Origin of the sequence: Pedobacter caeni (assembly GCF_900129215.1) — a bacterium.
In the GTDB taxonomy this organism is placed as follows: domain Bacteria; phylum Bacteroidota; class Bacteroidia; order Sphingobacteriales; family Sphingobacteriaceae; genus Pedobacter; species Pedobacter caeni.
Map to the genome: position 1 here is coordinate 749,352 of NZ_FQUQ01000001.1, position 115,343 is coordinate 864,694.

The window sequence follows — 115,343 nt, forward strand, 5'->3', positions numbered from 1 at the left end:
GCTGCTCATCAATGAACTGTTTTTGTTCATTTGAGACATCTACATACAATTCCCGGATCAAATCACGGGAAAAGGCTCTGGTTCCCGGGGCGGTATGTTTATGTAGTAGCCGGCGCAAAGCCCCATTGACTTGTTCCTCGCCGATAGCCTCACGAATCGCATACAAGCTTAGTCCACCTTTTTGGTAATGAACAAAGGGCTGATCCCAGCTTTCTGCTACAGGTAATTCCTCTTTATACCTATTACGCAGCGTGAAATACAATTGGTTGTCTGCTTTTAAATAAGGTGCTAAATAGCCCTTTCCATAATGTTGTTCCAGCACCATGGTTTCTGTATATTTTGCCAGCGATTCTGTTAAAAATGCAGATCCAGGAGCAGGGGCAGGAGACAATTGATGCGCCCACCACTGATGTGCGGTTTCATGGACAGTCGTGGCGTAAGCATAGTTGACCTTGTCCGGATCTCGGTAATCGCTGAGGAACATAATCTTTTCTGAACCAAACAAAACTCCGGGATAGGCTGTTGCTGCTCCTCGATATTGAGGGATTTCAACAAAACTAAGCTGTTTTAAAGGATAAGGACTAAAGTGCTGATTGCCATAATCGAGGGCATCTTTCATTCCCTGAAGAATTACAGCAGTATTATACTCATGTCCTTCCTGATAGAATATGTTCAGGGTGATGCCTTTATATTGGGCTTTGATTTCGTTATATCTTCCGGAGCTCAGGGCCAGCATAAAGTTAACCGGCTTTGCCGTTTTGTAATGGAAATATCTCCGGTTGCCTGTGGTCCAGCTGCGCTGCAGTGTTCCTACACTCACCACATACTGATCAGCAGGAGTGGAAATGATACTTTCATAATCAATTAAGTGATACTGTTGATCCGGGATTCCTTTGGAAGGTATTTCCGGTAGTCCTGCTGTTTTCCTTGCAATCAGATCGTCAGTTTCATTCCCGGTCTGATACCCCAGGGATGGGAGGTATTTCTCCAGCTCGATATAACTTCCGTTTTCTACCAGGGAGTTTTCATTGTTAAAAGGCATAAATCCGGAACGAATAACCTCCATGGAAAACTCCATGCTCAGGTTTGCACCTGGCAATAACGGTTGTTTTAGCTGAACCCAATACTGGTCAAATTCTTCATCGTGATCTTGTTTTATAGCATTACTGATCGTGATATGCGCCTTGTTTACCTGAGGGTCTATACTTACCCATATTTTTGAAATCGGCTCTGCAGATTCATTTCTCAGAAGATAACTACCACTAACACTGTATTTTTTAAGGCCTGGATAAAGGTTTACCTTAGTTTTAACAGATTTAATGACGGGCTGGGAAAGCTGAGCAAGTGCTTTGTATTTCTTTTCATAACGCAGCTGCCAGTCTTGCTGCGTCAAACTGCTTTTATATTTCCCAACGAGATTTGTCTGGTAACAGATATATGAACCGGAGCCGAGAAACAATAGCAGACTAAAGGTAAATGCCAGCTTGCCGGCTTTTGTCTGGTTTTTAGCGATAGATTTTACACGTTCAAAAAAGTGGTCTTGCCTGTTGTTCTGCCACATGGACACCGCAAGAAGAGAAAGGAGCGAGGCAAAGGAAGTCCAGTAAAGCATATACCAGTTAAATGCAGATGCATAGTAACCGAAACCATTCAGATAGGAATATTCCATGCGGGGCACGGTTGCATAACGCAACAGGTAATGTTCTATTCCTATACTACGGCTAAAAGCAATTAATCCGGCGATAAACAGGTTGACCATCATGCCCAGGTATTTATTGGGAATTAGGGTCTGGATGAATACTGCCAGCAATGCAAACAGGAACAAAGGAAGACCACTATAATAAAATAAAGAAAGATAAGCGGGGAGGTCAATGCTGAAATGCCCGTTAAAAAGTTGCGTAGCGATGCCGATGCCGATATTCAGGATGATAATGGAGACGACCATCAGGCCAAGGGTTGTGGCCTTGGAAGCCCAGAAAATGAAATTAGGAGCAGGGCTGCTATAGATGAGCGATTGCATGTTGACACTTCGTTCCCGGAAGAGAAGTTCGGCTGTATAAAAGACAATCAGTAGCATTGCCGGGCGTACATACATCAGTTGCTCTATGATGTTTGCGGTGACCGGATAGTAATGCATACCATAAAACCCGCTAAAAAGATGGTCTTTAACTTCTATCGCCATCAGAAAAGCCCAGATCAGCAACATCAGGAAAAAAGGAAGATGTTTGAATACTGAACCGGACTCCAGTTTAAGCTGTTGCCGGAATGTTGCCCAATAATAAGCGCTGCTATTAAACTGTACATTATATCTTCTGTACCAGACCTTATTAAACTCAGTTTTTGTTTCTTTTTTATTCCGGGTTTCCGGACCTGCTGATGTCCGGAAATTAAAATAGCGGTAACTGATGCCCAGGAGTAACAGCGCAAAACCTGACCATGCCAAGCGGTTTAAAAGAAAGGCGCCTTTAAGTTCGAACAGCTGCCCGTTACGTTGTGCAACAGACCAGAGACGCGTTTCTCCAAAAAAGGGAGCGAGGCCAAAGGGGTCGGCTAAAAGCGTTAAAAGATCAGGTTGACCGAGTTTCAGCGCCGAATTGGCAATTAGAGATGAATTCCCTAGAATAGAGGCCAGTAGGTAAAGTACATAAAGCAATACTCCCGATACATAAATGATTTTCACATTTCTGGTCAGTATGGCCATTGTGAAAAGAATGCTACTGACCAGGAATACTGTTGGAAGGGCGAAGATAAAAAGTGGCTGCAGGAAATAACCGGCTTTGAAAGGACCAAGCTGAGCAGCATCCTGGAAAAGCGCAGCAATGTATAGCCCCAGAACTGAAAGTGCCAGGACCAAAAATACGGAAAGGATTAAGCCGGAAAGTCTGATCGTAAAATACGGCAGGCGTTTGATACCTGTGGTAAACAACAGGGAATCCATTTTATAAGTGTGATCTCTCAAGACCACATTAGCACAGAATAAAGTGCTTACAAAAATGGAGAAGAGAGAAAGTAAGCCTACCAGTGTACTGATCACGTAAGGTGCATTTTTATGTAGCTCATCACTCCCGAAATTGGTCTTTGCAGACAATAGTCCAAATACAAAAAACAACAGGGCTGCAATCTTAAAGGTAACCTGGCTAAAGTGATACTTCAACTCAAACCAAAGCATAGGCCTTAACATTGCGCTCCGAATAAAGTAGAAAAGTAAAGCTCTTCCATCCCTGGGTTGAACGCTTCGAATCCGGTATCTGGACAGCTTTCTGCCCATACATGCAATTGCGTATTCCCCATTAAGCTTTTGCTGGAAATGATATTTAAGGAGGACTGGTAAACTTTCGCGACTTCTCTGGACACGGTTTTGCGCCACACCTGTCCCTTTAAGGTTTCGGTTAAAACTGCTGGTTTTCCCTGAAGGATCACTTTCCCCTGAGCCATGATCGCCATTTCCGGACAGAGGTCTTTTACGTCTTCTACAATATGAGTGGATAGTATCACCACCACCTGTTCTCCGATTTCACTGAGGAGGTCATGAAAGCGATTCCTTTCTTGTGGATCCAGGCCCGCTGTAGGCTCGTCTACGATGATGAGCTGGGGGTTGCCCAACAAAGCCTGGGCAATACCAAAACGTTGCCTCATGCCACCGGAAAAGGTGCTTACAGCCTGGTTTCGATATTCATACAGGTTGGTTTGCTGTAATAGCGCCATTACCTGCTGCCTGCGCTCCCTTTTGTTGAGTAATCCTTTTAACAAAGCCAGGTGGTCCAATAAATCAATTGCTGAAACTCTGGGATATACACCAAAATCCTGTGGAAGGTAGCCCAGCTGGCTGCGCAGCTCCTGAGGATTAAGGTGAATATCGCTGCCCGAAAAGAAAACCTGCCCGCTATCAGGACGTTGCAGTGTTGCCAGAGTACGCATTAAAGAAGATTTTCCGGCCCCATTTGGGCCAAGAAGGCCAAACAGGCCATTTGATATGTTAAGGCTGACATTGTCTAATGCCTTCCGGGAGCTATTACTATAACTCTTACTCACCTGATTGATCTGTAGTCTGTATGCCATATGTTTTGAATGAATTGAATGCAAATTAGTACTGATCAGAATGTGGTTCAATTATAAATGCGGAAAGAGCGAAGAGTCGTGATGAACGGTTGATATTAGCTGATATTCGTCTTTTTTTACCTTTATCATTAAAATCATAGCTTTCGTCATTATTATTTGTAGTTCTAACCTATTCAACCTTTCTTTATAACAATTCATCATTTATGAGTAATCATTTATTGGGTAATTTTTGGGGTAAAGTACAGGCTGGCTTGCCGGAGGTATCCCGGGAAGTATTGCACAGGCTGCAGGAATTTGCTTTTTTCGTGGGATTGATCTTTTGGGTGGCCATTCTTTACAACCTGGAAGAGGAGGATTCAAGCTGGCTCAATTATGTCAGAGGGATCCTGGTTTTTGGTCTGGCACAATTTCCTGCATTGGTTTTCTCCTGGTATAAAACAGTGCTTAAAGAACGGCTGAGCAATAAACAATATTGGTGGTCCCGGTTGATCTGTTTTGGGGTCTGTTTGCCGGCTGCTACGCTGATCACGATTCTAATTAAGCCCTGGGGATTTTTTGAAGGTGCCATTTTTATATCTTCAATTGCCTGTCTTTCTCTTGAAGTATTACTTGAAGTTAACCGGTATTATCAGCTTTCTGTAAAGCATGTCAGGTGGTTAAAGAAACTAGATCTTGACGGCGCTATTCTCATTAGCCTGGTGCTGGTGTCTGTTATTCTTGGCGCAATGGGTGTTTCTTCACTAGAGAAACCGGAATACCTGGAAAAAGGTTACCTGCTCATTTATTTTGAACTGAACTTTCGGATGATCCTGCAGCATTTTGGAACCTTTCTGAGCTTTAGTTTTCAGTTTCTGTTCATGTATTTATGCGGTTATCTATTTTTCTTTATCAATAGTCGTGTCCTCGTTTCCAGAGTTTTAAAGCAACAGGGAAGGGTAATGTATGTACTGAGTGTGCTGACCACTGTTTCCATTTTATATCCTTTAATCGGACAGCTCCTGATCAGCCTGCCTATTAATAAAACGATTGGCGGAATCATTGCAGACAATCCTTTTAAAATGGAGAACGCCTTCTCTGCACTGGGAATTATACTGATAAGTCTGCCCATCGTACTGGCCCTGCAATGGGCAAGGCAAAATACCCGGATCGTTGCCCTGGAAAAGGAAAAGACACAAACGGAGCTGGATTTGTTGAGGCAACAACTTAACCCTCATTTCTTCTTTAATACACTCAATAACCTGTATGCCCTGAGTTTGCAGCAATCAAAAGAAGCTCCGGAGAGCATTCTTCAGTTGTCTGAACTGATGCGCTATGTGATTTACAGGGGCAAAGAAGAATCGGTAGGCATTACAGAAGAGGTAAAATACATTCAGGATTACATTCAGTTGCAGCAGCTCAGGCTAAGGAAAAAATTAGACTTGAATTTCAGCCTGGATATAACCGATGAAAACCAGCAAATTGCCCCTTTACTGCTCATTATTTTTGTAGAGAACGCCTTTAAGCATGGGATAGAACCAGCAGAAGAGGCTGCAAAATTAAACATGTCTTTAACCTGTAAAGGTGACATCCTTTACTTTAGTTGCGAAAACTCTTTCGAGTCCCGGCCTGAAAAAGTATCCGGAATTGGGCTGCAGAACCTGAGCAGGAGGCTGGCTTTGCTTTATCCTGATCGTCATATGCTGAAAACAGGGATTAATAACACTATTTTTAAGGCGGAACTAGAGCTGAATCTCCGATGAGTATGAGATGTTTAATACTTGATGATGAACCACTGGCGCATGAAGTGATCCTGAGGTACCTTTCGGAAGTTTCTTTTCTGGAGCTGGCTGGTCAGTGTTACCGTGCTACGGAAGGACTTGAGTTTTTAAGCAGGAATGCAGTAGACCTGATCTTTCTTGATATCAGGATGCCAAAATTAAATGGTCTTGATTTCTTAAGGACCCTGCAACAACGGCCATTGATCATCATTACCTCTGCTTATGAGGAACACGCTTTGGAGAGCTTTGAACTGGATGTATGTGATTACCTGCTAAAGCCATTCCGGTTTGAACGGTTTTTAAAAGCAGCAAACCGTGCACTGGCAGAACACGGGCTGAGAAACAATGCCATGGTATCGGTTCCTGCAGGGCATCCTGTTAGCCCCAGTCCATCATTAAACAGTGAATCCGAACAGATTTACATCAAATCTGATAAGAAATTTATACTACTCCGGCTGGATGAACTGTACTACCTGGAGAGCCTGGGGAATTATGTAAAGGTTTGGGAGGAACAGCAGTTTTTACTCACAGCCAGAACCCTGAGCAGTTTTGAAAGTCAGTTGCCATCAGAAACCTTTGTAAGGATTCATAAATCCTATATTTTGAATAAGAAGTTTGTACATTACATCGAAGGAAATACGATCTATCTCAAAAACGGAACACAGCTTCCACTGGGTAAAAATTATAAACACGTGTTAAAGCAGTTGTTACATAGTTAAAGATTCAGGTGAAAAATTAGTATGGACTATTTGTTTTTTACCTGAAGAATATTTCTCTATTTTGTTGCCGGACGGTGCTTCTTCAAATACCGGAAAATAAATCATGAATTTTAAATTACCTGTTTGTATCGGGATGATATTCGTTCTGCTTGTTGCCGGAAAGCCTTTACTGCTTGCCCAACGTTTATCAAAAGAGGAAGTAAACCGTATTGCACAATCTCTGAATGATCAACAGTTGCTGACTTCGAAGGGAAAGGCTGAGTTGATCAGATTCTCAGAAATGGCCCCCTTACAGGTATATACAGGCTTCAGAGAAAGTTTTTTAAACAAGGTTCGTTGTTCTGTTTATTTCCTCAAATCCTATGAAGATATCCTGCCAGGCAGAGGGACTTACCCGGTCAGCCATTTTAATTCTCTGTTATCGAAGGAGAAGGATTTTGAAAAAACATGTGCCATTAAGGAAGAACGTCATCTGGCAGCTAATTTCCCCAACCGTTCCGATCTTTTTAATTTTATCTATGTCGCTGCATGTTTTTCCAGGGATGAGGGGGCCCATAAGGATTCTACCGGGATACTTGCAAGGCGTTTTAAAGATTATTTTGGGCCTGCTTTTGAACCCTTTTACCTTGACAGTACCATAGAGTTTCGTGTGTCGTCCTTTGAAGATACCAAAGCGCTGGCAGACCAGCGCGTTAACCAGGTTAAGCCATATTTAAGATGGGTGCCTATGTTTAAGAAAGCAGGCTTACTGCTGGCTGATGATATCAGGATGGAAACTAAGTTCAGTAATGGAGAAAAGATCATCTCCTCTATAAATCATGACGAAATCATGGACGATATCAGGAAACTGATCATTTATCATGACAAGTTTCCTTATTACAAACAAGAGCAAGTCGCTCTGATGGACAGTCTGGTTTCCAGCGGTTTTATCGACAAATCTGTGCGTATTCAACTGGCGGAAAATTATAAAAAAGATTCCCTTTTCCATATTAATGATCTGGCATTACAGACTAAAAACTACCTCTCTCTGGATTACGAAACAGTGCTCAAACCTGTTGATTACACCACCAGGGAACAGTATGGCTTGATTCCAATGGACAAAATAAAGCGGCTCTATGAGTCGGTATTGCAAAAGGCTGCTGTGCTTTTGAATTTCAACTATTCAGATCTGGAAATTCACGAGATAAAGAATGAAGTTACACCACAATACTATCCCTCAAACCGACAGTTTTACCTGTATGTAAAGATCAATAACGTCTTATACAAAGAGATGATCAAGGAGCGCGATCTGGAAAGCTGGATTATTCCTCAGAACTTTCAATTCCTTAACCATTACCTGGAAAATCAGCAGGATGAACGTCGTTTATATTTTACTACTCATAGTTTGTTTACCACGTATGAATCCCAGGAACCGGAAACAATAGTGATGACCCTGTTAAAGGAACAGGAAGCAGAGTTCGTTAGAAATGTATACATGGCAAGTAAATTAACGATTTGCTATAACGGCAGCCCGGGAGACTATAGTTATAACACATGGGAGCCTTACGACCTCAAAGTACGTTTTACGTATGCACAGGTTACAGAAGCGATAGATCTTTTATGGAGAGAACAGGTACTGAAAAACACAAGTCAAAACGAAAGGACCAGATTAATCGCAACAGCAAGAGAGAAAAATCCCGTATCTGTTTCCAGTATGCTGATAGAACTTCCCAATGCTTTTAATTCAGACGTTAGCAGGACGGTTGAGGGATTTTTGTATGAGGTAAATCTAAAAATTCAGGAGCTTCAGGGAGATCAAAAGGATTACCTGAAGGATTACGCACATTCTTATCAAAAGGATGCAGCTTCCGATCAGGAAATTTTAGTATTTTCTTTTAGCTGTAATCAGCAGAAAAACGAGATTAAGGTAGAGAATGACGCTCAGGTATGGAAGGATAATCTTTTGATTAACAGCATCAACAAGGCTTTACTTGAAGCTAAAATTCCTTATGCAGTATATCCACTATCTGATGCCAGCAGTGAATATCGCCAGGGTTTGCATGGCAAGAACTATATAATGTTGTATCCAGCGCAGGCTGCTGCAATCGTCGGGAAATATGGCGATATTTTTAGAGATGAAACCACTGAACGGGAATAACTGTGAATCAGGAAAATGACCTAAAGTGTTTCCAGTTCTCTTTGCAGATTTAATTTTGCAGTTGTTTCGAACTTGCTGTAGAAATACTCGGTTTTGAAAATGCGGTTCATATTTAAAAAGTGCCGCAATACCTTTTTCCTTCCAGGTTTGTAAATCAGATCAGGGTATATGGAATATTCTTTTCTCACCCCTTTATAGTAGTTGGAATAACTGTCCCATTCCTGTCCCAGTACAGAAAGGTCGGCATCAGTGAAATAATTGGTGTCTTGATCGGGGGCTGGCAGGTGTTTTTTTGTAGCGAGAATTTGCAGCTTACATTGATGAATAAATGATGCTGGCACACCAATAGCAGATAACCTGGCTTCCGCAAGTTCCGCACTCTTTTCTTCGTTATCGTCTTTCAGGGGATTGTAAACAATGTCGTGATAGCAGAGGGTAAACAAGACCACATTCCAGTTTTTAATGTGGTCTTGTACCGGAATCAGTTGTTGTAAAAGATTTTCAAGATGTGTTAGGGTATGGTAATGCCTTTTTGCATGGGAATGGCAAACTTCGATCTCGTTCCAAAGCTCGTTGATCAGCGCAGTTTGATCTGTGTATGGTTCCAATAGCTTTATAAAGGTTTCCTTTAGCATCGTGTTTTATTTAAAGAGAATTTATAGTTTCTCCCTGAAGGAAAGATTCAGGTGATATAATTCTTCTGCAGGTACTGGTTCCCGCGAGTTCTTTTCAATGTCTTTACCTTGTACAGTCCATAAAAAGGGGAAAAAACTAAAAGCCTTGTCGCCGGGCATATCCGAAACTTCCGTTCTCCAGTCTTTCCATCTGAAGCCTTTATAGAAGGAATCCAGGTCGTTATCGAAACAAAAGGTTAGAAATTCAGAATAAGAAAGGTCCAGAGGTTCGTAGGACAGGGTATCCGGAGCAAAGTAATAGATCATTCCGGGATCATCTCCCAATCCTCCACCATTTAATACAAAAGAACCACCAAGGGCATCATCGGCTACAATTAAAAATGGCACTGCATCTCCAAATTCTTCAAACGCTTTTCCTTTATTCCAGTCGGGCAGGGAGCGGTTCAGTTTAGGGCTGCCTGATCCCAGAATCCTGATCCAGCCATCATCTATGAGCATCCCACCGGTCATGTAGATCACTGCACCCATTGGAGAGCGTGTGGTTACCTGGGTATGAAATAGGGCATCTTTAGCTTTTTCGGGATCAACAGCTAAGATTTCCACTTTATTGTTTGCGGTTTCTATCCATTCCTGAACCATTGGCCAGGCCGGATCTTCTTCGTTAATGAGTTCTTCTAATTTACGCATCGGGATTTTAAGGTCTAAGGCGCTCAAGTTATTAATTTTCCCTTTATCTGAAGGATTTTGTTCCTGTTTTTTAAATCAGGAGGTTAAATTTCAAACTAAATTAACCTCGTAAATATTAAATTAACAGCACAATCAGATCAACAAGGAATCTGATCAGTGTTTAATTAATAAGTTGGCAATTAGGGCAGTCCATCCGGTTTGGTGGGAGGCACCCAGTCCCTTGCCGTTATCTCCATGAAAATATTCATTGAACAGCAGGTAGTCTTTAAATTGCGGATCAGTTTGCAGTTTTTCCTGATCTCCAAAACAGGCACGTTTGCCCTCCTCATCACGTTTAAATATCGCAATCAACCGTTCTGAAAGGGCATAGGCAATTTCTTTTAGAGAGAGAAAGCTTCCTGATCCTTTCGGGTATTCAACCTTAAAATCATCACTATAGTAATCATGGAAGCGGAGCAGGCTTTGAATAATAAGGAAGTTTACAGGCATCCAGACCGGGCCACGCCAATTGCTGTTTCCTCCGAACATGCCGCTATCGCTTTCTCCGGGAACATATTTTACGACGAATTCCTCATTTTCTGTAGGAAACAAATAGGGCGCCTGTTCGTAACTTTTAGAAAGGCTTCGGATTCCATAATCACTTAAAAACTCAGCTTCATCCAGCATTCTGTTGAGGATGAGTTTCATGCGGTGACCGCGAAGGAGGCTGAGCAGGTGTTTGTCATCGGTTCCTTTTTCTGTCCACCGGGATACCAGAGAGGCGAGGTCCTGACGATGTTCCAGGAACCATTGCATCCTTGCTGCAAATTTTGGAAGCTTCTTTAAGGTTTCGTCGGTGATTACCTCTACTGCAAACAAGGGGATCAGGCCTACCATACTACGGAGTTTCAACTTAATGGAATGGGTATCATCGGTTGTGAGTTCATCATAAAAAAAGCCGTCTTCTTCGTCCCATAATCCGGTATCTCCCACACCCATAATGTTCATGACCGCACCTGCAATGTATAGAAAGTGTTCAAAAAATTTGGAGGCCATGTCTTCGTAAACTTTATTGTGAAGGGCCAGTTCCAGTGAAATCTGCATCATGTTGAGGGCATACATGGCCATCCAGCTGGTGCCATCTGCCTGTTCGATGCGCATTCCGGAAGGGAGCACGGTATTGCGGTCAAAGACCCCGATGTTATCCAGCCCAAGGAAACCTCCTGAGAAAATATTACTTCCTTTATCGTCCTTACGATTGACCCACCAGGTAAAGTTGATCAGTAGTTTCTGAAAAACAGACTCCAGAAAAAACAAGTCTCCATTACCATTACTGTGTTTCTTATCCATTTTATAGACTTCCAGTGTAGCCCAGGCATGGACAGGTGGGTTGGTATCGTCAAAGTTCCATTCGTATGCCGGCAATTGCCCGTTTGGGTGCATGTACCACTCTTTGGTGAGCACAGAGAGTTGCTGCTTGGCAAAGCCAGGATCTACCAGGGCTAGGCTGACACAATGGAAACCAAGGTCCCAGGAAGCATACCATGGAAATTCCCATTTATCAGGCATAGAAATGATGTCGGCATTATTGATGTGTTTCCAGTTCAGGTTTCTGGAAGTACGATGGCCGGCAGGAGGAGGGAGTTCTGCCGGATCCCCTTTGAGCCAGCGACTAACACTGTAATTATAATATTGTTTATTCCATAACAATCCTGCGAGGGCCTGACGTTGAATCAGCTGCTCATCAGCTGAATTTGTTTTCTCCTGCAAATCCTGATAAAACTCATCAGTTTCCTGTATGCGCTGATCAAAGATCTTTTGGAAATCACTGAAAGGTTTTTTATTTGCTCCTTTACAAAGCCTGAACTGCAGCGTTACAGCGGATTCAGCGGCAATATCAAAATGGCAGAATGCGGCGACTTTTGTCCCTGTATTTTCCGGATTTACCGCTTTTTGAAGGTTTTCAACCACATAGTTATTGATGGCATCTTTATAATAGCGTTTGCCATTGTCGTAATTGTAAAGCCGCATGGTATTGCTTTCATTTTCAGTGAACAGCCATTTTGAAGGTTGTTCCGAATAAAGAAAATAGTCGCCTAAAGTGTGATGACTAATGGCCAGCGCTGTTGGACTATTTTCTGAGATGGACAGGTCTTTTTCATGATGACCCCATGACCATCTGTTCCGGAACCAAAGGCTGGGAAGTATGGTCAGAGGGGCAGCGTTTTGACTGCGGTTATGCGCGGTGATTTTAATCAGGATGTCTTCCTGAGCAGATTTGGCGTATTCTATAAAAATGTCAAAGTATTCATTGTTGTTAAAAATCCCTGTATCTATCAGTTCAAATTCAGGTTCTTCTTTGCCACGCCGGGCATTTTCATGAAGAAGTGATTCGTAAGGAAATTCCTGCTGAGGGTACTTGTACAGCATCTTCATATAGGAATGAGTAGGTGAGGAGTCCAGGTAATAGAAGAGTTCCTTTACATCTTCGCCGTGATTGCCTTCGGTATTGCTGAGTCCGTAAAAGACTTCTTTCAGGATTTTATCTTTACCATTCCAGAAAGAAGGGGCAAAACACAAGAGTTGTTTATCATCGGAGATGCCTCCGATACCTTCTTCTCCCCATCGCCAGGCTTTGCTTCTTGCCATATCATGGGTACTGTATTGCCAGGCATCACCATTGTCACTGTAATCTTCCCGAACGGTTCCCCATTGACGGTTAGATACATATGGTCCCCATTTTTTCCAACCTTCTATTGTAATGCGTTTTGCTTCCTGACTCATCTGAATGATTAAAATTGATGAGTTAAAGTTACTACTTTTATATTTTCTCAAAACGCTGGTCGATGTCAATTTAAGGCATCTCAGAGGATAAATGAGTTCCTTCAGCGTAAAAGAAAAAAGATGAGGAGTGGTTGCCAAACATAAGTACAAATTAAAGTACATTTGGCCAACCAGAACGAACAGACCATTTATGAATATCGGTAAAGAACTTTTGTTTTTCTTTAGTGCTTTAGGAGCCTTTAACGGGCTTATTCTAAGTTTATACTTCCTCCTTTTTACAAAAAAGAAGTACCTGAGTAATTATTTTCTGGGGGCTTTGCTGCTTGCTTTAAGCATCCGGATTGGTAAGTCGGTTTTCGTATATTTTGATGGAAATCTACCCAGAATATACCTGCAGATTGGCTTGTCAGCCTGTTTTTTTATTGGTCCTTTTCTCTATTGGTTTTTGAAATCTGCAGTAAAAGAGATGGAAGTGATGCCAAAGTCCTGGAAATGGACCATTGGAATGCTGTTCCTGCTGGTTCTGGTTACAGGTATTTCTTTTCCTTATGAGCATCATTACTCACTTTGGAACAGATATTTTGCTGTTGTCATTTATGGACAATGGGGGCTGTTTGTCCTTGCCTCCGGCTTTACAATGCGGCATATATTGAAAAAGCTTTTTTCAAAAGGGCATCAGCTAAACGCAGCAGAAGTATGGCTCTTGATGATCTTTACCGGAAATCTGGTCATCTTTATTACCTATTTCCTGAGTTTAATCAGGGCTCCTTTTTCCTCTTATATTAGCGGTTCCATCGGGTTTTCCCTGATCTTGTACCTGATCATTTCGGTACTATTGTACAGAAAGAAGACAGACGATTTGTTTTTGCTCAATCCAAATAAATCATCCGGTAAAAAAATGAATGAAGAAGAAGCCGCTATATTGATTGGGAAGCTGGACAAGATGATGACAGATCAGGTGGCCTACAGAAACCCCGATCTGAAATTAGGGGACTTATCGAAGGGAATCAATGTGAGCAGCCATCAGTTGTCTCAGCTTTTGAATGATCACCTGGGGAAGAACTTTACCACGTTTGTTAACGAGTTCAGGATCAATGAAGCCTGTAACATCATTTCTTCAGATCACCGGCTTACGCTGGAGTCCATTGGTTATGAGGTTGGCTTTAATTCTAAATCCACCTTTTTCGCTGCCTTCAAAAAATTGAAAGGAACTACACCGCTGAGCTATCAGCAGGACAACTTAAAAGATGAGGGTAAGAAATAAAGGTTTTTACTAAAAGCGCCCAGAAGGGGTTTTAATCAGTATTAATTTATAAATCCGTACTCCTGATTTATTTTTCTGTGACCTCCCGTTAAAATTTGCAATGGACTTTTGTGAATGAAATTTATAAAAGCCCGTATCTTACAGTTGGTATCTATCGTTTTGCTCCTGTTTTTTGGCCAGGACCTAAAAGCCCAACAAATCAGTTCCATTTCAGGTAAAGTTGTTGATCAACATCAGGAAATCCTCATGGGAAATGTATTCGTCCTCTCTGTTGTTGATTCCCATGTGATAAAGGGGATGAGTTTCACGAATGGAAGTTTTGAACTCCTTGCCATTGATCAAAAAGAGGTATTCCTGAAGTTGACCTCTTTATTATTTGCAGACACGATGATTAAAGTGAAATATGACGGAAAAAGTCATGTTAACCTGGGCACGATTGTGATCCGGGAGAATAAGGTTCAGTTAAATGAAGTTCTGATCAGTAGTCAGGTACCTTCGATGAGGTACAATTCCAGTGGAAATATGGAACTCAATGTAGCCAATACCGTCCTGGCCAGCAGTACTTCTGCAACAGAATTGCTGAGTCGCGCTCCAAACGTGATCCTTACAGATGGAGTGATTTCTGTTTATGGAAAAGGGGAAGCCATCGTGTATTTAAACGGCAAGCAAATTACTGCCGAACAGCTGGCTGCGATTCCTGTCTCACAAATAGATAAGATTGAAATTATTGCCAATCCCTCTTCGAAATACGATGCGGAAGGAAAAGCGGTAATTAACATCCGGATGAAAGTGAATGGAACTGAAGGTTTCCTTGGGTCTGCCAGTCAGGCTGTCAGCGCCTCTGGTTTTGCCGGTAGAACTGCAAATACCTTACTGGATCTGAACTACATGAAGGGAAAGCTGGCTATGATTGGCAATTATGGACTGCTGACCGGAAATACCCGTGAAGTACTAAATACCACAAGGACGAGATCATTACCCGAAGATTATTTAAAATCAGAATTACGGACAGACTGGAAGCGTAAACTCAACAATTATTCGAATTATGGTCTTGGGTTACAATATCATATAAACCCAAAAAGTGATGTTTCTTTAGGTTATACCGGGATATTGGAAAGGCAAGGTGGGACGCAGAATAGTGACAATAAAATTATAACCAATGAGCAGCTTAACTTTTACAGTAGCAACATTAACAAGAAAGAAGAAAGGAATAACCACTCCTTTACACTGAATTATAACAGAGCACTGGATAGTCTCGGATCAGCCCTATTTGTGGGGAGTCAGTTTTCTGACTACCAGTCGACCGTGGATGATTTGATAACTGAACAGCAGGTGGTAAAAGAAATGGATGGCTCCAGATTTTTAAAAAACGGCGTGTTGCACAATACCTCTATTTCCAGTACCCAAGTAGATTATACCAGGGTGTTCAATGCCAAGATGAAACTGGAAGCAGGAGCGAAATTCAGCTATGTGCATACCGCTTCTGAGACAGATTTTCTGATTTCCGAAAACGGAGCGGACTTTAAACCGGACTTAAATCTATCCAGTAATTTCAAATATCAGGAAAAAATACCTGCTGCCTATCTCAATTATACCGGGGCAATAAATGATCAGACCAGTTTTGGAATGGGATTAAGGGGAGAATGGACGAATTATCAATTAAACACCAGTGTTGGTGCCGGGCAGGTTGTTGAAGATCATTATTTTAATATTTTTCCAAACCTGTTACTCAGCAAAAAAATATCTGAGCAGTTTAAGCTGATCGCGAGTTATGTTTCGAAAATAACCCGACCAAGGTATCAGGCACTTAACCCTTATGTCATTTATCAGGATCCTTTTACTACTATAGAAGGAAATCCCAATCTGATTCCTGAAAAAACACATGCCTTTGAATTGGGGCTTTATTATAAAAAAATAGATCTGAAAATGGGTTACAACTATATTGTTGATCCATTGAGTGCCGCAGCATTGAGAGGAACAACTGCAAATAGTTATGTTCTAAAAGGAATCAATTTAGCTAAAAATCATACTTATTTTGCTTCCCTTTCTGCATCGCTGAATGTGAAATGGTGGACTTCCATTAATACCATAAACTTCAGTTATACGAAACTGATCGATAATCAATTTGGTTTTGAGCTGCTCAAACCGAAACCTCAAATCTATCTCTATACCAGCAATACTTTTAATGTAGATGAGCTATTCCGGATTCAATTGCTCGCCTGGTATCTGGGAGACCGGTCTTCTGGTTTATACTATGATGCCCCCAGATCAACGATCACGATAGGGGTTGAAAAGGATTTTTTCAGTAATGCACTGAAATTAAAGTTTACGGCCAATGACCTCTTTCATAAAAGCAATGCCTCTGGTACTTATGGAGTGGGACAGACAGATATCTATTACCATAGAACCTATAATTTAAACTATTTCAGGTTTACTGCTGCCTACAGTTTTGGTCAGTTGAAAAAATCGAATTATAAGAATAAGACTCCCGGACAAACGGAGAACAGCAGGGCCAATTAGAAATAAAATTATTAATATTAAATAAAATTTTAAAAACCAACCCATAATTTGTAACATTAAGAGAAAATTTTATTGATCATCAATGAATATAGCGGATACTGTTACAGTTAAAGTGGAAGATCATCAGTGGGGAACCGCCAAAAAGTGGTGCTTCAGGTTCTTTTTTATTCTTCTGTCGTTGTTTATTATTTTTAATAACAACGGTGCTTTTCCTTTTTTCTTTTCAATAATGAAATATCCGACCGGATTGATGCATGAATTGATTCCCTGGATAGCGGCAGAAATTTTAGGTTATACGTATGATTACACCATTTTCAGTAATGGAAGCGGAGATACCAGCTACGATTACCTGTTACTTGCTTTCATGACTTTCTGTGCGGGCATTGGAATGTTGATATGGTCTTTACTAGATCGAAATAGAACCAGTTACAACCAGTTGTATTATTGGCTGTTGGTTGTAGTGAGGTTCTATATTGCTTTTACATTGATCAATTATGGGATGATCAAAGTGATTAAAATGCAGTTTCCCTATCCATCATTATACCGGCTGACACAAGCCTATGGTGACTCTTCCCCAATGGGGCTGGCCTGGACCTTTCTTGGCTTTTCTAAAGGGTACAATATGTTTATGGGGATCATTGAAGTCTCGGCAGTGTTATTATTGTTTAGGAGGACAATGATCATCGGGGCCTTTTTATCTCTTGCAGCCTGCGTACATGTGATGAGCATGAATTATTTTTATGATGTTCCGGTAAAGATTTTTTCTACTGCATTGGTGGTCATGTCTGTATTTATATTGGCGCCGTACCTGAAAACGATCCTGGGTTTCCTGCTGACTGGTAAATCATTTATACTTCAGGTAATTGCCCGTCCGGATTATAAGAAGAAATGGATGTTTTATATGGCCTATGGCCTTAAATATCTATGGATATTGGTATTTGTGGCCACGACTTTGGCATCCTGCCTGAACAGGGCAAAAGTTTACGGTGAGGGAGCCCCCAAACCTCCGTTGTATGGAATTTATCAAACAGAGAAATTTGTCAGGAATAACGTCGAGTGCCTTCCATTAATTACGGATTCTCTTCAATGGCGGCAGCTTACAGTTCAGCGTGAGGGAGCTGCACGGATAAAAATGATGAACGATTCTCTGAAAAATGCAGATTTCAAAGTAGATGCGTCAAAGAAACAGATAGAAATCTTTTATCAGGGAAGTCTTTCAAAGGATAAGCTATTCAGTTATCAGATGATAGACAAGGACCGGCTATTGCTGAGTGGCCATCTAAATGGGGATTCTGTAAAGATCACCCTAAAGAAAATGGACCTTAAGAAGTTTTTGTTGATCAATAGAAAGTTTAACTGGGTAAATGAGTATCCTTTTAATCGTTAACCAATTAAAATAAGGATTATGAATTTAGAAGTCATAGAAGAATATAAACTACAATTCAGAGCAGATACGAGGTTGGATGCTGAGGAAAATGCCGCAGATTTTGCGGGTTGGTTGTTTTTAAAGCGACAGACTGCAATGCTGGAAATCATAACAGATTTAAACGATCGGCACCCAAATGACCCTGTTACAGTTAAGCTGCTCAAAAGTGTGATGAACCGGCTTTTACTTTGTTAGGTCATTGCGATTAAGCCGAATTGCGATAAGTGATGTGTAAAATGTTTGCTGTGCCAGATGATCCATTCTTTATAATTCATGGGGCCAAATGCGCCATGGATGGCAGTAGTTTCCGGATTCCTGAAATACAGGTCAAAATCATCCAGTTCGGTCATTAGTTGTTTGATGGCGCTGGGTAAGTCCGGATAGATGAGCTGATCAGGAAGTGTTCCAAATATTACATTTTTTGGTATTTTCAGATCGGTATAGATATTCTTTTGTTTTGCCAGCTTTGCTTCCTCCTCAGAAAACTCCAGGAAGGGGATCTTTTTACCATTGGTGTACTGAACCTGGTCTATGAGGTGTTCTACCATTTGTTGTGGTTCCATTTTACCCCAAAGTGAAAGGGTATCAGGGCGAAGGCCCAGAAAGAGGTCTAACAAATGTGCACGACTAGAGGTATCGATGATTTGACTCATATTTAGTGTTTTGTTGCTTTTAGTATGTGGTAAACCAAACTTGCCTCCAGACCGGGTACATCGGATAAATTCTCCAGGAACTCCATTCCGCTCTTTTCCAGAACTTTTATAGACGATTGGTTTGTCGGTCTGACAATCGCAAATATCTCGCTGATGTCTGGCAAATTGAAAGCAAAATCAATCGTTCTTTTAGCAAATTCTGTAGCATATCCTTTTCCCCAGGAATGTTTGTCGAACCGATAGCCAAGGTTTAACTTTTCGACATCGTTATAGCGCTTATAGCTGAGTCCACCGAAACCAATGATGGTATCCGGATTTTCCAGAGTTGCAATTGCCCATACCCCAAAGCCATATTTTTCCCGGTGATCCATGAATTTCTCCAGGTTTCTTAGTGCCGTTGCAATGTCGGGAAGGGGGCCAAAAGGATTATGAACATTGGTATCCGGATCACCATAAATCTCGAAATACCGGTTTAGGTGTGACATTACAGGATCAATAAGTATCAACCGTTCAGAATACAGCATTGTTTTTAACACTAAAATAAGGAAGGCTGTTTACATATCCAAGCATTTTTATAAATACCATACCGCAAAAGGAAGTAGATTTAACCTAAAACTTAACCTGCTTAATACTTGTTAAACATTCGTAACGTTTATAAGAAACTGAAATGAAGAAGATAAAAATATCCGGTGCCCGTCAAAACAATCTTAAAAACATCTCTCTGGAAGTTCCTAAAAACAAGATCACAGTTTTTACCGGGATTTCAGGATCAGGGAAATCATCATTGGTTTTCGAAACGATCGGTGCAGAAGCACAACGTCAGATTAATGAAACCCAAAACAGTTTTGTCAGAAACCGCCTTGCACATCTGGGTGTTGCGGATGTAGACAAGATTGAACACCTGAATGTTCCGGTGATCATCAATCAAAAGCGGTTAGGTGGAAATGCACGTTCTACAGTGGGAACGGCAACGGATGTTTATGCAGCTTTGCGTTTATTGTTTTCGAGAATGGGAAAACCTTTTGTAGGCTACTCCAATGTCTTTTCATTTAATCATCCCCAGGGAATGTGCCCTGTTTGTGAGGGATTGGGTTATACCAGCCGTATCAATACAGATCAGCTATTCGATAAAAACAAGTCTCTAAACGAAGGGGCCATTCGGTTCCCGACTTTCCAGACGGGAGGTTATCGCTGGCTGAGGTACACGATGGCGGGGTATTTTGATAACGATAAAAAACTAAAAGATTTTTCGGATGAAGAATGGAATTTGTTACTCCATTCTGAAGAGCATAAACCTAAACATCCGGATAAAGAATGGGGTAAAACCATGCAGTATATTGGTGTAATCCCAAGGATTGAAAGAGACTTTCTGAAAAAGGATTCCAAAGAGTATAACCTGAGAAAAAAGGACCTTCAAAAAATCATTGAATCTGGTTCTTGCCCAGACTGCAGGGGAAAAAGACTGAATAAAAAGGTGCTGTCCTGTAAAATTGAGGGTAAAGATATTGCAGATTGTGCAGCGCTGCCGATCGATGAGTTGTTGTTATTTATCCAATCACTTTCTTCCGGATCATTTGAAACTGTACTTAATGAACTGATGAGGAAACTTGAAAACGTTGTGAATATCGGACTTCAGTACCTGACATTAGACCGGGCTACCAATACGCTATCCGGAGGTGAATCACAACGAATAAAAATGGTAAAACACCTGGGAAACAGCCTGGAGGACCTTTTGTATATATTTGATGAACCGAGTATAGGCCTGCATCCCAAAGATCTGGATCACATTTCCAGTATTATTCAGCAGATCAAAAGCAAAGGGAATACGGTATTGATAGTAGAACATGATCCTGATTTGATCAAAATCGCGGATCATATTGTGGATATGGGACCTTTGTCTGGAAGTAAAGGCGGAGAAATCGTGTATGAAGGGAGCTTTGAGGAATTGAAGAAATCAGAGGGCAAAACCGGACAATATTTTTCACGCAAGCGGACTTACAAAACCAGTCCCCGTATGGCTACCGACAGGATTATGATTAGGGAGGCAAACTTGTTTAACCTAAAAAATATTACCGTTGGCATTCCTAAAAATATCTTGTCGGTAGTTACCGGAGTAGCAGGGTCGGGGAAAAGCACTTTAATCAGTAAGGTATTGCCAAAGCAGTATCCTGAAGCCAGAATTATCGATCAAAGTCCAATTGCGATCAGCTCAAGAGCAAATCTGTTGACTTACCTTGGTGTATCTGATGATGTCCGAAACCTGTTTGCCAAATCGAACGGGGTAAGCAACAAATTATTTAGTCGTAATAGTGAAGGAGCCTGTCCGAATTGTAAAGGGTTGGGCATAGAGAAAATTGACCTCGCTTTTATGGAAGATGTGGAAGAACCATGCGAAGTATGCCATGGAAGCGGATTTAATCCTGAAGTGCTACAGTTCAAATACAAGGATAAAAATATTGCAGAGGTGATGAGTCTGACCGTAGAAGATGCCCTTGATTTTTTCGAAAACCAGGGCTTTTCAGGGCATTTCAATTTGTTAACAGAACTCGGGTTAAGCTATATGACAGTGGGGCAGCGACTAAACACTTTTTCAGGAGGTGAAAGACAGCGGCTAAAACTAACAAAAGAACTGAATGGTAAAAACAACCTGTTGGTATTGGATGAGCCAAGTACGGGTTTACATCCTTCGGATACAGAAAATTTAATGACCATACTGAATAAACTCATCGACCATGGGAATACAGTAGTAGTGATTGAGCATAACCTGGATATCATTTCTCAGGCAGATTGGGTAATTGATATCGGACCTGGTGCAGGGAAATATGGAGGAGAGCTGATTTTTGAAGGAACTGTTGAGCAATTGCTTGCGGATGAAACAAATAAAAGATCTGCCACTGCAGCGTATCTAAGAAAACATCTGGAGAATCATTAAACAGGCCTGATAAAGTGTATGTAAGGCAAGGCCCGGCTCTCTTCGGAAAGACCGGGCATTATTTTTTGCAGAATAAAAGGCTGGCATGTTTCCACATGATTTTATCTTAACCTATTTCGCAAACTTCTTTGAGCCGGCAACGCAAAGAATTACCCCAACAGTGATGACCAGCATCCCGATACTGATGTGTTCATGAAGCAGAGTAGCCGATAATGCGAGTCCGAAAAAAGGTTGCAGGAGTTGTAGTTGTCCTACTGCAGCAGTACCTCCCTGTGCCAGGCCCCGATACCAGAATATAAAACCAATGAGCATGCTAAAGATGGCAACATAAGCCAGCCCGGCCCATGCCCCGGTACTGATATTGGCGAATGATGATGGCAGGAAGAAGAGCATCAAAGGAGCGGTAAGCGGCAACGAAAGTACCAGTGCCCAGCAGATGACCTGCCATCCTCCGAGTATTTTAGAGAGTTTGGCTCCCTCGGCATAACCAAGACCGCATAAGATAACAGCCATTAACATCAGAATATCTCCGGCAGGGGAAGCAGTGAGTCCCTGGGCAAGAGCAAAACCAATTACCAGCAAACTTCCTAAAACCGAGAAGAACCAGAAGGAACGGGGAGGGCGTTGCTCCCCGCGAATTACGCTGAATATTGCCGTGGTTAGCGGCAACATGCCAAGGAATACAATGGAATGTGCGGAGGTTACATGCTGTAAGGCCAGGGCACTCAATAATGGGAACCCAATGACTACCCCAATGGAGATCACGATTAAAGAGGAAATCTGTGTCCTTGTTGGCCGCTTCTCTTTAAAAATGACCAGAATGCAGAGCGCAAGCAAACCTGCGATGCTGGCGCGGGCAAATGTTAAAAATACGGGATCGAGATCCAGAACAGCCAGTTTTGTAGCGGGCATAGAACCACTGAATATCAGTACACCGATGAACCCGTTTTTCCAGCCGCTGCTGATGTTTCCTGTTGATTTGTCAGTTATTGTAAGGCTTCTGAGCATTTGATATGAAGGTTAGTTATTTTATCTCCAAAATTAAAGGAGCATCAGAGATAAGCACAGTATCAGTTTTGAGTATTTCGATGGACACAGTTATATTTGCAACATGAATAAAGAGTTTCTGTATCATGAAATCGCAGCTGGAATTGCGAACCAGATCACATCCGGGGTTTTGAAAAATGGGGAACGTTTGCCTTCGGTAAGGAAGCTGTGTAAAGACCATAGGGTGAGTATGAATACCGCGAAGCGGGTATTTCTGGAACTGGAGGCACAGTCGTTAATTGATTCGAAGCCCCAGTCGGGTTATTTTGTGAGCCAGCGTCCTTCTTTCAGGCTTCCGCTTCCGGAAGTAAGCCGGCCATTGTTGATCGCCTATGACAATGAGCCGGATGAGCTGATCAGTAAAGTGTATACCGATATGGGAAATGAAGAACTTACCCTTTTTTCCATTAGTGCTCCCTCTGGGGATCTGCTGCCATTGGCGAAACTAAAAAAGGAGATCATACAGGCTACAACTGCACTTAAAGAAGGTGGAACAGGGTATGAGCACCTGCAGGGCAATGTTAAACTAAGAAGGATGATCGCTGTACGTTCGTTGGGTTGGGGAGGCGATTTGCATGAAGATGAACTGGTTACCACCAATGGTGCCATGAACGCGGTTTCCCTCTGCCTGATGACTGTGGGTAAGCCTGGGGATACCATTGCGATGGAAAGTCCTTGTTATCCCGGTACCTTGCAACTGGCCATCAGTCTGGGCTTTAAAGTATTGGAATTGCCCACACATCCAACAACAGGGCTGGAAATCGCAGCGTTAAAAGAGGCCATTCCAAAAATCAACATCTGTTTGTTGGTTCCTAACTTTAATACGCCTCTGGGAAGCTGCATGCCCGATGAACATAAAAAAGAAATCGTTGAACTTTTAGCCAGTCATCATATCCCTTTGATCGAAGATGACATCTATGGCGACCTGTATTTTGGTGCGCAGCGACCCAAATGTTGTAAATCATTTGATAAAGAAGGAAATGTATTGTGGTGCAGTTCTGTTTCCAAGACGCTGGCACCGGGGTACCGTGTTGGATGGGTAGCTCCGGGAAAATATAAAGAGCAACTGCTCAAGATCAAACTGATCCATTCCATATCCTCAGTTTCGATCATCCAGGAATCCGTTGCCAATTTCCTGAAGACAGGGAGGTATGAAAATCATTTGCGACAGCTCAGGCGAACCTTGCAGGACAATTATCAAAACTATGTTCAGACCATTGGAGAATATTTTCCTGAGGGAACTAAAACAAGCAGACCCCAGGGGGGGCTGGCGCTTTGGGTGGAATTTAACAAGAGGATTGATACCAGGAAATTATATGATCTGGCGATTAAACAACGGATCAGCATTGCACCGGGACGAATGTTTACACTCCAGGATCAATTTCAAAATTGCATGAGGTTATGTATCGGCTTACCCTGGTCGGTCGAAATCAAGCAGAAATTAAAACAACTGGGCAATCTTGCTAAAAGTATAGCATCTGCATCCGTTTAAATTAATGAACAATAAGAGCTAACGAACAACAAGACCTTGTTCCGGAACATATTTATCATATTCCATATGCTGCGCTACTATCATTGCCGCTTCTTTACCTTTTAGCTTAGCGACCAGATGTAAAGCACCGTCTATTCCTGCAGAAATCCCGGCAGTAGTAATGATTCTTCCGGCATCCACATACCTGGTGTTTTTTAATACTTTGGCTGATGGAACGGCGCGCTGCAGATTTTCAATACTGCGATGGAAGGTCGTGACCTGAAGCTGATCCAGCAGACCTGCTTTACCAAGAATAAAAGCACCGGTACAAACTGAAAAATAACTACTGGTCGTTTTATCACGGGATTTAATCCAGGAAATCACTTCAGGATCATCCGCTGCGACTTCATCATTCCCTCCAAAAACGGCAAAAATATCAGCCTGTGGAGCATCAGCAATGCTATAATCCGGAATGATTTTTAAGATGCCCTGAGAAAGGAGGGGTGCTTTTGTTTTGGAAACCGTGAATACCTTAAAGCCTGCATAAGAGAATACTTCCATTGGTCCGGCAAAGTCAAGTACTTCTACACCATCGTACAGGTAAAAACAAATGCTTGTCTTTTTTTCATTCAAGCTATCCTTTTTGTTCTTGTCGACCAGGATCATGTTACAGTGAGGACAAACTCCGGCCTTACTAAAAGAAATGGTATCGCAGGATGACCCGCAGGGTGGACAGACATAGACTGTTGCGGGTACCGCAGCAGGTTGTTTTTGTGCGAAGACGAAACAAGGAAACAGGAGTAGGAGCACTAGCTTTTTCATAATCAATAATCAGACTGTAAACCTATCAGGAAAAAAGATATAAATCAGGCCAAAACACACCTGAATCAGGACAATCTTCAGGCTTTATCTTTCATCATCTGCCGAAGTTGACTTGTGCTTTTATATCCACATTCCCTGGCGATCCAGTCCATCTTATGGTTGTCGTTGAGTAGGTACATTGCTTTTTCCATACGTAATTTCTGTACATATTCCCCTATAGTGAGACTGGTAGAAGATTTAAACAGACGGGTGAGCGATCTGGGACTGATATGAACCAATGCGGCCAGTTCCGGAATGCTGATCTTTTGCCGGAGGTGATGGGCAATGTAATCCTGAACCTGATGAACCTGTTGGTTAATGTGCTGTCTGTTTTGTATGTAAATACTATCCTGCTGATCTTTACCTTCGCGACGAATATACACCACCATATCTTTAGCCACCGTACAGGCAAAAGCAACACCATGTTGTTCCTCTACCAGGAAAAGGGCAAGGTCAATGCCTGTGGATATACCTGCACTGGTGTAAATATTCCCGCTTTTAACATATAACCTGTTCTCGATTACCTTAATTCCCGGGAACTGCTCCTGTAAGCGGGTAGTCCAGGCCCAATGGGTAGTACAATTCTGACCTTCCAGTAGCCCGGCTGCCGCCAGGGCAAAAGCGGCAGTACAAACAGAACATATGGTTGCCCCGGTAGCAGCCGCATGTTGCAGCCATGGAATCCACAATGCATCATCTGCCCGGTTCCACCTGGAGAGTTTCATACCAGCTACGATAACCATATCGCTGGCATTAACGTTGATCTCTCCAAGTGTTCTTACGTTGGTAAAGCCAAGGCCGCTTGAGGAAACCGGCTGTGCATAAGGAGAAACATAACAAAGTTCGTAGGGTTTACCCAGACAACCGGACTCGTAAAATACGGTTACAGCACCGGCAAGGTCCAACAGGTGAACACCATCAAAGAGAAAAAAGATAATGCGCTGAGATGTCATTCTGCTAATTTAATTTATTCCTCTCTTAACTGTCTTCATTCCGTGTAAAATATAGTTTGTCATTGAAATTTTATAGCTTGCAGAAAACGATTGCTATGAAATCCCTCTTTCTGACTTTGTTTCTGGCCTTTACATGGTCGATAACTGACGTTAAAGCCCAGGATCCTGTAAAAATTAAGCAACAGGCTACGATAATGGCCAATGCTTTTTTTAAAGGAGATCTTAATACCCTGATGGATTATACTTATCCAAAAGTATTGGCCAGAAGTGGTGGAAAGGCTAAAATGATGGCATCAATCAAAAAAATTCCTCAACATTCCTCAATCAATGTACCTGGGGGATATGTAACCAGTACTTCTCCGTTAATGGGGATCAGTGGGGACGGAGGTAAAACATGGACCTTCATTTCCGCAGGAAATATGGGCAAGGCGGAGCTTAAGCAGCTTTTTCCAAAATTCAACCATGATCTCGTTCTGGAAAAAGCAAGCACTCCTGTATTTCATAAAGAATAAATATCTTCTTTAGGGTTTGGCTGACCTTTGCCTGTAGTGATCAGGTTACGCAAACTTTTTTTGACATAGCCATTCCAGCTATCAAAACAAATATCGTAACATTCGTAAGCAGGAACCAACCCCCAATGGGTAAACTGAACCTGTGTCTTACCTTCTTTTTCAGAAAGGTTAAACTCTAGTTTTGTACCAGTCCATTCGGTTTTGTCTTCCGTGAAATTGAAATAGTTGTCCAAAACCAGCCAAACAATTTTTTGATTGGGTATCAGTTCAATCAATTTCATGGTACACTTATGAATGTCTCTGAACTGGTACGTAAATTCATCGTTGAGCTGAGTGGTATTGCCTTCAATATTTTCGGACCACCAACCACGTACATTGGTGATCGCATTGAATACCGCATCCGGGGTTTCATCCACAGAAAACGTAGTGTTAAAATCTGATGTAGTCATTTTCTTAGTTTTTTTCAGGTAATTCCTTATTTAATAAAGTTTCTAGTTTTTTCAATTTAGAAGCCCAAAAGTTGTCGAAGTAAGAAAGCCAGGCCTGCAGTTCTTCAAAACCATCCTTTTTCAGACTGCAATAGCGTTCCCTGCCACTGTCCTCAATGGAGATAAAACCTGCGTTATGCAGTATTTTCACATGCTTGGAAACGGCGGGGCGGCTCATGTCGAAATGCTCTACCAGGCTGTTGATGGTTAAACGATCTTCTGAGAGGAGCATCAGCATCTTTCTTCTGCTAGGGTCGCCTATGACCTGGAAAGCATCAAGCCTTGATTGTTCCATGTTCTGGTGCATCTAAAAGGGTTTTTATCTTGTCGAGTTTTTCCAGCCAGCCGGCAGTCAGGCCATTGAAGAAATTCAGGTTTTCTTTTTTTGCGAAGCCGCGGTGTTCCAGAATGACTTCCGTGCCTTTATCTGTGGCCTGTAATTTCCAGACAACGACAGAATCAAGCGTAATTTCACCTTCGCCGGGACCGCTTTTCCAGGAATAAGAAAGCTCAGTAAAGGGGACAATCGCTAATACTTTGCAATAGAAAATGCCGTCAAAATCCAGACTGGGTATCGGGTTTGTCCTGAACTGAAAGTCATGCCCGATGATGGGTTTAAAATCATTTTTCATAAGCCATTGCTCCATGAGCTCTGGGTTTGTCAGGTATTCCCAGACCCGCTCCTGCGGATGAGGGAAGAAGAATTGATGTTTAATTAGTTTTGCCATAATAAGTAACTTGTAGGTTACTCAAATATATAAGTAACTTCTGGGTTACGCAAATGTTTTTTCATAAAAAATGAAATTTATGTCTGCAGGGCCTCGATAATACTTTTGTCAGTTTTTCTGTTTCCTCCCATTTCTTAAAGTAGTTCAATTTTATGTTCTGTTCTGAATTTTCACTTTTGCGATGTAACTAATAATTAACAATGATCAAATCTATTCAATTTCAAAACCTACATCATTTCCTGAACAATCGCTGGTTTTTGAATTTGTCCAATACCAATTTTTAGGAGCAGTACCGGATAGAGATTCAGTCCGGAGGAGCTATCGGGAGATGGCATGGGAATGTAATGTTCTCTTTTAAACAAGTATAAATAAGTCTTAAATATCATATTATGAAAATAACCTCTTTAGCTGTTGTGACCATTTTTATAGCTGGCTGTAGTTCTTCAAAACCCCAGGATGCAGACCCTTCCGCAGCAGTAGCTTTACCGGTCGGAATTGTGGCATCCCAGTCGCAGACTACCTTTCAGGATTATCCTGCCGCCATCCGTGGAACGACCAATGTAGAGATCCGCCCACAGGTAAACGGAATGCTTGATAAAATTTTTGTAGATGAGGGCTCTTTTGTAAATGCCGGACAGCCGATCTACAAAATCAACGATTTGCCCTTTCGGGCTGCATTGAACAATGCAAAGGCCAACAGGCATGCCATGGAAAGTACGTTGATCAATGCACGGTTAGAACTCGATAAATTAACCCCATTGGTTAAAAACAATGTGGTATCTGATTACCAGTTAAAATCGGCAAATGCCGCATATGAGGTAGCCCGGGCAAATGTAGAACAAGCCAAAGCCAATGTTTCGACTGCGCAGATCAATCTGGATTACACACTGATCAAAGCCCCGGTAAGTGGCTATATCAGTCGGCTACGTAAGAAAAAAGGAAGTTTGGTTGGGCCGAACGACCAGGAACCTCTTACTGAGTTATCAGATGTGCGTGAGGTACATGTCTATTTTGCATTGGCGGAAAGGGATTTTGTGAATTTCAAAGCACAATATCCTGGTGAGACCCTCCCCGAAAAGCTAAAGAAACTACCAGAGGTGTCATTGCTGTTAACCGATGATAGTGAATATCCGAAAAAGGGTAAGATCGATATGATTGACGGGCAATTTGATCACAACACAGGGTCTATCACCCTGCGTGCAGTATTTCCAAATACATCGGGATTGCTTCGTTCCGGAAATACTGGAAAAATAAGGTTAAGCCTGATGCATAAAGATGTGATCATGGTGCCTCAGGAAGCAACTGTAGAGATGCAGGACAAAGTTTTTGTCTATGCCCTCACAAAGGACAATAAGGTAAAGATGAAAGCCATTAATATCATAGGAAAGAAAGGGGCAGATTACCTGATAAAAGAGGGCGTCGAACGTGGTGAACGATTCGTTTTAAGTGGATTCGGTAACCTGCAGGAAGGTGCAGAAGTTAATCCTCAGCCAACAAAATAATCATTCAGCAAATCATTCAAAATCATGTTTAGAAAATTTATAGAAAGACCGGTTCTGGCTACGGTAATCTCCATTTTATTGGTGGCACTTGGATTAATCGGACTCTTCAAACTACCATTACAACAATTCCCTGATATTGCTCCACCTGCCGTTCAGGTCACCACGGTTTATCCTGGTGCAAACGCTGAAACTGTGCTAAGATCAGTTGCCCCTTCACTGGAAGAATCTATTAACGGTGTGGAGAACATGACTTACATGAGTTCAACCGCAAGTAATGATGGCTCGTTAACGATCACCGTCTACTTCAGACTGGGAACGAATCCCGATCAGGCAGCAGTGAATGTTCAAAACCGCGTAGCGAAAGCCACTAGTCAGTTGCCAGCCGAAGTGATCCAGCAAGGGGTAACAACGGTGAAACAGCAAAATGGCGAGATCATGGTATTTGGCTTATTCACAGAAGATGAAAAGAAATACGATGCCGCTTTTGTAGGCAACTATGCCCAGATTAATATTATACCAGAGGTTAAACGTATTCCAGGAGTGGCTACTGCAACGCCATTGGGTGGCAATAAGGATTATTCCATGCGGGTATGGCTTAATCCTGCTCAGATGCAGAATTATAAAATCACTCCTAATGAAGTCATGGCTGCGATCCAGGACAAGAGTCTTGAAGCTGCACCAGGGCGCTTTGGTGAAGGGAATAAGGTTGTATTTGAATATGTAATTAAGTATAAAGGAAAGCTGACCAAAGCTGATGAGTACGAGAATATAGGCATACGCGCAAATGCTGATGGATCCACTTTAAGGTTAAAGGATGTAGCCAGAGTGGAGTTTGGGACTTATACTTACAACAGTCTTACCCGTTTAAACGGAAAAAAAGGAATTACGATAGGCGTTTCCCAGCTGGCCGGATCAAATGCCAATGAGATTCAGATTGGCATTGCCAAACTTATGGAAAAGGCAGCTAAAGATTTCCCTTCAGGGATAAAATATGAAATCTTTTACAATACTAAAGTTTCATTGGACCAATCCATTGAGCAGGTGATTCATACCCTGATTGAAGCCTTTATTTTGGTCTTTATCGTGGTATATATCTTTTTACAGGATTTTCGCTCCACGTTAATTCCGGCCATTGCTGTACCTGTAGCGATCATAGGAACTTTCTTTTTCATGCAGTTATTCGGTTTTTCTATCAATCTGCTCACCTTATTTGCGATGATCCTGGCGATCGGTATTGTGGTCGATGATGCCATTGTCGTGGTCGAGGCAGTACATGCAAAAATGGAAGATAAAAAAATCGGTGCTAAGGATGCCACCATTGAGGCGATGCATGAAATTACTGGTGCTATTGTCTCTATTACCCTGGTGATGTCGGCGGTTTTCTTACCTGTTGGATTTTTAGAAGGTTCTACCGGTGTATTTTACAGGCAATTTGCATTTACGATGGCAACGGCGATCATTATCTCTGCAGTGAATGCCCTGACCTTAAGCCCGGCATTGGCAGCGTTATTCCTGAAAAGCGAACATACTGATGAAAGCCAGTCAAAAAAAGGCTTTGCCAGAAAGTTCTTTATTGGATTTAACAGCAGTTTCAGTTCAATGACAAACAGGTATGTTGGCGGACTTAAGTTTCTGATCCGTCACAAGTGGTTAAGTATGGGCGGCCTGCTGGTGGTCATTCTGGCTACCATCTGGATGGTCAGAAACACACCAAGCGGATTTATTCCTGCAGAAGATCAGGGTTTTATTGCAGTAGCTCTTAGTGCGCCTTCAGGTACTTCATTAGACGGGACCATAAAGGTAATGGATATTGCGGAAAAGAAATTGCTAGGTATGGAATCCGCTGCTTTTATTGATGCACTTTCGGGCTATAATGTGTTAACGGGTTCTAACAGTTCGTCGGCGGGGGTTATTTTTGTTACCCTAAAGTTAACAGATAAAAGGGGCAAGGTCAAAGACCTGAATGAGATCATGGAGCAGATCAGGGCGAACCTTGCGGGTATTAAAGGGGGCAGCTTCTTCGTTTTCACCTTTCCAACTGTTCCGGGATTTAGTAATGTCGAATCCCTTGAGGTGGTGATGCAGGATAAAACCGGTGGTAAGCTCGATAAGTTCAGCCAGATCACCAATGGCTTTATCGCTAAATTGATGCAACAGAAGGAAATCGGCTATGCCTTTACTTCCTTTAAAGCAGATTATCCGCAATTGCAACTGGAAGTTGATGATGATAAAGCCGGGCAGCTTGGGGTAAAAGTGAAGGATGTTTTACAAACGATGCAGGCATATTTTGGAACCGCTCAGGCTTCAGACTTTAACAGGTTTGGCAAATACTACCGTGTTTTGGTTCAGGCCGATATCACCGACAGGACCGATCCATCTGCAATGGATCGTGTATTTGTTAAGAATAACCTTGGAGACATGGTGCCTATAAATAGTCTCGTGAAGCTGAAGCGGGTATATGGTTCTGAAACCGCTTCCCGGTATAATTTGTTTAGCTCTATCGGGCTGAACGTGATCCCTAAACCAGGATATAGTACAGGGGAAGCAATTAAAGCCGTACAGAATTTAGCAGCCAAAGAACTGCCAAATGGTTATTCTTTTGAGTTTTCAGGACAAACGAGAGAAGAGCTTTCCTCCGGAGGGCAGTCGACCATCATCTTTATCATGAGTCTGATATTTGTTTATTTTATACTTTCTGCGCAATACGAAAGCTATATATTGCCTTTAGCGGTCTTACTTTCTATCCCTGCAGGCGTTTTTGGTGTCTTCATTGTTCTTGGTCTTACCGGAATAGAAAACAACATCTATGTACAGGTTTCCCTGATCATGTTAATTGGTTTGCTGGCCAAGAATGCTATCCTGATTGTTGAGTTTGCCATTCAAAGAAGAAAGAGAGGGCATAGCCTGATCGATTCAGCCATTGAAGCGGCAAGGCTTCGCCTGAGGCCCATACTCATGACCTCTTTAGCTTTTGTTGTGGGATTGTTCCCTATGAGCATTGCAACAGGTCCTTCTGCCCAGGGAAATCACTCCATCAGTATTTCTGCGGCCGGGGGAATGTTATCAGGAGTATTGCTTGGTTTATTTATCATTCCGGTTCTGTTTGTGCTGTTCCAGAACTTACATGAAAAAATAACAGCTAAAACTATCAAATAACATCTATGAAATCAGAAGGTGTAAATCAATTAAATGAAAGCTGCTCGGGCAGCTCATTAACATAATGACATGATAAAGATCAATATTAGCATGCTTGCTTTGTTACCTGTTTTAATGCTGGGTTGCAAGGTCTCCAAAGAGCATCAAAAGCCATCGTTACCCATCAATGCCCAGTTTAGATATGCGGCATTAAATACCGATACCATTAGCGTCGCTGAGCTGCGATGGGAAGAGTTTTATACAGATGTTACCCTGAGGAAGTTGATCGATACTGCTTTAATCAGAAATTACGATATGCAGATTGCATTAAAGCAGTTGGAATCAGCTGGGCTATTGTTTAAACAGGTAAAATGGAACCATATTCCGGAATTGGCCTTGCAGATCGCAGCCAATTCCAATCGCCCCTCCGATAACAGTACCACAGGAATGAACATCAGGCAGTTCAGGAGCGGGTCCAACCATATAGAAGATTATTCTGCCAGCTTGCAACTTTCCTGGGAAGCAGACATCTGGGCTAAAATCCGTAATCAGAACAAAGCGGCACTGGCGACTTATCTGCGGACAGACGAGGCTAGAAAACTGCTGCAAACTGAACTTATAGCCCAGATCTCACAGGGATATTATCATCTTTTAATGCTGGATGCACAACTTGAAATTGCGCAGAAGAATGTGGCACTAAATGACCGTACTTTAAGTATGGTCAGGCTCCAGTATGATGCTGGGCAGGTTACTGCTCTGGCGGTACAACAAGTCGCTGCGCAAAAGCAGGCCGCAGCTCAGTTGCTGCCGCAGTTTGAGCAACGGATCATCCTTCAGGAAAATGCATTAAAGATACTTACCGGTCAGTTACCAAACCGGATAGAAAGGAAGGACAGGTTATCCGGAATATCTATCACGGCCAATTATGCCACAGGAATGCCCGCTGCCATTGTTGGCCGACGACCGGATGTGAGATCAGCAGAACTTGCCCTGACGATTTCAAACGCGAATGTGGGGATAGCCAAGGCAAATTTATACCCCGCTTTAAGGATTACAGCAGGTGGAGGTTTGAATGCTTTCAGGGCGGCCGACTGGTTTAATGTGCCGGCTTCTTTATTTGGGATCGTAGCGGGAAGCATCGCTCAACCTATTTTAAACAGCAAACGCCTGAGAACACAATATGAGATCAGAAAGATTGAAAGAGAACAAAACGTTATGGCTTTCAGGAAATCAGTATTGAATGCAATGGGAGAAGTATCTGATGCATTGAGTAACATTGAAAAGCTAAAAGATCAGCACCGTATTGCAGCCGATCGTGTAATGACCCTGCAAAACGCTACAGCCAATGCAAGCCTCTTGTTTAAAAACGGAATGGCCAATTACCTGGAGGTGATTACTGCCCAGGGAAATGTATTACAGGGAGAGCTGGAGCTGGCCTCTTTAAAAAGAGCTGAACTTCATGCGGTTTCGGATTTATACCGCTCACTAGGAGGAGGATGGAAATAGTAATACTTTTGTATAAAAGTCAGGATTGAATGCAGAAAGATCTATTACACCATATCGGAAAATTCATCCCCTTGAATGAGGCTGAACAACAATTACTTGTGGATAGGATAAGGTATGAAAAGATCCCTAAAAAGGGATTTCTTTTACAGGCAGGTAAGGTTTGCAGTGGTCGTTTTTTTGTGATCTCAGGTTGTTTGAGACAATATGTGATGAAAGAAAATGAGTCAGAACAAATTATACAATTCGGTCTTCCTGGCTGGTGGATTTGTGACCATCGCAGTCTTGAGAATGGCGAGCCTTCGGAATATTATGTTCAGGCCACTGAGGTTTCGGAGGTGGCCATTATAGATGCGGGGGTTCAGGAAGAACTATTCTCAAAAATACCATTATTGGAGCGGTATTTCAGGTTGATTTTCCAAAGGGCATATGATGCTTCCTTGACCAGGATAAGTCTTGAATACTGTATATCAGGGGAGGAGAGGTACCATCAGTTTGCTAAAAACTTCCCTGATTTTGTTCAAAAAATCCCTCAGTATATGCTGGCCTCTTTTCTGGGATTAACACCTGAATTTATCAGCATCATAAGGGCAAAAAAAAAGAGGTGAATTTCTTAAAGTAGTTCAATTTTTAGTTTCCTGATGAATTTTCATTTTTGCATTCATTCATTTAAAAATAATTAATCATGATCAATCATAATCAAATTCAAAAAGCCGAAACTTTTCGTGAACAACATTTATCGGAGAAACTGCTGTTATTAGCCAATGTATGGGATACACTTAGTGCAAGACTGATTGCCACACTTGGCTTTCCTTCCATTGCGACAGCGAGTGCTGCAATGGCCCTGTCCAATGGATATAAAGACGGAGAAAACATTCCGTTTAAACACTTGCTAAACGCTGTAAAACAAATCGTGGAGGCTGTTGATGTTCCCGTAACAGTTGATTTTGAACGGGGCTTTACGGATGACATTTCACAATTAAAAGAACATATTGGTTTATTGATTGAAACTGGTGCTGTCGGACTGAATATAGAAGATGGAAAAGGACATGGAAAGGGGCTGTTGTCTATTGAAGAACAGTGCAAAAAAATAGAAGCGATAAGAGCAGTTGCCGTAGAACTGAACGTGCCTATCGTAATCAATGCCAGGACCGACATCTATCTTCAACCTTATGAAAACAACCGGATTGAAAAGGTGATTGAGCGGGCTAACGCATATCAGGCAGCAGGTGCGGATGCGGTATATCCGATATTAATTGACAACTATAAGGAGATATCTACGCTGAAGGAAATGACTACCCTGCCAATCAACGTCTTTTTACTGGAGTCGATAGGAAATTTGAAACAACTTGAAGAGTTGGGTGTGTCCAGGGTTAGTGTAGGACCGGCTATGATCAATGGGGCAATCACCAAAATGAAACAACTGGCCGAAGGATTGCTCAACTACGAGACTCATGAGTTTTACAGTCAGAAAATGGTTTCCAATGATTTCCTGGATAAGCTGATATAGAAAAACAGATTTTAAAGGGCTGATGGTTTATGTATCCCTCAGCCCTTTAAGGTTAAGAGATGATCTCATTCATGGCTGTCAGGATCACCGGACTGCCACTTGTCACAAGAATCGTATGTTCATGCTGAGCTACGAAACCACCTTTATTTCCTAAGAACGTCCAGCCATCGGCTTGTTCTACCGCCAATGTAGATTGCGTAGCGATGAACGTTTCTATGGCTACAACACTATTTTTCTTAAATCTTTCCTGATTAAAACGGTCACAATAATTCAGAATCTGGTGAGGCTCTTCGTGCAGGCTTCTGCCGACACCATGACCAGCAAGATTTTTAATCACTGTATATCCGGATTTTTTAGCTTCGGTTTCTATGATTCTGCCAATCTCGGAGATTTTAACCCCACCTTTGATGTGCTGTAAAGCTTTTGTCAAAATTCTTTTTGATGCTTCTACCAAGGGGGCATGATTGTACAAATCCTGTCCGAGAACGAAGGAACCTCCATTGTCAGACCAGAAGCCATCCAATTCTGCTGAAACATCAATATTGATCAGGTCACCTTCTTTAAAGATCTTATTTTCAGTAGGAATACCATGTGCAATTTCATTGTTTACACTGATACAGGTCCATCCCGGAAAGCCATAGGTTAACCTTGGAGCAGATTTCGCTCCTTTTGCCTGAAGTATTGCTCCTCCAAAGTTATCCAGCTCCAACGCTGACATTCCCGGTTGCGCATAAGCCCTCATTTCCTTCAAAGTAAGGCCTACAATTTCACTTATTCTACTGATACCCAGTAATTCAGCCTCGGATGATATAGACATATTTTCAATTTATTTCGTTAATCAAAGGTACAAATTCATAAGATTCTTTCATTTTATTCATAGAATTTTATTTTTCCAGCAATTCATTTAAAGTTTTTCCTTAAATTCCCTTAAGAAATATCTTCTTTACATTCATTATAGGAATAAATTGCTTTAACTGCTGTAAATTAGCCGCGCCAAAACACTTAATCCCTGAAAAATTATGGCCATAAAGAGAGTATTGAAAGTCGGTTTAGATTCTGCCGCACCATTTCCCATGCATTCGGACTTTAATTCCGGAAAATTTGAAGGGTTTGAGGTAGATTTGTTAAGCGAAATAGCAAAACACCTTGATTTTGAGATACATTATGAAGTTTCTTTATGGAAAACCATTCTGGAACAGTTATTTAAAGGAGAGTTAGACCTGATTTGTTCGGCAGTAACAGTTACTTCTTCCAGAAAACACATTCTGGAGTTTACAGAACCCTATCTTCATTTCCGGCTTTGTGCGGTGGTGCCTGCAGAAGGAGTACTGGATGAATTAAAAGATTTCAAAAACAAAACAATTGGTGTAAGAACGGCTACGGAAGCAGAAAAACATGTGCATACTAAATTTCCTGATAACAACATGTTCCATGCAGATACCAATAAAGAGCTGTACCGAAAGCTTCAGGCCGGAAAGATCGATATGCTCGTAGATGATTCTCCGATTGCAGGTGGCTTCCTTCAGAACAACAATAAGCTAAAGATAGGCATGTTTCTTCCGAATACCGATTCTCATTATGCCATTGCCATGAAAAAAGGAGATGTTGAGCTGAGGAAACAGTTTAACGGAGCGATGAAAATGCTGAGAGAGAACGGAATCTACGATGCCATTTATGCAAAATGGTTCAGTGAGATTCAGTTTTAGGATGCCATCCGGCGTCTAGAGCTTTGTTGCACAGTACTTACAGAATTTAGCATCCTGATCATGGCCTTCGCGACCACACCCAGGGCATACCTGATGGTGAAAGCCTTTGTTTCTTGCTGCTGCAGCCATTTCGGTAGTAATGATTCCGGTAGGTACAGCAATGATCGCATAGCCGATCAGCATCATAAATGAGGCAACAAATTTACCCATTGGTGTAACAGGGGAGATGTCTCCATAGCCAACCGTGGTAATGGTAACAATGGCCCAGTAGATGCTTTCCGGAATACTGGAGAATCCATTTTCTTTATTTTCGACCAGGTACATAACAGAACCCAGAATGACCACCAGGGTAAGTACGGTGAGCATAAAAATACTGATCTTTCTTAAGCTACCACTGATGGCCACAGTGAGAAACTTCATTTCTGAAAGGAATCTTCCTAACTTAAAGATTCTGAAGATCCGCATTAGCCTTAAGGCCCGTAAAGCCAATAAAGACTGGCTGCCAATGAAAACGATACTTAGATAAGAAGGAATCAGGGCCAGTAAGTCTACAATTCCAAGAGGGCTTTTAACATAATTTAAAGGATGTTTAATGACCACAAGCCTGAGGATATATTCCACAGTGAACAAACCTGTAAAAGTCCATTCAATCACGGAAAATAAGGTTCCGTATTTCTGATGGTAACTGTCGATACTGTCCAGCATTACCACCAGGATACTGGCAAAGATGGCAATCAGTAAACCTACATCAAAAGCTTTTCCGGCAAAGGTATTGGCCTCGTAAATGATTTCATGGAGCTTGCCCCGCCAGTCTTTATTCTTTTCGTTCTCCGTATTCATAATCTGTGATTGAAAGCCTTTTGTTTTTTAAAAGATGCTTTAATTACCTGCAAATATTTCTTTGATTGCTTATAAAAGGCCTTTTAATTGTGCCCAGACATTTTCTGCAAGGATTTTTTGTCCTTCAACGGTTGGGTGAATTCCGTCTTTCTGGTTCAGCTTAGGAACGCCACCAACACCCTGAAGGAGAAATGGGACCAGCACCATATTGTTTTTCTTTGCCAGTGCCGGATACATAGATTTGAATTCCTGGGCATAATCAGCACCCATACTAGGCGGCATCTGCATTCCTGCAAGCAGAAATTTAACCTGAGGGTATTTCTCTTTTACTTTATCTGTGATTTGCTGAAGGTTGACCTTTGTTTCGGCCAGCGGAAGTCCTCTCAATCCATCATTGGCGCCAAGCTCCAGTACCATAATGTCAAAAGGCTGTTTCAACAGCCAGTCGATCCTGGCTTTTCCTGCTGCTGAAGTTTCTCCGCTTAATCCTGCATTCACCACTTTATAAGGTAATTTCAGGGAGTCTATCTTTTTCTGAATCAGGGCCGGAAAAGCCTCGGTTACATCAAGGCCATAACCTGCGGTAAGGCTGGTCCCAAAAAAAAGGATTTTTTTAACACCTGCACCATCGGTTTTCTTTGCTGCGGTTTCCAGGGTATCGGTTTTATCTTTCCCGGAATCTGAATTTGCCTGTCCGCCACAAGAAGATAGCAGGGAGGCCACGGAAAATAACGTGGTAAAAACGATAGAACTTACAAAATGATGACGTAACATATAGGTTTAATAAGGGCCTGAATATAGTCAATATTGCGGATAGCTCGTATATTTAGCGGGTATTCGCACATAAAAAAATTATCTGACCCCCTAAAAATACTAAAGAACTGCGCCTGTGGAAGACATCCTGAACATACGAAATGTAAGTAAGATTTACCAAAATGCCGGACATCAGCTCACTGTACTGGACAACATCAGTTTCTCTATTCAAACCGGATCTACAGTATCCATTACCGGTCCATCGGGAAGTGGTAAAACCACTTTATTAGGACTTTGCGCAGGGCTGGACCGTTCCAGTTCGGGGAGTGTGGAACTGAATCAGGTGGCTTTGGATCATTTAACAGAAGATCAAAGGGCGGCTGTCAGAAACCGCTATGTAGGATTTATCTTTCAGAACTTCCAGCTCCTGCCTACCTTAACTGCGCTGGAGAATGTGATGGTTCCGCTGGAATTGAGAGGGGAGAAAAATATAAAAAGTCATGCGCTGGAATTACTGGATAAAGTAGGGCTGGCTGACCGTTCCGGGCATTACCCCATCCAGTTGTCGGGCGGAGAACAGCAAAGGGTATCACTTGCCCGTGCATTTTCAAATAAACCAGCGATACTCTTTGCCGATGAGCCTACAGGGAATCTGGACGCAGAAACGAGCGATAAAGTCATTAAACTGATGTTTGACCTGAACCGCGAAGCGGGAACAACCCTGGTTATTGTGACTCATGATCTTGACCTTGCTGCGAAAACCAACAGGATGATCAAATTAAAAGGTGGAGTGATCATTTCTGATTTAGAGTTGAGCCATGCCTGATCAGAAATTTAACATCAAAAGACCTATAAATTATGCCTGGCTGTTCAAGATGGCCTGGAGAGATAGCCGTAAAAGCCGATCAAGACTGTTTCTCTTTATCTCTTCAATTGTATTGGGGATTGCCGCGCTTGTTGCCGTTTATTCCTTCAGGGATAACCTTCAAAGAGACATAGACAACCAGGCGAAAGAGCTGACTGGCGCTGATTTAATGATCGAAAGCCGCAGGGCACCAAAGGAATCTGTTGCGGCGATGCTGGATACTTTGGGAGAACAGCAGGCACGCGAGAAAAACTTTGCCTCCATGATTTATTTCATCAAAGGCACCGGAAGCCGGTTGATTCAGGTACGGGCGCTGGAAGGAAACTATCCGTTTTACGGAGAAATAAAAACCAGGCCGGCTGCAGCAGCGAAGCACTTTAAGCAGGGCAGGAACGCATTGGTAGATAAAACAACGATGCTGCAGTTCAATGCGGTTGTTGGGGATTCCATCAAAATCGGGAGCCTTCATTTTGCCATAGCAGGAAGCCTGGAGAGTGTTCCGGGGCAAAGCGCAATTGCCAACACCGTAGCCCCGGTGGTCTATATTCCGCTTCAATATCTGGAACAAACAGGATTAGACCAGGTTGGCAGCAGGATTCAATACCGTTATTTTTACAAATATGACCGTGCGGCATCTGTAGAAAGAGATTTAAAACGTTACCAAAGAACTTTAAATAAAGAAGGACTGGACCATGAAACTGTGGCTACTAAAAAAGCCAGCACGGGAAGGGCATTTGGTAACCTGAACAAGTTTCTGGCCTTATCTGGTTTTATTGCATTATTGTTAGGTTGTGTTGGGGTAGGCAGTGCCATCCATGTGTACATTAAGGAAAAGCTGGGCACCATTGCGACCTTAAGGTGTCTAGGATTAAATGCCGGAGAAGCATTTCTCATTTACCTGATTCAAATTGCAGTGATCGGCCTGATCGGAGCAGTTGCGGGTGCAGTTATAGGAACCCTGGTACAGTTTGCATTACCTGCAGTTTTGCAGGATTTTATTCCCATTGACATCAGTATACAGATTTCCTGGACTGCAATTGCACAGGGACTGGCCATTGGACTGATCATTTCTATTTTATTTGCCCTGCCATCTTTACTTTCTGTAAGGAATATTTCGCCTTTAAATGCGATAAGAGCTTCTTTTGATACGGTTACATCTAAAAGAGATTTCTTAAAATGGCTGGTTTATCTGATCATCGTGCTTTTCGTATATGGCTTTACTTACCTGCAAATGAATGGCTGGCTCGAAGCCTTACTATTCATGGCCGGTCTGCTGATTGCTTTTCTTTTGCTTGTTGGACTTTCTAAATTATTGATGTTGATCTTAAAGAAGTCCATCCCGGATTCCATGAGCTATTTATGGAGACAGGGTTTTGCAAATTTACATCGCCCGAATAACCAAACCTTGTTGCTTACCGTATCTATTGGCTTGTCTACGGTCTTTATTGTGACGCTTTACCTGGTGCAGGGAGTATTGCTGAATAAGGTTTCTCTTTCTTCAGATTCGTCGGAATCGAATATGGTTATGTTTGACATTCAAACGAGCCAGCGGGAGCAGGTGGCAACGATGACCAGGCAATATCAGTTGCCAGTAATGGCTGAAGTACCTATTGTGACCATGAGGATAGAAGAGATTAACGGGAAAACAGCTGCAGAACTGGATCAGGCGGACAGCCTGGATCAAAAAAGCAGAAACTTATCCACCAGAGCGTTTAAAGGAGAAATCAGGGCGACTTATCAGGATAGTTTAAGGGCGACAGAAGAACTCGTGGAAGGAAAATGGACTGGTGTAACACCTGCTGGCGGAGTGGTTAAGATTTCCCTTGAAAAGGGGTATGCAGAAAGAATCCATGTCAAGGTTGGAGACCAGATCGTCTTCAATGTACAAGGGCTCTTGTTGCCTACAGAAATCGGGAGCCTCAGGGTGGTCGACTGGAATACGGTAAAACCCAATTTCAGGGTGGTATTTCCGACAGGAGTATTGGAGCAGGCTCCGCAGTTTTATGTCCTGATGACCCATGTTCCCTCAGAAAAGGTCTCTGCAGATTTTCAGGGAGCGGTGGTTAAAAAATTCCCTAACGTTTCTATTATAAATTTAGGTCTGGTATTGCAAGTGCTTAATGAACTGCTATCTAAGATTAATTTTGTGATCCGTTTTATGGCGGGTTTCAGCATGGCAACCGGATGGATTGTGCTCTTATCAGCAGTGATGAGCAGCAAGGGGCAGCGGCTTCGGGAGAGCGTATTGCTGAGAACGATGGGTGCAAACAGAAAACAAATACTAACCATCACTGCGCTTGAATATCTGTTCTTAGGTATCCTGGCTTCGGCTGCAGGAATCATTCTGGCGGTTGCTGCGAGTTGGGCGGTTGCAGTTTTTAGCTTAAATAGTACCTTTGCCCCGGATATCCTGCCTTTATTACTGTTTTTTATCCTTATCCCAATATTGGTGATGGTTACCGGTATTTATAGCAGCAGGAGCGTCCTCAACCATCCTCCATTGGAAATATTAAGAAAAGAAGCATAGATGAACCTGAATGTCCTGGATTATTTTTATACCCTGATTCATCTGCTGATCATTGGGTTTAACCTGTTTGCCTGGGCATTTCCGGCTACCAGAAGGCTTCATTTATATGGGGTAGCGGTTACACTCGGCTGCTGGCTGATCCTGGGCATCTGGTATGGCATAGGTTATTGTCCGGTAACCGATTGGCAATGGCAGGTAAAGGAGCAGCTTGGAGAACAAAACCTGCCCAATTCATTCGTTAAATATTATGCAGACAAGATCAGTGGGACTTCAGTTGATGCCAGTCTCATTGATGCATTTACCGCTGGTTTCTTCCTTTTGTCGATCATAATCTCAGTTTATCTTAATTTTTTTCATAAAAAAACAAAGCTGCAAAGCGCGTCTAAATGAATCAGGTAACAGGCCTGTTACTCTGCTTTTTATGAAAGGACGACAAGAAGGTTTTTTAGTTAAGTTCCACTGTGAAAGCACATTTAGCTGCATTTTTTTGTGTCTAATTTCCTATGTTTAGAAAATTTAGCGGCAAAAATCACGTTTGATTAATGTTTTGCTATTGAATCTGCACATATGAATAGACTACATACCTACCTTTTCTTTTTAGTACTGATTTTGTTCAGCTCCTGTTCTTCTGTTTACATGCCAAATGTACCGAACACACCTATGTTGAGTCAGAAGGGAGAGTTTAGCGGTGGGGCACATGTGACCCCCAGGGGAAATTTCAGTGTCAATGGTGCTTATGCCGTTTCCAATCACCTTGGGGTATTGTTTAGTGGCGCTTACATGAATAAGGAAAGAACCTCAAAAGATTACCGTAATAAATCAATAGAAGTCGGAGCAGGGTATTTTGACACATTTGGCCCCGACAATAATCGTATTATTGAAATATATGCAGGTTATGGTGGTGGAAGCACTGACCGTAACTTCAGGGAATACGATGATCATAAAGTGCTGACCAGCAATATCGCAGAAGAGTTTACCTACACTAAAACCTTCCTGCAGGTGAATTACAGTTCCAAGAAAAACGCCAACTTCAGATTATTTGGAAACAACTATCCATTAAACTATGGAACAGCACTCCGCATCAGCCATCTGAAGATGGATACTTTCCTGAGCAACAATATTGGGCAGCCTAAAGAAGACAATATGTTCATAGAGCCTATTTTCTTTACCAGGATGCGCTTAAGCGATGCGGTTCAACTCCAATACACCACGAGCGGTAATTTTGGCTTAAAGAGCAGGAAATTCATGAATGCAGGAAATTCCATTTTTACTGTAGGAGCAGTTGTAAATCTTGGTGGAAAGAAAAAAGAAGTTAAATAGACAATATCGCCTTCAGATTCCTGAGTTTTGTTTTTAGCCCGGAACCTTTTTTTAAGAAGGCAGGAAAGCCTTTTTGCAGTTTAATGGACTTTACGGCTTCATACCCCAAAGCAATGCTCCTGATCTTATTCAATAGAAAAGTATCATCTTTAAACAGATCGGCTTCATTCAGGAAACCATTTTTCAGAAAGTCACGGATCAGTACAGCCATTTGCTGATTGGCATACAGATGGAGAGGGAGGTTAAATACTTCATTGTTTAAACGTTCAAAAAGCAGGTTGATCCAGTCGACCTGTTCCAGGTCAGTTACCACGATTTTTCCCTCTTCCAGACGGATGTGTTCCAGGAATAATTTAGCTTGCTGTCTGTTGATCAGTCCTGCATGTAAGGCATCTCTTAAGGTGTAATCCAGACGATCGGCGCAGAGATGGGGTAAGGGCTGTTCCAGGATAGAGAAAGACCCGTCAAGGATCTGGTCCAGGTGATAGCCATGTTTCAGGAGTACAGCAGGGACATCGGAGTTCATCAGTATTTCTGCAAACATCTCTTCGTGGTAATTTTCTTCCCGGTTCTGAAATACATAATCTCCAACATGTGAAAAGGCAGTATGTGATGCATCATGGAGCAATCCGGCAATCTGTTCCAGTTCAGAACCTCCAAGGCTCCTGATCAGCAACATGACCCCAATGGAATGTTCCAATCTGGAATGACTTAAATCAGGATTCACTAAAAATATAGCGCCACTCTGATGGATCCCCGCGAGTCTCTTCATTGTTGCGCTGGCTAATAAATCTTCAAAAACTGCTGGCAGTTCTACATTTCCATAAAGCAAATCGCTTACTCTTATCATACCTTTTCAATTTAGTTTACTGTCTCCGACCAAACCAGCAGCTGTTATTGCGGGATAACGGAGATACAATATTACTAATTATTTTAGTATTAAAAAATAAAACATACTAACAATAATAGAAATACCTGTTGATTACTGCTATTGGTAAAATGTACTTTCATAGCCGTGATATAGTACCTATATTTGGCCTATATTCATTCCTTTCCGATGCAGCGATCTTCCGACACCATTTATACCTTACAATTTGGACTTGTTTGTTTAAGTTCTTTTCTCTTTTCTGCAAGTTTCAATATGCTGATCCCTGAATTGCCGGCTTATTTAAGCAATATGGGAGGAGCGGAGTATAAAGGACTGATCATTGCCTTATTTACCTTAACGGCCGGAATTTCCAGGCCATTCAGCGGAAAACTTACCGATACCATTGGAAGAGTTCCTGTGATGGCGGTAGGTTCATTGGTTTGTTTTGTCTGCGGCTTTCTTTATCCCTTATTAACCACTGTTGCCGGGTTTCTTTTTTTAAGGTTGATTCATGGCTTTTCTACCGGATTTAAACCTACAGCTACCGCCGCCTATGTGGCAGACTTAGTGCCTGTTAACAGATGGGGAGAGGCGATGGGAGTACATGGTGTTTGTTTCAGTACCGGCCTGGCAATCGGCCCGGCAATAGGAAGTACGATAACCGATCATTATTCTATAAACATCTTATTTTATTGCTCTTCACTTTTCGCCCTGTTGTCTATTGTGATCCTGGCCAATATGAAAGAGACGCTGCCAGATAAAGAGAAATTTAAGTTTTCTCATTTAAAGATCAACAGGAAAGACATTATTGAATGGCGGGTGATCCCTTCTGTAATAATCATTTTCATGAGTTACATTAGTTATGGGGCGATATTGACAGTGATTTCCGATTGGAGTAAACATCTTGGAACAAGCAATAAGGGTTTGTTTTTTATGGTCTTTACCCTGACCTCCCTGTTGATCCGTTTTGTTGCAGGTAAAGCTTCAGACCGTTACGGCAGACCAATCATACTGAAGGTCTCTCTGGTACTGCTGGCGATCTCCTTATTCTGGATCGCGGTGTCTGACTCTTCGCTGATGCTCATGTCGGCTTCTGCACTTTATGGTGTGGCCACAGGAATGTTATCTCCAACGGCTACCGCATGGACCGTAGACCTCAGCGACCCGCTTCACCGCGGAAAAGCAATGGCTACCATGTATATCGCCCTGGAAGCGGGGATAGGTCTGGGTGCATTGCTGGCTGGGTGGTTGTTTATTGATGACCTCGCCATGATTCCTGTAACGTTTTACTACTGCACCGGGATCACTTTACTGGCATTGGTTTATTTGCAATTTGTCTATAAACCAAAGCCTTTGGTTCCGGGAATATAAATTTATTCTGGTTTTCTGTTACTTTCTGAAAGTTATGCCGAATAAATTTATATTTTAGCTAGCTAATCAACATTTAGACCACAATGAGCTCACTACACAAATACGATTACATCGTATTTTTCATTTACTTTGTAATTGTATCCTCCTACGGTTTCTGGATCTATTACAAAAAGAAGACTGCATCTGCAGATTCCAAAGATTATTTTTTAGCTGAAGGTTCTCTAACCTGGTGGGCCATCGGCGCCTCCCTGATTGCCTCTAACATCTCTGCAGAACAGATGATTGGGATGAGCGGGTCCGGGTTTAAGCTGGGACTGGCAATTTCAGCTTATGAATGGATGGCTTCTGCAACATTAATCATTGTTGCAGTGTTTTTTATGCCTGTCTACCTGAAGAATAAGATCTTTACTATGCCTCAGTTCCTGAGTCAGCGGTACAATGAAAGTGTAGCCATGATCATGGCTGTATTCTGGCTGATGCTCTACATTGTGGTGAACCTGATGTCTATCCTTTATCTGGGTGCATTGGCCATCAGTGGAATTTCCGGATTAGACCTTACTGTCTGTATTTTAGCACTGGCCTTATTTGCCATTTTCATCACCCTTGGAGGAATGAAGGTAATTGGTTATACCGATGTGATCCAGGTCTTCTTCCTGGTACTTGGTGGATTGGTGGCTACTTATATCGCTTTAAACCTGATCTCCGGTGGAGAAGGAATCGTTAAAGGTTTCGGACTTCTGAGAACAGGTGCTTCAGAACATTTCCACCTGATCTTTAAGAAAGACAATCCGAATTATATGGACCTTCCGGGATTAAGTGTCCTTATTGGGGGGATGTGGATTGCCAATTTAAGTTACTGGGGATGTAATCAATACATTACACAAAGGGCATTGGGCGCCTCTTTACCTGTGGCCAGATCCGGTCTTTTATTTGCGGCTTTCCTGAAAATGCTGATGCCGGTGATTGTGGTGATCCCTGGTATCGCAGTATATTTAATTGTTAAAGACAATATGGGCGGAATCAACGGGGATAGCCTATTGACAGCTTCTGGTGTTCAGGATCCGAATAAAGCTTATCCTGCATTACTTGGATTGTTACCTGTAGGTTTAAAAGGGCTTTCCTTTGCAGCGTTAACCGCCGCGATTGTGGCTTCTCTTGCAGGTAAGGCAAACAGTATCGCCACCATATTCACACTTGATATTTACAAAAAGGCATTTGAACCGAATGCCACTGAAGGTAAAATGGTGAACATCGGAAAGATCACTGTGGTGGTTTCTATGCTGATTGCCGTGGTACTTTCCCTGATTGTAGGCGATGCATTAATGGGCGAAGGAAAACAAGGATTCCAGTACATTCAGGAATATACCGGTTTTGTATCTCCGGGTATCTTTGCCATGTTTATTCTTGGCTTCTTCTGGAAAAAGACCACTTCCAATGCGGCACTGTTTGCAACCATTGGTGGTTTCGTCGTTTCGGTACTGCTAAAATTCTTACCGGGATGGGTGGACCTTTCTGGTTTATACGAGTACGGATGGGCAGTAGCCAACTCTTCGGGAGTGTTTGAAATTCCATTTATGGACAGAATGCTGATTGTTTTTGCTGTCTGTATCCTTGGAATGTACTTCATCAGTATCTATGAGAACAAAAAAGGAATTGTTCCCAAAGGTCTGGAGATCGATGCTAAGATGTTCAAAGTATCGACCTCATTTGCTATCGGTGCATTAATTATTATTACCCTATTGGTTGCTTTGTATTCTGCCTTCTGGTAGACCGGTCATATTTTCATAAAAACGTCTCCATGTATAATGGAGGCGTTTTTTTATGCCCAGCCCAAATCAATAATCCATGTTTTACGAAAACAATTTATAAAAATCATCAAAAACATGAATCAACTGAAAAACAAATGATTATACGATAAAATATTTGGTTATTAGAAATTTGTTTAACCAGAAATATCTATCTAGATTGTGGCTGCACTAACACTATGCAGTATCAAATGAGTAGAGGATTATGGTTTACCCATATGTTAATGAGCATTGCGATGATGGCTTCCGGGCAGCAAAGACCTCAGTACACCCAGTATGTTTTTAATAATTATCTCTTAAATCCTGCCATTTCCGGTATAGAAAATTATACCGATGTTAAGTTTGGTTACCGGAATCAATGGCGTGGAATTGACCAGGCCCCAATCACAGCTTATTTTTCTGTTCATCTGCCTTTAGGGAAACAATATTTATACGGCAATTCCAATTCCTTTGATGAAAAAGGGAGTAATCCCATGAAAAGGAGTTACGTACATACCTATATGGCTTCGGAGCCACATCATGGTATTGGTGTGTATGGAGTGGTAGACAGGACCGGGCCTATTACCAGTAGTGATTTCAAGCTTACCTATGCTTATCACCTCGGTCTTTCCCCTAAGATCAACCTCAGTGTAGGTGTAGCTGCCGGAGTTTCCAGGTTAATGCTTGACATCTCCAAGATCAGCCTGGAGAACAGCCTTGATCCCGCAATAGCTGAAAATGCAAGTAACAAATTGCAACCGGATTTATCGGTAGGGACATGGCTCTATGGTCCGGATTTTTTTGCTGGGCTTTCCGCTCAGCAACTATTGAACAGGCCGATCAGCTTCAGCACTGATGCCTCTTATAACCAAGGGAAACAGGTGCCTCATGTTTTTATTACAGGTGGCTATAAATTTTTCATTACTGATGAAATCGCCGGATTGCCTTCAGTGATGTTTAAATATGTATCTCCGGCACCCATATCAACAGATTTGAACATGAAGGTCGCTTTTAAAGATAAATTCTGGCTGGGGGCAAGTTACCGCTCCAACGATGCTGTTGCAGTGCTTGCAGGCTTCAATGTCAGCTCGCTTTTTGTGTTGGGCTACTCTTACGATTTCACCACCTCAGAACTGGGCAGAGTGAGTACCGGGAGTCATGAGGTAGTTTTGGGAATTCTTTTAAACAACAGGTATAAAGTCACCTGTCCACAAAAAGCCTGGTAAAATGTTACCAGGCTTTCTGCAGAAAAGGTATTCTGTTTATAGGTTATCCGACGTTATACTGTGGATCCCATTTTTCGATGCGTTCTCCATATAAGGCCTTATTTGCCAGGTGAACACATATTGCGGTCGTGGCTCCGGTAATCACATTTGAATCCGGCTGACGCTTTTCTACAATCGATTTATGAAAGTCCTTTAACGAATAATAAGTACCATCTTTAGCCGGAAGATCTGTTTTTATGGGAATTCCGCCATCTTTATTCCATACGATTTTTGTCGCCCCGGTCACTCCATCAACCGTCTCCAGTTCTTTTTTGATGGTTTTTTCGGGATAAAATATAGCTTCATTTACCAATAAGGAGATGGTTCCTTTTGTCCCTTTCAGTTTAAACAAATAGCTATCCCGCTCATTTGCAAGGGTAGTGCCGAAGTTTCCGATCATTCCTTCTTTGGCATAACGGAACATCACCTGAACATTGTCGTAAGTCTCTCTGCCATCTTTATAAAAATCAATTCCTCCGGTAGCAAAGATTTCCTGTGGATGGGTATCAAATGCCCAGTTGATGAAGTCCATCTGATGGGAGAGGAGCTCTGCCATCAATCCACCAGAATACTCTTTATACATCCGCCAGTTGATTTTTCTTTCCAAAGATGGGTCAGGAACATTTCTGCGCCAGTTGTTGTTTCTGTCCCAACGGCTTTCCACCTGAGTTACTTTGCCCAGATAGCCTTTATCGATCATCTCTTTTACCTTGTAATAGATAGGGGCATAGCGGTATTGATGACCAACCTGTAAAATCTGATCAGGATGCGCTTTAACGATCTTTACCAGGTCCAGCGCCTCGGTAATGTTATAGGTCATCGTTTTTTCCAGATAAACATGTTTACCTGCCTTTAACGCATCCACAGCAATCGGAAAATGCATGTTCAAAGGAGTAGAGATAAACACTGCGCTGATGGTTTTATCGTCCAGCAGCGCCTTGTAATCTTTGTATTGTTTTACACCCGGTTGTTGTCTCAGCGTTTCGTTAAGCCTAAAATCCAGTACATCACAAATCGCTGCTACTTCAAATTCTTCAGGAAGCTGTCTGGCGATGTGAAGAAGCCCTTTTCCCCGGTCGCCACAGCCAATTACGGCTATTTTGATCTTTCTTTCCGGATCTAAACTATCCATTCTTCCGAACATATCTTTAGGCAGCAATAATCCGCCGGCCAGAATTCCTGTACTTTGTATGAATTTTCTTCTGAACATCTTTAATATTTAAATACTTTACCGTCCACCATCACTTCCTGTGTGGCTTCATCGAAGATCGCTTTTTTTCCTGTTCTTACGGCAGCATTGGTCATGATATTTGCGATAGAATGGTAATAACCAGCTTCTACCGGGGCATTTGTCTGTTCACGGCTACGGATACATTCCATCCAGTTTCTCATGTGTGCAGAAGTCAGCTTGTCTCCACCTGTATTGGCGGAGGCCACCACTTTCTCCATCATATCCGTGAGTTTTAATTCAGGAAGCAGGTTTGGAGGTAGTTTCATTGCCTTTGCGGCATTCTCTTTTAATCCACCTTTTGGAGACACCATATTGGTGTTGAGGTTCAGTTCTCCTCCGTTGGAATAGTATATTTCTGCCGGATTTTCATCGCCATTGTGCATTCTTGAAGTGAAGACCACCTGAAATCCATTCTGAGCATCATTTTCTTTACCATAGTCAAATACAGCCGTGGTGGTATCCCAGTTCCGGCGACCATCTTTCCATTGGTAAATCCCTCCGTTGGCCACTACACTTCTCGGGTGTTTCAGTCCGGTAAACCAGTGTACTGTATCGATCTGATGCGACATCCATTGGCCAGGCATCCCTGAGGAATATGGCCAGAACAAGCGGTATTCCAGGTATTTTCTTGGATCCCATTCTTCAAAAGGGCGGTTGATCAGAAATCTTTTCCAGTCGGTATCTTCCTGTTTCAGTTTTGCCACCAGTTCTGGTCTTCTCCATCGGCCCGGCTGGTTGACATTCCAGCTCAGCTCCACCATCGTGATGTCACCAAACTTGCCATCCTGAATAAATTTTGAAGCTGCTTTGTAATTTCCACCACTTCTTCGTTGAGAACCAATCTGCAGGATTTGTTTAGATTCTTTTACCGCTTTTAAAGCTGCTCTGGCATCTTCCATCGTTTCAGCAAAGGGTTTCTCGCAGTATACATCACACTTCGCTTTAATCGCTTCGATGGCATGAACAGCATGTTGAAAATCAGCAGTGCTGACGATCACAGCATCAATATCCTTCAGGTTGTAAAGCTCGTCATTGTTGCGGCAAGCCGTAATGTCGTGTCCGAACTTTGTTTTGAGCAGGTCTACACCCAGGTTACGACGGTAATTCCAAAGGTCTGAGACTGCCACCATATCAAAATTGAGTTCTTTATGGTGGTTCAGAAAACTCGGTAATAATGAACCCGCAAAACGGTCGGAGAAGCCGACTACACCAACTCTGACACGGTCGTTGGCACCGATAATATTTCCATAACTTTTTGCACTTAAACCCATTGTTCCCATATAGGTTCCTGCAGCTGCAATCGCAGATTGTTTAATAAATTTTCTTCTTGAGGATAACATAAACAGGGGGATTTAAAGTTGTTTCAATTTAATGCTTCTGAAAGATACCTGATCGCCATGATCCTGGATCAGGATATGTCCTTGTTTAGCCATTCCAAAATCTTTCCAGTTTTTGTATTTACTATCTGCAACCAGGGCCAGGAATTCTGCTGATCCCCTGGTATATTCCAGGATTTTATAGCCATTTAACCAGTATTCGATCTTGTTATCCGGATATACGCGGATCAGTCCTCTGTTCCATTCACCGATTTTCTTTTGCGCGTTAGGGATTTTTTTGCTCGTCATGAGATCGTAAAGGGAACCCAGTGTACGGTTGCCATCTTTTCCAAGTTTTGCATCCGGATGTTTTGCATCATCAAGGATCTGATATTCCGGGCCAATTGCCGAACCTTTATTTCCTTCTGTCAGTGTGACAAAGTATTTAATTCCGCTATTTGCACCTTCGGTAAGTTTGAAATCGAATTTCAATTCAAAAGCGGAATATTGTTTTTCAGTCACGATATCGCCGCCATTGGTAGATTCTGCACCTGTAGATTTCTGAACACTCAGCTCTCCGTCTTTGATAGACCAGCCTGTTTCAGGAAAAGCGGTTTTATAAGCTCCTTTCCATCCTTTGCTCGTTTTGCCATCCCACAACAAAGAATATCCTTCGGCCTTTTCCTGAGCAGAAAGGTTATTTGGAACAAGGTTTACGACAAATATCCCGTCATTTTTGGAAGGTTTAAGGTTTTCGGTCTGAATGCGGATATTCCTCCAGCGGATTTGTTTGCCTGGCTGGTCATTTTTGCCGATGCTATGAACCTGTAATGCGATGAATCCGGAAGGGGTAAGGTTATCCACTACATTGGCAGTCGGAATGCCATTGATCCAGGTGCGGATAGAACTGCCGATACATTCTACTCTGTATTTGTTCCACTGGTTATTTTTAAAGGCTGTTTTTCCTGTCGGATTGATGTCCAGAGGATATAGCCAGCCTCTTCTTGATTCGTCATAAATTCCACCGCTAAACTGACGGTCTGAAGGATCGATCTCTACCTGATATCCATGTACCCGGCCATTCAGGTGGTCGGCTTTGCTTTCACTGCGGATCTGAACTCCTGAATTCATAGCAGGATCTACCCATAGTTCCAGTTCCAGGATAAAATCCCCGTAATTCTTTTCTGTGGTCAGGAAGGAGTTTGGCTGATTGGAGACAGTGGTTCCTACGATCTCCCCGTTAACGGCTTCGTATTTTGCCTGTCCATTGAGTTGTTTCCAGCCGGCCAGGTCTTTACCATTAAAGAGGTTCTGCCATTTTTGCGCCTGAGCCTGAAAGGCTATGGAAGAAGATCCCAGTAACAATGCGGCTAAAATTAACAATTGTTTGTTTTTCATTTTGTGTGTTTGGGTTGTGGTTAGTATATGGTTCTTATTTTATTTTACTGAATTCCTGTGCCTGTTGAGTTAAACTGGCTACACTTGGTTTTTCTGATGAATTAAGGAGTACCCGGTAACGGAAAGTCACAGATGTTCCGGGGAGCAGGCGCAGGTTAAGGTGTTCTTTCCCCTTGCTGAACACTTCCTGACCCAGGGGATTTGCGGCAAACAAACCATAATCACGGGCATGCCAGTAAGTAGGGTAACCTGGATTTTCAGGATGATCGATAATGGCTACAGAAAGCGCTTTTCCATCTTTTACACCAGATAGCAAACACCAGTCGGCCCTGGTTCCCCAGGCTTCATTTCCCTTTTTTCCCTGACTGGTCAGGTAATCCCCATTTGCCCCATTTGAAGAGGCGGATACTTTGGTCCGGTTTCCCTGGGCATCGCTAAATTCAACCACCTGATCGGAAGGCAATTCCAGCTCTCTCGTCACACGAAGGCCAAGCATTCCATCTTTCACATCTTTAAAAAGGACAGTATCCTGTGCGGTAAGGGTAGTAATTCTATCAATGGTTCTGGTATGTTCTGTTCCGGAGAAAATCAAGGTGGTTTCTTCATTTAGCAATACATGCTGATCCTGTCTCTCCCAATTTGCAGTATAAACGATCTTTCCTTGCTCATTGCCACCCTTGACCTGCGCAATGCGGACCGACCTGATCCATCCGTATTTGTTTTTTTTCTCTGCAGGGATATTGTAGGAATTGTTCCAGAAATCAAGTCCGTTGACGCTTTCATAGTTTAGCCATAAGCCCACATGGTGAGGATGATCTGTTCTTTCCTGATCCCTTGTTGCTAAAGGAAAACCACGGGTAAGGGTTAATCCTCCGGCTGCATTTAAAGGATATAATATGGGTTTTTCGATTTTATCAGAAAAAAGGAAACTACTGAGCAGCTCCCCATCCACCATGACATCTATTTGATCTTCTTCTTTATAAGAGTTAAAAGAAACCTTTTTAGTTTGCGCATTCAGCAACATACTAAGGCCAAGGAAGACCAGTGTCAGGTATTTGTTCATATTTGGTGAGCTAGGATTAAAATTCAGCAGCTCAGGCTAACTGAGACTATTGTTTTAAGCTAATATACTTTTCTTAACACATAAACCATTCTGAAAGCGCCTTAATCGCCTGAAAAAATTACGAAAACGATGGAGTAGGATACAGGTTCTCCCAAATTACCCTTATCATTGTGTATAGCAATCTGCAGATGAACAGGAAACATTTTCTCTCTTTTATGGCCATGGCGGGAGCGACATTACCCGCATTGCAATCTTTTGGAAGCTCAGGATTTCTGGATCCTGCAGTAACATCGGAAGATCCTATAACGGCATCAGATCCGTTGGCAGGATCAAAGATTCCCGACTATTTAAAAGCAGGGGATACGATAGGGATCACTTGTCCGGCAGGTTTCATTACGATGGCAGAGATATTGCCCTCTGTTCAATTGATGGAGAGCTGGGGATTCCGGGTTAAAATAGGGAAAACTGTTGACCGCAGGGATTTTACCTTTGGGGGCTCTGATCAGGAGCGGATGCTGGACCTGCAGAACATGCTGGATGATCCGGAATTAAAGGCTATTATGTGTGCCAGGGGAGGTTATGGAGCAGTACGCATCATAGACCTGCTGAATTTTGACCGTTTTGTGGAACATCCGAAATGGATCATCGGCTTTAGCGATGTGACGGTATTGCATTGTCACCTGAGTCGCAAATACGGCATTGCTTCTATACATTCTAAAATGTGCAATAGTTTCCCCTCAGACTGGACATTGGCTGATCCTGTTCAGGTCGAAACGATTTTGTCTATCCGGCAGGCCCTGAGTGGCAATCAGTTGAAATACACCGCTCCTCCGGTTAGTTTTAACCGACCTGGAAAAGCCGAAGGTGTTCTTGCAGGAGGAAATCTGAGCATCATTGAAACCCTTGCCGGCAGTAAATCTGACCTGAAGACGGACGGAAAAATACTGTTCCTGGAAGACACTGGGGAATACCTTTACCGCATAGACCGCATGTTCTGGAACCTGAAAAGAACCGGGAAACTGGATCAGCTGCAGGGCCTCATTATTGGAGGTTTTAAAGTGAAACCCGATGATCCCGGAGAAGAGTTCGGCAGAACGGTTTATGAAATTGTTCAGGAAAAGATAAAAGAATACAATTACCCGGTCTGCTTTGATTTTCCGGTAGGTCATCAAAAGAATAATTTCGCCTTAAAATGCGGGGTCAAACATACTTTTGAAGTCAACGGTAATGGCAGCAGCCTGACTTCACTGTATTAACCTTTCTTTTTTCTGCTGAACCAGGATTTCACCTTATTAAAAAGGGAACCTACTTTTTCTTTGGGTTTTTTCGTGTATTTCCGGATCAGATAACCGGGACTATATTGGTGTATATATGTTTTTACCCCGTCTTTAATGGAATCCTCGTGTTGCTTACTGTCGTTCTGAAGCTCCTTCTGCTTGTTCTTGAGATCCCTTAAGTTATGGATCTCTTTGTAATCGTAAATTTTTCCCATCTATACTGTCTATACGTGTTCGACATGATCACTATAATCATCTCTGTCAAAACTTTCACTGATCGCATTGCTCAACCGATCTTTAATATTTCCTAAATGATTGATTTTATTCTCTGTTCCTTCCTGAATATTATATCCCAGGTCTTTTATAGACAAACTCAAATCATCACGGGTATCACTTCCTTTTTCCGGAGCAAGTAGTAACCCTAAAGCAGCTCCTGCTGCCATCCCTGCAAACACGCCCAATAGTATTCTTGTATTTTCGTTCATAAAAAATTCATTGTTCTTCGTTCATTATAAACTGATACAACAGCAGATTTGTTTTTAGAATTCCTAACTTTAGGCAATTATCATAGATACCCTAAATCCTTTGAGCACTATCCCTTCTATAAAGCTGTCCGAGCTGACCAGTCAAATCCAACAGGTAATTGACGGATTTTTCGGACATAAGACCTTCTGGATCATTGCCGATATCACCAACTATACCTATAAACCTCAAAGCAATTATCATTATTTTGAGCTGGTAGAGAAGGATAAGTCGGCGGCAAGAATCCTGGCAAAGGTAGCAGGAAGGGCATGGGGTAATGCTTCGGTCAACATCTCTAATTTTGAGAAAGCAACGGGTCAGAAATTCAAAAATGACATCAATGTATTGATCCAGGTATCGGTACAATATAACCCATCTTTTGGCTTGCAACTGAACCTCCTGGATATCGATACCAATTTTACTTTAGGCTTATTTGAACAGCAACGCAAGGAGACACTGGAAAGACTGCTCCGGGAAAATCAGGCTTTTATTAAAAAAGCGGGAGATGGTTATCTGACCAGGAACAGTTCATTGGTATTAAACCAGGTCATTCAACGGATTGCGGTCATTTCGTCTGATACTTCGGCAGGATTTCAGGATTTCAAACACAGCCTGGAGCACAATCCTTTTGGCTATAAATTTGATGTTGACGATTACTTTGCCCTGGTACAAGGGGATGGGAATGCCAAACAGTTCCTTGCGAGGATCATAGAGGTATACGAATCGCAAAAGCCTTATGATGCACTGGTGATCATCCGGGGAGGAGGGGCACAGACCGACTTTCTGATTTTTGACAATTATGAGCTCAACCGGGCGATTGCCAAGTTTCCGATTCCTGTCATCACCGGCATCGGTCATCAGAAAAATGAGACCATTGCTGATCTGATGGCCCATACTTCCACCAAAACACCAACTAAAGCCGCTGAGTTTATCATCGCACATAACCGGACTTTTGAAGACAACCTGATTGGCATCCAGAAAATGCTGCTGATCAAGACTTATCAAATGATCAATCACCATAAAGACAGGCTCGTACGTCTCAATCAGATTACGATCAATACCACGAGGAATGTGTTACACGAGCACCATAAAAACATCATGAACCTGTCCGGACTGATGCTGAGTTATCCCAGGATCGTGATTTCCAACAAGCGGAAAGACCTGAGCAACCTGGCATTGAACCTACAGTCTTACAGTAAAATGTATTTTCTCAATAAGACTGCTCATATTGCTCATTTTCAGTCGGTGATGAGGATCATGAGCCCGCAGAATATCCTGAATAAGGGTTTTGCCATCCTGAAAGTAAATGGAAAGATCACCGGGGATGCGGATCAGATTGAGGTAGGCACCGAATTAACCGTAAGACTGGCCAGTTCAGAAATAAAAACAATTGTAAAATCTAAATCTGCATACGATGAAAACGAATTTAACTTATGAGCTCGCCTATAGGGAACTTGCCGAAATAGCACAGGAAATAGAGACAGAATCTGTTTCTGTGGATGTTCTTGCAGAAAAGGTGAAAAGAGCATCCGAGCTCATTGAATTCTGTCAGAACAAGTTGCGCGCAACGGAGACAGAAGTAAATAAAATCATTAAGCAAATGGAGAATCAAAAGTAGTATCTTAGTCAGATTCGTAAACCATTAAAGCTTAAACAATATGTCTACACAAGGGAATTTTAATGCCGAACAAGAAGAAGAGTTTTTCAATAAGATTGACCAGGTTTATGATTTAACGGAGGCCTCAGATTTTGATGCTGCAGAACAGTTGTTGTTGCAGATCGATGGTTCCATTTCCGGCCCTAAGGAAAACAGTAGTGTAGGAGGGGTGGTGCTGGACAGCATTTATTCTTTTTATGAACAGACCGGGGCACTGGAAAAAGCATTGCCTTATTTCCTGGAGGAAACAGACTATCTGAAGGAAAAGATGAACCATCAGAAGATCAATTCCACGCGTCATTTTCTAACCACCGGTGCCATTTATTATGCATTGAAAGAGTTGGATCAGGCAAGGACTTATTTTGGGATTGCCTACGAAAAGGAAGGCGCCCGTATTTTTCAGGATGAGAATTCCGATTACCTGAGAATCGCATTGATGGATGATGCAGAATTTGAAGCTTTTAAAGCGGATTTTGTGCCAAATAAGGACGAGGAACAGCTGGAACTCACAGAAGAGCAACAGGAACTTCTGGACAAGTATTGTGAAGAGGGGAATGAGGAAATGGACAAAGAGAATTTCTCTGCTGCCATTGCTGCCTTTAACAAAGCGCTGGATGTATTACCTCAGCCCAAAGACGATTGGGAAGCGACTGCATGGATTTCCGCTTCTATTGGTGATGCTTATTTCAGCGAGAAAAAATACAAAGAAGCTTTAGACCATTTGCACCGTGCGTACCAGATCTACGGATCTGAGGAACCCAATGCATTTGTATTGCTCCGTATGGGCCAAAGTTACCTTGAGCTTAACGAAGAAAAACATGCCACAGATTACCTGCACCATGCCTATAAACTGGAAGGGAAGGACTTATTTGAGGATGATAAAAAATACCTTAAATTTTTAAGCTCGAAAGTAAAACTATAACCAGTTATTGCTTTTATACCAGCTAACGGTTTCGTTTAATCCTTTTTCAAGGTCGAATTCCGGTTCATAGCCCAGGTCTGCTTTTACATGGCCGATATTACATGCCCAGTTAATGGCGGTAAGCTCGGCCATTTTTTCTTTATTCAGGGCAGGAGTATTCCTGCTTTTTGCATAAAAGATGTCCATTAATGCGGCCAAGGCGCCTACAACAGGAACAGGAAGGTGGAACTTCAGTGTCTTTTTATTCAATGCCTTTTTTACTCCATTTGCCAAGGCATAACGGTCGTAAATGTTTCCATCGGAAACATTGTACTGTTTGGCAACCAATTCAGAGAAAAGCGCTTTTACAATGATTCCTGCAAGATCAGTTACATATACAAAGCTCAGTTTTTGCTTAAAACTCCCGATATGAGGTTCCAATCCTTTATTGATACTGTTGAACAGGATAAAAAGATCTTTTTCTCTGGGACCGTATACTGCCGTAGGCCGGATGGTGATGAGCGGAAGCCCTTTGATTTCTGCGAGGTATTGTTCTGCCAGCAATTTACTTGCGCCATAATTGGTCACCGGATGTCCCGGGGTATGGTCCTGAATTTCGGCAGAGAGGTCACTAAGCGGGCCTAAAGCAGCAAGACTGCTTACAAAAATAAATTTATGCAGATCGATGGCAGCAGTACTGGCTGCCATTGCCAGATTCCTGGAATAGTCAGCATTAACCTTATTATAGGCTTCTTTGGTTTTTGCTTTGGTGATTCCCGCGGCATGGATGATGTAATGGTATTGCTTTTCTTCCAGCGCAGTTTTAAGGCTCTCTACGGAACTGTAATCCAGATGAACGTAATGGATATCGAAATCTTTCAGATGCTCCTTATCCGTGTCCGGACGAACCGCAGCATACACTTCTAATCCTGCAGCTAGTGCTTTATTGATCAAATGATAACCAACAAAGCCTGTTGCTCCGGTAATCAGTACCTTTTTCATCCTAACTCTTTTTTGTGGTATGTATTAAATGAAGATCAGATTTTGCACAGGCATGGATGTGACATGCCCGTGCAAATTGATTATATTGGTTTTTCGAGGATTCTATATTTCCTGTACAGCTTGCCATTGATTTGTTCAATTGCGCTGTTGACCATCGTATTGTTTTCCAAAGTCCAGGATGCTTCTGCATACTCAAACTTTTTCTCCTGAAAGGTTTTAATCGTCAGTCCGTACAGGCAGGCTTCAATTCCCATTTTACGGTAACCATCCATCACACCAAGGGCCATGATTCTGAGTCCTTTGATTTTGCGTTTGTACCATAACAGTTTAATCAGCCCCCAAGGGAATAAGCGACCTCTTTTAACTTTGATCAGTGCCTGATTGAGGTCAGGTACGGAAAGAGAGATGGCCACCATTTTGCCTTCCTGTTCTGCGATATACACAAAGTCAGGGTCGACAATCATTTTGAGGTCTTTTGCCAGGTAATCAAATTCTTTGTCAGTCGCAGGCACAAAACCAGTATTGTGGTCCCATGCAGCATTGTATACTTCACGCACTTTAACCACTTCATTCCAGAAATCCTTCATGTTGATTTTTCTGATGATGATGTTGTTGCGTTTCAAGCGTTCCTGAATGGCCTCCGCCAATTTTAAAGAACGATCGTTATACTCGCCGGCAATAAATTTATATGCCCTCAGGTCCACCATTTTACTGAATCCTGCATGTTCTAACAGTTGCAGGTAATAAGGTGGATTATAAGGCATCATGGCTACCGGAGGGCCATCGAAACCTTCGATTAATAAGGCACAGATATCATTGGTAGAGAAGTTCAGGGGACCGACCATACTGGTCATATTCCTTTCCTTCAGCCATTTTGTTGCCGCTTCGATCAGCTGATCAGCAGTTTCCTGATCATTGATACAATCAAAGAAGCCGAAATGTCCTTCTGTGGTGTTGTTTTTCTTATTGTGGTTGTTATTCTGAATGGCCGCAATTCTTCCTACAATTTTATCTCCGTCATAGGCGAGGAAACACTGTAAAGTGGAATGCTCATGAAAAGGATGCTTACCCGGGGTAAGCATATCACTTTGTGCAATAAAAAGTTCCGGAACATAGTTCGGATCGTTTTTATGCAAATCATGAGGAAAATCAATAAAAGCGGCTAATTTCTTCTTGTCATTTACCGCAACAATGTTTCTCATATTTCTACCTGAGAAGGTTTAAGTTGCACTTCTTTAGCTGCTGATGCGATCTTTGTAACGGCTTCTTCGATCTGTGCGAAAGTATGGGTAGCCATTAATGAAAATCTAAGCAGGGAAGCATCTGAAGGTACAGCAGGAGAAACCACCGGATTTACAAAGATCCCATTATTGCTCAGGATATTCGTAATCATAAATGTTTTATCATTATCTCTGATGTAAATCGGGATAATAGGGCTGTCGGTATGGCCGATATCAAAACCAGCTTCTACTAATAGTTTTTTAGCATAATTGGTGTTTGCCCAAAGCTGGTCAATACGTTCAGGCTCTGATTCAATGATGTCAAGTGCTGCAATTACACTTGCCACTGCTGAAGGAGGCATACTTGCACTGAACATCAGGGAGCGTGCCCTGTGTTTCACATATTCAATTGTTTCTTCCGTTCCGGCAATAAAACCTCCAAGAGAAGCCAATGACTTACTGAAAGTACCCATGATCAGGTCTACCTGATCAGTTAGTCCGAAATGAGAAGCTGTTCCTGAACCGTTGAATCCGATTACCCCTAAACTGTGGGCATCGTCCATCATGATGTTTGCACCGAATTCTTCGGCAATTTTAACAATCTCCGGTAAGTTTACCAGATCGCCTTCCATACTGAAGATACCATCGGCAACGATCAGTTTGGCGGAATCTTCCGGTAAACGGCTTAGTTTTTTACGAAGATCGTCCATATCATTATGGGCATATTTGATCGATCTTGAAAAAGACAAACGGCTACCGTCAATGATTGAGGCGTGGTCATATTCATCAAGAATCAAATAATCGTTTCTATCCAGCAGGCAGGAGATTACGCCCAGGTTTACCTGGAATCCTGTACTAAAAAGTACCGCTGCTTCCTTACCAACATAAGCAGCAAGCCTTCTTTCCAGTTCAATATGAATGTCCAGTGTTCCGTTAAGGAATCTTGAACCGGCACAACCTGTACCGTATTTATCAACCGCAGCTTTTGCTGCTTCTTTAATTTTTGGGTGATTCGTCAATCCCAGATAGGAGTTAGAGCCAAACATCAGCACCTTTTTTCCATCTATAACCACCTCAGTGTCCTGTGCTGATTCTATGGCCCGAAAGTAAGGGTATAAGCCTTTTTCCTTGATTGCTGTAGCGTCTTTAAAAGCGGCTATCCTATCGTGTAATTTTTTGCGCATGCTAGTACTGTATGTTTAGATCACTGAGCTTTTGTTGATGTGTTGTTGGTTTCTATGAAAAATTATTAGCTCTGTCTTTAATAATCTTTCCCTGGGTTTAGCTATTAGGTTTGACAAATTTGTCAAATACATAAAAACTTCTCAAATCTAAGATCATAAACACAGAAAACAAAACTTGAGGTCATCGAAGTTTGAATATATTACTTTTTAAAACAAAAATTACAATTTTCTTATAAATTATTTGGGTTAAAACCTAAACAAAGTAGAAAGCCCCTACATCAATTGTCAACCAAGTATACAATATTGATACCAAAAAATAAAGTGAATTTTAAAAAAGCATTATAATTCACCGCTTTAAATTTTAAAAGAGGTTCTGATTTTGGGATAAATGGAGCTGAACCTGTCTGATCTAAAGATTTTGTGTATTTTTGAAAAAAAAGATTACATGAGTACGATTAATGTTATACCAACGTTTGAGAATTTTACAGAATTTTATCAAAAAGCCGTTGAGCCACTAAAAAAAGAGAATAACGCTTATATAAGATTAGATGGAAAGCTAAAAGGAGGAACAAGGAATATTTTTGCCTACTTCTGGTATAAAGATAAAAAATGGGCGATAGCCGCGGATACCTTTATTGACCGCCTGAAGATCGCTTTTGAAGCTGCTCAAAAAACAGAAGAACCATTTGTGATCAAAGCGACAAGAGACAACAAAGGCGAATCTTTGTCGATCAAAGGACAGCCGATCAGAAATCACAAATTTAATGTTTACAAAACAGCAACGCGTTAAGCAATTTGTAAACCCATAAAAAAGGCGATGAGATTTAAAACCTCATCGCCTTTTTTTTTATTAGAAAGAGTCAGGATTAACCTTCTCTTTTTACATAGGTTTTGTTTCCGTTTTTATTGATGTAGTATTTTCCACCACGCGGACCGGTCAGGATTTCTTCACCATTTGGTCCTTTCAGGCTTCTGTCTACTGTAGGTTTATAATCTTTTGGAGTTACCGTTGAACCCGCTTTGGTTTCTTTTACTACGGGAGCCGCTTTTTCTTTGCTTGCCGAGTAACGTTTATCAGGAGTACCGTCTTTTTTAAGACCCGGAGTAGCGCTTGCCTTTACTTCTTTTACTGCTTCATCCTTTTTAGCAACAGCTTTTGTGGCTGCTTTTTTCGGTGCTTCAGCAGCGGCGTCTTTGCTTGCATAACGTTTGTCGGGAGTACCATCTTTTTTAAGCTTTACCCCTGAAGCAGCCGCTTTATCAGCCTCTTTTTTTGCTGCCGTTGCTTCTTTCTTCGCTGCAGCTTTTGTAGCTGCCGCTTCTTTTTTAGCATCTGCTGTTGCCTTTTTCGCGTCTGCTGCAGCTTTAGTGGTTTCTTTTTTTGCCTTTTGTTTTTGTGTCGCAACAGCCTGGGCAGGTTGTGCAGTTTGTGCCATACTTAAACTTACACAGAAGCTTAAAATGGTCAATAATGAAAGTAGTTTTTTCATGGTTTTCTTTTTTGGAGTGCTGTTTTATAAATTATAATAATCTATTTATCTGTTGGCTTTACAAACATTAAACCAATTTAACATATTGCCGTGAAATTTCTACCAAAAAAGTAGAATATTTTGCAGTAATTTTCTTAGTGTCAGCAAGCTAGTCCATTGATAATTTGCCGGTATCTGGAAATCGGGGCATATATTTCCCCTTTACGGCTTGGTTATTTGAGGAGAAAATTCCCTACCTTGTTATAGATTTAGCATTTTAAAACCTTTTACTTTCCTAAAAATCTTATACTATGGATCAGCGAATTATCAACCTTTATGATGAATATACCCACAGTGGCATCAGCAGAAAAGATTTTATAAAAAAACTCGCCATTCTTACCGGAAGTACTGCCGTGGCCTTAACTGTTTTGCCCTTACTGGAAAACAATTATGCATCAGCAGCGGAGATTGACGATCAGGACCTCATCGTTGAAAACATCACTTATGCCGGACAGGAAGGGGAGATGAAAGCTGTTCTGGCAAAACCAAAGGGAAAAACACCTCTGGGGGCCGTATTGGTCATTCATGAGAATCGTGGACTGAATCCACATACTGTTGCTGTGACCAAAAGAGTAGCTTCCGCAGGATTTCTAGCCTTAGGAGTAGATGCACTGTCTCCTTTTGGAGGCACTCCGCAGGATGAAGACAAAGCCAGGGAGCTGATCGGACAACTCGACCCGGAGAAAAATCTTCAAAACTATCTTAAAGGACTGGAATATTTAAGAAAACATAAGGATGGAAACGGGAAGGTGGGTTGTGTGGGTTTTTGCTGGGGAGGAGGGATGTCCAACAAACTGGCTGTAAATGATCCAAATCTTCTGGCTGCTGTGGCTTATTATGGTGCACAGGCAAAAACGGAAGAGGTAAGCAAGATCAAGGCAACTGTTTTATTGCATTATGCCGGACTTGATGAAAGAATTAATGCAGGGATCCCTGCTTACGAAGCAGCCTTAAAGCTTCATCATATTCCTTATCAGCTGTACATCTATGAAGGGGTAAACCATGCTTTCAACAACGATACTGCTCCGACAAGGTATAATGAAGCTGCAGCAAAACTAGCCTGGGGAAGAACCATCGATTTGTTTAAATCTAAGCTGTCCTAAGCGGAATTTCAATGACCACAATCGTTCCATGCTCGGGTTTTCTGCGGATTTCCATTTGTCCCTTGAAATAAGCAATTTTTGAGCGGATGCTTTCCAGGCCGATTCCATCAGAGTTGCCGGATAAACTGAGGTCTATCCCTTTGCCATTGTCTTCTACGATGATACTTACCTGGTCATTGTGCTCAATGATTTCCAGGTAGGCATTGCTTGCACAGGCATGTTTGATGATGTTGTTGAGCAATTCCTGAATGATCCTGTAGATGTCGTTTAAGAAAGGAATAGGGTAATTCCCCGAAGACTCGAATCCGATAATCGCATATTCCAATGCTGTTTTTTCGGATAGGTTGATCTGGTAAACGAGATCTGTAATTGCTTTATTCAAGCCATATTTCTGAATTGCCCATGGGCTCAGTGTATGACCTAAAGTACGGATAGACAGGGCGACTTCCCTGAGTACTTCTTCTGTTTTCTCCAGTTTTTCTTTTGCACTTTCCTTTAAATATCCTTCCCCTGTTAATACGGAAGAGACCTGCCAGGTGGCAATGGAGAGCATGGCACCTACATCATCGTGCAGCTGATCAGATATCTTTCTTCGTTCATTTTCCTGGGTATCAATGATACTGGCTGTTATTTCCTGTTGTTTGGCATTTACTGCAAGTAACAGCTGCTCGCGATCCAGACGATAGTTGTTAAAACGATGCGCAAGACCAAAAGTTAAAATCAGCGCCTCCATGATCAGGCCAGTCTGTAAGCCAAATGCGGATAAGTAGGAGTTGCTCACTTCCTTCGACCCTGCATGAATAAATACCTCTGCCAGTCCAAAGAAAATCAAGGGAGAGATAGAAATCAGGTAAAACCAGGCCTGTTTGTTTCCTTCTCTTATTTTTATGGTTACGCTTGTCAGAACCGCAATACAGGTGCAGGCACTAAGCAGTAACATGGCAATGAGCATGATATAGGCGAATCCGTAATAATTCTCCGGACTTATAGGAACGAGAAACAATAAGGTCAGAACGATAAAACTCAACTTTAACAGCTGAATAGGTTTGTAAACCCTGCTCGCTTTTGTTTGTCCGATGAAAGACTGCATAAAATGAAGCAATGCAAAGTTCATCAGGCAGTTAAATACAGGTCGCGAGCGACTCGCAAAATAAACGGAATCCGGCCAGAGAAACTGATATCCATAACCTTTATCTGCAACGATCCATAAACACATCACCAGGACATATACTATATAATACAGGTATAAACGGTCTTTTACAGTGATGAACAGAAAAAGGCTAAAAAACATCAGCACCATTACCGAACCGGAAAGAATGCCATTAATAAGGTTATAACTTGCCTGTTTGGCGTAGAAATCAGCCCGGTTTAATATTTCTGTGCTGATCTGGAGCGACTCGTTGTGTTTATCAACACGAACCAGGTACAGGCTGTTGCGGGAAGCGGTTGCAGCCACATGAATTTGTTGCGGAACTAAAGGGAAAACGAATAGCCGGCAACGGATGGGCCTCTGACTAAATTTAAAATGATCGCCAGTTTCATATTTAAAAACCGGCTTGCCGGAAACCAGGTCATAAAAGCTGACTCTGTTCAGGTGCGCATCCCCAAGCACAAAAAAGAGGCTGTCCGGATTAGCAGGAATATCGAGCATCAGCCAAAACACAGACTTGGAAAAGCCTGCATTGTATTTATACCCCTTTAATTCTTTGAAACTGCCCGAAACGTATTTCTGATAAGCCTGTTCCGGCTGAAGGCTGATGTCGCGGTCTTCCAGCATAAAAATAGATCCTCTTTTAGGAGGATTTACTTTAGAAGGATGGGAATAAGCGATTTTTACGCTTAAAAAAAGCAAAATAAGCAGCACGAGAGCGCGAAATTTCATAGGCATTTTTTGAAATCAGCAAGAATTTATGAGTAAGATTAACTAAAGAATTTAACATTTAAAAGAAGTATTCCGTATTTAAATCCTTTAAACCACAAAACACTTTCCCCTCAGATGCTGCTGTGTAACGAAACGCTTGGGTCCACATAATGAGTAAGTTGAGAAAAAGGAACAAGCATTTATAGGCGGGGGAGGAAAAGAAAAGAATGAATTAAAATCAGGGTTATATTTCTGGTTGATTATTTTTCTGAAAAAAAATATCCTAACTAAAACAAAAAACAGCTTTGGCTTGTTTGAATAATAAATTGATAATTATACTTATAACTGACACTAGCATTGGAATTTAAGCTAAAAATGCTTAACTTTGTGCAAATTTTTAAACATTAATGAAGATATTTATTACAGGCCTTCCGTTAGAAGTAGGGGAAGATGAATTAACAGCCGTATTTGGTGATTTCGGTCAAGTAAAATCACTTAGGATTATCAAAGATCGCGAGACTGGTCAAAGTCGTGGGTTTGGTTTTGTGGAAATGCCGGTAGAAGAAGAGGCAAAAGAAGCGATCAAACGTATGAACGGTGGCGATTATAACGGTAATCGAATTAAAGTTGCTGAAGCTCAAGAGAAACCAGGTACTGGTGGCGCTGGAGGCGGTGGCGGCTTTAAACGCAACAACCGTACAGAGAAAAGCTATTAATAGCTTTTTTCTTATTACAGTTTAAGATTCTATTCTTATAGATCAATCCATATAGGGCAGCAAATATGACTTATATCGTATTTGCTGCTTTTTTATCTGGATAATTAGCTGGCTATGATTTCTGGTTTACCAAAGCTGTAACCAGACTTTTCCACTGTGGATAAGAGAATCCAATCTTAGCGCTCCAACCTACAAGCACATTTCGTACATTATTGATCAGTACTGCACTTTCCGAATTGGGGATTTCATTCCTTCCATGAACTTCAGCATGCACTTCAAGACCGGTTCTATAGACCGTAAATGTGGATGTTGCTTTATCCTTAAAGAAATGGGCGGTTTCCGGATTGGGATGTAAGGGATTGGATGTTGGCCTGGCCCTCATTCTGATGGACTGTCCGGCTGCCGACTGCTCTTCATTAATCAGTTCAACTACCACCCAGTCAAACCCATCTCCAACAGTGCTGCCCGGACCTGGTATGTTTATTTTAAAGTGATCACCTTCCATAGCCGCACGTTTTACTTCCTTTCCGGAAGCATCGGTAAGCGTAAATGTTGCAGATGCAAAGCCACAAATTTTATCCCAGTTGAACACCTCGAGCAAACGCTGACGCGCTACGGCATAAAACTCTTTCGCAGCCATTTCCTCTTTAAACGTGGTTTTTTCAAACACATCGATTTCTGAACCTTCTTCCTGTTTTGGGATATCTTTTTTCATTTTCTCTCTTTTCTTATACCAAACAACCCATGTTTATTTTTGTTTCTTTTGGCCCTTTAAGCTAAGCCTTTTTTACGATCCATTTTATTAAATTAGTAAGATGAAAGTAGATTACATTGCTTTATCTGTCCCTGTTTTTTTCATCCTGATCGGCATAGAACTGGCATGGTCTTTCTATAAAAAACTGAATTATTACCGGCTTAATGATTCCATTTCCAATCTGAGTCAGGGGATAGGGCAGCAGCTTACGGGAATCTTCATGAAAACCGCCTTGTTTTTCGGTTATAAATACATTTTTGAAAACTGGAGGGCATTTGACCTGCCGCAATCCATCTGGATCTGGATCCTTCTTTTTATAGGTGTTGATTTTTTCTATTACTGGTTTCACCGGATGAGCCATCAGGTAAATGCGCTATGGGCGGCTCATATTGTACACCATCAATCGGAAGAGTACAACCTGACTGTCGCCCTTAGACAATCCTGGTTTCAGGGCTGGTTTTCCTGGGTCTTTTACCTGCCATTGGCCTTTGTCGGTTTTGATCCGATCATGTTTCTCACCTTAAGTTCGTTCAACACCCTTTATCAATTCTGGATCCATACCCGCGCGATAAAAAGCATGGGACCTTTGGAATGGATTCTGAATACACCTTCCCATCACCGGGTGCACCATGGCTCCAATCCAAAATACATTGATAAGAACCATGCAGGCACACTGATCATCTGGGACCGTATTTTTGGAACTTTTCAACAGGAAGAAGAGCAGGTGTATTATGGAATTACCACTCCTCTGGCCAGCTGGAATCCCCTATGGGCCAATATCCATTATTGGGATGAACTTTTAAAAACAGCCAGGCAAAGTCCGCGCTGGCAGGATAAGATAAATGTGTTTCTTAAACCTCCGGGATGGTTTCCGGCACATCTGGGCGGATTTAAGTACGCTCCTGAAATAGACCCTTTACAGTATAGAAAATATGATCCGGAATTCCATCAGCCCTTAACAGGTTATGTCATTGTCCAGTTCCTGGTTGGCCTGATTGCCGGTTCGGCGATGCTCTTTCTGAACAGCAGCATTCCAATGCCCGCTTTGATTGCCGGTGCAGTATTCGTGATTTTAACCTTGCTTACCTGCGGGGCATTGCTGGAAGAAAAGAAATGGAAGGTTAAATTCGAATATGGGCGTTTGGTATTGGGGATTTTGATAGTTTTGCTCCTGGATTTCCCGATAGGGTATCAGGTGATATTTTCCATCCTGAATATCTGTTCGGTGATCTGGTTTTATAACCTCCATAAAAAGAATGTAAATGCTGAAGAAATACCTGAAGTTTAACCTTTTGTTTACGCTGATTTTCATCCTGCAGATCTATGCGGAATTTAACGAAGTCAGTTCCCTGAGATACCTGATCAAACCTTGTATCGTTCTTTCCCTGCTCATTATGCTCTATACCCAGACGGGCTTAAAAGGCCGGTTCCATAAACGTTTGTTTACCGGGCTTGTTTTTGCCCTGGCCGGGGATGTATTGCTGATGCTGGCCTGGAAGGCTCCTTCTTATTTTATGTATGGTCTGGTCGCCTTTTTGATCTGTCATGTGTATTATATCAGTGCCTTTTACCTGGATTTCCGTTCTGCACAGGAACTCGATAAAAAAGGGGCAAGAATAGCAATTGTACTATGCGCCCTCTTTAGCATTAGCTTTTATTTCTTTTTAAGGCCACATTTAGGAGCCATGAAATTACCTGTCATGGTTTATACCTTTGTGATCAGTATGATGATGATGATGGCGGCATTCCGAAACAAAAGAGTAAATACCATCAGCTTTAACCTCATTCTATTCGGGGCTTTATGTTTTCTCTTATCAGATTCCATTCTTGCCTACAATAAATTTGTAAAAGGCTTCGACTTTGCCGGAGTGTTGATCATGGCGACTTATATGGTGGCACAATACCTGATTACGATGGGTGGAGTAGAAAGAAAACTTTTGAAAAACGATTAGCGCTTTCCTTTCTCTTTATCCAGTACCGTAAAAGACTGAACCAGCCTTTCTCCATTTTCATCTACCAATGTGAGGGTATGTTTACCTGCCGGCGGACTGACGGCAAGCTGGTGATATGATTTGGTGGTCGCCACGTATTCATTATCAATATGCCAGTAGACCTTCGCGTTGTTATTTCGGTGTGTGGCGTTTAAAATCACCTTTCCCCGGCTTCCGTCAAACTCTACCGGAATGTAAACGCTGGCATTGTTCTTTGGATAGATCATTTCCATTACATAATTGCTGCCTGCATCTGTACAACCCGGCTTAAAAGGAGGCAGCAGCTTATAATCGCTGTTTTTGATTTTATAATAATACTCCATTGAAGGAGGCAGCACAAACCATGGCTGATGCAGCATCGTTGACGTAGGCTCACATTGATCTGTCACCCTATAGCTGGCGGTATGGTCCAGGTGGATGAGTTTATGATAGGGACAAAGTCCTGTTTTTTCTGCTGCAGGGGAGACCAGCTCTTCCAGTGTTTCCTTGCAATATTCACCGGCTTTGTAACCACTTTGTTTGCAAACTTTCATTTTGCGGAGTTTATTCTTCGGAGTCTGGAACCATTTTCCATTTGGCAATTGCCGGAAGATGTCGAATAATACCGGAGCAGCGGCATCCACACCTGTTAATCCCGGACGGCCTTCGCCATCCGCATTTCCCACCCAGACGCAAACCACATATTTGGGGGTTAATCCAATTGCCCAGGCATCTCTGAAACCAAAGCTTGTACCCGTTTTCCATGCCACCCTTTGGGAAGAAGAAAACTGCTCCCAAAGCCCTTCTTCACCTGGTCTCATGAGCTCTTCCATTGCATTAAAAGTATTCCAGATGGAACCATGGTCTATCGTGGAGCTCAGCTGGGTTTCGTAACCATCAAAACGATCATCCCGTTTGTTTTTAACATAAGAGGGCGCGTCGTAATCATGGGGGTTATACTTTCCCTTATACTCATTAAAGTTATTCAATGTTCTGGCCATGCCCATATAGGTTTTTGCGAGATCCCACATGGTGACTTCACTTCCGCCCAGGATCAGGGACAATCCGTAATGATCTGCCGGTTGGTTCAACGTACCGAATCCCATCTTTTTGAGTTTGTCGTAAAAGCGCTGGTATTTATAACTCTGCAGCATTTTAACGGCCGGAATATTTAAGGAACGGCTCAAGGCACGGTCGGCAGGAATGGCCCCGTCATAACCTAAATCATAGTTTTGAGGAGAATATCCATTGATCTGTGTGGGCACATCAGGAATCAGCGTTTTTGGCAGGATAAAACCATCATTCAGCATACTTGCATACAACAATGGTTTTAAAGTACTGCCCGGACTTCTGGGGGCCTTAATCATGTCGACATGACTTTCCAGTTCTTTATTTTCCGGTTGATAAATGTTCCCCACATAACTGACAACCGTCCCGTTTTTAACATCCAGCACCAATGCAGCAATATTATTAATGTCATTGGCCCGGTACCGGTTGTTGTACCTTTTCAGTAAAGCATTTAACTTGAGCTGAAGATCAAAATCCAGGGTAGAAAGCACTCTGGTAGAATTGTTTTTTAAGGCATTACGTTCTGCTTTAAAGCGGTTCAGCAGGTGAGGGGCATTCTGTGGCAATTGCTGAGGTTTGCCGGGAATTGGTTCCAGTTTAGATAAGTTGGCCGTCTCCTGGTCTATCATTTTTAATGCTGCGATTTTATCCAGCAGGTCATTTCTTTTTTTGATCAGTTTCGGAGAATTTTTACCCGGATGGACCAGGGATGGGCTATTAGGAAGAACGGCAAGCGTGGCCATTTCCCCCCAGGATAAAGTTCCTGCGCTTCGTCCGAAATATCTCCATGATGCCGCTTCCAGGCCAACTACATTGCTTCCGAAAGGTGCATTTGCGGCGTATAGTTTTAAGATGTCCGTTTTAGAATGTGTGAGCTCCAGTCTGAAAGCAAGGACCACTTCAATCATTTTTTGCCAGATCGTCCGGCTTTCCCTGCGCGACAGGCGGATGACCTGCATCGTTAATGTACTGCCGCCACTAACCACGCTTTTGGCCTTCAGGTTCTGCCGCATTGCCCTCGCCATCGCTAAAAAATCTATTCCCGGATGCGAAAGAAAGCGCTTGTCCTCAAAAGCGATAATACATTGCTCAAATTTCTTTGGAATGGTATCTGCCACCGGGAAACGCCATTGCCCGTCTTTGGCAATCGCTGCACTTAACAATTCCCCGTTTGAAGCTTCTACCACGTAAGAGGTAGGGTTTAAGAATAGTTTTGAAGGTAAAAGGAACCAAAACCAGCACAGCAATAAAAGACAAATGATATCGCTGAACACTAGTTTTGGTTCATAACTGAACTTTTTTAACATGCTATTTAATTACCTGCACCCATTTCCCTGCCGTAGTTGCACTAATATTATTGTTATACATTGCTTCACACTGTACTGCCGAAAGATAATAACGACCGATATAAGAGGCGTTTAAGAGCACTTTGTAAATAACGGTCTCATTCTCTCTCAGATTGAAATAAGTGAATACACGGTCGTCCCTGATGTCTCTGTACGTATATGGCGAAGAGGCAACTGCACTTTCACTGTCATTGATCCTGTTATTAATGATCTCCCAGCCGGAAGGGAAGATTTGCGTTAAGGCCATTTGTTCATAATAACCCATTCTTCCAGGATTTTTGATCGTCACCTCAGCATAGAAATCTGTTCCCTGTTTTAAGGTAGATGGGTCCAGTGATTTTCCGTTTAACAACTTATAGTCAATGTTCATTTCTAAAGCTTCTGCGTTGTTTGGCAGGAAGGTATTTTGTCCTGCTGAAGGTTGTCCCTGAAGGATCAGACGTCCGAACAACACACGGTCACCGGTATTGTTGATCACCACACTATTTGCTTTAAAGCTTAAATCAGTGCTGTTCATGAACTGAGCAGAATTTACCGATCCGCTTTTTCCGTCGATCTTATAAGTGTATTTCAATGAGTTTGAAGCTGTATTTGCCCCACAGAATTTAGCAATTGCCAATAAGCTGTATGCTGTGGTCTGTGTACTGTACCAATCGTCCTGGCCCAATTTCGCTGCCAGTGGCTGGATCAGCTTCGCTGCATCACCTTTACGGCCAAGCAGGATTAAGGTTTCCAGGATCATCGCCTGATCGCGGACATCGGAACCATAAGTACCACCCATTTGGTTATAAGGTTTCACTTCTGTGGCCAATCCTCTGATCAGACCGTTTGCAGCATCTGCCTGTCCGGCCAGTTTATAGGCTGCTGCTAATCTCCATTTTGCAGTTTCTGAAAGGTATTGGAAAGCTTTCAATCTGTTCATTGCTGCCATTTCCGGTCTTTTAGCCAGTGCAAGCACATATAAACGGTAAGACTGAGAAAGATCCCCACCATAGAAATTGGAGCTGTTTGGCGCCCAGTTTGCGGCTTTACCTTTCAGGTAACGCAGCAATTCGTCCAGCATTCCAACAGGAAGGGTATACCCTGCATTTTGTGCCTCTACAAGGAAATGACCGGCATAATTACTTCCCCACTCATCGGAAGTACCTGCTCCGGGCCAATAGCCCAAACCACCATCTCCGGTCTGGAAGCCACGTAATTTATTGATTCCCGCTTTCAGGTTTCTTTCGGTCGTTACTTTTTGCTGCTCTGTTAAAGGAGTCAGCTTATTCAGGAACAGTTGAGGGAATACTCCTGAGGTAGTTTGTTCCACACAACCATGCGGATATTGCATCAGGTAACTCAAACGTTTTTTAAGGTTGATCGGAGGGATGGTAGACAATTCCACACTTCCCGTATTTGTTCCCGCCATGCCTACAGGCTGATACGAAGTACCCCAGTTTTTACCAGGCTCGATCACGATAGGCACCACATTGGTCACATAAGGATTTGGATTTCTAATGTCCAGCTCCACATCATAAGCCGTTTTCTCTGAACCACTCTGAGCGATCAGTTTCACTTTCGCGATGCCCGTTATTTCCGGAACTTTGATCTCAAAATAAGCCATTTGCTCTCCTGGTTGTTTGAAGGTCAGCTGCTGTGTTTTGCTGCCAATCACTTCCAGGTTTGCAGATTGCAGTTGCAGGCTTACATTTTTAAGGTTCTTTTCTGTAGTAAATACCGTTGCAGGCAAGGTAAAGCTTTCGCCCGGACCGATCACCCTTGGAAGAGTGGCCAACAACATCAGCGGTTTTTTCACCTGTACACTTTTCTCTGCAAAACCATAAGCGCCATCCTGACCGGCAACGACCATCGCTCTTACTGCACCAATATATTGAGGCAATTTAAACTTATGGGTACTGCTGCCTCCTTTGGATAAAGCAAAAGGGCCTAAATATTTTACCACAGGTACAAACCTGTTTGCTTTCGCAGGGCTGAGGTTTTTGTTGATGCTGCCATCACCACCGATACTCAGGATTCTTTCCAGGTTACCGCCCCATGCACCAAGTACATAGTCAAATAAATCCCATGTTTTTACACCTAAACCTTCACGGGCATAGAAGACCCCGTGCGGATCAGGAGTTTTAAACCTGGTCAGATCCAGCAAACCTTCATCTACGATTGCTATGGTATAGGTCATTGCTTTTCCGTTTTGTTCCGTAACCGTGATGCTGCTTTCCGTTTCCGGTTTCAGCTTATCGGCCATTTTGATCACTGGTTTTAAGATCGTTTCCGGATCTTCGATCAGCAATGGAATTGCACCATACATCCGGATAGGAAGGTCATTCAGGGTTTGCGCATGAGGCTGTAACAAGGTCACATTTGCAAACACGTTAGGTGCCATATCTTTTTCCGCCTTAAACTTAAATTGCGTTTGTCCGGCTTTGGTATCGGTCCAGAAAGTCTTTAATACTTTACTTCCGTTTTCAATAGAAATCAGGGCCCTTCCGTCTTTGCCCGAAGGAATGGTGAGCACGATGTCTTCACCAACTTTAAACTTGGTTTTATTCGCTGTAAAAGAAAGCATTGATGCTTCTGTAGGATTGCTGTTTTGTTCACGCTGCGCCCATCCCGGCCAATCGATATAGACCGATTTACCAGATACGTGGCCACCATTATTGTCGCGCACCAGGATCATGTAACGGCCCCATTCCGGTTCGTCGACCCTCATGCTCCAGCTGCCTTTACCGCCATTCAGCTGAATCGTTTCTTTTTTGATCAGCTTATTATAAGAGTTCTGAGTGAAATTGGCATAGTAATTTTCATTGTCCTGTTCCCACCACCAGCGCCATTGCACTTTATACAGCTCTACATCTACAGATTTCGATCCGCCAAGGAGTTTTCCATCCCTGTTTACATTGACGATGTCTATTTTATGGTCCTGTCCGGTAAGCAGCATTCCACTTAATTTATCACCTTCGGGAGTTTTAATACCGTAATAGTCAGGATAAACATGGTAGGGGATGCTGAAGTTGTCGATACTGAAATTACCTCCCGCTTCAAATACTTTAATGGCAAAATTTGCTTTCAGCATCCCCGGCGCAGTATTGTTTTCGCTTAAATTGGTATTCACTGCAGCAGTTCCATTTTCATTGAGGGTTCCCTCAAAAATGGTTTTTACCTGCGATTGGAACGAAACCGTAGGATTGTCGAAACTATAGTTTTCAAACCCTTTGAAGGTCGTCTGCATCGTATTCAGACTGACATCAACTTTTGCTTTCAGGTGTTTGCCCGGTGCGCCAAACAGCCATGCAGCCGATAGGGTAGCAGAAGAGCCATTTCCAGACCCCATATAAGGGCGGTTGCCATAATCAAAGTTGATTTTCAACCGGTTTGGCATGACCGTTTCAATCTTAATCGTTTTGGAGAAGGTTGCGCCTCCGGCTTTCACTTTTGCCAGCCAGTTTCCTGTTGGTGCTGTGCTTTCGGTAGCCGTTCTGAACGCATAATATCCATTTAAAGGTTTTCCGTTGATGGCTCTCTTAACGAGCTGCCCCTGTGGGTTATAAAACTCGAATGTAACCGGATAACCACCAGGTAGTTTTTTAAGTTTATCCTCCAGGATGAAAGAAAGGAATACGGAATCACCTGGACGCCAAACGCCACGTTCTCCGTAAATAAAGCCTTTTAATCCGTTCTGTACCACATCTCCACCAACATCAAACCTGCTCAAAGGAAGAGAACTTCCATCGTCCAGTTTCAGGTAGCCGCGTTCATCGCCATTTTTGGCAATCAATAAGAAAGGTTTTCTTTTCAGGTCAAATGAAGCCATTCCATCCCCATCTGTTTTTACGGTATGGATCACCTGTTTTTGGAAATCCAGTAATTCCAGCGTCACTCCGCTTACTGTTTTCGCTGTTAAAAGATCCGTCGCAATGATCACCATGCTGTTGTCGTTTCCACGTTTGGCGATCAGGCCGATATTGGAAGCAATCAGGTTTCTGCTGGCCCAGCGTTCGCTGGTATAGTAGGATGGGGTACAAGGATTATCCCGGTCTTCCCAACGGTAATTTTGCGGATAATTGTTGCTGTAGCGGCTCCAGAAATCATCATCCTCATCGATCTTTTCTCCATAACTGTTATAGTCGCCATCCTCTTCACCAGAAGAGTCACCATCTTCTGCTTTAGTTTCTACACATTTAAACACATTGTATTCTCTTCTGAAACCAATGGTTACCCGGTACATGGCACCAGGTTCAGTACGGATAATTTTATCCAGATCTAAGGTGAAACGATTTTTCTTATGCAGGTCTAATGCTTTGTCTTCATCCAGACGGATGGTTTTCTGAACAATTGGTTTACCCACGCGGCGAAGCTCCTGTCCGTCTTTATAATTATTGGTCTGGAAAAACTGAGGGATATTGTTTTCATAGATCTTGATCACGGTGATGTCTACCGCCTTTAAGTTCACTGCTTCAAATGGTAACACCAGTTTACCTGAAGTAGGCAGGATACTGCCACTTCCTGCAATCGTTGCGGAAGGCAGTTTATTTTCGAAAACGATGTTCGCGGTTTTTGCCGCTGATAATTTTACGCTATTGATATTTTCTACACCTTCGTTAACGGTCAGCGCATAATTTCCTTCCAGTGTTTCTGCCGAATACACCTTCACCTGACTGGCGTCGATGGTAAACCTGAGGTCAGTCAATTGAGCAAGGCTGATCAATCCATTCAGGTCTTGTGTCACGTTAACCGGTTCAGAAAACTGAACAAGAGCAAAATCTTCAAGATCCTGTATGGCTTTCATGTTCAGGATCTTGAAAACGCCTTGTGCAGGTACTTCCAGCACTTCTTCTCCTTTACCTGGCGCATTGATCGCATCACCAGACCAGATGAGTTTTAAGGGATTATCGCTTTTTGTTTTCTTAATGCTATCAATACTGAAGCTTGAGATATTTTTAGCAGGGTTGTGCTGCCACTTGACTTTTAATGCCTGAGGAAAATCAATCTTTAATGATTTCTCAATTTGTTTGGGATCTTCCTGATCGGAGGTGAGCACTTCTCCGCTTAATTTCATATAATCAAGGGAGGTATTGTTTTGAGAAACCAATCCATTTTGGCTGAGACTCATTCCGGGATTGATGACCCTGAAATTGAATTCAAACTCTTCCAGGCCTTTTTCGGTTTCTGTAACTTTATTGAGATTAAAGGTCGCTTCGTAATCTTCGCCTGGTTCCAGCGGTTCATCGGGCCTGAATTCCAGGGTCTGGGAATCTATCCAATAAGTCTTTCCTTTAACAGAAGGAGAGAAGCTGAACAGGTCTCTCGCATCGGCTACACCGACGTCACTCATGGTTTTTACCTGACTGGCGAGGTGGAGTCTGATGAAGCTTTTTTTGGAGACAGTCCCTGAGGTATAGGCTTCTATGTATTTTGAATAGGCCTGATTGTAGTCTTTTGGTCTTTCTTTCTTAAAAAAGAAAAGAGCAGCAAGGCCGATGAGAACGACGGCTACCGAGCCGATAATGATTCCTTTTTTATTCTTTTGAATAAATGGAGATTGCGTGAATTTCATACACTGTAAAAGTAAAATTGTAGATGTGTACGAAAATTAACAAAAAGGATTGGAATCAAAGAAACTAAACCGAAATTATTTTATCATGACCCCGGGCATATTTACCAAAGGGATCCGGATCAGATTATCATCAACGATACTTTCAGGAAGGAAAATAAATTTTTTATCATAGATGACCTCGTCCAGGTAATAGCTTAACCAATATTCATTGGTTAAGCCAAAAACTTCAGGATCTATTGCTTCAACACCCGTAAAGGAGCGGGGTTGAAGGTCTCCCAGCGAATGTCTCAGTACAGAGGTTTGCACCATTCTGCCATCTTTTTCGCCATAGCCTTTAGAGCTGATCAATACGTTTTTTAAGGGTTTATCCTTAAGGTTAACCAGGTAAACAGTCCAGTTTTTAATTTCCGGACTTTCGCTCTTTAACACTACAGCAACTGCAATGTCTTCTACTATATTTTCAGGGAGATCTTTCTTCATATCTGCATCATGCAGGCAAGCCTACTTTTTCTTTGCGACCACTTTCTTTTTTGCCGGGCTTTTTGCTGCTGCCTTTTTCTTGGCTGCTTTAGGTTCAAAAGCATTTGGTACCTGTTCAACAATTAGTTTCTTTACTTCTTCAAGGGATACCGCGGCAAGGTCCTCAGGCGTATATTTCTCTCCTGTAGCCGGGTTTTTACCCAGTTTCAGCATGTCTTTACCAAAACGGATGAAAGGCCCCCATCTGCCGTTTTCGATCGCAATTTTCTCCGCTGTCCATTGCTGGATAAAGCGGTTCGCTTCTTTTTCTACCTTTTTACCAATGAGTTCTTCGATGTCTTTTTGAGTCAGGAAGTCGAAATTATAAGCTTTAGGTACATTGATAAACAGGTCGTTCCATTTGATGAAAGGACCAAAACGGCCTTTACCTTTGGTAACCGGCAAACTCTCATAATGTGCTACTGGCGCATCGGCGGTAATTTTCTCTCCGATAATTTCGATGGCACGGTCTCTGTCGACCGATAGCGGATCTTCATTTTTAGGAATAGAAATATAAGCATCTCCCCATTTCACATATGGACCAAAACGGCCTACACCAACAGAAACTTCTTTACCTTCATAATCTTCCAGCTGGAAAGGAAGTTTGAACTGCTCAAGGGCATCCTCAAGCGTTACGGTTCCTACAGACTGTGATTTTGATAAGCTCGCATAACGCGGTTTTTCCTCGTCGTCATTCTGGCCAATCTGCACCAATGGCCCGAATTTACCCACTTTAGCATATACATTTTTTCCGGAGGCAGGATCGATTCCCAATAAACGCTCTCCGTTTGCACGGTCTGCATTTTCAAGGGTTGTTTCTACTTCTAAATGGAAAGGGGTATAGAAGGAGTGGAGCATTTTAGTCCATTCCTGAAGTCCCTGAGCAATCTCATCAAATTCCTTCTCTACATTTGCAGTAAAGTTAAAATCAACAATTCCTTTGAAATGTTCTACCAGAAAGTCATTGACCACTTCACCTATATCTGTAGGGAAAAGTTTAGATTTCTCTGCCCCTGTAATTTCTGTTTTTATTTGTTTGTTCACCACTCCGTTGCTCAGTACAATTGAACTGAAGGAACGCTGACGGCCATCACGGTCTTCTTTAACCACATAACCACGGTTTTGAATCGTAGAAATTGTTGGCGCATAAGTAGAAGGTCGGCCGATGCCAAGCTCTTCCAGTTTCTTAATCATGCTCGCCTCTGTATACCTTGCAGGCGGACGGGAGAAACGTTCTGTTGCGTTCATTTCCCTCAGGCTCAGTTCCTGACCTTTGGTCAACGGTGGAAGCATGTTATTGCCTTCCGAATCTTCCAGGTCTTCTTCATCGCTTGATTCCAGGTATACCTTTAAGAAACCATCAAATTTAAGAACTTCACCTTCGGCAATCAGGTTTTCTTTACGGGTGCTGATGGCGATCTGTGCTGTTGTTTTTTCAAATAAAGCTTCGCTCATTTGAGAAGCAATCGCACGTTTCCAGATCAGTTCATATAAACGTTGTTCTGAGCTGTCGCCGGGTACGGTATGGTGGTTGAAATAAGTAGGGCGGATGGCTTCGTGAGCTTCCTGTGCACCTGCTGTTTTCGTTTTATACGTTCTGATCTGATGGTATTTATCTCCCCATGCGGATTTAATCTCTGCTGATGCAGCCTGTAATGCTGTTTCAGAAAGGTTTACCGAATCGGTACGCATATAGGTGATCCTTCCACTTTCATACAGGCGTTGTGCAACCTGCATCGTTCTTGATACCGAATATCCCAGTTTACGGGAAGCTTCCTGTTGTAAGGTTGAAGTAGTAAATGGAGGGGCAGGGTTCCTTTTTGCAGGTCTGGTTTCCAGACTATCTACGCTGAAACCAGCCTTAATACAATCGTTTAAGAATTTCTCGGCATCTGCCTCCAGATCAAAGCGCTGAGGCAATTCGGCTTTCACCACCTCTTTACCTTTTCCGGTGCTGAATTGCGCGGAAACCTTAAATGCTGCTGTAGCATTAAATTTATTGACTTCTCTTTCTCTGTCTACAATCAGACGAACAGCCACAGACTGTACCCGTCCGGCAGATAGGGAAGGTTTTATTTTTTTCCATAAAACAGGGGAGAGCTCAAAACCTACCAGTCTGTCCAGCACACGTCTGGCCTGCTGAGCATTCACGAGGTTATAGTCAATCGTACGTGGAGTTTCTATCGCCTTTAATATTGCAGGCTTAGTGATCTCATGAAAGACAATCCTTTTTGTTTTATTTTCTTTTAATCCTAATGTTTCATATAAATGCCATGAAATCGCTTCTCCCTCACGGTCCTCATCGGAGGCCAGCCATACCATTTCGGCTTCCTTTGCTAATTTCTTAAGCTCTGCGACGATCTGCTTCTTATCAGCTGGAACCTCATAGGTCTGGGCGAAATTATTGGCTACATCAATGCCCATATCCCCCTTCACCAAATCCCGGATATGCCCGTAACTTGATTTAACAAGGAAATCTTTTCCTAAATACCCTTCGATGGTTTTAGCTTTTGCAGGTGACTCAACTATTAATAAATTCTTCGCCATTCAGAACGTTTTTCTGCAAATAAAGCTATAAATAAGGCTAATTTCAAAATTCGATACGATTTTTATAGTAAATATATTTGTAAATGTGTCATTTTACCCCTGATAAAGTGGTGAATCAGAGCCGATTTAACCAAAAATGAGTTTCATTCTCTTTTATCAGATCTTTTGACAGGGATGGTTTACAACTACTGCATTGTATACATCGGGTAGGAATAGCCTGTCCGTTTCTCCGCTGAGTTCACATAAGAAACTTTCTCAAGAGAGAAAAATGAGTAGGTACAACGAAGATCCGAGCAAAGGAAAAGGACGCAGGAATGGAATATGGATCGAATGAACCCTATGAATTGTAAATGGTGACAATGAAAATTATTCTAACTTACCACGTTGAAACTTGTTTGCTCTTAAAACCAGGATAAACAGACTTTACTTATGGAAATAAACGGTACAAAAATGAGATTAGTAAAATGGCGAACGGTTGGCATCTATTTACTCATATGTATGATCACATTTGTATTTTATGTAATGCTGATCATTTTAAATCGAGAAATGATCCTGGATCTATTATACGAGCTGCTTGGAAAAAGATTAAATGTGTATTCAAAAGGATTTACTTTTTTTACAATAATGCCCTTTTTACTTCTTTCAGGAGTAATAGTTAGTCTCCTAACTCATTACCTGGGAAAAATAGAGCATATTCACTTTTCAGAAACTGGCATAGAAATAAAAACAAACTCCCGTTATTTTATCAATAAGAGCGAAATCAATAAAGTAATCTTTGCAGAGAAAGAAAATAAAGTAGTAGAGATTGATTTAAAATGTAAGAAGGACACCTATTCAATTTACAATGCGGACGATGAGTTTGTAGCCAGGACCAAAAAATATTTTCAAATAGAAAAAGAAGATGAAAGTACATTCGACTACAAATCAAAAATCACAAAAAAAATATACAGAATAGGTGAAAACGACAAATAGCAGTATAAGCCAGCTCAGAACTTTACTATTTAATTATATATATTAAATCTTTTTGTGCTTAACTTCGTTTATACATTATAAAAAAACAACGCAATGAATACATTATTAATATTACTGAGCCTGATGTTTACTCCACCGGCTAAGGGCATTTATGATTTCAGCTTCAAAACCATTGATGGTAAAGAGGTAAAACTTTCTAAATTCAAAGGCAAGAAAATCCTGATTGTGAACACGGCATCCAAATGTGGCTATACCCCACAATATGAGGATCTGGAAAAACTACACAAGCAATATGGTAAAAATGTAGTATTAATTGGTTTTCCGGCTGGCAACTTCGGCGGACAGGAATTGGCGACCAACACAGAGATTCAGGATTTCTGTAAAAAGAATTTCGGTGTAACCTTTCTGTTGAGTGAAAAAGTAAGCGTAAAAGGAGCAGATATCAATCCTTTATTCAAATACCTGACTACCGAAGAGAATCCTGATTTCAAAGGAGACATCAATTGGAACTTCGAGAAATTCCTGATCAACGAAAAAGGACAACTTGTACACCGTTTCAGGTCTAAAGTAACCCCGATGAGCGAGGAGCTGACTAAAAATCTGTAGTTAATTCTTTCTTTTAAGACACCAAAAGAGAAATCCTTAACCGGGATTTCTCTTTTTTTTAACCCCAAAACGCATAGATTAACTTAACTTTGGGCTTTGAAATGATTATGCTGTATATCCAACCATTAAGAAAATACCTCGCATTAACCGCCATTCCGTTCTTTTTGATTTCCTGTGGTTCCAATTACAAACTGGTAAAAAGTAACCGTACAGAATACAAAATGAATGGTGAGCGGGCCGTAGACAGCACATTGATCAAAACCTACCTTCCTTATAAAATAAAGATGGAGCAGGAAATGAACACCGTGATTGGACACTCCGAGGTACTGATGACAAAGAATGATAAAGTCCCTGAAAATCTATTGAGGAATTTCTTTTCTGATGCCTTATTCCATGAAGTCCTTAAATATGACCCGGGAGTAGATTTTGCAATGCCTTCGACCAACGGCGGCTTGCGCGTCGACATTCCAAAAGGGGAGGTTAAAATGTCCAACATCTTTGAAGTGATGCCTTTTGAGAATGAAATGATGGTCTTCACACTGGGGCCCTCAGATGTGCAAAACCTGCTCAATTTTATTGCCAGAACAGGAGGACAACCTGTTGCAGGATTAAGAATGAAAATAGTGAATGACCGGCCCACCGAGGTCATGATCAATGGAAAACCTTATGATCCCACAAGAAATTATAAAATCCTCACTTCAGATTATGTAGCCGAAGGAGGAGACAATGTTCAAAGTTTCAAAAAACCAATAGAGAGAAAGATTCTGGGCATTAGAATGCGCGATGCACTGATCACCTATATCAAAGAAAACCAGGCCGCCGGAAAAACAATCAATCCAAAATTAGATGGAAGAATTACTAAAGATTAACCGCAGAAACTTCCTTAAAACAGGAGGGATGGCAGCCGCAGCGGTTGCACTGAATTTAAATGCCTTTGATGCAATCGCAGCAGGGGACCTGGTAAAACTGACCATATTACATACCAATGATGTACATAGCCGGATAGAACCTTTCCCTATGGACGGTTCCAAACACCAGGGACTGGGAGGAACGGCAAGGCGTTCGGCATTGATCAATGCCATCAGAGAGAAAGAAAAAAACGTATTGTTGTTTGATGCAGGAGACATCTTTCAGGGAACCCCTTATTTTAATAAATATGGTGGCGAGCTGGAGATTAAACTCATGTCTGAGATGAAATACGATGCCGCAACGATGGGAAATCATGATTTCGACAATGGGCTTGAAGGCTTCTATAAACAATTGCCACATGCCAATTTCCCGATATTGTGCAGCAATTATGATTTCTCAAATACCATATTAAATAAGTCTACCCTGCCTTATCAGGTCTTTAAAAAACAAGGGATTAAAATCGGTGTGTTTGGGATAGGAATCAAACTCAAGGGCCTTGTTGGAGACCGGAATTATGGAGAAACACAGTTTCTTGATCCGATAGAGACTGCTAATAAAACGGCAAATCTGCTGAAAAATGATCTTAAATGTGACCTGGTGATCTGTTTATCTCATTTGGGATACCGCTACGACAGCAACAGGGATTCGGATCAGGTACTGGCCAGAAACACGAGAAATATAGACCTGATCATCGGAGGACATACCCATACTTTTATGGATCAACCGGAAGATATTCAGAACCTGGATGGAAAGATAACCACCATTAATCAGGTTGGTTTTGCGGGGATTAACCTCGGCCGGCTGGATTATTATTTTGAAAGATATAAGGGCAAGAGAATCAAAACTGCTGCACCTTATACCATTTCAGATCAACTAGATAGCTAAGATTGACTTAACTAACAAATTAGCAAAGGAAACCACCTCCAAGAAGGTCGTTTCCTTCGTAGAATACTGCGGACTGACCCGGTGCTATTGCAGATACAGAGTGATCAAATACCACACGCATTTTATCTTTCTCCTGAACAATAGTACTGAGGGTTCCTGCATCTTTATACCTGATTTTAGTCACCACATTATCCATGGGCTCTAAAATGTTATCATACTTAATCAGGTTTACATTTCTTACCATCGCTTCTCTGCGCTCCAGCTCATCCGCTCTTCCCAACACCACTGTATTACTTTCCGGAAGGATCTGGGTTACAAACATAGGTTCGCCAAAAGCAACCCCCAGACCTTTTCTTTGTCCGATGGTATAGAAAGGGTATCCTTTGTGTTGTCCAACCACCATTCCATTACTGGTGATGAAATTACCACCTCCAACGCGGTCTTCAAGGTCACCTACTTTGTGTTTTAAGAAAGCACGGTAATCGTTGTCCGGAACAAAGCAGATCTCATAGCTTTCGCTTTTCTTTGCCAGTTCTTCCTGTCCCATGTCCAATGCCATCTGACGGATCTCAGATTTTGCAAAAGATCCCAATGGGAATTTTGTACGGGCAAGGTTTTCCTGAGAAACACCCCAGAGCACATAAGACTGATCTTTATTTTCGTCCTTACCTTTAGAGATCACATGACGGCCATTGTCGTGTTGCCTCACATTGGCATAATGACCTGTCGCGATAAATTCGCAATCCAGTTTGTTGGCGCGTTTCAATAAAGCTTCCCATTTGATATGGGTGTTACACAACACACAAGGGTTTGGCGTACGGCCTGCAAGATATTCATCAACGAAATTATCAATTACAAAATCACCGAACTCATCCCTGATGTCTAATATATAGTGTGGAAATCCGTAATTTACCGCCAAAGTACGCGCATCATTGATGCTGTCAAGACTGCAACATCCGGTTTCCTTACCGCTGGTACCTGAGGTCGCATAGTCCCATGTCTTCATGGTCAATCCGATAACTTCATATCCTTGTTCATGTAACATTACTGCTGCTACTGAACTATCTACCCCGCCACTCATGGCTACCAATATTCTACCGAGTTTACTCATTATATTTTATTCTGACGCAAAAATAAAGGTTTTTACTGATACATTCTCATTTAAGCCGTCAGTAACTTGTAAAAAGGAGAAATCGTCAAAATTATGATTAAACGTTATAGCAACACAATTAAGTAGTTTTTTTCACAATTATTTATACCTTAGGTTCTACATAAAATATTTCAAATCAGAAAATGAAGAAAGCCTTATTGTTTTGTTTATTGTTTCCCGCACTTTCTACACAGGCACAACAGAACCTGGTAAAATATGTGAAACCGATTATTGGGACCCAGAAGATGGGCCATACCTATCCAGGCGCAACACTTCCTTTTGGCTCAGTTCAGCTGAGTCCGGATACAGATACCCTTTCTTATGAGCTCAATGGAAAATACAACGGAGAGGTATACAAGTATTGTGCAGGTTATAAATATGAAGACAAGACGATCGTAGGATTTAGTCATACCCATTTTAGCGGCACCGGACATTCTGATCTGGGTGATTTTCTGATCATGCCTACACAGGGAGCTTTAAAAATAAATCCTGGAACGGCAGATGCGCCAAAAAGTGGTTTTCGCTCCGCATTTTCTCATAAAAACGAAACTGCAGAAGCTGGATATTACAAAGTGAAGCTCGACGACCATCAGATACAGGCAGAATTAACGGCGAGTAAAAGGGTAGGTATGCACCGTTATACCTTTCCAAAATCAGCGGATTCACACCTGATCCTGGACCTGATGTCGGGCATTTACAATTACGATGACAAAACGGTCTGGACTTATGTCCGCGTCATAAATGATAGCCTGGTGACCGGTTATCGCCAAACGAATGGCTGGGCAAGGACAAGGACTGTGTATTTTGCGATGTCTTTCTCTAAACCTTTTAAAAGCTATGGACAGAAGAATTTTGATAAGAAACAGGTCTATGGCGGTTTCTGGAGAAAATTCGATCAGAACAATAACTTCCCTGAGATAGCCGGAAAGCGCATCAGGATGCACTTCGATTTTGATACAAAAGAGCAGGAGCAGGTACAGGTGAAATTCGCCTTATCTCCGGTAAGTCAGGACAATGCCCTGGAAAATATGCGTACAGAAATCCCGGGATGGAATTTTGATGAGGTAAAAAACCAGGCTCAGACAGAATGGAACAAAGAACTGAATAAGATTAACATCGCCGCTTCTGAAGATGACAAGGTGAATTTTTATACCGCCATGTATCATGCTTTTATCAACCCTACCACTTATGGTGATGTGAACGGGCAATATAAAGGACTGGATCAAAACGCACATAAAGCGGATGGTTTCACCAATTATACCACTTTCTCTTTATGGGATACTTACCGTGCCCTGCACCCTTTTTTCAACCTCATTCAGCCTTCCAGAAATAATGATATGGTTAAATCCATGATGGCCCATTATGACCAGAGCGCCTTGAAAATGCTGCCCATCTGGTCGCATTATGCGAACGACAACTGGTGCATGAGTGGATACCATAGTGTTTCTGTAATTGCAGATGCAATTATCAAAGGGGTATACGATGGCGATGCTGCTAAAGCACTGGAGGCCTGTATTACGACCGCCAATCACCGCAATTACGAGGGGATAGGAAAATATATAGATATGGGATATATCCCGGCAGAAAGCAGTGGAACCTCAGTTTCGAATACTTTAGAATATGCCTATGATGATTGGTGCATTGCCCAGATCGCTAAAAGGCTGGGTAAACAGGAAGTTTATAATGAATTTATAAAACGCTCCGGAAACTGGAAAAATGTGTACGACAAAAGCATTGGGTTTATGCGACCACGCCTTGCTGATGGCAGTTTTAAAAAGGAATTTGATGTATTGAGTACCCATGGACAAGGCTTTATCGAAGGAAACACCTGGAACTATAGCTTTTTTGTGCCGCAGGATCCTGAATCCTTAATGGCGGCAATGGGAGGGAAGCAGAAATTTGCAGCCCGTATAGACAGCTTATTTACCATGCACCTTCCTGATGAGTTTTTTGCAGATACCGAAGACATTACCCGTGAAGGGATCATTGGTGGGTATGTGCATGGCAATGAACCTGCACATCATGTGGCCTACCTTTACAATTGGGCAGGACAACCATGGAAAACACAGGAAAGAGTGAGGATGATCTTAAAAATGCAATACAAACCGACCCCGGACGGACTGGGAGGTAATGATGACTGTGGACAGATGAGTGCCTGGTATATGTTTTCTTCTTTAGGATTCTATCCGGTATCGCCGGGCTCTGATGAATATGCTCTGGGCAGTCCATCTGTTAAATCTGCCAGCCTTGCGCTGGAAGGTGGAAAAACCTTTGCAGTGGAGGCAATCAACCAAAGTGATAAAAATGTATATGTACAAAAAGTGCTTTTAAATGGAAAAATTTTAACCGGAAACAGCATTAAGCATGACGATATTACAAAAGGTGGAAAACTAACTTTCTACATGTCTTCCAGGCCCGTAAAATCCTCAAAATAAATTCCCTGCTCAGGACCTGAAAAAGTAAATCAGGAAACTTAACATCAATAAAGTATTGAGGTTAAGAGGTTTAAAACTATCAGGAATAAAACAAAGAAAGCTGCTAAAATCGATTAAAAATTTTAGCAGCTTTCTTTGTTTTTACTAAAAAAATGCAGATATTCATCATCAACGATACAAAAATCGCTCATAGACAAAGCGTGATGTCGTATAAAATTTAGGTAGTATACGGCCGGAGTCCTCCGGCCTTATCGTCCTTCGTTAAACAAATGCCGGAACAGGACTGTCCGGATCATTTCCCTGAATCTGATTCCTTCTGATGTCAGAAAGCTCTGTAGGTTTTCTAATGATTTTCTTATTGATGCCCACTGCACCATTATACAATAATATTCCCCCTAATAAAGTCTCTTGTATGCCAATAAAAGGGTGTTTTGAAATGGCTCTTATTCCTCTTTGAAAGATATAAGCACCCGCTATTATAGAAACTATTCTTTTGCCTGCGTCTAATTCTTCCGTATCGTATGCACTTAACAATGATTTTGCCGCTATAATCCCTAATTTATTCTTTAATATTCCAAACATAATTCTTCGTTCTATATTATCAAATCAACACGGTCAGCACGGTTTTGTTTGAAAATTATGAAAGTAACTCAAACACAAAACGTTACCTGTTGAAGGTTTAACTCAATTTTTCCAGTACGGTCCGGATGGCTTTGTCGACCACCTTATCCGGGCTTTTACTAAATTCAAAATTTACCCTGCTCGCCAGAATGGCATTCACAGAAAGGGCTTTATGACCCAGTGCTTTTGCAAGCGCATAAATACCAGCCGTTTCCATCTCCAGATTGGTGATCCTGTATTTACCATGCTGGAAGCTGTTGAGCAACTCAATGAAATTCGGAATAGCGTTCTTTGCACGTACCTGTCTGCCCTGAGGAGCATAAAATCCAGGTGCAGTTACCGTAATCCCTTGCACCATTTCCCCTCCGATACGTTCCAGTAAAACAGGGTCAGCAGCAGTCAGGTAAGGATGAATGCCCTTGATATGCGAAGAATGCGAATTAAATGCTTCCAGAATCGGACGTTCATCAACAGACAACTCATGGATGTAATACTTCATCAGCGCATCCAGTCCGAGGCCAAAAGAAGAGGCCAGAATCGTTCCCATAGGCAGGTCTGACTGTATGGCACCAGAAGTACCTACACGGATAATGTCTAAAGAAACCAGGTCTTTTTTTACCTCTCTGGTTTCAAAATCAATATTTACCAGGGCATCCAGCTCATTAAAAACAATGTCGATATTGTCTGTTCCAATGCCTGTGGAGATCACGGTAATTCTTTTCTGACCGATATAGCCGGTATGTGTTAAAAATTCACGCTTTCCTTTTTTGAGCTCAATGCGGTCAAAATGTTTAGATATTTCAGATACCCGGTCCGGATCACCAACGGTAATCACCGTGTGTGCCAGGTCTTCAGGTAATAAGTTCAGGTGGTAAATTGTACCGTCCTGATTGATGATTAAATCTGCTTCAGATAATTTATTTCCCATAGTTTGGAGATTGATCACACAAACCTATGAAACCACTATGAGTTTACCTATACAAAGTGTAATAAATAAAAACTCATGATAAGCAGATGACGATCGCTTTTATCAGGAAGTAAAAAGATAAGTGATTTTAATCCCTTCGATCTTTTCGAGTTTACCTAAGACGATATTGAGGTTTGCTTTCCTGACTTCAAACTTAATCCTGCAGGAATTGTCAAAGTCCTGCGACAGGATATTTAACTGTTCTTCTTTGAAAAGGCGCATCACATCGTTCATCATCAGGTAATCAAAAGCGATTTCATAAATGTCATTTACAGTTTTCTCTACGATTTCAGCAGCCTGAATGGCCTCTACAGCAGCAGTTTTATAGGCATTGATTAAACCGGGAACACCCAATAAGGTACCTCCAAAATAGCGGACTACAACAACCAGTATATTGGTTACATCGGCAGAAAGTAAGGCGTTCAGAATAGGTCTTCCAGCAGTACCGGAAGGCTCTCCATCGTCCTGAATCCTAAAAACGGCACGATCCGGGTTCAGTCTTAATGCCCAGCAGAAATGCCTTGCTTTACCATGCTCTGAACGAAGATGGCTAAGGAGCGGTTTGACTTCATCTTCAGATCTGATCGGGTAGGCAAAGGCTATAAATCTGCTGCCACGATCTTTAAATAAGCCTTCGGAAGGCGCAGTAATGGTTCTGTAGGTATCGTCAAAAAGCATATATCTGGGATAGTCGTATTAAAATGATGGCGGTTAAAGCAAGTCCAAGGCCGATATAATTGAGCTTGTTCATTTTTTCTTTAAAAATAAGGATACCGATCAGGCTCCCCAAAATAATCACCCCAATATTCATTGCGGCGAATACGGTAGATGGGCTTTTAGCCATTGCCTGATGGGCCTTCAGGTAAAAGAGAATGTTTCCGAAGTTGAAAAAGCCAAGGATACAACCGCAGATGAAATTGATGAGTTGCAATTTTTGTTTTTTTACTACGGAAAGGTAAAGTATTGCCGCAAGGGAAATGATAAAGGAAAGCCCGAAAATCAAGATCAATGAGCTGGTATATGGGATCTGCTTCAGCTGGGAAACCTGTTTAAAGAGAATATCTATGGCCCCAAAACCTACAAACACCAACATTGGATAGATCCAGCTCCCTGCTGTAGCGGATGATTTCGTTTTGCGGTACAAGGTGAAAATGATAGCCAGAAATCCAACCACCAGTCCCAGCAGTTTTAAAGTGTTGAAATGATCTCCAAAAAGAAAATAAGCAGCCAGAATGGAGATGAACAAAGACAGGCGTTGTGCAATATCTGTTTTTACGATGCCAATATTCCTGACTGAGGCCGCAAGAAGCCAGAAAACGACCGGCAATAGGATCCCAAGCCCCAGGTAAACAGGGGAGAAATGTGCACTGGCAAGCTCTTTTACAGATGGCTTGAAAAAGAAACAAGCCATGCCAATTGCGAACAGGTAGTTCCAGGTTACTGCCTGAAGAATGTTTATCTTATACCTGCGTGCCAGTTTTAACAACACCGCAACCGTAACACTGCAACAAATACTGATGATTAAAAAGATCATGCTTATTGTTTATTTCGATAGATGTTCAGCTGATCATTTCCAATTTGCTGAACCTCCGTAATCACTCCGTTTATTTGTGGGGACAACACGCCCTCTGTCCAGGATACTGAAGAAGTAAATACCCGGGCCTCATCCCATAATCCTGCATTGATAAACTGCTCCAACAGGTTCGCACCACCGTCAATGATGACCGATTGAATGTCCATCAGGTAGAGTTGAAAGGCGATCTTTTGCGGAAGATAATACTGCATATCTTCCATTTGGATGAAATGGATATTTCCTTCTATATCAGTCTTTAGTTCATTAAATATAATGGTTTTAGCTACATCATCATAAAGGTGATGTTCTACTGGAATTTCCAGATTTCTGTCGACCAGAATGCGGATCGGATTTCTGCCTGGCCATTCACGGGCATTGAGCTGGGGGTTGTCTACCAGGGCCGTTCTTTTACCTACAATTACCGCATCTTCCTCTGTTCTCCATTTGTGAACCAAACGTTTAGAAAGGGGACTGCTGATCCATCGCTGTTCATCACCTATAGGGGCAAAGTACCCGTTGGCGGTCCTTGCCCATTTTAAAATCAGATAAGGGCGTTGTTTTAGAATACGGGTAAAAAAACGGCGGTTTAGCGCTGAGCAAGCCTCTTCCAGGACTCCCGAAATCACCTCAATTCCGGCATTTCTCAATTTTTCTATGCCTTTACCATCCACTGCTTCAAAAGGGTCCCGGTTTCCGATCACTACCTTTTTGAGCTGATGCCTGATCAGAAGATCAGCACAGGGAGGGGTTTTGCCAAAATGGGCGCAGGGTTCCAATGAAACATAAGCAGTAGCTTGTGCCAATAATCCTGCAGCCTCATCTCCATACCTGTCGAACACTGCTTTTACGGCATTTACTTCCGCATGGGCTTCCCCGATTTTCTCATGGTACCCTTCACCAATAATTTTCCCTTCGCTTACGATGACACAACCAACCAGTGGGTTCGGGCTTACATTTCCCATTCCCAGGCTAGCCAGCTCCAGGCATCTCTGCATATATAATTCGTCGGTCATTGAGGCAAAAGTAAGGTATATTGTTCGATTTACTTACTTTTGCAGTGCATGAATTTAAGCCAGTTATTACAGCATTTTAAGACAGAATTAAAAGATGTTTATGAGGAAGAGGAAGTTAAGTCCATTTTTTCTATCGTCACGGAACACCTGATACAGTTCAACAGAAGTAAACTAATGTTGAATTGGGATAAAGAACCTGAGCCTGCTCAGGAAGCTTCATTTTTAGCAATTGCGACTGGCTTAAAAACACATCAACCCATTCAGTATCTTTTGGGAGAAGCTTTTTTTTATGGTTCCACGTTTAAAGTAAACGAATCTGTATTGATTCCCAGACCGGAAACAGAGGAGCTGGTAGACTGGATTCTGGAAAAGAAAGTGGAAGGCCAAACGGTCATTGACTTTGGCACAGGGAGTGGTTGCATCGCTATCAGCCTGAAAAAACACCTCAAAGATGCCAGTGTAACCGCAGTGGATATTTCTGAGGATGCCATCAGGACTGCTTCAGAAAACGCTTCACTGAATCATGCTGATGTCTGCTTTATTCATGCCGATATTTTAACCTTTCAGAGCAAGGAGAAATTCGATATCATCGTTAGCAATCCGCCCTATATTACCGGAGCGGAAATGGCAGAAATGCAGCAGAATGTACTGGCTCATGAGCCTCATCTTGCCTTGTTTGTTTCGGACGAAAGGCCGCTGCTGTTTTATGAAGCCATAGCGGATTTTGCCCTGAGCAACCTACAACCTGAAGGTACTTTGTTTTTCGAAATCAACGAATATTTATCTAAAGAAACCATTTCAATGTTAAAAGACAAATCATTTAAAATCATTGAATTAAGAAAGGATATGCAGGGTAAAGACCGGATGATCTCTGCGAAGCTCTAACTTCTGGGATGAAACTCTTTTAATATTCCCTTTAGGTAGTCGCGATCCAGATGGGTGTAGATCTCAGTAGTGGTAATACTGGAATGCCCGAGCATTTCCTGGACCGCCCGAAGATCTGCACCGCCTTCAATCAAATGAGTAGCAAATGAATGCCGGAAAGTATGTGGACTGATGCTTTTTTTCAATCCTGATTTTAAAGCAAGATCCTTGATCAGGGTAAAGACCGAAATCCTGGACAATCCTGTTCCCAAACGATTTAAAAAGATAAAATCTTCATATCCTTTTTTAACTGAAATATGAACCCTACTTTCCTGCAGATAGATGTTAATATACTTCAGGGCCGACTGTCCAATGGGCACAATTCTTTCTTTATTTCCCTTTCCAATAACTTTTATAAACTCTTGTTCTTCAAATACATTAGATATCCTCAGCGTAATTAACTCTGTAACCCGGAGGCCGCAACTGTAAAGTGCTTCAAGAATCGCTTTATTCCTCATCCCTTCAGGCTTAGAGGCATCAATTGCATTGATCAATCCATTGATCTCTTCGATATTGAGCACATCAGGTAGCTTTCTGGCCAGTCTTGGAGTTTCCAGTAATGCAGAAGGATCTTCAGTGATCACCTGCTCCAGTAAGAGAAAACTAAAGAATGATTTTATGCCCGATACGACTCTTGCCTGGGTACTGGGCAACATTCCAAGCTCATTGATCCAGGAAATGAATAACTTTAGATCTTCCGGGCTAATCTCCTTTATATGAGGAAATTTATCAATAGATTCAAAGTACTGAAACAACTTCTGGACATCATTCAGATAGGCCTCAATAGAATTTACAGACAGGGAACGCTCCAGTTTCAGGTAGCTTTTAAAAGAAGATAAGTAAGGGTTATTAATCACACAAAAATTTTCTACTGTAACTTTTTAACTTTAAGTTTGAGCTAATGAAGATACAAATTATTAACGGCCCAAATTTAAACCTTTTAGGCATTCGTGAGCCGGGAATCTATGGAAGTTTAGGTTTTGACGAATATATCGAACAATTAAGAGCGATGTACAGCATTCTGGAAATTGATTATTTTCAGAGTAATGTGGAAGGAGAGCTGATCAATAAATTACATGAAGTAGGTTTTGAGTACGATGGAATTGTGATCAATGCCGGAGGTTATACCCATACTTCGGTTGCACTTGCCGATGCCATCGCCGCCATCAACACCCCGGTGATCGAAGTCCATGTTTCCAATATTTATGCCAGGGAAGAATACAGACATGTATCCCTGACCGGTAAAAACTGCAAAGGGGTATTAACCGGATTTGGTCTGGATGGATACCGTTTAGCCATAGAAAGTCTGTTAAAAAGCTAAAATCCCTTATGAGAAAAATTTTTCTGTTTGCCTTATGCTCCGCCATAAGTGCAACTGCATTTGCGCAATCTGACATTACCGAAAAAGAACTTAAAGAACACCTCTGGTTTCTGGCATCACCAAAAATGAAGGGACGATTTCCCGGAACCTCAGAAAATAAAAAGGTAGTCAGCTACCTCATTAAACAATTCAAAAAATCAGGTATTGAACCTTATCAGGATAGTTATGTTCAGGAATTCAATGCTAAATTAAGGGTTAAAAAGGGGGTTGCAGATACCCCTTATGCGAAAACTCAAAATGTGATCGGATATATTGAAGGGGCCGACCCGCAATTAAAATCTGAATTCATTGTGATTGGTGCACATTATGACCACCTGGGGATGGGAGGGGCCTCTTCCAAAAAACCGGATACCACTGCCATTCATTATGGAGCAGACGACAATGCGAGTGGGACCTCCGCATTGCTGGAGATTGCAGAGAAACTGGCAGCCAACAAAAGTAACCTAAAACGCAGTATCCTGATCATCGCATTTGGTGCCGAAGAACAAGGTCTGCTGGGTTCAAAATACTTCACAGAACATCCCCTGGTTCCATTGTCACAAATCAAACTCATGATCAATATGGATATGGTGGGCAGAATGAATAGTGAAAAACACTTGTATATGGGTGGAGCCGCTACCTTTGACGGAGGGATGGAGTTGATGAAAAGTTTAGGCCCGGAGGTTGGCATCAACCCAATTGTTAACGCCTATGATGTTGGCGGATCAGATCATGTTTCCTTTTACAAAAAGAACATTTCTGTATTAGGCTTTCATACCGGAGGACATCCACAGTACCATACTCCTGAAGATGACAGACAACTGATTAATATTGCAGGTGAAAAGCTGGTTTGCGATTACATCTATAAAGCACTAATGAGTGTTGCCAACAGAAACGAAGCCATTTTATTCGTTCCTGAACAAAAAAAATAATGGTTTCCAATAGTTAAATGGCCTATGTTTAATCATAAACAGAGGCCATTTAACTATTTAATCAAACTGAAACCAATAATAAAGTAGAGACTCCTGAACATACCACTATCTTTTCTGATCAATCAGCAATTCGGTGATCAACAGGATAAGCACTGTCTAGATTCCTAATCCGCTAAAGAACCTGATCTTCTTTATAAAATAAGCATATACAATACTCGAAGAATAATGTCCGGTATGTTCCTGGTAAGGGAGCTGCCGGCTGGTTCTTTTCTTCCCATTTGCTGAGAAATATTTGAAGAAGTGAAAATGAGCTTTACTCACTGCCATTGCAAAATCCACCTTTCCCTGAACCAGGAAGTGAACCAAGGCCACAAAATCAATAAAGAAACGAACGAAAATCCTGAAATAAGCATCCTTCAAAGGAAGGTTCTTTTGCATAATAATCAGGTTGTTTCGAAAATTCAGATAGGTTTTATAAGGGTTGTTTGCATTTAAGGTGCCACCTCCAACATGGTAAACTTCTGCATCCGGACAATACATGATTTTATATCCGAGATTCTTCAGACGCCAGCAAAGATCTATTTCTTCCATATGTGCAAAGAAGTCGGGATCGAGTCCGCCAACCTCTTTCCAGCATTTGCTTTTGATAAACAGGGCGGCACCACTTGCCCAGAAGATTTCTTTGGTATCGTTGTATTGGCCCTGGTCGTCCTCAACGGTATCAAACAGACGACCCCTGCAAAACGGAAAGCAATGCAGGTCCAGGTAACCACCTGCTGCGCCTGCATATTCAAACTTGGATTTATCCTTTTGCCATTTAATTTTAGGCTGGGCAGCGGCAATCAGATCATCTTTTTCCATCATTGAAATCACTGGTTGAATCCAGTTTACCGGCACCTCAACATCCGAGTTCAGTAATACATAATAATCGGCCTCCACCTGCTCCAACAGCTTACGATAGCCTTCCGCAAAACCATAGTTCCTATCATTTTCTATCACGCGAATACCTGGGTAACTGGCCTTTACAAAGGCTACGGAATCGTCTGTAGAGGCATTATCACCTACTACAATTTGTAAATTCGGGTATTCCGATAGAATTACACCGGGTAAAAATTTTTCCAGCAGAACCTTCCCATTCCAATTCAAAATCACTACTGCTACACTTGCCTCTGTCATTATGCGTATTCTCGTTTGTTTTTCCATCGCCTGTGGCTCCAAAGCCAGTATGACGGTTCTTCTTTAATAATATCTTCTAAAAATTCGAAATGTGTATTCGTGATTTCATGCTTTTCCGTCTCATCCGGTTTCGGGCAAATAGGCACACAATCTACTTCATAATATCCTCTTTTTATAAACTTAAGCTTAAAATAAAAGATCGGCCTGTTGGTTTGCATAGCAATCTTTTCCAGTCCCAATAATGCTGCAGTATCCTGATTTAAAAAGTCTATCCAGTAGTGGGATTCTCCACGGACCGGGCTCTGGTCACTGGCAAAACAAAACATACTGGGCTTGTTCTTGGCAGATGTTAACATCCTTAATGTCTGCCTCATAGGTACACCAACATTCCCGTACCGGCTTCTTATCTTCAGAAACCATTCGTCGAAAACAGAATTATTGAGGGGCTTATAAATGACATAGGCCTTTTCCGAAAGGTTTAAACCCAAGGCCATCATTCCCCATTCCCAATTGCCATAGTGTCCGGTACAGGCCAATACACTTTCTCCTTTTTGGAAATGCTGCTCTATCAGGTCCAGATTGGTAAACTTAACCCGTTTTTTGATTTCCTTTTCTGAAATAGAAGACATCTTGATGATCTCGAAAGTGAGGTCTGAAAGATATCTGTAAAACTCCCTTTCAATCACCATGATTTCTTCAATTGATTTTTCAGGAAAGGAATTCAGGAGGTTTTCCCGTACAACCTGTTTTCTGTAGCCAATCAGATAATAGAGCATATAGAAGCACGTAGCTGATATGAAATACAACAGCTGAGTGGGAAGAAGAGATAAAAAGCTTAAAAAAACTACTCCTATATGAGAAAAGCTTTTTTTTATCATTATTTTGGCGGATTAAGAATGCAAACATAAATTATCAGATGCAAAGTTTAGCTATATTTCCCCTTTTTTATCTTCCACCAATCAGCTATTTCAAAGAATTAAAACGTTTTGGTAACGAATTTCTGTTGGAAAAAGAGGAACATTTTCCGAAACAGACTTTCAGGAACAGGGCGACAATTTATTCCCCTAATGGCAGCCTGGACCTGATTGTTCCGGTCATCAGGGGATCAAAAATACATACCAAGATTAAAGATGTAAGAATCAGCAATGATTTTAACTGGCAAAGGCTCCACTGGAAAAGCCTGGAAAGCTGCTACCGCAATTCGGCCTATTTTGAATACTATGAAGATGAATTTGCCAGATTTTACCACCAGAAATATGAATTCCTTTTCGACTACAACCTGGAGGTTGTACAATGGTTGTTTAAGCAGTTAAAAACAACAACCAGCTTTGAAGTGACCACTGAATACCATGAAATCCCTGAAGAACTGGATTTCCGTGGCAGAACATTATTCAAAAAACCAGAAGGGGAGTTCAAACCTTACTTCCAGGTCTTTGATGACAGGGAGGGTTTTAAACCAAACTTAAGTATTGTGGACCTGTTGTTTAATCAGGGCCCGCAATCCAAAACATATATATAAGGTATGGCTAAAGCTCCAAAGCATAAGAAAAAGCGTCAGCATTACGCGTTGCCACATGCCGGATCCAGTCCGGGGATGATCTATATTGATGAAAAGGCCCTGAAACCTGTCATCAATCTTTATCAGTACAACGCTGAAAGCTATAAAGTTCAGGAGCTAAATGACATTAGTAACCTCAAACATATCCTCTCCGACAAAACACATACCTTTTGGGTGGAGATTAAAGGATTTAAGTCACTGACTTTATTTGAGACCTTAACCAAAGACTTTGGAGTCAGTAAATTGAATCTGGAAGACATCACCAGGACTTATCAAAGGCCAAAACAAGAGGAGTATGATGATTACGTCTTTGCCGTTAGCCGCATGCTCCAGCTGGATGAAAATCAAAACCTGGACAACCAGCAATATTCTTTCCTGCTAACCGATAATGCGCTGATTACTTTTCAGGAACGTTATGAGGATTGTATGGAACCGGTGCGTTCCCGTTTAAGAATAGGGAAGGGCAACATCAGAACCGGAGGCAGCAGCTATTTGATGTATGTACTGATGGACATCATCATCGATACTTATTTTGAAATTCTCGGAGCTTGGGGCGATGAGCTGGATAACATCGAAGACCGCCTATTTGACAAACCCGATAAGACGGTGATGTTTGATACCCAGCTGATCAAAAGAAACCTGATCAACATCAGAAGGGTGGCCTGGCCGGAGCGTGACAAGCTGAATGACATCCTCAGGAGCGATACCCATTTGATCCCGGACCATACCAAAATGTATATCCGGGACGCTTATGATCACTGTATCCAGATCATTGACATTGTGGAATCTCTAAAGGAGATTTCTGCGAGTAATATAGACATGTATCTTTCCATCATCAGCAACAGGATGAATGAGATCATGAAAGTACTGACCATTATTTCTTCCATCTTTATTCCGCTTACTTTTATTGCGGGGATTTATGGAATGAACTTTGCAAGTACTGATCCTGTAACCGGTAAATTACTGCCACAGAACATGCCAGAACTCTATCAGGAGCATGGCTATCTGTATACGATGATCGTAATGGCCGCAATTGCTGTCGTACAAGTCATATATTTCTGGCGTAAGGGATGGTTTAAATAAGTGTGATTATTGTAACTTTGGCTACGCATGCAATCTTTCGACCTGGACAAAACAGACGTATCTAAACTCAAGAACGCCTTAAATGGTGATGATGAACAACTTAAAGTTATTCTTGAGGAATACCATGCCTCAGAAATAGCCATTCTCTTTGAAAGCATCACTAAGGAAGACCGGCAAAGGATCATCAACTTATTATCTGTTGAAATCGCTTCTGAGGTCATCTCGGAGATGCATGAAGAATCCCATCCTGAGGAACTGCTACTCCAGCTTCATCCCGACAAACGTACAGAGATCGTTGAAGAACTGGATTATGATGATGCAACAGACATCATTTCCCAGCTGGAAGAACACGAGCAAAAGGAAATCTTAGAAGATTTAAGTGAAGACGATGCTTCCAGTATCCGGAACCTGTTAAGCTACCACGAAAAAACTGCGGGTGGTTTGATGAATACGGAGTTCATCCGGGTAAACCTGAACCTCACTAAAAAAGATGCCATCGATGAGATCATTCGACAGAGTGAAGAGATCGAAGAATTTTATACCATATTCGTCATTGATGACGACAATGTGTTTCAGGGAATTGTTTCCTTAAAAGACATCATCAAGGCAAAAGGCAATGTACACATCACCGAGCTGGTGAAAGCAGAAGTAGCCTGGGTAAGCCCGGATACCGATCAGGAGGAAGTAGCCAGATTGATTTCCCAATACAATATCACCAGTATTCCTGTAGTAGACAACGACATGAAATTACTCGGAAGGGTAACCTTTGATGATGTGATTGACGTTTTGGAAGATGAAAACACAGAGGATATCTTAAAGATATCCGGGGTCTCGGAAGATGAGGAATTGAGTGGTAACTGGGTGGAAGCGGTAAAATCCCGTTTGCCATGGCTGATCCTTAACCTGGGTACGGCATTTCTGGCCTCTGCGGTGGTCCGCCATTTCGGTTCTACCATTGAAAAGATTGCTGTCCTTTCTGCTTATATGACCATCATCGCAGGGATGGGTGGAAATGCAGCCACACAAGCATTGGCCGTTACGGTAAGAAGGATTTCCCTATATGACCTGACCGACAACCAGGCTTACCGCACAGTGCTGAAAGAATTCACCGTAGGGCTGATCAATGGAGCAGTTACCGGATTAATTGTATTTCTTTTTGCCATATTTTTTGACAGCAATCCATTGCTTGGAGTTGTTATCTTCCTGGCTATGACGGGTAATCTGCTCATAGCAGGAGTAACCGGAGCAGGCATTCCCTTGATATTAAAAAGGGTAGGAATTGATCCGGCCATTGCTTCTTCAATAATTATTACAACATTTACAGATGTTTTCGGATTTTTGCTGCTGCTGGGATTAGCAAGCAAGCTATTACTTTAATTTTTTACAATATATATGCAACCAACAAAACACAACTGGACCAAAGAGGAGATATCGGAAATATATCACAAACCTTTTCTGGACCTGGTTTACGAAGCTGCCACCATACATCGTGAAAATCAGGATTATTCTGAAGTTCAGATCAGCTCATTGATATCTATAAAAACAGGCGGATGCTCTGAAGACTGCGCATATTGTCCTCAGGCAGCAAGATACCATACCGATCTGGAAGTGCAGGCACTAATGAAAGTAGATCAGGTAGTCGAAGCTGCACAAAAAGCGAAAGCTGGCGGTGCATCACGTTTATGCATGGGCGCTGCATGGCGCGAAGTGCGCGACAACAGGGACTTTGATCGTGTAATTGACATGGTGAAAGCGGTGAATGAACTGGATATGGAGGTTTGCTGTACCCTGGGTATGCTCACCGAAGGACAGGCTCAGCGTTTGGCTGATGCAGGATTATACGCCTATAACCACAACCTGGATACTTCTGAAGATGATTACAAAAGGATCATCTCTACCAGAACCTATGACGACAGACTGAACACCTTACACAATGTACGCAAAGCGAAATTGACGGTTTGCAGTGGTGGAATTGTTGGACTTGGTGAAACAGATGAGGACCGTGTGTCCATGTTACGGACCCTGGCAAATCTGCCTAAACATCCGGAATCCGTACCCATCAATGCCCTGGTTCCTGTAAAAGGAACTCCGCTGGAAAATCAGCCAAGAATCCCGATCTGGGATATGGTAAGGATGATTGCTACCGCAAGGATCATCATGCCGAAATCGGTTGTCCGTTTATCTGCAGGAAGAAATGAAATGAGTACTGTAGAACAGGCATTCTGTTTCATGGCTGGAGCAAATTCGATATTTGCAGGAGATAAACTATTGACCACACCAAATCCGGACTTTAGTGATGACATGAAGATGTTCGAAATACTGGGACTAAAAACCAGGGAGGCCTTTAAAAACGGAAGACCCGCCAATACGATCAGCAAGCCTGTAGAAACTACAGCATAAAAATACTGTGCAAAAAAAAGAGCCCAGATGGTTAACCATCCGGGCTCTTTTTTATCATTATATTGCCGTTACACGGGTTTCAATATTCCCTCTTGTTGCTTTAGAGTACGGACATGCCCGGTGTGCTTTGTCTGCCAGTTTTTGTGCTTCTTCCTGGGTGATTCCAGGGATATGGACATCGAGATCAGCTGATAGGGCAAAAGCATTGTCATCTTTGTTAAAGGATACATGAACTTCTACAGTCGCTTCTGAAACATCTACACCATCATGTGCAGCTACAGCTCCTAACGCTCCCAGATAACAAGGGCCCCAGGCTGCTGCAAATAATTGTTCAGGATTGGTTGCTCCACCTTGTCCACCCATTTCTCTCGGCTTTCTTAAATCGAATTCTATGATTCCGTCGCTTGATTTGATATGACCATCACGTCCACCTTTTGCGGTAACGGATGCTGTATATATTTTTTCCATAATTTTAAATTGCTATTAATAGAAGAACAACAATCCTGATGGAGTTAAAGTTTTAGATTTTAATTTTTTCGCACAGTTTAAAGATGTCGTAAGCCACCTTTTGAATCAGGTCAAATTGCTCATGAATGATGGCTTCAGGGTCCTGTTCTTTCTGCTCATCGTTGATGTTCTGCCTGATTAAAGGCACATTGCTGATGGTACTGGTGTGCTTGTTCAACACTTCTACAGAAAGGTTCATCAGATAGGTGGTATTGTTGACTACAGGTTTCAGGTCTTCGAAGTTGGCAATGAGAAATGCGTGTTCCTTATTGTACAAAGAAAGCGTGGCCACATAAGAAGACAAGAGGTGATTTAGCGCTGTAAACTGATGGAGCTCCGTCATCAGCAGCTGCTTGCTTTTAGGTTCAGAAAACATCCGCTGGAAAAGAGAGGCCAGATTGGCGGTTGTCACATATACTTCTTTTCTGGCCACCTTATAATTGGTCAGGTTATGAACCTGGTCGGAATATAAGAAGGTTACCTGTTCAAAGTAATTCATGTTTGCCCTCAGGGTGTCCAACATTGCTTCCTTCAGCTTCTGATGTTCCCAGTTGGGAAATAAAGAATAACTCGCCAGTAAAGCAATTCCTGAGCCGATTAGGGTATCATAGATTCTTTCTCTGGCTACAGATAAACCTCCCATACCCAGGAAATCAAAGAGCACCAGAATATAAGGGGTCATGAACAAAACGCTGACCACATAATTTTTTCGTTGAAAACTATAGCAGCCAATCATACAAAAGAGCAGAATAATAAATAGTGTGTGCTTATCCTGGATATAAACCAGGATTCCCATTCCGATAAATGCTCCGGCCACTGTTCCGATCAGACGTTCGTAGTTCCTCTTTTTAGTTAAGCTAAAGCCGGGTTTGGAAATCACCAGAATGGTGAGCAAAATCCAGTAACTATGGGAGAAATTGAGCAACCTGGCCACAACAAATCCGATCAGCATTACAATGGCTACCCTGAGCGAATGCCGGAAGATAGAGGAAGTAAAGGTTAGGTTTTCTAATATGATCTTGAAATCGATGGGCTGCCTGGTCACAAACCGCTCTACATCAATTTCTCTCGCCTTCAGGTTTTTCTTTTCTTTCTTATTGAAATAACCATTGATTGTTCTCACCCTGGCAAGAATATTCTCAATATTTACTTCAATATTTTTAAGGGCAATGATACCTAAAGTATTGTATCTACCGTCTACATTTTTGTTTTCAAGATCTATGATTTCCTTTCTCAGTTTGGCCACATCTTCAATTAATGCGGTAGGCTGGTTAGGCGTGCCACCAGTTTTAAGGGCGAAAGCAATTTCGTCCAGCTCAGCGGCAATCTTTCTGATCACGGCCTCATAGTGAACTAAAATCCCGGAATCATCAAATTGATCGTGCAATTGCTGATAATTGTAATAGGTAGACATGACCTGTTCGAAAAGGTCCACCATATCTACAAATACCAATAAGAGGAAACGGCCTTCGGGAGTAGATTCCCTTACGATCTCTCTTGTTTTAAATAATACCTCCCTTACAGCATCCTGTTTCTCATGAACCAACACCTGTAATTGCAACAGGTCTGCATAGTTCTCATCGTAATCTGTATTCAGGTGATAAAACTTAGCTTTAGCCCTTAAAAATTCACTGATTTCATGTATTGAATCGCTGAGTGTCTGTTGCACCAAGCGGTAAGGGCGGATCCTGTAGACAAAATAGCTCAGCAAAGTGTACCAAATGCTGCCTGTAAAGATGAGCAATGCAAACACCAAAACTTCTTTCCATGGCCTGATATCATCGACACTCAGAACCATAACCAGCAATGCAGCAGTTCCTATAGCTGCTGCCCTAAGTCCATACAGGAAAAACATGGAGAATACGAAACTACAGATAAACAGCAGTATGCCAATGAAATACACATTACTATTGGTAAGTCCCACCACGATCGAGATCAGGGTAATTGCAGCAGTAGTCACCAACATTGCATTCCTCCTGTGTACAATTGGCCCGGGGGTATCCACGATACTCGCACACAAAGCCCCTAAGGATAAGGTCATTCCGTATTGAAGCATGCCGAACTGAGCAAGAATGAGGGAGGGGCAAAGCACTCCAAAAGTAATCCGGAGTCCATCGGCAAAATAGGTACTTAATAAGAAATCCTGGATACTCCTGATTGGACGGTTAAACATAGCGTAAAAATAGTGGTACAATCATCAACTATGCCATGATTTACAAAATCTGCAAATTATGGTTGTTTTATGCAAAATAACAAAAACCTATCAGAATATTAAGTTGGTTTGCCTCTGGTCTAAAAAAAGTATTCCCCGGATAATGATTACCCGGGGAATACGAATGTTTTTCTACATTTAAGATCAGTTGACCGGATAGTCGAGTCGGTATTTAAATTGATGCCTGTAAAATGGGTCTTCCCTGACATCAGCTTTGCTAAGCAACACTTTTATAGGTGCTCCGTAATCATTAACTGATACCGTACCTCCGGATTCAATCAGTTCAAGATACTTTTCTACCAGTTCCGCACCTTTAAAATTCTTAAGCTGGTTCATCCGATCCACGTTAAAACCACGTACGAAAGGGGTGACAATTGCATTCTGAAGTAAAGAGCGGTGCTCAGCAGACATATTTTTTGTCCTTGCAGCAGCAAAAGCAGCATGTATCTCCTTGAAGGAAGCATCAGATTCAATCGCAATCGTTGCCATCCGTCCATAGGTTACATCTCTGACTACGAGTGGGTCATCAGGAACAGCAGTCGGGTTTGTTCCCGGAGCAAAAAAGTTCCCATCGGGAAGGGCATAAGCAGTAATACTAAATAGCGACATATCCAGGGTGGAATATAATCCGTTTTTCTTTTTGATCTTCCGGTTTTCTCCTGGTTTGAGATTTAAAAAGTTAGATATATCCCAGCTATAACGGGAGTAGATAGAGATTTCAGCATAATTTTCAAATGGATCTCCGCTGCTAAAAAATGCAGATTCGATCTGTTTAGAACCTCCGCGGGTAAGTTGTTTTCTGATGTAATCATCAAATGATTTCTTTGATATGCTCATCTTGTCAACGAGATCAAAGGTATTATCTGTAGGAATAATACTTAAGAATGGAGCAGCGTATACTGTTAATGGCTTAAAGCTAAAATCGTCAACTGATTTCCCCTTGATAAGCGAACCTGGAAATACCTGATTATAATCAGCCGAAGGACTTAAGGTAACCGAGCTTTCAGGATCTTTCATTTCCACACGAAAAGTAATACCTGTGCTGTCTTTCCAAACACTGTCGGAGCTGATGTTAAAAATACTCCTGCTACTTCTAAGCGCCAAAGCTTTACGGATGGAATCAATTTTTTTAGTCTTTATTCCCTTATCAGTTTTGGTCGTATCTTTTGGTACGACTACCACAGGAGGTTCAACAGGGTCTGGAAGCTTAGGGTCTTTTTTACATGCAAAGAACACTGCAGGCAACATCCAAAATAAGAAATAATGTTTTTTCATGTACAAGGGAGATGATCTGTATAATCGTTTTCTAATTAAACGCAAATTAGTTAATAGTTCCCATTTTTGATTATTTATAAGAAAATAAATACCATAAATATAAAATATAAAAACTTTTCAGGTAAAAAACGCAGAATCCCTGCCAATCAGGAAATTTTGGATTTAAGACAGTTTTAAACAGAGTAGGGGCTATAGGTTGAGGATTAGTCTTAAGGTCTAAAAACGGCGGATTTTAAAACGGCATTTTTTCCTCTATTTGTGTTTACCAGATACTTTAACGTTTCGTTGCAGGTTATGAAGAAAAAACTCAAATTATTCTCTTAAATCTAAGGTTTCTGAAATCGAATATTATGTATATATTTATTATATCTAAGTCATTTGTTATCAAAAGATTATCATACAGATCAATTTACCATTAAAAGCAATCATCAATATGCAACGCAGAAAATTCCTCCAATCTTCACTTGTTGTTGCTGCAGGTATAGCAGTAACCAATAACCCTGCGGTAGCAGGGGATAGGCATGCCATCCAAAAGGAAATATACGAATGGCGGGAATATGAAATGCGTTTCGGTACTGATCAGGGGCAGCTGGATAACTATTTTAAAACAGCGCTTATTCCTGCATTGAACAAATATGGTGTAAAAACAGTTGGTGTTTTCAAGGAAGCCAGTCCATCGGAACCAGCTAAATTTTATTTATTGATACCTTATGCTTCGCTCGACAATTACCTTTCCGTTAATGCAAAAGTAAAAGCCGACGCAGATTACATTAAAAATAGCGACCAGTATAACAGCATTCCGGCTGATAAAGCATTGTATAGCCGTTTTACTTCTTCTTTAATGCTTGCTTTTGATGGCTGGCCAGCAATCGTTATTCCTGCAGCTAAATCCAGAATGTTTGAATTGAGAACCTATGAAGGCTTCAGTGAAGATGCCGTAAGAAGAAAAATTAAAATGTTCCATGATGGTGAGTTTCCAATTTTTAAAAGAGCGAACCTGAATCCTGTGTTCTGTGGAGAAGTAATTGCGGGCGACAAATTACCACGGCTCACTTATCTGATTACCTGCGACAGTATGGAAGAACGAAACAAAGGATGGTCTGCATTTGTCGCTGATCCTGCATGGAAAAAATTAGTGGCAGATCCACAGTACGCAAATACCATTTCTAAAATCAGCAACACCTTTTTGATTCCCACAGCATATTCTCAGGTGTAGTTTGGTTTTATTGAGGGAAAATCACATCTTATATTCCATATATCAGTAATGTCTCATAATTAATATTATGTTAAGTAGCATTTATTGTGAGGCTCCCCCGCAATCGTTTATTCCCAGGTTCATTGGTTGTTATTTAACTTTCTGATCATTTCCAGATACTGATCCATCGGCATCAATCCAACAGCTTTTCTTCTTTCATCCAAACCATCAGGATCTTCCACCGGCCAGGGTTGCATTCTCGCTGTTTTTCCATTTACCGGGTCATCAATGGTTTTGTACTCCATTTGTGTACCGTAAATTTGTTTTTCTTTTTTGTTTTTTCTCACACGGTCTGTGAGGTACGCCAAATCCAGACCTGAAGCCTGCTGCTGCTCCACAGCAACTTTTAAGGCTTTAAGATAAGATTCCTGAAAAGGCAGATCATCATCGGCATGTTGGATCATCAGCCATATATAATGTGTTGCTTCTTTTCCAATATCATTTGACCAGGGATAACCATGAGTTTTGAAAATTTGTTTCAGCTTAATCGTATGGTGTTGAAAAGCATTACTCGTTAACGAATCCACCGCTTTCTTTGACATTTCCGGATAAGCCGTCTTATACCTTGTTTTAAATGAACCTACCCACTGGTAGTATTGGTCAGCATGATACATTTCCATAATCTCCCTGCATAGCTTCGGATTCCTGATCTTATTATTCTTCAGGTAACGACTGAAATTCGCAGTCACCCTTTGATGAGCAGCGCTAAAAGCTGTTGAAGTAGCCAATTTTTGATAAATCTTATCTTTATCCAGAATCCAGAAACGGTAGAATCCACTGTCTGTCATTGCTTTCAAAGTCAAAAAGGCTGCTGAAATATCAGCTGCAGCAAGTTGATTTTGCAACTGATTCAGGTATACAGGCTCTTCGTATAGAATGGCCGTAATTTTGTCATAAGAAAGCACACTCCCCCTAAAATTACCCGCAAAGTAACTGGAGTCCCCTGCCCTGAGGTTACTGGAAATATCTTTTTGATTATTAAAAACAAGAAATCTTTGTGCAGAGAGAAATTTAGGGTAGCATAACATCAGCAGAGCATAGATTATTCCAAAACGGACGAATGCTTTCGCCTCTACGGTAAGATCAGACATAACTGTTATATTTAAAATACCATATCAATATGCAATTATTAAATTGAAAACCATTTAATATGTTATTCTTTTTCAGGATGAACAATTCTGATCCCCTGTGCACCGGCTACCACTGCTTTAGTGGCCATTCTGTAAAACAAGGAATGTTCTACCACGCCAGGAATCATTTTGAGGTCTATATTAAGTACAGCCAACTCTGGTAATTCTTCAAAAAGTACATCTGCCAGCAGATTTCCATGATCAGAAATCACAGCACCATCTTTTTGATCAGCAATTCTGAGTTTTACAGATGCTGTCGGATATATTGATTTCATACGGCTCAATACAGCTGTTAAAGCTTCAGGCAGAATTTCCAGCACAACAGGATAACTGTGGCCCAGTTTTGAGACCATTTTAGAGTCATCTCCAACCAGAATAAATTCCTCAGCCATGGAGGCCAGGATTTTTTCACTTGTATGAATCCCACCACCGCTTTTTAAGGCGTTCAATCCTTCATCAAACTGATCACAACCGTCAAAATAAGTCGCTATAGGTGGATTTATCTGAGATGAAAATTGTAGTTTAAGTCCTTTTTCCTGTAACAAAGCTCTGGTTTTAAAGGAAGAAGAGACAAAAGCAAGGCTTTCCGCCAGTTCCTTGTTATGACTGATAAATTCGATCAGATGGGAAATACTGCTTCCAGCCCCCACTCCTATGGTTTGTCCCGGTTTTATAAACTGTAAACAGGCTTCTGCTGCTATTAATTTGTAATCTGTCATTCTTTAATTTATTTCAATGATTTGTTTCGGTACATTCCAGCCATAAATCTCTATTGTTTTCCTCACAGCAAGTTCATCTTTATACTCCAGAGTGATTACTTTAGTCTCTCCTGGTAAAATGCTCACATAATTGTCGTCATAGAAAGCAGGCAGGATCCGCTTTCCTGTGTCCTTGTTCAGCAATGCGAGACGATTGAAAAAAGCGACAGGATTTCCTGCGGCATTAGTGAGGCTGACAGAAATCTTACCTTTACCAACGTTTACAGCTTTGGCTTCCAGATTTGCCTTTTTCATCTGCTGAAGACCGCCGTACTTCCCATCTTTTCCCGGAAGCCAGTAGAGGTTTTCCGTCAGCAGCACTTTCTGCTCATCCAGGATTCGTAAGGAGACAAATATTCCTTCCTTTTTATCGAGCTTTGTGATAAAACCATTCATTTTGAACAGCTTTCTTACCGAAGAAGGTCCTACCTCATTGAAGGCCTGTGTATTGAAATATTGCTTTCCTTCCATGTCATAAACACTGGCCTGAACCATCAGGTTACGGCGCGTACTGAATCCATTATTCACTACACTCACCATGCTATCCAGAGGATTCATCATGATGTGTAAAGGTTCAGATCCTTTCCTCAGTCCGTATAAACAGGCGTTGGGATCCAGGTAATAATCATACATCTGTCCGCGGAGTGCAGTCCATGGATTTTGTGTTTTCCAGATGATGGATCCCGTATACCAGTCCCACATATGAGCAGAATAACCTTCCATTAACGCCCTGTACTGATCATAATTGATCAATTGTGCTTTCATGGCAAAATCCTTTGCATTTTTAGCCTTCCCATAAGGATCAATATGTTCATCATATCCAATGTACTTGTGATAATTCCATACTGAGTCTATCTTGTTTTTAAACTCAGGAGCCACCAGATTTTCTCCGGGAATAAAACGCTCAAGGGATACATAATCGCCTACGCCTACAGAGCCTACTTCTGAATTGTAAGGAAAAGTCCTGCTGCCCCAAAAACTCTTTGGATCCTGAATACCATAAGGTCCGTCGCCATTTCCTCCCAGGTCATTAAAAGACATTTCATCACTGTTTGAGAAGTCGAAAAACTTCCTTGTACCATCCAGACGGGGCAGAATTTCATCTCTTAAAGGGAGCAAAATATCATCCGGAGGTGTAATTTCATTTCCTCCGCACCAAAATGCCAGTGAAGGATGATTTCTGATCATTTTTATCTGGTCTTCAGCAGCGGTAAGTACGAGGTCATGATTGTCCGGATACTTTCTTCTTGTCCACTGGTCATCTTTCTTCATTGGATCTTCCCATCGTCCGTTGCAATCACCACTAAACCAGAAGTCCTGAAACACCAATAATCCATATTTGTCGCATGCATTATAAAACTCAGGTCTTTCTGTAATTGCACCACCCCATATCCTGATCAGGTTGAGGTTCATGTCTTTATGGTACCTGATCTCTGCATCGTAACGTTCCTCATTAAAACGGAGCATTGCATCTGAAATGATCCAGTTTCCACCTTTGATGAATATTTTCTGTCCGTTAACGAAAGCCCCCATACTTCGGGTATGCTCATTCCAGATGTTATCAATTTGTCTCACTCCCACATTTACGCTTTCTTCATCGAGTAATCCAGCGGTATTTGAAACAAATTCTAATTTTAGGTTATATAAATTTGCTTTCCCATACCCGTTTGGCCACCAGAGCTTAGGGTTCTGCAACGTATAATCCGGTAAAGAAACTGTTGTGGTCTGATTGGGCAGTAAAGTGGCCGCTTTGCGGATCAGCTGACCGGCAAGTCTATATTGTAAAAAGCCGTTTACTGCTTTTGAAGTCGGATTTTCCAGTTCTGCAGTAACCTTAATTACCGCTGGTTGTTGTGCTCCTTCCGGAAGACGTTTTCCCGGAACAAGGGTAACGATATGTGGATTCTTAAGGTTTACAATTCTGGTTTTTTCAATGGTCACTTTATCCCAGATTCCCGTATTTCGGTCTCTGATGGGTTGAATCCAATCCCATCCTGCAGTGTATTGTGTGGTCAGGCCACGGGCGATGGTCCCATCTCCTCCCTGTCCGCCGTTAGGTGCTCCAGGAAAGTCCGGAGGATAAACAACTACAGCCAAACGGTTATCTCCATCTGCCGACAGCAGATGGGTAATGTTATACTGGTGACGTAAATGCATCCCCTCTAACCTTTGTTTGTTTATCTTTTTGCCATTGAGAAATAATTCAGCTTTGTAATTTATACCTCTGAATTCCAGCCAGACCTGTTCATTTGATACTGCCTTTTCTTTAAAATCCTTAACAAACCAATAGGTATAATGGTCATTTCCGGTGTCATAAACATCCGGAATCCGGGTATTGTTCATTCCGTAAAAAGGATCAGGAATTTTATGGTTATCAAGTAATGTGGTTAATATTGTTCCCGGAACCGTTGCGGGCATCCATTCTTTGGTTGGGAACCCTCGTCGGGATAAATCTTCTCCACTTGACTCCAGCTCTTTGATATTTTTGCATACCCAGCCACTATTCAGTTCATAGCGTTGTTTTGGGGATTGTCCGGAGGCTTCAGCCAGTACCAGAGAGAACAGGAAAATGAGATAAAAAACTACGGTAAAGCGATGGAATTGCATAATGAAAGTAGCTAAGTTGTTGTATTGCTAAAACGTTTCAATTGAATGCAATCAAGATATAAATATTTTAAGTTGTAACAAAAAATATTTATATCCAATAACTAGAACTCTTCGAGTTTGCTTTTCAGGTCCTGAACTTTATCCAGCCTGTTTTTACGGGTATAAATGTCGATTAACAGCTGTACCGTAGATTTGTCATTCTGGTTGATCTCATGCGCTTGCAATAAGGCTACTTCGGCACGATTGATATAAGAAGTAAAGCTTGGTGAACCTTCCGTTTTTCGTGATTTGAGGACTTCATTAGCAGAGTTGACATAAGCCAATCCCAATTGATAAAGTGCATCAAAATAGTTCTCATCTATACTTAAAGCTCTATTGTAAGCCAATACTGCCGTGTTGTTATTTGCATTGTTCTGCTGCAGATATCCATATAGGAAGTACAATAGCTTATTGTTACTTTCTACTTTTAAAGTGGATTCTATCACCCTGATCGCCTCAGTATATTTTTCGCTATCCAATAACAGATTGATATAATCATTGGTCAGGTAGACATTATATGGATTCGCCTTCATTCCGTCTTCCAGGCTCTTTATAGCCAGTTCATTTTCGAACTTTGAGGAATAGATGCCACTGAGTTTCTGAAATAAGACCGGATTTTTTATGCCATTGTCTTTTGCTCTTTTAAAATAAGCAAGTGCCTTATCAAAGGATTGGATATTCTGAGCCGCCAATCCGGTATTGATGGCCAGTGTGGTGTCTGTAGGAAAGAAATCACTGACTTCCCTTAGCAGTTCGTAAGCTGCCAGGAAATCATTATTGGCATAGGCTGTGTTTCCTTTTTCCTGTTTTTTAATATTCACATTATAGACTGAAGCAGAGATCAGACGGCTATTAGCCTGGAATTTATCCAGTCTTTTAGCAGAATCGATGGCTTCTATGGCGAGGTTATAATACCGGTCTGAGTTAGACACATCAGAATCAATAATGGAAACGTAAGAACTCAAGTATGCTTTTATCGCCCATGTTTCCGGCCATTTCTTCGTTTTTTTATCATTTTGAGCTGATTCTGCAGCCTTTATCCCCTCTCCCAATATACTTAACTGCTTTTTTTCATCCTCCTTATTGCCGATCGCAATTTGCAGTTTTCCTACACTATTTCTGGCGATCTGTAATTGGCTCTTTTGGGAAAAAGCAGGGTTAGCAGTCCATAAAAACAGGAATGCGGCATTAAATAAATATATCTTCCTCATATAAAAACGTGTTCTACCTACAAACTTATAAAAAAAAAGGAGGGATAAAAATTACCCCTCCTTTTTAATCAGCATTAAAACCTGATTAAGGCTTAGCGGCTGCTTTTAATTCATCTAATTTTTTCTTGGTGGCCTCATAGTTCACTTTATCATCTTTAAATGCATAAATGATCTTTAAGTTTTCCAAGGCATTTTCATTTTTAGGGTCCAACTCCAAAGCAGCTTTGTAGAATGGAATAGACTGATCAATAAAGCCAGTCATTTTTACACCCAATGCATTAAATTCTTTAACTTTCTTTGGGTCTACTGCATTTCTTTGCGTTTGCAAAGCCAAAGCCTGTTTATAATAAGTATCCCCCATCAAATACTGATAGATTGCATTTTTAGGATCTTTCTCAATCAGTTTTTTCAACATTTCCTGAGACTTGGCAATGTCACCTGATTTGATATAAAGGTCAGTTTCCAGACCGATAAAATAAGAATCATCAGGGAATTTGCTTCCTGCTTCTTTCAGAATGGTTAAACCTGCTACTGTATCTTTTAATTTATCAAAAGTAACACTAACAATTTCTGAATAAAGCACTTTACTATCTTTGTATCCTAAATCAATAGCTTTCTTGAAGTTTCTAATTACTTCCGGATAGTTTTGCAATTCTTTTGCCGTTACTCCTGCATTTACATACATAGAGGTATCCTGAGGGCTTTTAGTGGTAATTTCGTTAAAAGCATCCAGTGCAGAAGCGAAATCTTTCTTGTTGAAAGAATAGATCGCTCTGTTTCTCAATGCATTGCTAACGTTTACTTCGGCTTGCTGAATGTTATCTTTTTCATCACCTTTAGTATCTACCGCTTTAGCCTGAACAATTGCTTCTTCCGCAATTTTCTGATTTGCTTTGGCATTGTTCATGTCTACAGAGTCTACCAATGCAATTCTGGAAGCAAACAAAGCTCTGTAAGACCATGCTTCAGGCATTCCTTTGGATTTCTCATGAGCAATAGCTTTGTCTGTGTGGGCTAAACCTTCATTAAGTGTTTTAATGTTATCGGCTAAAGTTCCCGGTTTAGCAATCGCTAAAAGAGCCCATGCCTTCTTGGCATCACTTACTTCACTTTTTTGCGCATTTGCATAGGTGGCTACACCTACTAACAACATACTAAAAAGTACTTTTTTCATCTTGTTAATTTATGGTCAAAAATTTAATTTTCTTCTTCTTCAGTGTCATCGCCTTCTTCTTCACCTTCTTCTTCCTCCTCTTCGATTTCTTCTGCTTCTTCACCTTCTGTCGCAGTTTCGTCTGTTGCAACTGCATCAGTAACCACAACGCTTTCTCCGTCTACCAGTACTGCATCTTCTCCTTCAACCTCTTCGTCTTCATGCTCGATTTTAGCAACTGAAGCAATCTCATCGTTTCCTTTCAGGTTGATCAGACGTACACCCTGTGTTGCTCTTCCCATTACCCTTAACTGGCTAACTACGATCCGGATCACGATACCTGATTTGTTGATGATCATTAAATCATCCGCATCTGTTACGTTCTTAATCGCCACCAAAGCACCGGTTTTTTCGGTAACACTAATGGTTTTAACACCTTTACCACCTCTGTTAGTAACGCGGTAATCTTCGATATCAGTACGTTTACCGTAACCTTTTTCTGAAACCACCAAAATGGTTACGTTAGGATCATCAACAGCAATCATGCCAACCACTTCATCCTGATCGTGTGCAAGGGTAACTCCTCTTACGCCGGTAGCTGTTCTGCCCATAGGCCTAACTTTCTCTTCGTTGAAACGAATAGCCCTTCCGGAACGTAAAGCCATTACGATTTCACTTGATCCTGTAGTTAAACTTGCTTCCAGTAACTGATCACCTTCATTGATGTTGATCGCGTTGATACCATTCACACGTGGTCTTGAATAAGCTTCTAAAGAGGTCTTTTTAATTGTTCCTTTTTTAGTACACATGATAATGTAATTGTTTTCCAGGTATTCCTGGTCTTTCAAGTTCTTTACCTTAATGTATGCTTTGATTTTCTCTTCCTTAGGAATGTTGATGATGTTCTGAATTGCTCTTCCTTTGCTCAATCTTGATCCTTCAGGAATTTCATAAACCCTTAACCAGAAACAACGTCCTGATTCTGTAAAGAACAACATGTAGTTGTGGTTAGAAGCCACCAGTAAATGCTCGATAAAATCTTCATTTCTGGAATCACTTCCTTTAGAACCTTTACCACCTCTACCCTGAGTACGGTATTCTGTAGCCGGAGTACGTTTGATATATCCTTCATGAGAGATCGTGATCACTACGTCTTCATCTTCGATAAAGTCTTCCATGCTCATATCTTCTGCAGAGTGAACGATCTGAGTTCTACGCTCATCGCCGTATTTCTCCATCATTTCAGTCAGCTCATCTTTGATGATTTGCATTCTCAGGTCTTCTGAATCCAGGATCGACTGTAAATACTCGATTAGTTTCATTAACTCGTTGTATTCATCTTTGATCTTATCACGTTCCAGTCCTGTTAACCTGCGCAAGGTCATGTCAAGGATTGCCCGGGCCTGAATATCACTCAAACCAAATTTCTCCATTAACCCGGTTCTTGCATCCTCAGGAGTATCAGAACTACGGATTAATTTAATCACTTCATCCAAATGATCTAAAGCGATCAGTAAACCTTCTAAGATGTGTGCTCTTTTGTTCGCTTCAGCCAATTCGAATTTGGTTCTGCGGACCACTACATCATGCCTGTGGTCAACGAAGTGACGGATCAGGTCTTTTAAGTTTAACATTTGCGGCCTGCCATTTACAAGCGCAATATTGTTCACACTAAATGAGGTCTGTAAAGCTGTTTGTTTGAATAAGTTATTCAAGACAATAGAAGCATTCGCATCACGTTTAATTTCATAAACGATACGGATACCATCCTTATTGGACTCATCTTTAATGTTGGAAATTCCTTCAATTTTTTTCTCACCAACCAGTTCCGCTGTACGCTCGATCATCATGGCTTTATTCACCTGATAAGGGATTTCCGTAACGATAATGGTTTCGCGGTCTTTATTGGATTCAATCTCAGCTTTAGCGCGCATTACGATACGGCCTCTACCTGTTTCGAATGCTTCCTGAACACCAGTATAACCATAAATAATGGCTCCTGTAGGGAAATCCGGTGCTTTGATGTGTTTCATCAGTTCCGGGATCGTGATCTCGTTATTTTCAATGTAAGCGATCGTTGCATTGATGGTCTCGGTGATGTTGTGAGGTGGCATATTGGTGGCCATACCTACTGCAATACCAGAAGAACCATTGATCAGTAAATTCGGAACTTTTGAAGGAAGAACGGTTGGTTCCTGCAGGGAATCATCAAAGTTCAACTGGAAATCTACGGTGTCTTTGTTGATGTCTGCAAGCATGTCTTCAGCGATTTTCTGGAAACGTGCCTCCGTATAACGCATTGCTGCCGGAGAGTCACCATCAATCGATCCGAA

The 115,343-nt window shown here is 41.8% G+C and carries 96 protein-coding genes (2 of these 96 cut by a window edge); 45 read left to right on the plus strand and 51 right to left on the minus strand.

The genetic code is table 11. From position 1 onward, the window contains the following. Positions 1 to 3,181 carry the 5' portion of a M1 family aminopeptidase gene (locus BUC20_RS03110; protein WP_073227278.1) on the minus strand. The gene continues 350 nt to the left of window position 1, outside the view, so the window shows 3,181 of its 3,531 coding nt (coding positions 1-3,181); it begins with the start codon at positions 3,179 to 3,181; the stop codon falls past the left edge of the window. Next, on the minus strand, positions 3,175 to 4,059 hold the full coding sequence (locus tag BUC20_RS03115) for an ABC transporter ATP-binding protein (protein WP_073227281.1): 885 nt from the start codon (positions 4,057 to 4,059) through the stop codon (positions 3,175 to 3,177). The genes BUC20_RS03110 and BUC20_RS03115 overlap by 7 nt, the downstream gene beginning before the upstream one ends. 203 nt (positions 4,060 to 4,262) lie before the next feature. Here BUC20_RS03115 and BUC20_RS33535 point away from each other — a divergent pair, with 203 nt between their 5' ends. The 3 genes from BUC20_RS33535 to BUC20_RS03130 all read left to right on the plus strand — a co-directional run bounded on the left by BUC20_RS33535 (position 4,263) and on the right by BUC20_RS03130 (position 8,672). Next, on the plus strand, positions 4,263 to 5,798 hold the full coding sequence (locus BUC20_RS33535) for a sensor histidine kinase (protein WP_084528481.1): 1,536 nt from the start codon (positions 4,263 to 4,265) through the stop codon (positions 5,796 to 5,798). Positions 5,799 to 5,800: 2 nt separating this feature from the next. Continuing rightward, on the plus strand, positions 5,801 to 6,535 hold the full coding sequence (locus BUC20_RS03125) for a LytR/AlgR family response regulator transcription factor (RefSeq protein ID WP_234994431.1): 735 nt from the start codon (positions 5,801 to 5,803) through the stop codon (positions 6,533 to 6,535). A 103-nt stretch (positions 6,536 to 6,638) separates the two neighbouring features. Beyond that, positions 6,639 to 8,672 carry a hypothetical protein gene (locus BUC20_RS03130; protein WP_143166683.1) on the plus strand — a complete coding sequence of 678 codons (2,034 nt, stop codon included), beginning with the start codon at positions 6,639 to 6,641 and terminating at the stop codon, positions 8,670 to 8,672. A 20-nt stretch (positions 8,673 to 8,692) separates the two neighbouring features. Here the strand turns inward: BUC20_RS03130 and BUC20_RS03135 are convergent, their stop codons facing one another. From BUC20_RS03135 to BUC20_RS03145, 3 genes are all read right to left on the minus strand, one after another. Beyond that, positions 8,693 to 9,307, minus strand: coding sequence for an HD domain-containing protein (locus BUC20_RS03135; RefSeq protein ID WP_073227288.1), 615 nt, complete (start codon positions 9,305 to 9,307; stop codon positions 8,693 to 8,695). A gap of 21 nt (positions 9,308 to 9,328) precedes the next feature. Next, positions 9,329 to 10,021, minus strand: coding sequence for a DUF2625 domain-containing protein (locus BUC20_RS03140; RefSeq protein WP_234994432.1), 693 nt, complete (start codon positions 10,019 to 10,021; stop codon positions 9,329 to 9,331). A gap of 126 nt (positions 10,022 to 10,147) precedes the next feature. After that, positions 10,148 to 12,757 carry an MGH1-like glycoside hydrolase domain-containing protein gene (locus BUC20_RS03145; RefSeq protein WP_073227292.1) on the minus strand — a complete coding sequence of 870 codons (2,610 nt, stop codon included), beginning with the start codon at positions 12,755 to 12,757 and terminating at the stop codon, positions 10,148 to 10,150. Between the two features lie 190 nt (positions 12,758 to 12,947). Here BUC20_RS03145 and BUC20_RS03150 point away from each other — a divergent pair, with 190 nt between their 5' ends. The 4 genes from BUC20_RS03150 to BUC20_RS03165 all read left to right on the plus strand — a co-directional run bounded on the left by BUC20_RS03150 (position 12,948) and on the right by BUC20_RS03165 (position 18,162). After that, a complete protein-coding gene (locus tag BUC20_RS03150; protein ID WP_073227295.1) occupies positions 12,948 to 14,021 on the plus strand; it encodes a helix-turn-helix domain-containing protein in 1,074 nt (357 codons plus the stop codon). Positions 14,022 to 14,135: 114 nt separating this feature from the next. After that, a complete protein-coding gene (locus BUC20_RS03155) occupies positions 14,136 to 16,541 on the plus strand; it encodes an outer membrane beta-barrel family protein (RefSeq protein ID WP_073227297.1) in 2,406 nt (801 codons plus the stop codon). Positions 16,542 to 16,770: 229 nt separating this feature from the next. Next, on the plus strand, positions 16,771 to 17,928 hold the full coding sequence (locus BUC20_RS03160; protein ID WP_143166684.1) for a hypothetical protein: 1,158 nt from the start codon (positions 16,771 to 16,773) through the stop codon (positions 17,926 to 17,928). A gap of 18 nt (positions 17,929 to 17,946) precedes the next feature. Then, the gene (locus BUC20_RS03165) at positions 17,947 to 18,162 is read left to right on the plus strand and encodes a hypothetical protein (protein ID WP_073227303.1); all 216 of its coding nucleotides are present in this window, start codon (positions 17,947 to 17,949) and stop codon (positions 18,160 to 18,162) included. Here the strand turns inward: BUC20_RS03165 and BUC20_RS03170 are convergent. Continuing rightward, on the minus strand, positions 18,159 to 18,620 hold the full coding sequence (locus BUC20_RS03170; protein WP_073227305.1) for a DinB family protein: 462 nt from the start codon (positions 18,618 to 18,620) through the stop codon (positions 18,159 to 18,161). The two genes, BUC20_RS03165 and BUC20_RS03170, sit on opposite strands and share 4 nt — an antisense overlap. Before the next feature lie 2 nt (positions 18,621 to 18,622). Continuing rightward, on the minus strand, positions 18,623 to 19,144 hold the full coding sequence (locus tag BUC20_RS03175; RefSeq protein WP_073227308.1) for a GNAT family N-acetyltransferase: 522 nt from the start codon (positions 19,142 to 19,144) through the stop codon (positions 18,623 to 18,625). A 143-nt stretch (positions 19,145 to 19,287) separates the two neighbouring features. Here BUC20_RS03175 and BUC20_RS03180 point away from each other — a divergent pair, with 143 nt between their 5' ends. Next, positions 19,288 to 21,552 carry an ATP-binding cassette domain-containing protein gene (locus tag BUC20_RS03180; RefSeq protein WP_073227310.1) on the plus strand — a complete coding sequence of 755 codons (2,265 nt, stop codon included), beginning with the start codon at positions 19,288 to 19,290 and terminating at the stop codon, positions 21,550 to 21,552. Positions 21,553 to 21,663: 111 nt separating this feature from the next. On the opposite strand, the gene BUC20_RS03185 is transcribed toward BUC20_RS03180, so the two are convergent. Beyond that, positions 21,664 to 22,560 carry a DMT family transporter gene (locus tag BUC20_RS03185; protein ID WP_073227313.1) on the minus strand — a complete coding sequence of 299 codons (897 nt, stop codon included), beginning with the start codon at positions 22,558 to 22,560 and terminating at the stop codon, positions 21,664 to 21,666. 103 nt (positions 22,561 to 22,663) lie between these two features. Here BUC20_RS03185 and BUC20_RS03190 point away from each other — a divergent pair, with 103 nt between their 5' ends. Further along, on the plus strand, positions 22,664 to 24,091 hold the full coding sequence (locus BUC20_RS03190) for an aminotransferase-like domain-containing protein (protein ID WP_073227316.1): 1,428 nt from the start codon (positions 22,664 to 22,666) through the stop codon (positions 24,089 to 24,091). An 18-nt stretch (positions 24,092 to 24,109) separates the two neighbouring features. Here the strand turns inward: BUC20_RS03190 and BUC20_RS03195 are convergent, their stop codons facing one another. Next, on the minus strand, positions 24,110 to 24,892 hold the full coding sequence (locus BUC20_RS03195; protein WP_084528483.1) for a DJ-1/PfpI family protein: 783 nt from the start codon (positions 24,890 to 24,892) through the stop codon (positions 24,110 to 24,112). Between the two features lie 77 nt (positions 24,893 to 24,969). Then, positions 24,970 to 25,884, minus strand: coding sequence for a GlxA family transcriptional regulator (locus BUC20_RS03200; protein WP_073227319.1), 915 nt, complete (start codon positions 25,882 to 25,884; stop codon positions 24,970 to 24,972). 95 nt (positions 25,885 to 25,979) lie between these two features. Here BUC20_RS03200 and BUC20_RS03205 point away from each other — a divergent pair, with 95 nt between their 5' ends. Further along, positions 25,980 to 26,396, plus strand: coding sequence for a hypothetical protein (locus tag BUC20_RS03205; RefSeq protein WP_073227321.1), 417 nt, complete (start codon positions 25,980 to 25,982; stop codon positions 26,394 to 26,396). On the opposite strand, the gene BUC20_RS03210 is transcribed toward BUC20_RS03205, so the two are convergent. Genes BUC20_RS03210 through BUC20_RS03220 form a run of 3 tightly spaced genes read right to left on the minus strand, consistent with a single transcriptional unit; the run spans position 26,384 to position 27,612 of the window. Beyond that, positions 26,384 to 26,845, minus strand: a complete 462-nt coding sequence (locus tag BUC20_RS03210) for an SRPBCC family protein (protein ID WP_073227324.1) — start codon at positions 26,843 to 26,845, stop codon at positions 26,384 to 26,386. The genes BUC20_RS03205 and BUC20_RS03210 overlap by 13 nt on opposite strands. Before the next feature lie 4 nt (positions 26,846 to 26,849). Then, positions 26,850 to 27,179, minus strand: a complete 330-nt coding sequence (locus BUC20_RS03215) for an ArsR/SmtB family transcription factor (RefSeq protein ID WP_073227325.1) — start codon at positions 27,177 to 27,179, stop codon at positions 26,850 to 26,852. After that, entirely contained in the window at positions 27,160 to 27,612 is a 453-nt protein-coding gene (locus tag BUC20_RS03220; protein WP_073227328.1) for an SRPBCC family protein, read from the minus strand. Before BUC20_RS03220 ends, BUC20_RS03215 begins: the two co-directional genes overlap by 20 nt. 389 nt (positions 27,613 to 28,001) lie before the next feature. Between BUC20_RS03220 and BUC20_RS03225 the strand changes: the two genes are divergently transcribed. The 5 genes from BUC20_RS03225 (at position 28,002) to BUC20_RS03245 (ending at position 35,262) form a co-directional block, all read left to right on the plus strand. Further along, complete coding sequence (locus tag BUC20_RS03225; RefSeq protein WP_073227330.1) at positions 28,002 to 29,114, plus strand: efflux RND transporter periplasmic adaptor subunit; 1,113 nt, start codon at positions 28,002 to 28,004, stop codon at positions 29,112 to 29,114. Between the two features lie 24 nt (positions 29,115 to 29,138). Further along, a complete protein-coding gene (locus tag BUC20_RS03230; protein ID WP_073227333.1) occupies positions 29,139 to 32,270 on the plus strand; it encodes an efflux RND transporter permease subunit in 3,132 nt (1,043 codons plus the stop codon). A 69-nt stretch (positions 32,271 to 32,339) separates the two neighbouring features. Then, positions 32,340 to 33,755 (plus strand): efflux transporter outer membrane subunit, encoded by a 1,416-nt coding sequence (locus tag BUC20_RS03235; protein ID WP_200800877.1) that lies wholly within the window; start codon positions 32,340 to 32,342, stop codon positions 33,753 to 33,755. Positions 33,756 to 33,784: 29 nt separating this feature from the next. Beyond that, complete coding sequence (locus BUC20_RS03240; RefSeq protein ID WP_073227336.1) at positions 33,785 to 34,360, plus strand: Crp/Fnr family transcriptional regulator; 576 nt, start codon at positions 33,785 to 33,787, stop codon at positions 34,358 to 34,360. 77 nt (positions 34,361 to 34,437) lie between these two features. Continuing rightward, a complete protein-coding gene (locus tag BUC20_RS03245) occupies positions 34,438 to 35,262 on the plus strand; it encodes an isocitrate lyase/PEP mutase family protein (RefSeq protein WP_073227339.1) in 825 nt (274 codons plus the stop codon). 52 nt (positions 35,263 to 35,314) lie between these two features. On the opposite strand, the gene map is transcribed toward BUC20_RS03245, so the two are convergent. Next, positions 35,315 to 36,079: a type I methionyl aminopeptidase gene (gene map / locus BUC20_RS03250; RefSeq protein ID WP_073227341.1), complete on the minus strand. Its 765-nt coding sequence runs from the start codon at positions 36,077 to 36,079 to the stop codon at positions 35,315 to 35,317. 202 nt (positions 36,080 to 36,281) lie between these two features. On the opposite strand from map, the gene BUC20_RS03255 reads away from it, so the two are divergent. Beyond that, positions 36,282 to 36,968: a substrate-binding periplasmic protein gene (locus BUC20_RS03255; protein ID WP_073227344.1), complete on the plus strand. Its 687-nt coding sequence runs from the start codon at positions 36,282 to 36,284 to the stop codon at positions 36,966 to 36,968. Between the two features lie 15 nt (positions 36,969 to 36,983). Here BUC20_RS03255 and BUC20_RS03260 read toward each other — a convergent pair whose 3' ends face one another. Continuing rightward, positions 36,984 to 37,808, minus strand: a complete 825-nt coding sequence (locus BUC20_RS03260; RefSeq protein WP_073227347.1) for an ion transporter — start codon at positions 37,806 to 37,808, stop codon at positions 36,984 to 36,986. A gap of 69 nt (positions 37,809 to 37,877) precedes the next feature. Then, positions 37,878 to 38,582, minus strand: a complete 705-nt coding sequence (locus tag BUC20_RS03265) for an arylesterase (protein ID WP_073227355.1) — start codon at positions 38,580 to 38,582, stop codon at positions 37,878 to 37,880. Between the two features lie 115 nt (positions 38,583 to 38,697). Between BUC20_RS03265 and BUC20_RS03270 the strand changes: the two genes are divergently transcribed. The 4 genes from BUC20_RS03270 to BUC20_RS03285 all read left to right on the plus strand — a co-directional run bounded on the left by BUC20_RS03270 (position 38,698) and on the right by BUC20_RS03285 (position 43,273). Next, entirely contained in the window at positions 38,698 to 39,387 is a 690-nt protein-coding gene (locus BUC20_RS03270; protein WP_073227358.1) for an ABC transporter ATP-binding protein, read from the plus strand. Beyond that, complete coding sequence (locus BUC20_RS03275; protein WP_073227361.1) at positions 39,380 to 41,953, plus strand: ABC transporter permease; 2,574 nt, start codon at positions 39,380 to 39,382, stop codon at positions 41,951 to 41,953. The genes BUC20_RS03270 and BUC20_RS03275 overlap by 8 nt, the downstream gene beginning before the upstream one ends. Then, complete coding sequence (locus BUC20_RS03280) at positions 41,954 to 42,343, plus strand: DUF2784 domain-containing protein (RefSeq protein WP_073227364.1); 390 nt, start codon at positions 41,954 to 41,956, stop codon at positions 42,341 to 42,343. It begins immediately after the preceding gene. Between the two features lie 177 nt (positions 42,344 to 42,520). Then, on the plus strand, positions 42,521 to 43,273 hold the full coding sequence (locus tag BUC20_RS03285; RefSeq protein WP_073227366.1) for a hypothetical protein: 753 nt from the start codon (positions 42,521 to 42,523) through the stop codon (positions 43,271 to 43,273). Here the strand turns inward: BUC20_RS03285 and BUC20_RS03290 are convergent. Beyond that, the gene (locus tag BUC20_RS03290) at positions 43,266 to 44,123 is read right to left on the minus strand and encodes an HD domain-containing protein (RefSeq protein ID WP_073227369.1); all 858 of its coding nucleotides are present in this window, start codon (positions 44,121 to 44,123) and stop codon (positions 43,266 to 43,268) included. The genes BUC20_RS03285 and BUC20_RS03290 overlap by 8 nt on opposite strands. A 207-nt stretch (positions 44,124 to 44,330) precedes the next feature. On the opposite strand from BUC20_RS03290, the gene BUC20_RS03295 reads away from it, so the two are divergent. The 3 genes from BUC20_RS03295 (at position 44,331) to BUC20_RS03305 (ending at position 48,522) form a co-directional block, all read left to right on the plus strand. Continuing rightward, positions 44,331 to 45,512 carry an MFS transporter gene (locus BUC20_RS03295; RefSeq protein WP_073227371.1) on the plus strand — a complete coding sequence of 394 codons (1,182 nt, stop codon included), beginning with the start codon at positions 44,331 to 44,333 and terminating at the stop codon, positions 45,510 to 45,512. 83 nt (positions 45,513 to 45,595) lie between these two features. Continuing rightward, entirely contained in the window at positions 45,596 to 47,281 is a 1,686-nt protein-coding gene (locus BUC20_RS03300; protein WP_073227374.1) for a sodium/sugar symporter, read from the plus strand. A 227-nt stretch (positions 47,282 to 47,508) separates the two neighbouring features. Further along, positions 47,509 to 48,522 carry a PorP/SprF family type IX secretion system membrane protein gene (locus BUC20_RS03305; protein WP_073229427.1) on the plus strand — a complete coding sequence of 338 codons (1,014 nt, stop codon included), beginning with the start codon at positions 47,509 to 47,511 and terminating at the stop codon, positions 48,520 to 48,522. Positions 48,523 to 48,565: 43 nt separating this feature from the next. Here the strand turns inward: BUC20_RS03305 and BUC20_RS03310 are convergent, their stop codons facing one another. The 4 genes from BUC20_RS03310 to BUC20_RS03325 are packed head-to-tail and all read right to left on the minus strand — an operon-like array spanning position 48,566 to position 53,569. Continuing rightward, entirely contained in the window at positions 48,566 to 49,771 is a 1,206-nt protein-coding gene (locus BUC20_RS03310; protein ID WP_073227377.1) for a Gfo/Idh/MocA family protein, read from the minus strand. A 2-nt stretch (positions 49,772 to 49,773) separates the two neighbouring features. Next, positions 49,774 to 51,132, minus strand: coding sequence for a Gfo/Idh/MocA family protein (locus tag BUC20_RS03315; protein ID WP_073227380.1), 1,359 nt, complete (start codon positions 51,130 to 51,132; stop codon positions 49,774 to 49,776). Between the two features lie 12 nt (positions 51,133 to 51,144). Continuing rightward, a complete protein-coding gene (locus tag BUC20_RS03320; RefSeq protein WP_073227382.1) occupies positions 51,145 to 52,506 on the minus strand; it encodes a 3-keto-disaccharide hydrolase in 1,362 nt (453 codons plus the stop codon). A 34-nt stretch (positions 52,507 to 52,540) separates the two neighbouring features. After that, positions 52,541 to 53,569 carry a DUF6807 domain-containing protein gene (locus BUC20_RS03325; RefSeq protein ID WP_073227385.1) on the minus strand — a complete coding sequence of 343 codons (1,029 nt, stop codon included), beginning with the start codon at positions 53,567 to 53,569 and terminating at the stop codon, positions 52,541 to 52,543. 188 nt (positions 53,570 to 53,757) lie between these two features. Between BUC20_RS03325 and BUC20_RS03330 the strand changes: the two genes are divergently transcribed. Then, the gene (locus tag BUC20_RS03330) at positions 53,758 to 54,825 is read left to right on the plus strand and encodes a S66 peptidase family protein (protein ID WP_073227387.1); all 1,068 of its coding nucleotides are present in this window, start codon (positions 53,758 to 53,760) and stop codon (positions 54,823 to 54,825) included. On the opposite strand, the gene BUC20_RS03335 is transcribed toward BUC20_RS03330, so the two are convergent. Further along, positions 54,822 to 55,061 (minus strand): hypothetical protein, encoded by a 240-nt coding sequence (locus BUC20_RS03335; protein ID WP_073227390.1) that lies wholly within the window; start codon positions 55,059 to 55,061, stop codon positions 54,822 to 54,824. The two genes, BUC20_RS03330 and BUC20_RS03335, sit on opposite strands and share 4 nt — an antisense overlap. A 9-nt stretch (positions 55,062 to 55,070) precedes the next feature. After that, the gene (locus tag BUC20_RS03340; protein ID WP_073227393.1) at positions 55,071 to 55,331 is read right to left on the minus strand and encodes a YtxH domain-containing protein; all 261 of its coding nucleotides are present in this window, start codon (positions 55,329 to 55,331) and stop codon (positions 55,071 to 55,073) included. A gap of 100 nt (positions 55,332 to 55,431) precedes the next feature. On the opposite strand from BUC20_RS03340, the gene xseA reads away from it, so the two are divergent. Genes xseA through BUC20_RS33540 form a run of 3 tightly spaced genes read left to right on the plus strand, consistent with a single transcriptional unit; the run spans position 55,432 to position 57,947 of the window. Next, positions 55,432 to 56,805, plus strand: coding sequence for an exodeoxyribonuclease VII large subunit (gene xseA / locus BUC20_RS03345; protein WP_073227396.1), 1,374 nt, complete (start codon positions 55,432 to 55,434; stop codon positions 56,803 to 56,805). Continuing rightward, complete coding sequence (xseB, locus tag BUC20_RS03350; protein ID WP_073227399.1) at positions 56,783 to 56,986, plus strand: exodeoxyribonuclease VII small subunit; 204 nt, start codon at positions 56,783 to 56,785, stop codon at positions 56,984 to 56,986. Before xseA ends, xseB begins: the two co-directional genes overlap by 23 nt. A 40-nt stretch (positions 56,987 to 57,026) precedes the next feature. After that, a complete protein-coding gene (locus tag BUC20_RS33540; RefSeq protein WP_084528491.1) occupies positions 57,027 to 57,947 on the plus strand; it encodes a tetratricopeptide repeat protein in 921 nt (306 codons plus the stop codon). Here the strand turns inward: BUC20_RS33540 and BUC20_RS03360 are convergent. From BUC20_RS03360 to spt, 3 genes are all read right to left on the minus strand, one after another. Continuing rightward, positions 57,942 to 58,928: an NAD-dependent epimerase/dehydratase family protein gene (locus BUC20_RS03360; protein ID WP_073227403.1), complete on the minus strand. Its 987-nt coding sequence runs from the start codon at positions 58,926 to 58,928 to the stop codon at positions 57,942 to 57,944. The genes BUC20_RS33540 and BUC20_RS03360 overlap by 6 nt on opposite strands. An 80-nt stretch (positions 58,929 to 59,008) precedes the next feature. Next, positions 59,009 to 60,130 carry a hypothetical protein gene (locus BUC20_RS03365; RefSeq protein WP_073227406.1) on the minus strand — a complete coding sequence of 374 codons (1,122 nt, stop codon included), beginning with the start codon at positions 60,128 to 60,130 and terminating at the stop codon, positions 59,009 to 59,011. Next, positions 60,127 to 61,332, minus strand: a complete 1,206-nt coding sequence (gene spt / locus BUC20_RS03370; RefSeq protein ID WP_073227408.1) for a serine palmitoyltransferase — start codon at positions 61,330 to 61,332, stop codon at positions 60,127 to 60,129. The genes BUC20_RS03365 and spt overlap by 4 nt, the downstream gene beginning before the upstream one ends. A 445-nt stretch (positions 61,333 to 61,777) precedes the next feature. On the opposite strand from spt, the gene BUC20_RS03375 reads away from it, so the two are divergent. Further along, on the plus strand, positions 61,778 to 62,122 hold the full coding sequence (locus BUC20_RS03375; protein ID WP_143166685.1) for a hypothetical protein: 345 nt from the start codon (positions 61,778 to 61,780) through the stop codon (positions 62,120 to 62,122). 76 nt (positions 62,123 to 62,198) lie between these two features. Here BUC20_RS03375 and BUC20_RS03380 read toward each other — a convergent pair whose 3' ends face one another. Then, positions 62,199 to 62,822: a hypothetical protein gene (locus BUC20_RS03380; RefSeq protein WP_073227413.1), complete on the minus strand. Its 624-nt coding sequence runs from the start codon at positions 62,820 to 62,822 to the stop codon at positions 62,199 to 62,201. A gap of 290 nt (positions 62,823 to 63,112) precedes the next feature. Between BUC20_RS03380 and BUC20_RS03385 the strand changes: the two genes are divergently transcribed. Beyond that, the gene (locus tag BUC20_RS03385; RefSeq protein WP_073227415.1) at positions 63,113 to 63,964 is read left to right on the plus strand and encodes a dienelactone hydrolase family protein; all 852 of its coding nucleotides are present in this window, start codon (positions 63,113 to 63,115) and stop codon (positions 63,962 to 63,964) included. Here BUC20_RS03385 and BUC20_RS03390 read toward each other — a convergent pair. Beyond that, positions 63,951 to 65,846, minus strand: coding sequence for a sensor histidine kinase (locus tag BUC20_RS03390; RefSeq protein WP_073227418.1), 1,896 nt, complete (start codon positions 65,844 to 65,846; stop codon positions 63,951 to 63,953). The genes BUC20_RS03385 and BUC20_RS03390 overlap by 14 nt on opposite strands. A gap of 386 nt (positions 65,847 to 66,232) precedes the next feature. On the opposite strand from BUC20_RS03390, the gene BUC20_RS03395 reads away from it, so the two are divergent. Next, complete coding sequence (locus BUC20_RS03395) at positions 66,233 to 66,541, plus strand: RNA recognition motif domain-containing protein (RefSeq protein ID WP_062548794.1); 309 nt, start codon at positions 66,233 to 66,235, stop codon at positions 66,539 to 66,541. A gap of 112 nt (positions 66,542 to 66,653) precedes the next feature. Here the strand turns inward: BUC20_RS03395 and BUC20_RS03400 are convergent, their stop codons facing one another. Continuing rightward, entirely contained in the window at positions 66,654 to 67,256 is a 603-nt protein-coding gene (locus BUC20_RS03400) for a hypothetical protein (RefSeq protein WP_073227420.1), read from the minus strand. Between the two features lie 100 nt (positions 67,257 to 67,356). Here BUC20_RS03400 and BUC20_RS03405 point away from each other — a divergent pair, with 100 nt between their 5' ends. Together BUC20_RS03405 and BUC20_RS03410 are read left to right on the plus strand one after the other, a co-directional pair. Beyond that, positions 67,357 to 68,583, plus strand: a complete 1,227-nt coding sequence (locus BUC20_RS03405) for a sterol desaturase family protein (protein ID WP_073227423.1) — start codon at positions 67,357 to 67,359, stop codon at positions 68,581 to 68,583. Then, complete coding sequence (locus tag BUC20_RS03410) at positions 68,558 to 69,247, plus strand: lysoplasmalogenase (protein WP_073227426.1); 690 nt, start codon at positions 68,558 to 68,560, stop codon at positions 69,245 to 69,247. Before BUC20_RS03405 ends, BUC20_RS03410 begins: the two co-directional genes overlap by 26 nt. Here the strand turns inward: BUC20_RS03410 and pbpC are convergent. From pbpC to topA, 4 genes are all read right to left on the minus strand, one after another. Beyond that, the gene (gene pbpC, locus BUC20_RS03415; protein WP_073227429.1) at positions 69,244 to 71,640 is read right to left on the minus strand and encodes a penicillin-binding protein 1C; all 2,397 of its coding nucleotides are present in this window, start codon (positions 71,638 to 71,640) and stop codon (positions 69,244 to 69,246) included. The genes BUC20_RS03410 and pbpC overlap by 4 nt on opposite strands. Before the next feature lies 1 nt (position 71,641). Further along, positions 71,642 to 77,233 (minus strand): alpha-2-macroglobulin family protein, encoded by a 5,592-nt coding sequence (locus BUC20_RS03420; protein ID WP_073227432.1) that lies wholly within the window; start codon positions 77,231 to 77,233, stop codon positions 71,642 to 71,644. A 75-nt stretch (positions 77,234 to 77,308) separates the two neighbouring features. Then, positions 77,309 to 77,713, minus strand: coding sequence for a hypothetical protein (locus BUC20_RS03425; RefSeq protein WP_073227434.1), 405 nt, complete (start codon positions 77,711 to 77,713; stop codon positions 77,309 to 77,311). 21 nt (positions 77,714 to 77,734) lie between these two features. Beyond that, the gene (topA, locus tag BUC20_RS03430) at positions 77,735 to 80,299 is read right to left on the minus strand and encodes a type I DNA topoisomerase (protein WP_073227436.1); all 2,565 of its coding nucleotides are present in this window, start codon (positions 80,297 to 80,299) and stop codon (positions 77,735 to 77,737) included. A 498-nt stretch (positions 80,300 to 80,797) separates the two neighbouring features. Between topA and BUC20_RS03435 the strand changes: the two genes are divergently transcribed. The 4 genes from BUC20_RS03435 (at position 80,798) to BUC20_RS03450 (ending at position 83,671) form a co-directional block, all read left to right on the plus strand. Then, on the plus strand, positions 80,798 to 81,271 hold the full coding sequence (locus tag BUC20_RS03435; protein ID WP_073227437.1) for a hypothetical protein: 474 nt from the start codon (positions 80,798 to 80,800) through the stop codon (positions 81,269 to 81,271). A 93-nt stretch (positions 81,272 to 81,364) separates the two neighbouring features. After that, entirely contained in the window at positions 81,365 to 81,877 is a 513-nt protein-coding gene (locus BUC20_RS03440; RefSeq protein WP_073227440.1) for a glutathione peroxidase, read from the plus strand. A 101-nt stretch (positions 81,878 to 81,978) separates the two neighbouring features. After that, entirely contained in the window at positions 81,979 to 82,746 is a 768-nt protein-coding gene (locus tag BUC20_RS03445; RefSeq protein ID WP_234994433.1) for a 5'-nucleotidase C-terminal domain-containing protein, read from the plus strand. Continuing rightward, positions 82,724 to 83,671 carry a bifunctional metallophosphatase/5'-nucleotidase gene (locus BUC20_RS03450; RefSeq protein WP_073227442.1) on the plus strand — a complete coding sequence of 316 codons (948 nt, stop codon included), beginning with the start codon at positions 82,724 to 82,726 and terminating at the stop codon, positions 83,669 to 83,671. Before BUC20_RS03445 ends, BUC20_RS03450 begins: the two co-directional genes overlap by 23 nt. Before the next feature lie 19 nt (positions 83,672 to 83,690). Here BUC20_RS03450 and mnmA read toward each other — a convergent pair whose 3' ends face one another. Continuing rightward, entirely contained in the window at positions 83,691 to 84,782 is a 1,092-nt protein-coding gene (gene mnmA, locus BUC20_RS03455) for a tRNA 2-thiouridine(34) synthase MnmA (RefSeq protein WP_073227445.1), read from the minus strand. A gap of 182 nt (positions 84,783 to 84,964) precedes the next feature. Between mnmA and BUC20_RS03460 the strand changes: the two genes are divergently transcribed. Further along, positions 84,965 to 87,256, plus strand: a complete 2,292-nt coding sequence (locus tag BUC20_RS03460; RefSeq protein WP_073227447.1) for a GH92 family glycosyl hydrolase — start codon at positions 84,965 to 84,967, stop codon at positions 87,254 to 87,256. Between the two features lie 261 nt (positions 87,257 to 87,517). On the opposite strand, the gene BUC20_RS03465 is transcribed toward BUC20_RS03460, so the two are convergent. The 5 genes from BUC20_RS03465 to ribD form a co-directional block, all read right to left on the minus strand. Continuing rightward, a complete protein-coding gene (locus BUC20_RS03465) occupies positions 87,518 to 87,838 on the minus strand; it encodes a hypothetical protein (RefSeq protein ID WP_073227450.1) in 321 nt (106 codons plus the stop codon). Positions 87,839 to 87,935: 97 nt separating this feature from the next. Then, positions 87,936 to 88,805, minus strand: a complete 870-nt coding sequence (locus tag BUC20_RS03470) for a nucleoside phosphorylase (RefSeq protein WP_073227451.1) — start codon at positions 88,803 to 88,805, stop codon at positions 87,936 to 87,938. Positions 88,806 to 88,907: 102 nt separating this feature from the next. Further along, positions 88,908 to 89,522 (minus strand): IMPACT family protein, encoded by a 615-nt coding sequence (locus BUC20_RS03475; protein WP_073227454.1) that lies wholly within the window; start codon positions 89,520 to 89,522, stop codon positions 88,908 to 88,910. Continuing rightward, on the minus strand, positions 89,512 to 90,378 hold the full coding sequence (locus BUC20_RS03480; RefSeq protein ID WP_073227456.1) for a DMT family transporter: 867 nt from the start codon (positions 90,376 to 90,378) through the stop codon (positions 89,512 to 89,514). The genes BUC20_RS03475 and BUC20_RS03480 overlap by 11 nt, the downstream gene beginning before the upstream one ends. A 2-nt stretch (positions 90,379 to 90,380) precedes the next feature. After that, positions 90,381 to 91,430, minus strand: coding sequence for a bifunctional diaminohydroxyphosphoribosylaminopyrimidine deaminase/5-amino-6-(5-phosphoribosylamino)uracil reductase RibD (ribD, locus tag BUC20_RS03485; RefSeq protein ID WP_073227457.1), 1,050 nt, complete (start codon positions 91,428 to 91,430; stop codon positions 90,381 to 90,383). 48 nt (positions 91,431 to 91,478) lie between these two features. On the opposite strand from ribD, the gene prmC reads away from it, so the two are divergent. Further along, on the plus strand, positions 91,479 to 92,315 hold the full coding sequence (gene prmC / locus BUC20_RS03490) for a peptide chain release factor N(5)-glutamine methyltransferase (RefSeq protein WP_073227459.1): 837 nt from the start codon (positions 91,479 to 91,481) through the stop codon (positions 92,313 to 92,315). Here the strand turns inward: prmC and xerD are convergent. Beyond that, the gene (gene xerD / locus BUC20_RS03495; RefSeq protein WP_073227461.1) at positions 92,312 to 93,211 is read right to left on the minus strand and encodes a site-specific tyrosine recombinase XerD; all 900 of its coding nucleotides are present in this window, start codon (positions 93,209 to 93,211) and stop codon (positions 92,312 to 92,314) included. The two genes, prmC and xerD, sit on opposite strands and share 4 nt — an antisense overlap. Positions 93,212 to 93,255: 44 nt before the next feature. Between xerD and aroQ the strand changes: the two genes are divergently transcribed. After that, positions 93,256 to 93,675, plus strand: coding sequence for a type II 3-dehydroquinate dehydratase (gene aroQ / locus BUC20_RS03500; RefSeq protein ID WP_073227463.1), 420 nt, complete (start codon positions 93,256 to 93,258; stop codon positions 93,673 to 93,675). 8 nt (positions 93,676 to 93,683) lie between these two features. Beyond that, positions 93,684 to 94,646: a M20/M25/M40 family metallo-hydrolase gene (locus tag BUC20_RS03505; protein WP_073227466.1), complete on the plus strand. Its 963-nt coding sequence runs from the start codon at positions 93,684 to 93,686 to the stop codon at positions 94,644 to 94,646. Positions 94,647 to 94,802: 156 nt separating this feature from the next. Here BUC20_RS03505 and BUC20_RS03510 read toward each other — a convergent pair whose 3' ends face one another. Both BUC20_RS03510 and BUC20_RS03515 read right to left on the minus strand, forming a co-directional pair. Then, positions 94,803 to 95,822 carry a glycosyltransferase family 2 protein gene (locus tag BUC20_RS03510; protein WP_073229433.1) on the minus strand — a complete coding sequence of 340 codons (1,020 nt, stop codon included), beginning with the start codon at positions 95,820 to 95,822 and terminating at the stop codon, positions 94,803 to 94,805. After that, positions 95,822 to 96,700 carry a lysophospholipid acyltransferase family protein gene (locus BUC20_RS03515; protein ID WP_073227469.1) on the minus strand — a complete coding sequence of 293 codons (879 nt, stop codon included), beginning with the start codon at positions 96,698 to 96,700 and terminating at the stop codon, positions 95,822 to 95,824. Before BUC20_RS03515 ends, BUC20_RS03510 begins: the two co-directional genes overlap by 1 nt. Positions 96,701 to 96,738: 38 nt before the next feature. Here BUC20_RS03515 and BUC20_RS03520 point away from each other — a divergent pair, with 38 nt between their 5' ends. Genes BUC20_RS03520 through bioB form a run of 4 tightly spaced genes read left to right on the plus strand, consistent with a single transcriptional unit; the run spans position 96,739 to position 100,863 of the window. Then, positions 96,739 to 97,341 carry a WbqC family protein gene (locus BUC20_RS03520; protein ID WP_073227471.1) on the plus strand — a complete coding sequence of 201 codons (603 nt, stop codon included), beginning with the start codon at positions 96,739 to 96,741 and terminating at the stop codon, positions 97,339 to 97,341. A gap of 3 nt (positions 97,342 to 97,344) precedes the next feature. Then, positions 97,345 to 98,463: a magnesium/cobalt transporter CorA gene (corA, locus tag BUC20_RS03525; protein WP_073227474.1), complete on the plus strand. Its 1,119-nt coding sequence runs from the start codon at positions 97,345 to 97,347 to the stop codon at positions 98,461 to 98,463. A 27-nt stretch (positions 98,464 to 98,490) separates the two neighbouring features. Next, positions 98,491 to 99,840, plus strand: coding sequence for a magnesium transporter (gene mgtE / locus BUC20_RS03530; RefSeq protein WP_073227476.1), 1,350 nt, complete (start codon positions 98,491 to 98,493; stop codon positions 99,838 to 99,840). A gap of 15 nt (positions 99,841 to 99,855) precedes the next feature. After that, on the plus strand, positions 99,856 to 100,863 hold the full coding sequence (gene bioB / locus BUC20_RS03535; protein WP_073227479.1) for a biotin synthase BioB: 1,008 nt from the start codon (positions 99,856 to 99,858) through the stop codon (positions 100,861 to 100,863). A 57-nt stretch (positions 100,864 to 100,920) separates the two neighbouring features. Here bioB and BUC20_RS03540 read toward each other — a convergent pair whose 3' ends face one another. From BUC20_RS03540 to BUC20_RS03550, 3 genes are all read right to left on the minus strand, one after another. Next, entirely contained in the window at positions 100,921 to 101,331 is a 411-nt protein-coding gene (locus BUC20_RS03540) for an organic hydroperoxide resistance protein (RefSeq protein ID WP_073227482.1), read from the minus strand. Between the two features lie 52 nt (positions 101,332 to 101,383). Beyond that, positions 101,384 to 103,543, minus strand: coding sequence for an FUSC family protein (locus tag BUC20_RS03545; protein ID WP_073227483.1), 2,160 nt, complete (start codon positions 103,541 to 103,543; stop codon positions 101,384 to 101,386). A 183-nt stretch (positions 103,544 to 103,726) separates the two neighbouring features. Further along, complete coding sequence (locus BUC20_RS03550; protein ID WP_073227486.1) at positions 103,727 to 104,857, minus strand: hypothetical protein; 1,131 nt, start codon at positions 104,855 to 104,857, stop codon at positions 103,727 to 103,729. A 433-nt stretch (positions 104,858 to 105,290) separates the two neighbouring features. On the opposite strand from BUC20_RS03550, the gene BUC20_RS03555 reads away from it, so the two are divergent. Continuing rightward, positions 105,291 to 106,073: an NIPSNAP family protein gene (locus BUC20_RS03555; RefSeq protein WP_073227488.1), complete on the plus strand. Its 783-nt coding sequence runs from the start codon at positions 105,291 to 105,293 to the stop codon at positions 106,071 to 106,073. A gap of 119 nt (positions 106,074 to 106,192) precedes the next feature. Here BUC20_RS03555 and BUC20_RS03560 read toward each other — a convergent pair whose 3' ends face one another. The 6 genes from BUC20_RS03560 to gyrA all read right to left on the minus strand — a co-directional run. Beyond that, positions 106,193 to 107,203 (minus strand): DUF6624 domain-containing protein, encoded by a 1,011-nt coding sequence (locus BUC20_RS03560; RefSeq protein ID WP_073227491.1) that lies wholly within the window; start codon positions 107,201 to 107,203, stop codon positions 106,193 to 106,195. A 62-nt stretch (positions 107,204 to 107,265) separates the two neighbouring features. Continuing rightward, the gene (rpiA, locus tag BUC20_RS03565; protein ID WP_073227494.1) at positions 107,266 to 107,961 is read right to left on the minus strand and encodes a ribose 5-phosphate isomerase A; all 696 of its coding nucleotides are present in this window, start codon (positions 107,959 to 107,961) and stop codon (positions 107,266 to 107,268) included. 3 nt (positions 107,962 to 107,964) lie between these two features. Next, a complete protein-coding gene (locus BUC20_RS03570) occupies positions 107,965 to 110,607 on the minus strand; it encodes a glycoside hydrolase family 2 protein (RefSeq protein ID WP_073227496.1) in 2,643 nt (880 codons plus the stop codon). A 101-nt stretch (positions 110,608 to 110,708) separates the two neighbouring features. After that, a complete protein-coding gene (locus BUC20_RS03575; protein ID WP_073227499.1) occupies positions 110,709 to 111,857 on the minus strand; it encodes a tetratricopeptide repeat protein in 1,149 nt (382 codons plus the stop codon). Positions 111,858 to 111,942: 85 nt separating this feature from the next. Then, positions 111,943 to 113,031 carry a tetratricopeptide repeat protein gene (locus BUC20_RS03580; protein WP_073227502.1) on the minus strand — a complete coding sequence of 363 codons (1,089 nt, stop codon included), beginning with the start codon at positions 113,029 to 113,031 and terminating at the stop codon, positions 111,943 to 111,945. A 23-nt stretch (positions 113,032 to 113,054) separates the two neighbouring features. Beyond that, on the minus strand, positions 113,055 to 115,343 hold the 3' portion of the coding sequence (gene gyrA, locus BUC20_RS03585; RefSeq protein WP_073227505.1) for a DNA gyrase subunit A. The gene runs 339 nt beyond the window's last position; only the last 2,289 of its 2,628 coding nucleotides appear in the window; the start codon falls outside the window, past its right edge — the gene reads right to left on this strand; the stop codon is at positions 113,055 to 113,057.

What these genes read in the sequence shown, in the direction of transcription:
- BUC20_RS03115 (WP_073227281.1), bottom strand. Translation starts at nt 4,059, where the DNA reads ATGGCATACAGACTACAGATCAATCAGGTGAGTAAGAGTTATAGTAAT.
- BUC20_RS33535 (WP_084528481.1), top strand. Translation starts at nt 4,263, where the DNA reads ATGAGTAATCATTTATTGGGTAATTTTTGGGGTAAAGTACAGGCTGGC.
- BUC20_RS03125 (WP_234994431.1), top strand. Translation starts at nt 5,801, where the DNA reads ATGAGATGTTTAATACTTGATGATGAACCACTGGCGCATGAAGTGATC.
- BUC20_RS03130 (WP_143166683.1), top strand. Translation starts at nt 6,639, where the DNA reads ATGAATTTTAAATTACCTGTTTGTATCGGGATGATATTCGTTCTGCTT.
- BUC20_RS03135 (WP_073227288.1), bottom strand. Translation starts at nt 9,307, where the DNA reads ATGCTAAAGGAAACCTTTATAAAGCTATTGGAACCATACACAGATCAA.
- BUC20_RS03145 (WP_073227292.1), bottom strand. Translation starts at nt 12,757, where the DNA reads ATGAGTCAGGAAGCAAAACGCATTACAATAGAAGGTTGGAAAAAATGG.
- BUC20_RS03150 (WP_073227295.1), top strand. Translation starts at nt 12,948, where the DNA reads ATGAATATCGGTAAAGAACTTTTGTTTTTCTTTAGTGCTTTAGGAGCC.
- BUC20_RS03155 (WP_073227297.1), top strand. Translation starts at nt 14,136, where the DNA reads ATGAAATTTATAAAAGCCCGTATCTTACAGTTGGTATCTATCGTTTTG.
- BUC20_RS03160 (WP_143166684.1), top strand. Translation starts at nt 16,771, where the DNA reads ATGAAATATCCGACCGGATTGATGCATGAATTGATTCCCTGGATAGCG.
- BUC20_RS03165 (WP_073227303.1), top strand. Translation starts at nt 17,947, where the DNA reads ATGAATTTAGAAGTCATAGAAGAATATAAACTACAATTCAGAGCAGAT.
- BUC20_RS03170 (WP_073227305.1), bottom strand. Translation starts at nt 18,620, where the DNA reads ATGAGTCAAATCATCGATACCTCTAGTCGTGCACATTTGTTAGACCTC.
- BUC20_RS03175 (WP_073227308.1), bottom strand. Translation starts at nt 19,144, where the DNA reads ATGCTGTATTCTGAACGGTTGATACTTATTGATCCTGTAATGTCACAC.
- BUC20_RS03180 (WP_073227310.1), top strand. Translation starts at nt 19,288, where the DNA reads ATGAAGAAGATAAAAATATCCGGTGCCCGTCAAAACAATCTTAAAAAC.
- BUC20_RS03185 (WP_073227313.1), bottom strand. Translation starts at nt 22,560, where the DNA reads ATGCTCAGAAGCCTTACAATAACTGACAAATCAACAGGAAACATCAGC.
- BUC20_RS03190 (WP_073227316.1), top strand. Translation starts at nt 22,664, where the DNA reads ATGAATAAAGAGTTTCTGTATCATGAAATCGCAGCTGGAATTGCGAAC.
- BUC20_RS03195 (WP_084528483.1), bottom strand. Translation starts at nt 24,892, where the DNA reads ATGAAAAAGCTAGTGCTCCTACTCCTGTTTCCTTGTTTCGTCTTCGCA.
- BUC20_RS03200 (WP_073227319.1), bottom strand. Translation starts at nt 25,884, where the DNA reads ATGACATCTCAGCGCATTATCTTTTTTCTCTTTGATGGTGTTCACCTG.
- BUC20_RS03205 (WP_073227321.1), top strand. Translation starts at nt 25,980, where the DNA reads ATGAAATCCCTCTTTCTGACTTTGTTTCTGGCCTTTACATGGTCGATA.
- BUC20_RS03210 (WP_073227324.1), bottom strand. Translation starts at nt 26,845, where the DNA reads ATGACTACATCAGATTTTAACACTACGTTTTCTGTGGATGAAACCCCG.
- BUC20_RS03215 (WP_073227325.1), bottom strand. Translation starts at nt 27,179, where the DNA reads ATGGAACAATCAAGGCTTGATGCTTTCCAGGTCATAGGCGACCCTAGC.
- BUC20_RS03220 (WP_073227328.1), bottom strand. Translation starts at nt 27,612, where the DNA reads ATGGCAAAACTAATTAAACATCAATTCTTCTTCCCTCATCCGCAGGAG.
- BUC20_RS03225 (WP_073227330.1), top strand. Translation starts at nt 28,002, where the DNA reads ATGAAAATAACCTCTTTAGCTGTTGTGACCATTTTTATAGCTGGCTGT.
- BUC20_RS03230 (WP_073227333.1), top strand. Translation starts at nt 29,139, where the DNA reads ATGTTTAGAAAATTTATAGAAAGACCGGTTCTGGCTACGGTAATCTCC.
- BUC20_RS03235 (WP_200800877.1), top strand. Translation starts at nt 32,340, where the DNA reads ATGATAAAGATCAATATTAGCATGCTTGCTTTGTTACCTGTTTTAATG.
- BUC20_RS03240 (WP_073227336.1), top strand. Translation starts at nt 33,785, where the DNA reads ATGCAGAAAGATCTATTACACCATATCGGAAAATTCATCCCCTTGAAT.
- BUC20_RS03245 (WP_073227339.1), top strand. Translation starts at nt 34,438, where the DNA reads ATGATCAATCATAATCAAATTCAAAAAGCCGAAACTTTTCGTGAACAA.
- map (WP_073227341.1), bottom strand. Translation starts at nt 36,079, where the DNA reads ATGTCTATATCATCCGAGGCTGAATTACTGGGTATCAGTAGAATAAGT.
- BUC20_RS03255 (WP_073227344.1), top strand. Translation starts at nt 36,282, where the DNA reads ATGGCCATAAAGAGAGTATTGAAAGTCGGTTTAGATTCTGCCGCACCA.
- BUC20_RS03260 (WP_073227347.1), bottom strand. Translation starts at nt 37,808, where the DNA reads ATGAATACGGAGAACGAAAAGAATAAAGACTGGCGGGGCAAGCTCCAT.
- BUC20_RS03265 (WP_073227355.1), bottom strand. Translation starts at nt 38,582, where the DNA reads ATGTTACGTCATCATTTTGTAAGTTCTATCGTTTTTACCACGTTATTT.
- BUC20_RS03275 (WP_073227361.1), top strand. Translation starts at nt 39,380, where the DNA reads ATGCCTGATCAGAAATTTAACATCAAAAGACCTATAAATTATGCCTGG.
- BUC20_RS03280 (WP_073227364.1), top strand. Translation starts at nt 41,954, where the DNA reads ATGAACCTGAATGTCCTGGATTATTTTTATACCCTGATTCATCTGCTG.
- BUC20_RS03285 (WP_073227366.1), top strand. Translation starts at nt 42,521, where the DNA reads ATGAATAGACTACATACCTACCTTTTCTTTTTAGTACTGATTTTGTTC.
- BUC20_RS03290 (WP_073227369.1), bottom strand. Translation starts at nt 44,123, where the DNA reads ATGATAAGAGTAAGCGATTTGCTTTATGGAAATGTAGAACTGCCAGCA.
- BUC20_RS03295 (WP_073227371.1), top strand. Translation starts at nt 44,331, where the DNA reads ATGCAGCGATCTTCCGACACCATTTATACCTTACAATTTGGACTTGTT.
- BUC20_RS03300 (WP_073227374.1), top strand. Translation starts at nt 45,596, where the DNA reads ATGAGCTCACTACACAAATACGATTACATCGTATTTTTCATTTACTTT.
- BUC20_RS03305 (WP_073229427.1), top strand. Translation starts at nt 47,509, where the DNA reads ATGAGTAGAGGATTATGGTTTACCCATATGTTAATGAGCATTGCGATG.
- BUC20_RS03310 (WP_073227377.1), bottom strand. Translation starts at nt 49,771, where the DNA reads ATGTTCAGAAGAAAATTCATACAAAGTACAGGAATTCTGGCCGGCGGA.
- BUC20_RS03315 (WP_073227380.1), bottom strand. Translation starts at nt 51,132, where the DNA reads ATGTTATCCTCAAGAAGAAAATTTATTAAACAATCTGCGATTGCAGCT.
- BUC20_RS03320 (WP_073227382.1), bottom strand. Translation starts at nt 52,506, where the DNA reads ATGAAAAACAAACAATTGTTAATTTTAGCCGCATTGTTACTGGGATCT.
- BUC20_RS03325 (WP_073227385.1), bottom strand. Translation starts at nt 53,569, where the DNA reads ATGAACAAATACCTGACACTGGTCTTCCTTGGCCTTAGTATGTTGCTG.
- BUC20_RS03330 (WP_073227387.1), top strand. Translation starts at nt 53,758, where the DNA reads ATGAACAGGAAACATTTTCTCTCTTTTATGGCCATGGCGGGAGCGACA.
- BUC20_RS03335 (WP_073227390.1), bottom strand. Translation starts at nt 55,061, where the DNA reads ATGGGAAAAATTTACGATTACAAAGAGATCCATAACTTAAGGGATCTC.
- BUC20_RS03340 (WP_073227393.1), bottom strand. Translation starts at nt 55,331, where the DNA reads ATGAACGAAAATACAAGAATACTATTGGGCGTGTTTGCAGGGATGGCA.
- xseB (WP_073227399.1), top strand. Translation starts at nt 56,783, where the DNA reads ATGAAAACGAATTTAACTTATGAGCTCGCCTATAGGGAACTTGCCGAA.
- BUC20_RS33540 (WP_084528491.1), top strand. Translation starts at nt 57,027, where the DNA reads ATGTCTACACAAGGGAATTTTAATGCCGAACAAGAAGAAGAGTTTTTC.
- BUC20_RS03360 (WP_073227403.1), bottom strand. Translation starts at nt 58,928, where the DNA reads ATGAAAAAGGTACTGATTACCGGAGCAACAGGCTTTGTTGGTTATCAT.
- BUC20_RS03365 (WP_073227406.1), bottom strand. Translation starts at nt 60,130, where the DNA reads ATGAGAAACATTGTTGCGGTAAATGACAAGAAGAAATTAGCCGCTTTT.
- spt (WP_073227408.1), bottom strand. Translation starts at nt 61,332, where the DNA reads ATGCGCAAAAAATTACACGATAGGATAGCCGCTTTTAAAGACGCTACA.
- BUC20_RS03375 (WP_143166685.1), top strand. Translation starts at nt 61,778, where the DNA reads ATGAGTACGATTAATGTTATACCAACGTTTGAGAATTTTACAGAATTT.
- BUC20_RS03380 (WP_073227413.1), bottom strand. Translation starts at nt 62,822, where the DNA reads ATGAAAAAACTACTTTCATTATTGACCATTTTAAGCTTCTGTGTAAGT.
- BUC20_RS03385 (WP_073227415.1), top strand. Translation starts at nt 63,113, where the DNA reads ATGGATCAGCGAATTATCAACCTTTATGATGAATATACCCACAGTGGC.
- BUC20_RS03390 (WP_073227418.1), bottom strand. Translation starts at nt 65,846, where the DNA reads ATGAAATTTCGCGCTCTCGTGCTGCTTATTTTGCTTTTTTTAAGCGTA.
- BUC20_RS03395 (WP_062548794.1), top strand. Translation starts at nt 66,233, where the DNA reads ATGAAGATATTTATTACAGGCCTTCCGTTAGAAGTAGGGGAAGATGAA.
- BUC20_RS03400 (WP_073227420.1), bottom strand. Translation starts at nt 67,256, where the DNA reads ATGAAAAAAGATATCCCAAAACAGGAAGAAGGTTCAGAAATCGATGTG.
- BUC20_RS03405 (WP_073227423.1), top strand. Translation starts at nt 67,357, where the DNA reads ATGAAAGTAGATTACATTGCTTTATCTGTCCCTGTTTTTTTCATCCTG.
- BUC20_RS03410 (WP_073227426.1), top strand. Translation starts at nt 68,558, where the DNA reads ATGCTGAAGAAATACCTGAAGTTTAACCTTTTGTTTACGCTGATTTTC.
- pbpC (WP_073227429.1), bottom strand. Translation starts at nt 71,640, where the DNA reads ATGTTAAAAAAGTTCAGTTATGAACCAAAACTAGTGTTCAGCGATATC.
- BUC20_RS03420 (WP_073227432.1), bottom strand. Translation starts at nt 77,233, where the DNA reads ATGAAATTCACGCAATCTCCATTTATTCAAAAGAATAAAAAAGGAATC.
- BUC20_RS03425 (WP_073227434.1), bottom strand. Translation starts at nt 77,713, where the DNA reads ATGAAGAAAGATCTCCCTGAAAATATAGTAGAAGACATTGCAGTTGCT.
- topA (WP_073227436.1), bottom strand. Translation starts at nt 80,299, where the DNA reads ATGGCGAAGAATTTATTAATAGTTGAGTCACCTGCAAAAGCTAAAACC.
- BUC20_RS03435 (WP_073227437.1), top strand. Translation starts at nt 80,798, where the DNA reads ATGATCACATTTGTATTTTATGTAATGCTGATCATTTTAAATCGAGAA.
- BUC20_RS03440 (WP_073227440.1), top strand. Translation starts at nt 81,365, where the DNA reads ATGAATACATTATTAATATTACTGAGCCTGATGTTTACTCCACCGGCT.
- BUC20_RS03445 (WP_234994433.1), top strand. Translation starts at nt 81,979, where the DNA reads ATGATTATGCTGTATATCCAACCATTAAGAAAATACCTCGCATTAACC.
- BUC20_RS03450 (WP_073227442.1), top strand. Translation starts at nt 82,724, where the DNA reads ATGGAAGAATTACTAAAGATTAACCGCAGAAACTTCCTTAAAACAGGA.
- mnmA (WP_073227445.1), bottom strand. Translation starts at nt 84,782, where the DNA reads ATGAGTAAACTCGGTAGAATATTGGTAGCCATGAGTGGCGGGGTAGAT.
- BUC20_RS03460 (WP_073227447.1), top strand. Translation starts at nt 84,965, where the DNA reads ATGAAGAAAGCCTTATTGTTTTGTTTATTGTTTCCCGCACTTTCTACA.
- BUC20_RS03465 (WP_073227450.1), bottom strand. Translation starts at nt 87,838, where the DNA reads ATGTTTGGAATATTAAAGAATAAATTAGGGATTATAGCGGCAAAATCA.
- BUC20_RS03470 (WP_073227451.1), bottom strand. Translation starts at nt 88,805, where the DNA reads ATGGGAAATAAATTATCTGAAGCAGATTTAATCATCAATCAGGACGGT.
- BUC20_RS03475 (WP_073227454.1), bottom strand. Translation starts at nt 89,522, where the DNA reads ATGCTTTTTGACGATACCTACAGAACCATTACTGCGCCTTCCGAAGGC.
- BUC20_RS03480 (WP_073227456.1), bottom strand. Translation starts at nt 90,378, where the DNA reads ATGATCTTTTTAATCATCAGTATTTGTTGCAGTGTTACGGTTGCGGTG.
- ribD (WP_073227457.1), bottom strand. Translation starts at nt 91,430, where the DNA reads ATGACCGACGAATTATATATGCAGAGATGCCTGGAGCTGGCTAGCCTG.
- prmC (WP_073227459.1), top strand. Translation starts at nt 91,479, where the DNA reads ATGAATTTAAGCCAGTTATTACAGCATTTTAAGACAGAATTAAAAGAT.
- aroQ (WP_073227463.1), top strand. Translation starts at nt 93,256, where the DNA reads ATGAAGATACAAATTATTAACGGCCCAAATTTAAACCTTTTAGGCATT.
- BUC20_RS03505 (WP_073227466.1), top strand. Translation starts at nt 93,684, where the DNA reads ATGAGAAAAATTTTTCTGTTTGCCTTATGCTCCGCCATAAGTGCAACT.
- BUC20_RS03510 (WP_073229433.1), bottom strand. Translation starts at nt 95,822, where the DNA reads ATGACAGAGGCAAGTGTAGCAGTAGTGATTTTGAATTGGAATGGGAAG.
- BUC20_RS03515 (WP_073227469.1), bottom strand. Translation starts at nt 96,700, where the DNA reads ATGATAAAAAAAAGCTTTTCTCATATAGGAGTAGTTTTTTTAAGCTTT.
- BUC20_RS03520 (WP_073227471.1), top strand. Translation starts at nt 96,739, where the DNA reads ATGCAAAGTTTAGCTATATTTCCCCTTTTTTATCTTCCACCAATCAGC.
- corA (WP_073227474.1), top strand. Translation starts at nt 97,345, where the DNA reads ATGGCTAAAGCTCCAAAGCATAAGAAAAAGCGTCAGCATTACGCGTTG.
- mgtE (WP_073227476.1), top strand. Translation starts at nt 98,491, where the DNA reads ATGCAATCTTTCGACCTGGACAAAACAGACGTATCTAAACTCAAGAAC.
- bioB (WP_073227479.1), top strand. Translation starts at nt 99,856, where the DNA reads ATGCAACCAACAAAACACAACTGGACCAAAGAGGAGATATCGGAAATA.
- BUC20_RS03540 (WP_073227482.1), bottom strand. Translation starts at nt 101,331, where the DNA reads ATGGAAAAAATATATACAGCATCCGTTACCGCAAAAGGTGGACGTGAT.
- BUC20_RS03545 (WP_073227483.1), bottom strand. Translation starts at nt 103,543, where the DNA reads ATGTTTAACCGTCCAATCAGGAGTATCCAGGATTTCTTATTAAGTACC.
- BUC20_RS03550 (WP_073227486.1), bottom strand. Translation starts at nt 104,857, where the DNA reads ATGAAAAAACATTATTTCTTATTTTGGATGTTGCCTGCAGTGTTCTTT.
- BUC20_RS03555 (WP_073227488.1), top strand. Translation starts at nt 105,291, where the DNA reads ATGCAACGCAGAAAATTCCTCCAATCTTCACTTGTTGTTGCTGCAGGT.
- BUC20_RS03560 (WP_073227491.1), bottom strand. Translation starts at nt 107,203, where the DNA reads ATGTCTGATCTTACCGTAGAGGCGAAAGCATTCGTCCGTTTTGGAATA.
- rpiA (WP_073227494.1), bottom strand. Translation starts at nt 107,961, where the DNA reads ATGACAGATTACAAATTAATAGCAGCAGAAGCCTGTTTACAGTTTATA.
- BUC20_RS03570 (WP_073227496.1), bottom strand. Translation starts at nt 110,607, where the DNA reads ATGCAATTCCATCGCTTTACCGTAGTTTTTTATCTCATTTTCCTGTTC.
- BUC20_RS03575 (WP_073227499.1), bottom strand. Translation starts at nt 111,857, where the DNA reads ATGAGGAAGATATATTTATTTAATGCCGCATTCCTGTTTTTATGGACT.
- BUC20_RS03580 (WP_073227502.1), bottom strand. Translation starts at nt 113,031, where the DNA reads ATGAAAAAAGTACTTTTTAGTATGTTGTTAGTAGGTGTAGCCACCTAT.